Source organism: Paenibacillus paridis (assembly GCF_006345825.1).
Taxonomy (GTDB): Bacteria; Bacillota; Bacilli; order Paenibacillales; family Paenibacillaceae; genus Pristimantibacillus; species Pristimantibacillus paridis.
This window is the reverse complement of record NZ_VCIX01000082.1, coordinates 57,672-173,014: the sequence shown is the minus strand read 5'-3', so window position 1 is coordinate 173,014 and position 115,343 is coordinate 57,672. Positions and strand designations below refer to the sequence as shown.

Genomic DNA, 115,343 nt, shown 5'->3' with positions numbered 1-115,343 from the left:
GGATCGGATGTTCCACCATTTAGGCAGCTACTTTCAGTTCATTACCCGCAGCGGGGCGGAAAGCGTTCCGCTCACAATGGAGATGAAGCATGCCGTATCTTATGTTGAAATTCAGAAGATCCGCTTCTCCGGCACGGTTGAGGTCGAGCTTGGCGAGGTGCCGGAAGCTTGGGAGAGGGTCATGGTTCCGCGCCTAATCGTGCAGCCATTGATTGAAAATGCCTATATGTATGGGCTCGAGAACAAGCTCAGCGGCGGAAAGCTGCGAATTCGTTTTCGCGAAGCCACAGAGGTTGAGCTGCATATCGAAGTGGAGGATAACGGAGATTCGCTGGATGAGGAACAATTGTTTCGTTTGCAGAAATCGCTGGCTTCCTCAGAACGTGCCATGGAGACGACCGGAATACTTAATGTGCATCGGAGGCTGCAATTGAAATTTGGGCAGAATTGCGGTTTAAGCGTTTCACGAAGCGAGTTGGGCGGACTGAAGACGCAAATCATCATTCGTAGGATGAAGGAGGATTAAACATGATTAGGCTACTAATTGTCGATAACGAGCGATTAATCGTGGAGAGCCTGCTGGATTTGTTCAGCCAGTCAGGCAAGCTGGAAATGGAGGTGTTCGGTGCCTATTCCGGCGCGGAGGCTTTGGCTATGCTTGGCCGAATGAAAGTGGATATCGTTCTTTCTGATATTCGAATGCCGGGAATGGATGGCCTCGAGCTGCAAAAGGAAATTATCAGACAATGGCCGTGGTGCAAAATCATATTTTTGAGCGGTTATGATGACTTTGATTATATTCAACAGGTGCTGCGCAATGGCGGCGTGGACTACCTTCTGAAAACGGAAGGCCATGATGCCATTTTGCGGTCGGTAGAGCAAGCCGCAGCACAATTGTTTGAGGCAGTGGAATCCAAGCAGTTGATTCGCAATGCGGAGCGCCAAATACAAATTGCGAGGCCGCTGCTGCTGAATAGCTATATGCTGGACGTCATGCAAGGAGATCCGGATGCGCTGAGGAAGCTGGAGCAAAGGTTCGTCGAACTTCAAATCCCGCTTAGCGCGAAGGGGAAGGTGCTGCTAGTTATCGGGCGGGTAGACGACTGGCGGGATGAGTATAGCAATGGGGATCGGGATCTTATGCTGTATGCGATCCAGAACATAGCCGAAGAATATTTCGGGAAATCGGCCAATGGCTTAACGGTGAGTTACGAGAGAAATAAGCTGCTCTTCATTATTCAACCGCAAGTTAGCAGCGAAGCAGAAAATTGGACGGTCCGATTCGTCCAAGGCACAATCGAGACGATTCAGATGGCATGCAAGCAGCTACTCAAGCTTTATGTTTCATTTGCCTCAGCTGGAGAAATGAGATCGTGGGAACAAGCCCCGGAGCAGTTCAGTGCATTAAAAAGATTGCTCGGGCGGGGGCTAGGCATGGGCAAAGAGCTCATTTTATTGGATAGGCAAGGCTCCAAAGGGGGAGATCCGGAAACGGAGGTCCAAACCCACGAGGTCCGCAGCCAATTGGAGAAGCTGGGGACATTAGCGGTCTATTTGGAAAACGGGCAAAGACAACATTTCCACACCGAATACAGCAAACTGATGGGATTGGTTCGAGGAGCTATGAAAGCGGATGACCATCTGAAACTAGAAATTTATTACTCACTCGTTTCTCTCTTCCTGTCCTATATGAACCGCTGGGGCTTGCATGCCGAAATAAGCACGACGTTGGATATGAGCAAGCTGGCAAGGTACGATGCGCATCGCTCCTGGGACGAAGCGGATGACTATCTGTCGCTGCTGTCAGAACGATTATTCGAGCAGAAGCATAACGACCAGATTTACCAGGAAGACGATTTAATCAAGCATGTCCAATTGTACGTGGAGCATAATCTCGCAGGTGATTTGTCTTTAACCCGCATTGGCGAGGTCGTGGGCTACAATCCTTATTATTTAACGAGGTTATATAAACGAATCACGAACGAATCGCTAACCGATTTCATTACGAACGCTCGGTTGGCGAAGGCCCAGAAGCTGCTTTCGCAAGGGCAGATGATCGTTCAGGATATATCCAAAGCTATCGGCTTCATGACGGAGCAATCCTTCTATCGTTTCTTTAAGAAAGAAACGAATTTGACTCCCCAGGAGTATAGGGACCGGCATGAGATATCCAAAAAGGATAATCAAAAGTGAAAAACGGCGAGTAGAGAGCACCGATTTGATGGGCCTATAATTAAGCTAGCAGAGCGGGATGAAGCATCTGTATATGATCAAAGGGGGTAAGTAAATGAAACAAAAAAGCTTAAGTATGCTGCTGACCAGCGCGCTGGTTTTTACGCTTGTTCTTACGGCCTGCAGTAACGGGGCGAATGAGAAGCCGGTGAATACCGGTGAACCGTCGCAGCCGGGTGAAACCCAGGGAGAATCTTTGGAAAAGGGAGATCCTTTCGAGAAATACGATCCGCCCGTGGAGCTTCATATCGCTCGTCCAGTGGATCAAACATGGACATATCCGCAAGGCGATAGTATCGACAATAACGTTTGGTATCGGGAGTATGAGAGTCTGCTTGGCATAAAGGTTGTACATGATTGGACAGCTCTTGCCAGTGAATATAACCGAAAGCTGAACGTGTCGATCGCTTCGGGAAGCTTGCCGGAAGTGTTCTCTGTATCAGCGAGCCAACTGAAGCAGCTGGCGGACGCTGGACAATTGGAAGATTTGACGGGAGCGTATGAGAAGTATGCTTCCGACCACACGAAGGAGCTTCAGATGGGAGATGGAGGCGCAGCGCTCGCTTCTGCTACGTTTGGAGGCAAGCTGCTTGCCATTCCGGTCGTAAATGCCCCGATCTATGAGCCGAATCTGCTGTGGGTGAGAACGGATTGGTTAGAAAAACTGAACTTGCCCGAGCCAAAAACGATTGAAGACGTATTTGCAATATCGGAAGCGTTTACAAAGCAGGACCCCGATGGCAATAGCAAGGATGATACGTTTGGCGTAGCAATTAACAACTATTTGTACGGCCCGATTACGTCCATTACCGGGTTCTCCAACGCCTATCATGCTTATCCCCAAACCTGGGTAAAGGACGACAGCGGCAAGGTAAGCTATGGCTCCGTTCAGCCGGAGATGAAGCAAGCGCTTGCCAAGCTGCAGGATATGTATAAAGGCGGGCAGCTGGATCGGGAATTTGGCGTTAAGGACGGCAACAAAGTAGCAGAAGACATTGCCGCCAACAAGTTCGGCATGGCATTTGGAGCCAACTGGAATCCTTATGTATTCTACGATGCCGTTAAGAAAAACCCGGGCATGGAATGGAAGCCGTTTCCCGTGCCATCGATAGACGAAACGCCGACGAAGGCAAGCGCAGGATTCTCAGCCAGCGGATATGTCGTCGTACGCAAAGGGTTCAAGCACCCGGAAGCAGTCGTCAAAATGCTGAACCTGCACGAAGAAGTCGTTCATGGCTCAAGAAGGGATGAAGGCCAATTTATTACGGTTGAAGAGGGCGGGGAGCGAATCAACACCTCACGGCTCTCAATTGTTCAATCGGGCGTCTCCAATCAAGGCGTGCTGGATTCACTCGCGCTGCTGCGGGAAGCCATCAAAAACGAGGATGAGAGCCTGCTAAAAGATGCTCTAACGGAAACGGATAAATACGGTCCTACCGTTGACTATCTAAAGACCGGAAATATGGAAAATTGGGCCGTTGCGCACCAATACTTCGGCTTTGAGGCCACTATGGACAATTATACTGGCGATCGCCTGTTAATGACGGCTTTCGGAGGACAGACGCAGACCATGACGGATAAGTGGGCCACGCTCGACAAGCTAGAGAAAGAGACGTTCACCAAAATCATTATGGGAGCTGCATCGGTTGATGAGTTCGACACCTTCGTCGCGGACTGGAACAAGCTTGGCGGAGAGCAGATCCTGCAAGAAATTAATGACTGGTTATCCTCTCAGAAGGAATAAGCGGGAGAGATAAATTAAACTTTGGCGAAGGGGAAGATGAAGGAATGTCATCCTCCCCTTCAAACGTTTGGAAGGGTGGTGCAAAGAGAGAAATGAAAGCTGCGAAATGGATGCGGGAGCTGCCGTTGCATCTGCTGCTGTTGCCGGGGCTTATCCTGGTTCTTGTCTATTGCTATGTCCCCATGCTGGGGGTGGTTATCGCTTTCCAAAAGTTTACGATATTCAGCGGTTGGTTTGGTTCGCCTTGGATTGGATTCGACAATTTTAAATTTGTGCTGGATATGCCGAATACGGGGCAGGTGGTTTGGAATACGATTTTCATCGCTTGTATGAAGATTGTTGCAGGATTATTCGTACCGATTCTCATCGCAATATTGTTAAATGAGGTTACCCGCTCATCGATCAAACGGGGGGTACAAACGCTGATCTATCTGCCCCATTTCTTGTCATGGGTCATTCTTGGAGGCATTCTGATCGATCTGTTGTCTCCGTCAGAAGGGATCGTGAACGCGCTTCTGGGCAAGCTCGGAGTTGAACCCATATTCTTTCTGGCAGATAACCGATGGTTTCCGGCAGTGCTTATTTTCTCGGACGTATGGAAGGAGTTTGGCTTCAGTACGATTGTTTATTTAGCGGCGATTACGAGCGTCAATCCAACGCTGTACGAAGCAGCCGTCATGGATGGAGCGAACAGATGGAAGCAGACCTTGCATATTACGCTACCGGGCATGATGCCGATTATCGTCCTAATGGTGACCCTGAGCCTTGGAAATGTGCTGAATGCGGGGTTTGACCAAGTATTCAATCTCTCCAATCCGCTCGTATACGAAAGCGGTGATATTTTGGATACGATGATCTACCGGATCGCGTTTAACGATGCGCAGTACGGAGTAGCAACGGCTGTAGGCTTGTTTAAGTCCGTCGTTTCCTTTTTGCTGATTTCGGTGTCCTACTGGCTGGCTTACCGGTTTGCGAATTACCGAATTTTCTAGAGAGGAGAGACCCAAAGTGCAGCATATTTCCTGGAGCAGACGCCTGTTCCTGGCCGTAAATTCATCGTTTTTGATTTTTTTGGCTTTCCTATGCTTTCTTCCGTTGATTCACGTGATGGCGGTTTCCTTTAGCGACAGCGCCGCGGTAGCTGCCGGACAGGTGACCTTCTGGCCGGTCGACTTCTCGCTTAAGTCTTACGATTTCATTATAAGCCGGCCGGAATTTATCCGTTCGCTTGGTATCACCGTCGAGAGAGTGGTGCTTGGCACCTTTATTAATATGATGCTGACGATCATGATCGCCTATCCCTTGTCCAAGGAAGCGAGGTCGTTCCGATTCCGCACGGGCTACGTCTGGATTTTCGTATTTACGATTCTGTTCAGTGGCGGTCTGGTACCTTGGTATATGACCATCAAAAATACAGGGCTGCTGGATTCGATCTGGGCGCTCGTCATTCCTGGCGCCGTTCCCGTTTTCAACGTCATTCTACTTCTGAATTTTTTTCGAGGGCTTCCCAAAGAGCTTGAGGAATCCTGCTTTATTGACGGCGCGGGACATGTAAGAACCTTGTGGAGCATCTATGTGCCGTTGTCACTGCCCGGGCTTGCTACCGTAGGTTTGTTCACAATTGTCGGGCATTGGAATGGTTGGTTTGACGGCCTTATTCTTATGAATAAACCGGAGCATTACCCCTTATCGTCCTATTTGCAGACGATCATTATCAATTTCGATTTCTCACAGGTGAAGCAGGAGGATATCCACAAGCTGTCGCAAATATCCACGCGCACATCCAAGGCAGCGCAAATTATTGTAGGTGCCCTGCCAATTTTGCTGGTTTACCCTTTTCTGCAAAAGTATTTTGTTAAAGGAATCGTGTTAGGGAGCGTGAAGGAATAGCATGGGTAATTTCTTTTATAAACCGGAGGATGGCTGGCTGGCGGATGTCATACCGTTTCATGAAGACGGAGAGTTCAAGCTGCTTTATTTGAAGGATTGGCGGGATAAGGAAACGTTTGGCGAAGGCACGCCTTGGTTTTTGATTGGCACGAAGGATTTTGTATCCTATACGGAGTATGGCGAGGTGCTTCCAAGAGGAGGGGAAATGGAGCAGGACCTTTATATCTATACGGGATGTCTGCTGAAAGTCGGCGAGGTGTACCATATTTTCTATACTGGCAACAATTTTCATTATCCGGCTCAAGGCAAGAAGCAGCAGGCGGTTATGCATGCGGTCAGCAGCGATATGTTGCATTGGGAGAAAATACCCGAAGATGCTTTCTATGCGCCTGTCGACCGGTATGAGGAGCATGATTGGCGAGATCCGTTCGTGTTCTGGAATGAAGAAGCGGGCGAATATTGGATGCTGCTGGCCGCCCGGTTAAAGGAGGGGCCTTCCAAACGCCGAGGATGCGTTGCTTTATGCGCCTCGAAGGATTTGAAGAGCTGGGAGGTTAAGGAGCCATTCTGGGCTCCTTACCTGTATACGACCCACGAATGCCCGGATCTGTTCAAGATCGGGAAATGGTGGTATCTGGTCTATTCCACATTCTCGGATCGGACGGTGACCCATTACCGCATGAGCGAGTCGCTGCAGGGCCCTTGGATTGCGCCAGAGAACGATGGCTTTGACACTCGGGCCTTCTATGCGGCGAAGACGTGGACCGACGGAGAGCGGCGATACGCATTCGGATGGAATCCGACGAGAGAGGGGGAGCATGATGGCGGGACTTGGCAGTGGGGAGGCAGTCTTGTCGTACACGAAATCGTTCAGCAAATCGACGGAACCTTGAGGGTAAAGGCACCAGATACCGTAAATGCGGCATGGAGCTGTGAGAGGCCATTTTCTTTCACGGAAACACTTGGCCGCTGGGAGCTCGAGGGGGCAAGAGCCGCTGCCAAGGCTGAGGACTCCTTTGCCTGCGCCTATGCCGGAGCTCTGCCCGAGCAATGCAAACTCACGGTGAAGGTTGCCTTTAGCGCGAACACACGTGGCTGCGGAATTATTTTGCGAGCGGACGAACAGCTGGAGCAAGGATACATGATTCGGCTGGAGCCGGGAAGGAACCGGATTGTAGTGGATCAGTGGCCAAGAAAGGGAGATGTCCCTTACGTCGTCGGCATGGAAAGGCCGGTGGAGCTTTTGCCGGAAACTGATTACGAACTCCGCGTGTTTCTTGATGGTTCGGTGTGCGTGGTTTACGTGGACGATGCGATTGCTTTGAGTACGCGGCTATATGATTTTCAGAAAGGGGGGTGGGGAGTATTCGTTAGCGAGGGAAGCGCAAGCTTCCAGACAAGGTTGCTTGAGGCTTAACCACAAAGAAGCAGGTATCAGGAGAGGGGATTCATAATGAAATTTCATGTCCAAAGGCAATTGGTGGCATGCATGGCATTTATCCTTGTATTCGGCATGCTTAATGGATTCGCTTCCGCCAGCAGTGCGCTGGTCACTTTGAATGCAAGCACAGGCGCCATCAACTTCACTTACGGAAGCGTTGGCTTGGCACTTGGCAATAGCAGCCCGTTAACGGGCATTCGTCACTTGTCTTTAACGAATTTGTGGAATAACTCCTCTGCTTCCAGCTCGGCTATCAAGAAAGGGCATACGACCTTCGGGCAAACCTGGGGAACCGGCTCCAGCAGAGCAGAATTAGAAACGACCGTTGCTACGAAGTATGACGGCACGCTTACCGTCAGCCAACATGCAGATTCAGCAGCGCAGGGGATTTCGGGTATTCAATGGGGACTCATTGTGCCTGATTCGTATGATTTGATTATTCCAGTATTGGGCGGCATTCGCCTTACAGCGGAATCGCCCGATGCGGCTTATGGCTTCCAGCAGTTCGACTATCCCAACATATGGGAAGCGCAGATGTTTATTATTCAGGGCGAGGACGGCGGCATGCTCGTGCATGCCAACGACGATGCCCGTTTTTTCAAGACACTGCACGTCAAGCATGAAAACGGGAATTTCTACGTGGGCATGGAAACGCACAGTCCCGCGCCATTCCAGGAAACGACCCGAGCGGTATCTACCGACTGGCGGCTCCGGGCTTATGAAGGAGATTGGGTAAATGGCGCAATGAAGTACCGCGAGTGGGCGGACAAGAAGTTTGATCTGTCCAAGCTGGCGCGTCTGCAGCCGGAATGGGCGAAGGACATCGCGTTCACCGTTCTGACGGACTTAGAGGACGAACCGCTGCTAGAGTCCTTGGCGCAACAGGTAGATGCTGAACAAACGCTCCTTGTCGTACCTGGCTGGCGATCAGATCCCTACGATGTCAATTTTCCGAACTATTCGCCAAAACCGGACATTGCGAATAAAATCGATGCCGCACAAGCGCTAGGCTTCAAGGTCATGCTTTATGTCAATATTTTTGGCGTGACTCCTAGCAATCCTGCGTATGCAACTATGCAGCCTTATCAGGTAAAAGATCCGTTTACGCTTGATCCGGTTTATTCGGAGTACACCGCGGGATCGGATCAGATCAAATTCGCCCAGATTAATCCGGCTTCGCAAGCCTGGCGGGATCTGTTTGTCGGCAAAATGGTCGATCTCGTCCAAGAGGTAGGCCCCGATGCGATCCATCTGGACCAATCGCTGCTAATGTATAATGACGCCAACGGCTTGATGGACGGCATGAACATGATGCAAGGGAATATTGCCCTTCATAAGGAATTAAGAGAAGAGCTGCCGTCCAATATTGCGCTGGGTGGCGAGAGCCTGAATGAAATTACTACGCGGTACGAGGCCTTTGCTCAGCGCCACGCTTATGGCATTTTTGCTCCAACGGGTACTTGGGATAATAACAAGATCGACCAAGTCGTCCCGGCGAGCTCGGCAATTTTCGCTCCTTACACAACGATTTACGGTCATCCCGATCATGCAAACCCGTTGACCGAGGACTATTTTATCGCTTGGCATAAGGTTGTCCAGAACCGTCTGGGTGCCATTCCTATGCTTTCAAGACCTAACTATGACCAAGTTGCGAATGCATCACCCCTCATGGAGCAGTTTCTGGATGAGGTCCGCTGGTACCAAGCCGAGAAGCCGGCTGCAGATTTTACGAGCTGGTCGGATACCACGTTATTTACGTTCCGGACAGCTGATGGAAAAATGGCCAAATATGAAAGAGATGCGTTTGGCGAGAAGCTAACCGATTACAGCTTGGGAGCGCCTGCTGCCGGGGAGGACGTGCTTCGCTATTTATACGGCAACGAAACCGTCGAGCTTCCTGGCCGAATTCCGGATTGGTATCTCTATGACGCTACGAAGCTGTTCGGCCTTAATCCGGAAAAAACATATCTTTATAGCAAGGATGCCCGAGACCCAAATGCGTTCCATGTCTATGAATGGCCGACCGACGTAGCGATGAAGCGGCTATCTCTCAAAACGAGCCATGCCGTATTATCGCTGGAGGACAAACAGCAGCCAGCCACCATCGATTTTCTGAATTATCCGGGCCCGATTCGGGCAGGCGAAAAGCTCGGCGATGGTACTGTTCATGAAACAAGCGCGCCGTTCTCGTCTGAAAACGGGTTTTCCCATACCTTTGCACAAGGCGGAACCGTGCAGCACTGGGGAGACCGGATGCTCGCCCATCCTCCTTATTCGGGGCAATGGCAAGGAGGGCATACATGGTTGGAATTTGATGTGCTGCTTCCCGAAGATCGTACGTCCACATTTAAGGCGGGCGTTCAGCTAGGCTCCGAGCAGAATGTGCTAAGCAGCGACGGTGTAAGCTTTAAAGCATTCGCATGGGAGAAAGCAGCTCCGGCTGCGACGCGTCCCGTTCTAAGCGAGGAGCAATTCAGCAGAAGCGCGTCTCCGGTATCCGTGGAGCTGGATTTGGCTTCACTCGCAGGCAAGGAAGTTACAATTCGATTAGAGACGCATCCAGGCACCACCGTAGACAACGACTCGGCCGTCTGGATGGCGCCGCGCGTCGAAATTGATCCGGTTGCAGGGACTGCCCGTACCGTAAACCTGAAGCTGGTGAGCCCGCGGACGATTACATCCGTGGAATCGTTATCCGGCTTGGCTCAGTATACGGATCTTGGCAATCATCGTTACCAGGTTACGGCTCCTGCAACCGATATGCTGTATCTCATTTACGGAACGGCAGCTCCGGTACAGCTTCCGCTTGCTTTGTCCGATGAACCATTCGATTCGAGTCTCCTGTTCGAGAATGGAACGGAAGGAGCGCCGCAGGGGCCTTTTGGAGGAATTGCTGGGGAGGGCTCGGTGCTAGGCATCGAAAAGCAGGGATTGGACGCCCACCCGCCTCAGCGGGGGCAGACGCATATTGACTACGCTTTAACGCTCCCATCAGGCGCTGATACAAAGATTAGCGGGTTTATCGGAATCAAGGACGGCGCGGATGACTCGCAAGGAGTAGGCTTCCGTATTGCGGTAAACGGGCATGTACTATGGTCGGAGGATCTTATGCCTGGAGGGGCATGGACGCCGTTTAGCCTAGCTTTGGACGATTATGCCGGAAAGTCGGTTGTCATTACCCTGATTACGGATTCCCTTGGGGATTACGGATATGATTGGGCTTTCTGGGGAGAACCAACGCTTAGCCTGAATTAAACGCAGTTTGTTTCATTGCAAGTAATAGCCAGATTACTTACGATTCGTCCTATTATATGCAGGTCCAATTTACGAGGTTGTTTCTCAAGGTCAAAGACCTGGAGGGGCAGCCTCCCTTTTTAGTTTGGGAACCAATAAATAAGAATGATAACGTGCTGAACATCAGAGCATTTAATATAAAATTATCGTAAAAGCATAGAAAAAAGGAGGCTCTCATGCCTAGAATAGAGTCAACTTGGGCTATCCAACACTTAAGCGGGCCTATAAATGGTTAAATAAGATTTGAAATGTTTGATAAAAAGGAGACAACCGCACCTATGCATCCGACCATTCCTACAGTGCATTCGCCAACGAAACCCACTCCAAAGGGAAAGCTTGCCGCTCTTCTGGAGGTGCTGTTCGTATCTGCAAAGCTGGGTCTCACTTCCTTTGGAGGGCCGATTGCCCATCTTGCTTATTTTCATAATGAATACATACGCCGCCGAAAATGGATGGATGAACGCAGCTACGCCGATCTTGTCGCCCTGTGTCAATTTCTTCCGGGACCTGCGAGCAGCCAGGTTGGCATTGGGATTGGCCTTATGAGAGCTGGCTGGCTTGGGGGCATTGTCGCATGGTTAGGCTTTACGCTGCCGTCCGTTTTGGCCTTAGTTGCGTTCGCCTTCCTACTCCAAGGCTTCGATATCGCGAGCACAGGCTGGATTCATGGGCTGAAGATCGTCGCGGTAGCGATAGTAGCGCATGCGATTTTGGGAATGGGACAGAAGCTGACGCCTGATCGGAGCAGAGCAACGATGGCTGTGCTGGCCGCAGCGGTAACGCTATTCTGGCAAAACGCCTATAGTCAGGTGCTAGTCATCCTTGCCGCTGGTTTGCTGGGGCTGTGGCTATACCGGAAGAAAGCTGCCGAACGGACCCCCGAGCTGCCGATTCCGGTTAGCCGAACGTTAGCCGCCTGCTGCCTGATTTTGTTTGTGCTGCTGCTCATTGGGCTTCCGCTGCTAACGCGTTCAGGAGAAGGAGGGTGGCTGGCGATGTTTGACAGCTTTTACCGATCCGGCGCTTTGGTTTTCGGGGGAGGGCATGTCGTGCTTCCGCTTCTGGAGCGGGAATTGGTGCCAACGGGATTCGTAAGCCAAGCGGATTTCTTGGCAGGTTACGGAGCAGCCCAAGCGGTTCCGGGTCCGCTGTTCACCTTTGCCAGTTACCTTGGCGCTATGGCAGGCGGTATTGGCGGGGCCATAGTTGCCACGCTCGGCATTTTTTTGCCGGCGTTTCTGCTTGTTGCCGGTGCGCTCCCCTTTTGGAACGGGCTAAGAAATAATCATAACGTGCAGGGAGCGCTGGCTGGCGTAAATGCAGCTGTCGTTGGTCTTTTGTTAGCGGCTCTTTATGATCCGCTTTGGACGACCGCGATCTTGGATGCGCTGGATTTTGCGCTGGCAGCCGCCTTGTTTGTGATGCTTGTTTTTTGGAAGCTACCGCCTTGGATCATTGTTGTTGCTGGAGCTGCGGGGGGCATGCTGCTTGGGCTTCTGTAGGTATAATGATTTGCGCAATAAATGTGCTATGATTTAGAAAACCTTAGAGCATGTGATCGAACCTGTTTGCAAAAAGCACGCAATGACAGGAAACTCTAATCTGCCAGTGATAGGATGGATAACAAAGGGAGGTGATGCGGATGGAATGGTTGCTCAGAATGAAAGAGGCAATCGATTTGATGGAGAAGAAGATGGAGGAGCCTCTGAGTATCGAGGAAATCGCCAAAGCGGCATGTGCGTCTCCGTTTCATTTCCAACGGATGTTCCATATGCTGACCGGCATGACTGTAGCGGAGTATATGCGCAAGCGCAAGCTCACATTGGCCGCTCAGGAGCTCGCGATGTCGCCTGCCAAAGTCATCGATGTTGCCTTGAAATACGGCTATGACTCACCGGAATCCTTTGCTAAGGCTTTTCGTAAAATACATGGCATTTCGCCTTCGGAGGCACGTCATCCCGGCAACAGCCTGAAAGCCTTCCCCCGCATTGCATTCCAGTTATCATTGAAGGGAGATAAGGATATGGATTATCGTATTTTGAAAAAGAGGCATTTACAGTTGTAGGCAAATCGTTTCGGTTAAGCTGTGAGGATAATCAACAAATGAGAGAGATTCCAAAGCTCTGGCAGCAAGCTCATCAAGATGGGACCATCGCTAAGCTTGGAGCCATTGCTGCCGAGGGGGATTTGCTGGGCATTATAGCGAATATGCAGCCTGGCGGAAATGAATTCGATTATTGGATTGCTGGCGAATCTGACGCCGCATCCGGTACGGAAACCTTTGATCAAACGGTTATTCCGGCCTCCACCTGGGCAATCTTCACATCGATCGGTCCAATGCCGGGAGCGATTCAAAACGTTTTCGAGCGAATTTATCAGGAGTGGTTCCCGGCTACCGGCTATGAGCATGCGGGGACGGCTGAAATGGAGCTTTATCCTGAAGGCGATACAACAGCGGAGGACTACCGCTGCGAGATTTGGATTCCGGTTGTAAAAAATTAAGGCGTCCCATAACCCCAAACAAAGAGGTTCCGAGAAAATACTCTCAGAACCTCTTTGCGTTCCTTGCTATTCCTCACTGTTATCCAGCAGCAGCATTTCGTCATAGTTGATCGTCTGCAGCAGCTCAAAAACCATTTCGGAAGAGATTTGTTTCGTCTCCTCCAGCTCCTGAATCTGGTCGCGCTTGACTTGAATGCTCCGCAGTTGAATGCCCTTGACCTCATGCTGGAACTTCTCGCTATCGATTTTGCTCGCTTTGGCTTGCTCGACTCTGCGGCTGTAATGGCGAATCACGAGCATCGCTTCGAATCGGTCATCCTCTGTTGCCTGGCTTCGGATTTCTTCTACGGCAGCTTGCTGCAGCTTGTCCTCCACGCTTTTTAACTCCACGATTAAATCCTTCGCTTTTTTCGCTTTTTTGTATAAATCGGACGAAGGGTCCACCTTATCGAGCCGCTTTAGATTGCGCTTGATCCAGTACATTTTGAAGTTATACCACAGCTTTCTGAAAATAGAGCGAAGCGTAAACAGCTCCTGCGGCTGATGGAAGAGAGGGAATAGTACCTTCAATTGCGGAGACAATAGCCCCTCTTCAATCATTTGATTCAGCTTGTCCAGCTCGGCCTCGCGTCCGATTTGCTGAAATTCTTTTATTTTAGAGCTGGAATATTGAAGTGCCTTGCCTGTTTTGATATAGCGCAGCTGTTCTTCCAAATCGGCAATAACTTTGGCCGTGGCTCCAGGCTGATTGGGCGAGTATTCGGCCTTCAGGTGATGAATCGTTTTTTTAATAATGAGCTTATGGGCAGCTTCTGCCGTTAGGGGCATTTCCTCAGCATCCTGCTCCTCCGGATTTCTGCTGATAAAGGGCAGTACAACCGTTGCAAACACCAAGCTGATCAGAATGACGCCAGAGGCTATAAATAAAAAAGTGTTGCGAAGCGGGAACGGAGTGCCCTCCGAGATTTCAAATGGAACGGACAATGCGGTAGCCAGCGTAATCGTTCCATGAATGCCGCAGGTCGCTGCCAAAAAAGCGTAGCCGCCCCTCGAGCCTAGCTTAGGCTTCAGCCTTTTTCCTCGGGAATCCGTTTCGCGTGCGGCAAAGTTCCGATGAAGCAAAAAGATCCATAAGTAACGAATGAGAAAGAGGCACACTGCGATAGTAAAGGTTAGTCCGAGTGCTTTGCCGATGGTGATTTCTTTGCTTTCGATTAATCCCTGCAGCACCTCGGGCAGCAGAAAGCCAAGCAGAACAAAGACGAAGCCGTTTAAAATATAGCCCAGCACAGACCACGTCGTTATGGAGGTGAGTTGGATTTTCGTCGATGTCTGCTGCAGCCGGTCCCTCTCGATGCCATGGATAATTCCTGCGGCGACAACAGCCAGGATGCCGGATACGGACAGCTCCTCCGCAATGATGTAGATGATGAAGGGAGTAACCAGCTGAATGGCGACCAGAGAGTTAACCTCTTCAAATCCGCGCTGCCGAAGCGTTAGTCTTAGCTTTACAAAGAGGAAGCCCAGCACAAGCCCGGCAAAAAAACCGCCAATCGATACAAACGCAAAATTCAATGCCGCCGATTGAACGGAAAAGACGCTCGTTAATACGACAGCCAAAGCGACCTTAAAGGAGACGATGCCTGCCGCATCATTAAGCAAGGATTCTCCTTCTAAAATGGCCATCAAGCCTTTTGGCAACGAAAGCCCTTTCGTAATGGATTTAACTGCGACCGCATCCGTAGGGGATAATACAGCGGCAAGCGCGAAGGCCGCAGCAAGAGGAAGCGAGGGAAGCAATAAATGAATAAAGTACCCAAGTCCGATTACGGTAATGATGACGAGTCCTATGGCGAGCAGTAAAATCGGTCTTTTGTAAGCCCATAGCTCTTTGCGCGAGATGACGCGGGCATCCCCGAATAGCAGAGGAGCGATCAGGCAAATCATAAATACCTCAGGCTCAAATTCAAGGGAAACATGCAGCGGAAGCCAGGATACGAGTGCGCCCAAACCAATTTGAAACAGCGCTAACGGTATTTTAGGGTATTTTTTATTGAGTACGGTGGCCATAACAATGACGGCAATTAACGCTAAAAAGGAAATTAAAAACTCCATTGGCTACCTGCTTTCTGATGTGTGATAGTACTGTTTTTATGTATGCTTTTATTTCCATGCGTACCTATTCTTCCTCACCTATAGGCGGTTAATTCCATGGCTCGCAGGGTTGAGAACACGGGCCATGTTGATTATAATAGAGCTATCGCAAACGCAAGGGGGTAGGTCGTCATGGCAATCAGAGATTGCTGGATTGGTAATACTCATGCAAAGCCTGTTATGGAGGCGATACTTTGCATGGGCGGACAGGTAGGACTAACATCGCCTAAATGAGCACTTATCGTTTCTAATATATGGCTTTGCACCTTATTTATCTTACAATAAGATTAAGGGGCTGAACTTCAATGTTTGAAGCATTTATTAGAAACCATGAATATAATTTTATCAAGAAACAAGTGGGAATCTTCCAGCATGCACTTAGAACGAACCCGGATCCGAAAATTTTGGAGTCTGTTCGAGACGGAGCCGAGGCTAAAATACTGGAATTGTTCCCAGCTGCCACAGAGGCTCAGAAAGAAATGCTTGGTCGGTTTACAGCCTTGAAGACCACGGAAGACTTTCAGAAGTACGTGAAAGATTTGGAGCTCTATTTGGTTGGGTTTCCGCAAATAACCGTGAAGCAAATTCAGAAGCTCTTTCCGAAAAACAAGAAGCTCAAGCTGCCTGATTTGGTGAATATTGATTTTCGTTTTGTAACTTATCTAAGCTGGATGGATATATCCACTAATAAATTGTTTATGGTCTATCATCAGAACGGACAGTTTCTTGGCATCGAAGGCAGATATACGCCAACGAACAAGAAAAGCTACTGTTTTGTTTGCAACAGGTTTGAGGAGCTTGTTTTGTATTCTGCCGTATCGAAGACTAAGCCGGCAAAAGCCTCGTCCGACTATTATAAAGCAATTGGCAATTATTTGTGCATGAACGGACATGATTGCAACAAGAACATTGCCGATGTTGCTTCTTTAGAACGATTTATTCATGTCGTTATTGGTTAGTGTGATGAAATTTCTATATCCTTAAACAGGAACTTAGGATGAGAAACGGTCCTTAGCGAATTTTCGCGGGATCGTTTTTTTTATTATTATGGGGAAAATGGATGAATTGGGTTAATTGGATAATTTTATTTTTTCTGTAATCGATATGAAAAGGATCATATTTTGGACGATAACGAATATAGATAGGGGGTTGTTGAATTCCTTTGCAAGATCAATTCACGAATGGGGGGAATCAAAAATTGGAATGGTATTTGAAGGTTATTAAAAACTACGTAGAGTTTTCGGGAAGAGCAAGGCGTACAGAATATTGGATGTTTATCCTTTTTAACATCCTTGCTTCTATCGTGCTGGCCATACTCGAATCGATTGTTGGCATAGCACCCGCTTTATCGGGGCTTTATTCTTTGTTTATTTTGCTGCCTTCTTTAGCTGTAGGGGTGCGCAGGCTTCATGACACGGGAAGAAGCGGTTTGTGGTTATTGATTGGTTTTATTCCTTTTATCGGGGCGATTATTCTCCTTGTATTTTTCTGCCAAGACAGCGAGGACAATAATCAATACGGCCCAAATCCAAAGGTATTTTAAGCGATGCGCACGAGGCAATAAAAATCATGCAAGGGCTGTCCCAAAAAAGGTCAAAGCGACCTCAGGGAGAGCTCTTGCATGTTAGAGGGTCAACCAGCGATGTGTGGTTGGCCTTTTTGGTATGAGCATGGCTAGGTTAACAAAGCACAATGGGAAGAGATGGCTAGGCTGCCTAAGGCATGCGATCTTCTTTTAGCGAGACGATTGCTTTCTCCACGCGCCGCTGGCGGGTTTCAGCGGTTTTAGCCCCCTCGATGTTGAGCACGATGCGCCGCTTATTGCTGTAAGACAAATGATTAAAGTAGGTTTTGGCGGCAGCCTCGGCTTCAAGCGCAGCCAATAAGTCGTCAGGTACGACCAATTCGCGGGGTTCAGCATCGAGCGCAATGTTAACCTCAATCTCGTCACCGGCTGCGACGCCTGCGCCATTGCGATTTTCTGCGCTAAGGGGAATCATAAATCGCCCGCCCATAGAAGCGACGGTGCTGCGGTAAGAAAAGTCACGGATCGTAAGCGTTACGGCAGGCTTCTTACCCGAACCGAGGCTCTCGACAACTTCCGCAGGAACCTCGAAACCGGTAGCAGTCTTTCCGGCAAGCTCAACTGTAGTTTTGAATTTCATACGTAGACGCCTCCTTTTATCTAGAGTATATACCAAAATAGAAAAGTTAACGGATAAAAAGATACCCATCTGCGAATGCGATACGATTATGGGTAAAGGAAGGACGTAGTTGTAACCTTTTGAATCTCATCGCACGTAACCGAACTATGAATTGGAGGAAGTACGCATTATGGCAAAAGCACGAATCAGCAATCTTTACGTACTTGCACAATTAGAGGAGAACCGCTAAAACGATAAGGAAGTTGCTGCTAAATTTGACTTATGGAGCCCGCTTATCTAATAAACCGCCAAACCAACATTAAACTAACCCGGATAGATCTAAAAAACAGGCATATTTCCGCTGAAATTGCCCGAATGGAGGAATTAGGTCTAGAAAATAGTTCTATTCTGTCGTATGCAGCTCCAAACCGCCTCAAATACCTCAAACTAACCCAGATAGATCTAAAAAACAGGCTTATTTCCGCTAAAATAGCCCGAATGGAAGAATTAGGTCTAGAAAATAGACCTATTCCGTCGTCTGTCGCTCCAAACCGCCTTAAACTGCTCAAGCTAACCCGGATTGATCTAAACACGGCAGACGGTAACGGAACCATTCCGGCTGCACGTAGAAGCTGCTTCCCAGCTCCTTACAACTTTTGCTAGACATATGTTCCGTCTCATTCTATAATAATGTTACAAACGAACATTATTGTTCTAAAACAACAGTTGAGGGTGAAGCCAAATGTCAGCACGGGCACGGTTGAAGAGGATGTTCAGCGAGGAAGGCAAATGTTTTGATGTAGCGATTGATCATGGTTTTTTTAACGAGTTTTCTTTTCTGGCATCGATCGAGAATATGAAGGAAGCGGTTGAAACCGTCGTACGGGCCAATCCGGATTGTATCCAGCTTAGCCTTGGCCAAGCTAGACATTTGCAAAATATACCGGGCAAGCACAAGCCAGGACTGGTGCTTCGTACGGATGCGGCGAATATTTACGGCTCCAAGCTGCCGGAATATTTGTTTAGCGAGGTCGTTGATCACGCGATTGAGCATGCGGTTCGCTTGGATGCGGTAGCGGTATGTGTGAACCTGCTTATGCTCCCGAACCAGCCGGAATTGCATTACCAATGCGTCAAAAACATCTCAAAGCTGAAAACCGAATGCGAGCGGTTTGGCATGGTTCTGATGGTGGAGCCGCTTGTCATGCTGCCTAACGAGCAAAAGGGCGGTTATATGGTTGACGGTGACATTCAAAAAATTATGCCGCTGGTCCGTCAAGCGGTTGAGCTTGGTGCGGATGTCATCAAAGCCGATCCTTGTGATCAAATCGAACAATATCATCGGGTCATCGAGGTCGCTTCCGGCATTCCCGTTCTGGTACGCGGCGGCGGCCGGGCATCGGACGAGGAGATCGTTAACCGTACGGTGAAATTAATGGAGCAGGGTGCAGCAGGCATCGTATATGGACGCAATGTCATTCAGCATTCCGATCCGGAGCGCATGACGCAGGCACTTATGGGCATTGTGCACAAAGGAGATAGCGCGGAGACGGCACTTGCGGTTTTGAATGGAGAGGGTGGGGCTCATGTCTAAAAAAGAAATTCGTTTCGGCGTCATTGGCTGCGGCCTAATGGGCAAAGAATTCGCCAGCGCAGCAGCGCGCTGGTGCCATTTGACGGATGTTGATTTTGCTCCGGTCATCACGGCTGTATGCGATGCCAATCCTGCGGCAACCACTTGGTTTGAACAAGCGGTGCCGACCATTAAGCGCACATATCAGGACTATAAGCAGCTTTTGGCTGACCCGGATGTGGATGCTGTTTATTGCGCAGTGCCTCATAACCTGCACGCCCAGCTGTATACCGATATCATTCGGTCCGGCAAGCATCTGCTTGGAGAGAAGCCGTTTGGCATTGATCAAGAAGCGAATGCGCTCATTCGAAAGGAAATGGAAGCGCATCCGAATGTCATCGTGCGCTGCTCTTCGGAGTTTCCTTTTTATCCGGGTGCCCTTCAGCTGTCCAAGTGGGTAACGGAAGGCAAGTTTGGCAAAATCATAGAAGTGGAAGCCGGTTTCTGGCATTCCAGCGACCTTGATCCATTAAAGCCGATTAACTGGAAGCGGAGAATCGCAACGAATGGCGAATATGGTTGTATGGGCGATTTGGGCATGCATGTGCTGCATCTTCCGCTTCGCTTCGGCTGGCAGCCGCAAAATGTTAGAGCGCTGCTAAGCAAGGTCGTGGAAGAGCGGCCAGATGGCAAAGGCGGCATGTCGCCTTGCGAGACGTGGGACAATGCGATTTTGGCATGTGAGGTAAAGACGGAGGAGCAGCAGTTTCCGATGATGCTTTCCACGAAACGGATTGCGCCCGGCCATGCCAATACGTGGTATATTAGAATCCAGGGAACGAAATTATCCGCCGAGTTTTCGACGAAAAATCCGAAGCAGGTAGCTTGGCTGCCGTATGAGCCTGGCGGAAGCCAAGCGTGGCATGTAATGGATGCGCCTTACCAATCGGCTTATGGCACGATTACAGGCTCGATCTTTGAATTTGGCTTTTCCGATTCGATTCTTCAAATGTGGGCAGCCTTTTGCGATGAGGTAGCGAACGGGACAGAGGGCATGGCGCAGCCGTTCCGCTGCGCAACGCCGGAAGAGTCGGAGGGAAGCCATCGCGTATTCACGGCAGCATTGGAATCGAACCGATCCGGCAAGACCATTCCAATTCAATGGGGGAACTAAGTTGGCAAAACGAGCGGCTTCTTATCCTGTCATCGTAGGCGGCCATATCTGTCTGGACATTATTCCTTCCATTCAGGGCGGGCCGTTCCAAATGGTGCCAGGCAAATTGCTCAACATCGGAGAAGCTGCCCTCTCCACCGGGGGGGCAGTAGCGAATACGGGAGTGGCTTTGCATCGGCTAGGCATTCCTGTACAGCTGATGGGCAAGGTAGGCAATGACTTTTTTGGCGACGCGATCCTCTCGATTTTAAAAAAGCAGCATGAATCGCTTGTGGAAGGCATGATCGTAGCGGAAGGGGAGCCTAGCTCCTATTCGATTGTCATTAACCCGCCTCACGTAGACCGGATGTTCCTTCATTGCACGGGAGCCAACGATACATTCCAAGCGGATGATATAACGGCAGATGCGCTGCTAGAGGCGGGACTGTTTCATTTCGGCTATCCTCCGCTCATGAGACGCATGTATGAGCATGATGGCGCTGAGCTGAGCCGCCTGATGCGAAAGGCGAAGGAGGCAGGCGCCACCACGTCGATGGACATGGCGAAGCCGGACCCGGATGCAAAAGCAGGGCAGCTCGACTGGCGTCTTCTGCTATCGGAAGTGCTTCCTTATGTGGATTTGTTTTTGCCAAGCATCGAAGAAATCTTGTATATGCTTAGAAGAGAGACTTATGAGGCGATGAAAGACAGCCATGGCAGTGAGCAACTGATTGAGCATGTGGAGGCTTCCTTGCTTGCGGAGCTCTCTTCGGAGCTGCTTGCTATGGGGGCGGCTATCGTTGTGTTCAAGCTCGGCGAGCATGGATTGTATATGCGCACGACAAGTGAAGCAGCAAGGCTGGGGAGTGCCGGCCGCTGTGGCCCTAAGGAAAATGCAGCAGGCTGGCTTAACCGAGAGCTGTATGTTCCGTGCTTTAAGGTAGAGGTAGCGGGTACGACTGGCGCGGGCGATTGCACCATTGCGGGCTTTCTCGCCGGCTTCCTCCAAGGTCTGCAGCCGGAGGAGACGCTGCTTGGCGCGGTGGGCACCGGGGCGTGTAATGTCGAGAGGCCGGATGCGGTAAGCGGAATCCCGACTTGGGCTGATGTACAGGCTCGCATTGCAGCAGGCTGGGAAGCGTATCCGCCTAAGCCAGCTTTTGCGGGTGCTCGCATTCCGTTGCCAATGGACGCGGCGGTGTGGCAGGGGACACAAGATCTTCGAACGACAAATGAACGGTAAAGGGGATGAAAAAGCTATGATCACCCGCAGTCAGGTTAAGGCCGCTCAAGCGCGTGCCGCTGAACTGCTTCAGGTTGCAGGAATCGTGTTGTCAGCGGAAGAGCGCGAGCAGCTTGAAGTCGCATCCTTTGGGCTCAATGATTTGGAGGCGCAAGGGCTTCAGCTTGTGACTTATGTGAATACGGACCGATATTGCGCTAAGGAGCTTGTATTGTTTCCCGGTCAGACTTGTCCGGAGCACAAGCATCCAGCGGTAGGCGATTTGCCTGGAAAAATGGAAACGTTCCGCTGCCGGGCCGGCAAAGTGCTGCTTTATGTGGAGGGCGAGCAGACGGACATTATTGAAGCAACCCTGCCGCCGAGAAGCCGATCACATTATACCGTATTCCATGAAATCGTGCTGCTTCCCGGACAGCAGCATACGATTCCGCCGGAGACGCTGCACTGGTTCCAAGCCGGGAGCGAAGGCGCGGTCGTGTCGGAGTTTTCCAGCACAAGCCGAGATGAGTTTGATATCTTCACGGACCCGAACATTCAGCGTATGCCTGTTATCATAGAGGATTAATCAATGCATTTATATGGTCGGCAATGGACGCGTAGGGAACTGTCTGCGCATGTGGGACGCCTCGAGCAAATCGGCGGCATCCGGCGTTATTTGGGGGATGAGGGCCCGGAGCGCGGCATGGAGTTTATTCAAGTGAGAACAGGCGCGGGGCTAACGTATACCGTCACCCCGACCAAAGGCCTTGATTTTTCGTTGGCGGAATATGGCGGCGTCCCGATAAGCTGGCAGTCAGCCGGAGGCGACGTTCATCCGATGTATTACGAGCCGGAGGGAGCAGGCTGGCTGCGAACGGCTTCCGGCGGCCTGATGATGACCTGCGGATTAATGAATGCGGGTTCTCCTTCTGTCTATGAAGGGAAAAGCTATGGCCTGCACGGACGAGTTCACCATCTGCCGGCTCGCCAGGTATGTGCCGAGGGAGTATGGCAGGGAGACGAATATGAGATGGTGATCCGCGGCACGGTTGAGGAAACGGCATTATTTGGCGGCCATTTGCGCATGCACCGCGAGATCCGCTCGCGTCTTGGAGAGAACAAAATAACAGTGACCGACCTTGTGGAAAATGCAGGCAGCGACCCTGCGCCTCATATGATGCTTTACCATTTTAATTTTGGATATCCGCTTCTGTCCCCGGAGTCTACGATCCAGTTTCCTGCCGGTTCGGTTACACCAAGAGAGGCCGCTGCGGATTTAGTCGGTTACGACAAGTGGCAGGAGCCAGAAGCGGGATTTCAAGAGCGCGTCTATTATCATGGGCTGGAGCCGGCCGCGAAGGCAGAGGTTAGGCTATTTCAGCCTAACTTTCCGCAAGCCGGGAACAGGACCGTTCCACTAACCGCTGCGTTAAGCTGGTCTAAGGATACGCTTCCGCATCTGGTGCAGTGGAAAATGGCGGGCGCGGGCAGCTACGTGCTCGGCATTGAGCCTTCGAATGGCTTGGTAGGGGGCATTGCGGAGGAAGCGCAGCAGCGCCGTTTGCTTATTTTGCAGCAGGGACAGTCCGTTCGTTACAACTGGGAGTTGAACATTGGCTGAACCATTGCAATAATAAGAAGATATAAATGAAATATTGTAACGGGAGTGGCGCAGCATGCCTACCAGCTTAAACGATCGGCAGCAACGGATAAAGGAGCAGCTCGAGATACACGGAGAAATCCGGATGAATGATATGAAAACGATGTTCACGGTGACGGAAATGACGATCCGCCGGGATTTGGAGAAGCTGGAGCAGGCGGGCATCCTGCGAAGGACGTTCGGCGGTGCGATTTTGCTAGGCAAGGATATCGCCTTGAAGGACCGAACCGGGCTTAGGGCGGATGAGAAAGCAAGCATTGGCCGCACAGCGGCAGCGTTGATTCAAACCGGTGAGTACATCTTTATCGATGGGGGAACGACGACGATTGAAGTGGCGCGTGCGCTGAAGCCGGGCCTTGGCATTACGGTCGTCACGAATGCGCTTAACGTCGCGAATGAGCTTCAGGAAAAGCGGATTCCGACGATTTTGTCCGGGGGCATGATTTTGGAGGCGACATCTACCGTGATTGGGCCCTTTGCCGAAAATATGATCGGATCGATGGCTTATTCCCGCGTATTCTTAGGAACGACCGGATTAACTGCCGAGCATGGGTTCAGCAATTCCAATATGTATGAAGCGGAAATCAAAAAAACGGCCATACGCCAAGCCTCGGAAGTCAATGTGCTGATGGACCATACCAAGTTCGGCGCCAAGGACTTTATTTCCTTCGCCGAGCTTGGGCATGTGCACCGCGTCATTACGGACAAGCTTCCCGCAGCGGAGCTGAATAAAGCATGCAAGAGAGCAGGCATCGAGCTTGTCCTAGGCATGTGATTTAACGGAATTAAGGAGCTAGTCAGGTGCAGCCTGCGGCTCCAGTAACCGTATGATTTTGGACTTGTATCAGCAGCTTAATCTTGATTTGTGTCTATCCAGTCTACGTTTTTTGTAATTCCGATAAAAACGATGGGAAATAAACGAAATAAAGATTGACAGGAGTACAACAGGCGAATAAGATAGGAATACGAACAAAATAAGCAACCAATGATTTTGTTGGATAAATAAGAACGATAAATCTACTGGACCACCAGAGATTCAATGGGAAAGCGCAGCGGCGCTCCTGTTGGGTCTTCTTTTTTTATCCGAGTACAGAAGCCAGAAGGGGGAAAGTCCATACCGACCATACAAATAGCGATCTGGCCTTGGCTGTTTCTCTTGGCATAGCTGGCGTACCGGAGACTGCACTCATGACTGCAACAGCAGTGGCTACCGCAGCAGGTCTGCTGACAGTGTCCGACTTTTTGTTTCAGCAGCATCATTGCAGATATGGCAAGAACAGTAACCAATGCTGCCGACTGGCCGTTCGCCGTGATTCGGGAACACGCTAGCGGTAATACCAGAAAAATGATTTTTATGACTGTATTGATTTTCAAAAAAAAAACAGGAAATTCGGAAGGATGGTCTTCATTATGAAAAAATTGACTCTTACTTTAAGCATTGCAGCAGCGGTTGCGCTGATCTCCACTTACGCGGCGGTATCCGCCAACAAGCCAAACGATGAGGTTTCGGCAGCGAAAAGCAATCCGGTAACCACTCAAGTGCAGCAAGCGGAAGCAGCAACAGATGCGACTGACAGCAAACCGGAAGTCGTTTCAGCTCCGGTAACAGAAGAGAAGAAAGCCGACGCAGCATCTGAAGGCAGCACGCCTGTCGTGAACACGGCTGCAGCAACTGAAAAAGAGCAGCCGGCAGTCAGCACAGCAACAAAAGCTCAGGAGCCTGCGAAAGCAGCTGCTACAGCGAAAGAAGAAGCGCCTTCCAAAGCAGCAGTATCCACAGTTAAAGAAGCAGCGACTACTAAAGCAGCAGCCGTTGTAAAGGAAGAAACACCTGCGAAACCAGCGGCGGCGAAAGAAGAAGCAGCCCCTAAGGCGACTGCAGCTCCTGTCAAAGAAGAGGTTAAACCACAAGCTACGGCTGCCCCTGTAAAAGAGGAAGTAAAAGCAGAACCAACAGCAGCTCCAGCGAAAGAAGAGAAAAAATCGATTAGCTTCGTGAAAAAAGAAGAAGTGAAACCGAAAGCAACGGCTGCTCCATCGTCTTCGTCATCTGACTCCCAGCCTTCCTCTTCTGGAAGCGGCAGCGCGGCTGAAGAGATTTGCTAATAGCAGAGTAGCGAATGATGGATTAGCTCAATTGTAAAGACTAATCGACTAGCATTCGACTCGAATGTGAGTTTGTGGAGAGGGCAGGCCTCTCCTATTAGCTTGGAAGGGACCCCATGGCGGCTTGCCGTGAGGGTCCCTTTGCCATGTCTAAGTTCAACCTGCGTTTTATATGCAATCAAATCAGTTAGATAGAATGCAATTAGGAAAGCGATCAGACGGGTATGCCTTTTATTTGTTTTCTGAGGTCGTCAGAGGAGCGACTAGTCGTGCTTTTATAACTAAATAAAGTGTGTGCTTAGAGGATAACGAAATGAGTTGCTCTCATCCGGTTTAGGGGGGGCTATAGTTTGGTTATGAGCATGATTCGATTGAAGACTGAAATAACAGGAATTCCTCCCGTTAAAATAGCGAGATTCGCTTGGAGATTGAAATAACAGGAATTCATACCGTTAATCTGGCTGTTCCTTGTCATTTTGGGCTGATTCCTTCGAATTAACAGGAGAAATTCCAGTTAAACGCCAGGATAAGCTTAAATCGGTTAAATTAACGGGATTAATTCCATGTAACTTAAACCGGAGAAATTAATTTGCATTTTAAACTCGCCATAAACGCAATCCCTCCAAACGTGCGGCACGCACAGCGACCGAAATATTATATTCCGCTACCCTAATATGCAAATGCTGGGGCCATTTTAATGCTAAAATGCCGAATTGGCATGCCTTGTGCAAAAGAAACCACCCGTAAACTGCATGTTTTCGATGAATTTAACCCTGCTAAACATTGCTCACGGCTGTGTTTTCACTTAAAATGTGGATAAGACAATAGCGTATAAACGCAAGAATATTCCAAAAGAAAAGGTGTCATGCATGAGCATATTAAATGTAGAAAGATTAAGCCACGGCTTTGGAGATCGCGCGATCTTCAATGACGTATCGTTTCGCCTGCTGAAAGGCGAGCATATCGGACTAATCGGCGCCAATGGCGAAGGAAAGTCTACTTTCATGAACATTATTACGGGCAAGCTTCAACCGGATGACGGCAAGGTGGAGTGGTCGAAGCGCATGCGCGTAGGCTACCTTGACCAGCATGCAGTGCTGAGCAAAGGTTCAACGATTCGCGATGTTTTGAAGGGTGCTTTCCAGTATCTGTTCGACATGGAGCAAGAGATGAACGACATGTACCTGAAGATGGGCGATGTATCCCCGGAGGAGCTCGAGAAGCTGCTAGAGGACGTCGGAACGATTCAGGATACGCTGACGAGTCAGGATTTTTATTTGATCGACGCGAAGATCGAGGAAACTGCCCGCGGCCTGGGGCTTACCGATATCGGATTGGACAAGGACGTGAATGACCTGAGCGGCGGTCAGCGGACGAAGGTTCTGCTTGCCAAGCTGCTACTCGAGAAGCCGGATATTCTGCTTCTCGATGAGCCGACCAACTATTTGGACGAGCAGCATATCGAATGGCTGAAGCGTTACCTGCAGGAATATGAGAATGCGTTTATTTTGATTTCGCATGATATTCCATTCCTGAACAGCGTTATTAACCTGATTTACCATATGGAGAACCAGGAGCTTAATCGCTACGTTGGCGATTATGAATACTTCCAGCAGGTTCACGAAATGAAGAAGCAGCAATTGGAATCGGCATTCAAGCGCCAGCAGCAGGAAATTGCGGATTTGAAGGATTTTGTGGCACGCAACAAAGCGAGCGTCGCGACCCGCAATATGGCAATGTCCCGGCAGAAGAAGCTTGATAAGATGGAAGTCATCGAGATTGCTAAGGAAAAGCCAAAGCCGCAGTTCAATTTCAAGGATGGCAGAACCTCCGGCAAGCTTATTTTTGAAACGAAGGATCTTGTCATCGGCTATGACAGCCCGTTGTCCCGTCCGCTTGACCTTCGTATGGAGCGCGGACAGAAGATTGCGCTCGTCGGCGCCAACGGAATCGGTAAAACGACGCTGCTGCGCAGTATTTTGGGAGAAATTCAGGCGATATCCGGAACGGTGCAGCGTGGCGAGCATCAACAGGTCGGCTATTTCCAACAGGAAATGAAGGAAACGAATTACAACACTTGTATCGAGGATGTATGGAAGGAATTCCCTTCGTACTCGCAATTTGAGGTGCGTGCAGCGCTTGCGAAATGCGGGCTTACAACGAAGCATATCGAGAGCAAAATCGCAGTGCTGAGCGGCGGCGAGAAAGCTAAGGTCCGTCTCTGCAAGCTGATCAACAATGAAACGAATCTGCTGGTACTCGATGAGCCGACCAACCACTTGGACGTTGATGCGAAGGACGAGCTAAAGCGTGCTCTGAAAGCTTACAAAGGCAGCATCCTGCTCATTTCCCACGAACCGGAATTTTACCGTGATGTCGTAACGGACACATGGAACTGCGAATCGTGGACGACAAAAGTATTTTAAGGGATGGATCCAGACATGCGCTCTTACACGCGGCCAGCAGCTGTGTTGAAGAGCGCATGTCTTTTTTTGCTGCAGCAAGCATTGATTCATGCCACCCTCCTATTAACGAACAAGAAGCCTGAAGGGCCAGCAGCAGCTGACTATTCGGGCTTCTTCTCTGCTCCACGCGCCATGCGGATGATTTTTTCCAAGCCGGAAATGTATTGCTCAAACATTTCCAGACCTAGCGGAGTGGTCGAGCAAATCGTTTTGGGCCGCTTGCCGGCGAAGGTTTTGGTTACTGTAATGTATGTGGCTTCCTCCAGTACGCGGATATGGTTCCCGAGGTTGCCCTCGGTCAGCTTCAGCTCGCCGCGCAGGAAGCCAAAGTCGCAATCGCCGTTTGCAATCAGCAGACTCATAATGCCAAGGCGTGCTTTGGCATGAATGGTCTCATCAATCGCATCCAGCAAATTGTCACTCATGACGCCTCCTCTGCAGCTGCAGCCACAAGCCTGTAAGAATAACGCTGCCTCCACCGAGCAAGCCGAGCAGCAAATATTGATAGTCGAGGAAGAATAGTCTAGTTAGAGCAGCCAGCAAAATGAACCATACGCCGAGCAGCATCGGCCCTTTGCCAAGCCATGCTCCCATGGAAACGTACAGAATCCCGACCAGCATGAACCAAAACAGAGGCAGATACTCGGTCCTCACAATATCCGTTGCCATCATGATCCAGCCGGCGGCAACCATAGCGAGGAAGGGCAAGCCGAACATCCAGCCGCTGGCATCCTTCTCCCGCATTTGGCTTGCACGGCCTTGCCGAATGCCGATAATCGCGGAAAGCGCGCCGCCAATGACGGTGCCGATCGAAAAATACCACATGGGCCATGCCACATTGTCAAATTGCATACCGACCATGCCGATGATGAGATAGGTGCCCCATATGAACAAATAGGGCGGGGAGTGGTCCAGTTTTTTCTTGTTTCGATGAATGAATTGTTTAATAAAATCAATATCGCGCAGCGCCTGCAGCGAGTCCGCCGAGGCTGCTTCCTGTTGTTTGTTCAATGTGAACGCTCCCTAATTTAGCGGGGTTTCCCGTTTTATTTTTCCCAGCGAAAAAGAAAAAACGCCAATAACCAGCACACGACCGCGAAGCCCAGCATAACCGCCAGCTCGGTACCGAATGAGGTGATCGAGCCGCCAAGCCATACGCCTTGGGCCAGCTCAACGAAATAAGACATTGGCAGCCACTGGCTCAGCTTCTGCATGAATGTCGGCAGAATGTCCACCGGCATAGAGATGCCGGACAGAAACAGCGACGGGAAAAACACGATCATGGCCAGGCCGCTTGCTGCTCCTGGCGTTTTGGCAAGTCCCGATAAGGCAAAGCCAAGGCAGAAGAAGCTGAGGCAGCCAAACAGCAGGCAAGCGAAGAGCAGCAGTAAAGAAGGGAAGGAAAAATGAATATCCCATACGAAGTTGGCTACGAGAATGATTTCGATCGCGCCTGCCAGAACGAGAAAGACGCCTTGAATAGAATGAGAGAGCAGGACGGAGGCTGAACGAATGGGGCTGACCCGGTATCTTCGCAAAATGCCGCTTTCCCGCTGGGTGATCATATTGATATTCAAGGTGAAGACGGAGACAGAGATGACATTCATAGCGCATAATGCCGGAATGTAGGAGTCAATATATTTCAAGCCTTCTTCAGCGCCAGGCTGGTTGCCGAACATGGAACCGAATATGATCAGCATCAGAACCGGATAAATCAGCATCCAGAAGATGGTGAGCCAATCCCGAAGATATAACCGGAAATCAAAAGCGATAAGCCGTAATAATGCGTTCATCCTTCGCTCCCCTTTCCGCTGGCAGTCATTTCGGTAAAGACATCGTTCATGGAGGCGTCCTCTAGCCTAAGTCCACTAACCATCCAGCCTTCTTCGGCGGCTAAACGGAACAGAGCCTGCAGCGTCTCGTCGATCTGGCTTGAATGCAGCTTAACTGTATCCGTTTCCCACTCCACATCAACAACATAAGGCAGACCGGCGAAGCTTTCCTTACCGGTATCTCCAGCGTTCCTGAAGCTGATGCGCTTCGTGCCGCCCAGCATCGAGATTAGCTTCTGCGGCGTATCCAAAGCAACAAGCTTCCCATGGCTGATAACCGCAATCCGGTCACATAAATATTCGGCTTCTTCCATGTAGTGCGTGGTGACGACAATCGTCCGCCCATCCTTCTTTAAACGGTGGATCATATCCCACATCTCTTTGCGAGCATTCGGATCAAGCCCCATGCTCGGCTCATCAAGAAACAAAATGTCAGGATCATTGATTAGCGCTAGCGCCAGCGATACGCGCTGCTTCCAGCCGCCGGAGAGCGACTTAATGAATGCGTTTTGCTTATCTTCAAGTCCAAGGAAAGCGGAAATTTCTTTGGGGTCCGTGCTCTTATGATATAAGGAGGCAAACATTTGCAGCACTTCGCGGACTTTGGCTTTCTCAGGCATGGACGTGGCTTGCAGCAGAACGCCGATCCGCTGCTTAATCTCCATCGCATGCTTTCGGATGTCGAGTCCGAGGACGGTCGCGGAACCGCTATCTGGCAGCCGCAAGCCCTCGAGCATTTCAATCAAGGTTGTTTTTCCGGCACCATTGGGCCCAACAATACCGAAGATTTCCCCTTTGTTCACCTGCATCGTAATCTGGTCGACGGCTGTGGTATTGCCGTACCGCTTGCATAGCTGATCCAGTTGGATCACAGTCTGCATGAAATGATTCCTCCTCTTAGTCACACTCATTCAGATTACTCTGTAATTCAGAGTAAGTGGATTGGCACGATTTGTCAATCGGCTTTGAGCATGATTTTGGTGCTCGCCTGCGGTGTATAATGAAGAAGAAAAGTACGCTGGACAAGCCACATGGCGGATGGTAGGTTTAAGATGTTGCCGGGTTTTGGTGAAATAGATCTAATTTTTAGATCTAATCTAGCTCAAATGGCCGAAATGGAAGAAATAGGTCTAAAAAATAGATCTAATCTAGTCTAGTAGTAAAAAATAGGCAGCATATGGCCGGGTTTTGGTGAAATAGATCTAATTTTTAGATCTAATCTAGCTCAAATGGCCGAAATGGATGAAATAGGTCTAAAAAATAGATCTAATCTAGTCCAGCGACATAAAATGGGCAGCATATGGCTGGGTTTTGGAGATAGAGATAAGTTGAACGAATGAAATGAAGGATATGCGAAGCGAGAAGATCGTTCTGGAGAAATGAAGTGTTCGCCGTAGTTGTTGGATTCTAAACTTTACATGTTTTAGTCAATTTAAGAATCGGGTTACAACAGCGACCGCGCCATCCTAGAATGATCTACTCGTGCAGCGACCAACTCGAAAAAAAGTCCAACTTATATAAATGCTTTTATATGATTCACCTAATAAAGCAGTCTTAGATTTCTGCATGAAATAGATAACTTCCTTTTTCAAAGGGCGTAAAGGCTGTTTTTTTGGAACAGAATATTTTAGAGAAAAGCGGGTAGGACGAATATGAGCGACAACGAAAAAGAAATTTACCGCTTCAGCGAGGCGCCGATTTGGGAGCTGCAGCGTGACTATTTTGAAAAGCAGGGCATCAAGGCCTGGCAGAGCGATGAGGTGCCGCAATATATTACAAGCAATCCCTATATTGCTACCGCTTATGCGGAGATGATTTTCGGATTTCTTCTGGATCGGTCGAGCAAGGATAAAGGGATGGAGCCGGTCACGATCCTTGAGCTTGGGGCAGGCTCTGGGCGTCTGGCTTACCATGTGCTAAAGGAGCTAACGGCTCTACTCAAGGAGGCTGATGTGGCGCTGCCGCCTTTTCGCTATGTAATGAGCGATCTGTCTCTGCAAAATATCGAATTCTGGCAGCAGCATGAGCGCCTGCTTCCGTTTGTGAAGCAAGGGGTGTTGGATTTTGCACGATTTGATGCAGTGCAGGATACGAAGCTGCATTTGCTGGAGACAGGCGTTACCGTAAGTCCGGGCGATTTGGAGCAGCCGCTGCTGCTGATCGCCAATTATTTTTTTGACAGCATCCCTCAGGAATTAATCTATGTGGATGAAGGCAAAATTTATGAATGCAGAGTATCGTTTGATGCCCCAGAGCGCGATGGCGCCCTAGACGCAGGGGATACGCTGGCCAAGCTGGTGCCTAGCTATCATTATTATCGTGCGGAACAATATGAACGGGACGATTATCCGTATCGTGAGGTTATCGAGCTTTATAAACAGAAGCTGGAGGATTCTCACATCCTCTTTCCAGCGGTCGGGCTGTCATGTCTGCAGCGTCTAAGGGCCTTGTCCGCCGCAGGTTTCCTGCTGCTTACGGCAGATAAAGGAGACCATCGGCTGGAAAATTGGACGTTTGCCGAGCCCCCGAAGCTCATTCACCATGGCAGCTTTTCCTTGACGGCCAACTACCATGCGCTTCAGCATACGTTTGATCAGATGGGAGCGCTGACTTTTTTTACGAAGCATCATTACCGTAACCTGAATGTCGGCTGCATGCTGTTGGTAGAGAAGCCGGCAAGCTACGTTCACACCCGCCTTGCTTATCGTCGATTTATCGACCGATTCGGGCCGGATGATTTTTTTAGCCTGAAGCTTTGGTATGACGAGCATCTGAATGAGCTGGAGCTGCCGCAGCTGCTGGCTTTCTGGAGGTTAAGCCGCTTTGATTCGCAGTTGTTTCTCCAAAGCCAGTCCCGCATGCTGGAGCTGCTGCCGGGTCATGGCGAGGAGGAAGCGATGGATCTATGCGACGGCATCAGCTTGATGTGGGAGAGCTTCTACCCGATGAATGAACCAACTGACCTAGCGTTAGCCTGCGCAAATATGCTCTTTCAGATGGAGCAATATGCCGAAGCGAGAGTGTTTTACGAGCGATTGGCAGCGGAGCGCGAAGCAAGCAGCGAGACGCTTTATCATTTGGCGATTTGCTGTTACGAGACAGAGGACGAGCGGGCGGCATCGGATTATGCTCAGATGATCTTGGCGCTTGAGCCTGACCATGAGGGAGCAGCGGACTTTTTGCTAGCGTAACCGTAGTAACCTTAATCTATCGCGATAACCAGCAGTAGCGAGCCAGAAATTGTTCTGGCTCGCTATTTTTTTGACCAGCGATTTCGTTAACAGCCAATCTTCCACCTATGGTATTATCTGTATAAAAGGGAAATCATGACGGTTGATGGGGTGAGAAATTGCTAGAGAAGGTATTGTTAGTAGCGTTGTTTACGTTTGTGATTCATTTCTCGGAGACGCTTACCTACGCGCTTCGGTCAGCGGGCGTTCGGGTAGGGAAGCTGGCGGTGGCACTTTCTTTGTCTGGCATTATTTTGATTATATCCAGAACGGCCAACATGGTTCAGGGCCCGTTAACGGGTAAAATTATAGATTACGCCAAAAAGAATGCCGATTTCAACTTGGTGGATCAGCTTCGCATCATTATCGGCGCTTCGACCCTTGGCACATTGGCGGCCATCTTGCTGTTTCCGTCCGCGGTGTTTTTATCCTCAAGAGTAATTGCCCACTTCGAAGTGGCGGGCTCGATACCGCAAATGCTCCGCACCTCGGTATCCTTTCAGAAAATACATAATGCACGCTATCATTTGCGCAGCCCTAAATTATCGATGCTATCGCGCCTGAGAATCGGCGGCATTCCGAAACGGCTGGTTATTCTTAATGTAGTGGTAACCGCAATTTATACGATCGGAGTGCTGGCCGCGCTGCTGGCGTCCACCCTTACGCTTGAAAATCAGACGACCGCGCTGCAATCCTCCGGCTTAATTAACGGAGTTGCGACCATTTTGCTGACGATCCTAATCGATCCGCAAATCGGCTTGGTCACGGATAAAGTGCTGCGGGGAGAAAAGGAGGTTGCTGCTCTGAATAAAATATTTGGCCTGCTGATGGTTTCCAGGCTAATAGGAACGCTGCTTGCCCAGCTGCTCCTTGTTCCGGCGGCCTATTGGATTACATGGATGGCATCGATTATTTAATGATAGAGAGGGGACAGGGGCGATTGACTACTGCCGTGAATGGGCATTTTAAGAAGCTAAATGATTATGCAGCGCAAATGCAGGGCGTGATCGGGGCTACGGCAGCTGCGGTCTATATTTTGAAAGAAGGTGCGGTCGTCAATGAATGGTATTCGGGGCGGCAAGCGGCCGCAGAGAAATCCAAGCTTGTTTGCGAGCATACCCAATTTAATGTGGCGTCTATTCGCAAGACTTATCTCGCGCTGGCTGTTAGCTTATTGGTTGAGATCGGTTTGATTAGCTGCATTGATAATGAGCTTGGAAGCTACTTACCGGAATACCGAGAGGCAGCACGCGGGGTGACTATTCGTCATCTGCTTACACATACGCATGGATTAATAGATGACGGAGGCAGTATTCGTAGGGAGTTTGCAAGCGGTGAGGGTTGGGCTTATCGAAATGCCGGAATTGCTATGCTCATTCAATTAGTGAACCATTTGTCAGGACAAACCTTAAGTGAATTCATGCGGGAAAATGTAATTGAACGTTACCAACTTTCAGAGACAGGCTGGAGAACAGCCTATGATGAGTCTCTTATTTACAACTATTACGAGGATCATGAGTCATGGGTTGGACCAAATAACAGTGCGGCTGGTGACCAGAGCAACCTGTTCGTCAGTGCAAGAAACTTAGCAAGGTGGGGATATATCCATTTGGTGAAAGGGCAGTTGGAAGGAATCCGATGCCTGCCTCCATCTGTATTTGACAGAGTGGCGGCACTTCAGACGCCGAATCAGCTTCCGGCGGAGCTGCCTCGACACGGCTATCTTTGGTGGCTGCAACGCGACACGCTGTTGAATGAGCTTGGAGAACGGCTGCCAAATGATTCCTATCAAATACTGGGCATCACTGGCTGCTCTTGCCTCGTCATCCCGCGCAGCAACGCCGTCGTTGTACGCATGTACAATCAATTAAGCAGCGTGGCTAGCTATAATTACCTCAACGATATTAGGCATTTCGGAAATTTAGCTTATGATCTGCTCTCCACCTACCCTCGATAAGCACCCTAGTATTCGTATTGCCTTCATTGAACGTTATTTTTGAGCAATAAGCGCAAATATGCGCTTGTGGCCTCGCACTCTCTGCGCAGCAATTTTGCATTTCTGTGGTCAGCCTCTCGACTGCGGGTGCAGGCGGTACTGCTTGGGACTGACGCCGTAAAAGGCGCTGAAATGGCGCGTGAACGGGTGAATTGATGCATAGCCCAGCCGCTCGGCAATGGCTGTTACGCTCATTTCGCTCTCCAGCAGGAGGTTGGAGGCCCGTCTCATCACTAGCTTGTGATGGTAAGCTTTCGGAGTGAAGCCGGTCTCGCGTAAAAACAGCGCATGAAAATAGGTTCGCTTCAAGCCGCAGAAGCGCCACCATGTCTCCACGGATTCGCGCTGCTCTGGCTGTGCATTCAAATGCGCAAGCAAACGGACGATCCGGTAATCGGTGGGCTGGTGCGAGTGGATCGTATTGTACCACTGAAGAATCCACGCGTAGAGCAGGCTGTTCATCATTTCGGCCCGGTAAAATAGCGAATCGTTGTAGAGCTTGGCGAGCATAACGAAGGAGTCGTAAAGCTCCGGATAAGGCTGTAGCGAGAAAACGCTAGGCAGGCTATCCAGCTCATCACAGTCAAGGGAAGCCGCTACCGTTCCTAGCTCGAAAGGCTCGGGAGCATAAATAAACGTCCGATTGAGAGAAACGGGCGGCTGCTGTTCCCACAAATCACAATACAAATTATGCGATGACAGCGGATGGCCGGAAGAAATATGGAAGGCATGAGGCTCCGCTGGGCGTAAAAAGATGAGGGTGCGGTTATCAATCGGATAACGTTTTCCGTTAATCTCCATCTCTCCCGGACCGTCCGTAAACAGATGAAAAGCATAGACGCTGCAGACACGCAGCTTCTCGTTAGAGCTGCCGTCATATAGGTAATACATAGAGTCCCCGACATAAGGCGCAATCTCGTTTAGCTTCTTCAAGCACAATCCCTCATTTATGTTTAATTACTTCCCATTTCTAAAATTAGCGGATGAATCGTCAACTTAATGGATGTCTGAGCAAATACGAGTTTCTATATAGATGATACAATAGCTAAATTATTAGGGAAAGCTCCTTTGCTGTTTTTACGGATCAATTAACAACATTAATCCTTAATGCTTGCAGGTTATTAGGCTAGTTAAGGGTCAGGTGAAGTAGGAGGAATGCCTTTGCAGTTTCATGAGCAGGTAGTGCTGGTAACGGGCGGCGGCTCGGGCATTGGGGAAGTAAGCGCAAGACTGTTCGCAGCAGAAGGCGCGCGTGTGGTCATTGCTGATTGGAACGAGGGTGAAGGACAGCGGGTAGCTCAAGATATTAATGATCACTATTCAATTGTGAAAGGGCTTCCAACTGCCGCCGCATTTCAAACGGATGTCTCGCAGGAGAAGTCGGTCGCTTCACTTATGGAGCAAACGCAGCGAGTTTTCGGCCGGCTCGACGTGCTATTTAATAATGCCGCGGTGATTCATCCAAAGCCGCTGGAAGAAATAGAAGAGCAGGCGTTCGACCGATTGTTCGCTGTTAACGTGAAGGGCGTATATCTCATGATCAAGCACGCCATGCCGCTGCTGCGCCAAACGAGAGGCGCCATCGTGAATATGGCTTCGCTTAACGGACTGGTCGGGCAGCGCCACAACCCGGTCTATTCCGCCTCCAAAGGAGCTGTCATTGCCATGACCAAGGCGCTGGCGCTGGACTATGCCCCGGAGGGCATACGCGTCAACTGCGTATGTCCGGCAGGCGTAAGCACGCCGCTGCTCGAGTCATGGACGCAGCAGCAGGAAGATCCCGCAGCAACGTTGCAGGCTTTAAATGCGATGCACCCGCTCGGGCGTCCGGCCACCTCGGGGGAAGTCGCGCAGGCGGTATTGTACTTGGCTTCAAAGCAGGCCTCATTCATTACCGGCATCGCCCTGCCCGTCGAAGGCGGCGCGTCGCTCGGTTATTAAGCGAGATCATAGGGAGAGCGAACGATAAAAATTACAAATTTTCGTGGATCCGGTCGATTTTCGTCGAGCCTGCTGATGAGACTTCAGGGTAAAATTTCTTTATTACCGGGGGCGGCTCAGGCATTGGGAAAACAACGGACGAGCTGTTCGCCAGAGAAGGCGCGATCGTGATTATAAACGACATTGACGCGGCCAAAGGACGGTAGACGGAGCAGAGCATTCAAGCGGCGGACGTGGCGAACGCGGTGTAGTTCCTCGCTTCCGATGAATCCTCTTTTATGATGGGCTCGCCGTTATATATCGATGGCGGCGTTGTGTTCGGCAAGGACGCTTAACTGACAAATCGAAGGGATGGTAGGTAGAGATGAAGCTGGTAACGATAGAGCAAGGCGGTCAAAACAGACTGGGAGTCAAGGTTAACGAAGGCATCATCGATATAGAATCGGCGTTGGAGCGTCTGCCTGACGCGGATGTGCCTATAGACGTGATGGCTTTAATCGAAGGCGGAAAGAAGAGCCTCGACGCCTTGGCGGCGTATGTAGATCAGGTGCTGGGATCGGCGGAGCTCTCAGAGGCCGCGCTTCTGGATGAAGCGACCGTACAGTTCGGGCCATGCGTGACAAGGCCGAGCAAAATCATTTGTGTAGGCTTGAATTACAGGAAGCATGCGGTTGAGACAAACGCGCCCATCCCGCAATATCCCATCCTGTTCAATAAATTCAACAACACGCTGACGGGCCATGGGAAAGAGATTTCGCTGCCAGAGAGGGTCACCTCACAGGTGGATTATGAGGCCGAGCTTGTTATCGTAATGGGGCAAAAGGCCAAGTATGTAAGCAAGGAAGCTGCACTTAGCCATGTATTCGGCTATTGCAATGTCAATGATTTGTCGGCGCGTGATCTTCAGATGAGGACGCAGCAGTGGCTGCTTGGCAAAAGCTGCGACGATTTCAGCCCGCTGGGCCCGTATTTGGTTACGGCGGACGAGGTCGGCAACCCCAATGAGCTGGAAATTAAATGTATCGTGAACGGAGAAGTCCGCCAGCATTCAAATACCTCCGATATGATTTTTGCATGCGATGAGGTCGTCAGCTATATTTCGCAGCATATGACGCTTGAGCCAGGCGATATTATTTTGACAGGTACCCCTGAGGGCGTTGTGCTTGGTTATCCGGAGGAGAAGCGGATTTATTTGAAAGACGGGGATATTGTCACAATTGAAATTGAGAAGCTTGGCAGCCTGACGAATCGGCTTGTCAGCGAGGCATACACAAACTAAAAGCTGGGAGATGGTCACGGCATGAATCGTTCAAGGCTTTGGTATTCGGGCCCTGCGGAGAGCTGGAAGCAAGGGCTGCCGATCGGGAATGGCAGAATTGGCGCTGTTATTCATGGGGGGATTGAGCAAGAAACATGGAGCATGACGGAAATTACGTATTGGTCAGGGAAGACGGAGCGTATTCAAGGAATCGGCGGCGGAAAAGCCGATTTGGAACGGATGCGGGAGTCGTTTTTTCAAGGGGATTTCAACGAGGGCGACAGGCTTGCCAAGCTAGCTCTGCAGCCCAAAAAGGGCAACTTCGGCACAAATCTCTCCGTATGCGACGTCATTCTGCGTTTTGACCAGCCGGGTGAGCAGCTCGTGCGCGAGCTGAGTTTAGAAGATGCGCTCGCGCAGGTATCTTATCAAACAGCTGGTGGGCAAATGAGGCGTGAAACGTTCGCTACGCATGCGGATGGCGTCGTTGTATCACGCATCAGCGGCAGCCAGGCAGGCTCCGTTTCGTTTGCGCTAAGCGTGACGGGGCGAACGAACTCGTTCACATCCGCAGCCTTAGACGGAGATACGGTTGTTTTTCATGGACAGGCGACAGAGGATATTCATAGTGACGGGACTTGCGGCGTATTTGGCGAGGGCAGAATCAAGATCGTCGCCAAGGGCGGCAGCGTGCAAGGTACGGCTGACGGCATTGCGGTAACCCATGCGGATGAGGCGGTCATTTATTTTGCCATGAATACGGATTATGGCCAAGTCGATAGCCATTGGATGACAGCAGCCGATAGTCAGATCAAGTCAGCGGCAGATAAAGGTTATGAGATCCTAAAGCAAGAGCATATTGCCGATTATCGCGAACTTTACGGCCGGGCATCCATCCAGCTGGAGGATTCGGGCAGCGACGACATCCCGACGGATGAGCGCATTTTACGGCTGCGGTCGGGACAGCATGAGGACCCCGGCTTAATCATTTTATTTTTCCAATATGGACGTTATTTGACGATTGCAGGCACGCGCGAGGACTCGCCGCTGCCGCTGCATTTGCAAGGCTTATGGAATGATGGGGAAGCGAACCGGATGGCCTGGAGCTGCGACTACCATCTGGACATTAACACGCAAATGAATTATTATCCGACCGAAATAGCCAATTTGGCGGAATGCCATGTACCGTTAATGAATTATATCGAACACTTGTCCGTGGCGGGCAAGCTGGCAGCGCGGGATTTCTATGGCTGTGAAGGTTGGGTGACGCATGTGTTCTCCAACGCATGGGGCTTTGCCGCTCCTGGCTGGGAAACGGGCTGGGGGCTTAATGTGACGGGCGGCTTATGGATTGCCACCCATCTGAAGGAGCATTATGAATACGGTCTGGACCGTTCCTTTCTAACGCAACAGGCGTATCCGGTGTTAAAGGAAGCGGCGGCGTTTTTCCTGGATTACATGACCGTACATCCAAGCTTGGGCTGGCTTGTCACAGGGCCGTCCAACTCGCCGGAGAATAGCTTCTATACCGGTAAACCGGAGGAAGGCGCCCAGCAGCTCTCGATGGGCTCTACACTGGATCAGCAGTTGGTAAGGGATTTGTTTACTTTCTGTCTTGAGGCTGCCGAGCTGCTGCAAACCGATTTGGAGCTGCAGAAGAAGCTGAAGCACGCGATAGCGCTGCTTCCGCCGCTGATGGTTGGCAAGCGTGGCCAATTGCAGGAATGGCTGGAGGATTACGAGGAAGCGCAGCCGGAGCATCGCCATCTGTCGCATACGTATGCTTTGTATCCGAGCAGCCAGATTACACCGCTGGCGACGCCGGAGCTAAGTGCCGCGGTGAAGCAGACGCTGCTCGGCCGGATGCAGACCGATGAGCTTGAGGATATTGAATTTACGGCAGTGCTGTTCGCAACGGGGTTCTCGAGGCTATACGAGGGGGATCGCGCGCTTAAACATATTACCCACTTAATCGGCGAGCTGTGCTTCGATAACCTGCTGACGTACTCCAAGGCCGGCGTTGCGGGCGCAGAGACGAATATCTTCGTCATTGACGGCAATTATGGCGGAACCGCCGCGGTTGCAGACCTGCTTCTGCAGAGCAGCACAGAAGAAATAAACCTGCTTCCTGCGCTTCCAAGCGCATGGCCTGCAGGCTCGTTCCAAGGCTTGCGTGCCAAAGGCAACGCGGAGGTCGATGTTCGGTGGGAGAAGGGGGCAATGGTGGAAGCGACCATAAGAGCTTTCTCAGAAGGAAATACGATCGTAAGAAGCGGAGACCAAGCGGTAGCGATCACGCTTTCCCCAGGTCATGTATATACGCTGGACCAGCAACTGAATGTTGTACAAGGGCAAGTGGAGGCCAGATCTTAAGCAATCAAAACGAAACGGACAACTACTCATTTTAGAATAGTAGTTGTCTTTTCGCGTGAGTAGGGTATTATGAATGAGCGAAGTTATTTTTAGGGGAGAGTATATGTTATCGGTTTAATGTAAGCGCTATTATTTAGAGAGAGGTGGGTTGACCGTGCCAAAATACTCGACTATATTTCGCAAATTTCTTGTTTCTTATCTGATCATATTGATCATACCCAGCATTGCCGGTTTCGTTTCCTATCGTACCTCCATCTCGGTAACGGAATCCATCTCGATTGAAAATAGCGTGACGCAGCTGCAGCGAAGCCAGGAAATTTTGGAGAGACGGATGGACGAGGTGGAGGGCTTTACAAGGCAACTGGCGCTGAATCCCGACTTGAACAAATTAATGAATGAGAAGAAAAACGATGATTTGGTCAACGTGTACGGAATTTGGAGCTTGGTCAGGCAGGTAACGCCGTTTAGCCAGACGAATGACTTTTTGCAGAACTATTTTATCTACTTAAATAATTACGACGTTATCTTTACGCAGGGGTCTGCCTATTTCCGGCCGGAGCATTATTATCAAAATTTCCGCTATAATGACCTGACGCTGGAGCAATGGAAGAGCACGATACTGAACCAAACCCATCGAAGTGAAATTAAGCCCTTAACCCCGTTTATGAGCAATGCAAGGCAGACCTCTGTGGTCACGTATATGCAGTCGCTTCCGCTTGATAGCTTTAGCGGCTCATCGCCGGCCACCGTTGTTGTTATGATAGATGAAGAGAACATTTCCAGCCTGCTAGCCGGACTTGAGGACCGGTATGGCGGATGGGCTCACATCAGCGACGCGAATGGCAATACCGTTGGACTGCGCGGAATTAATGAAGAGGATGCCCGAAAGCTGACCTCGGATGCCCGCCTGCTGCCGGATAAGGTCAGCCAGTTCTATAACGACGATCTAGTCATTACGATTCATTCCAAAAAAAATGGCTGGGTATACCGTGCTGGTATTCCGAAGCTAGTGCTGATGGAAAATGCGAATCAAATTAAGTACATTACTTGGCTCGTTACAGGCGCAGCATTGCTGCTTGGCTTGCTGGTCGGGCTGCTTCTCTCCTACCGGAACAGCGCGCCGATTAACCGCCTTCTCTCCGTCATGAAGGAGCAGTTTGGCAAGGACGGCGTTGCCGTTCGCAATGAGTATGATTTCCTGCAAGGCAATATTTCCAATATTATCACGAACAACCGCCTGCTCGAAAATGAATTGAAAAGGCAGCTTCCGCTGGTCAGGGATGGGTTTCTGAAACGGCTCATCGCTGGTGAATTTCAAACGGTAGATGAGATTACAGCCGCTGCCGTACAAGCGGATACGACGTTTGATTCCAGCGAAGGCTTCGTTGGCATTTTGCAAATTAATGGGTATTCCGGCATGGACAGCGTGGAAATCCTGAATGAGCTGTATGCAGCTCGTTTGATTTTGAAGCAAAACCTATCTGAACTCGATGGCCAGCTGCATATGACAGATTTGGGATCGGACCGGATTGTCATTATTCTTACCGCCCTCAAGGAGGAGCAAGATTGCGAGTCTGCGAAGGAACGCATGAATGATACGCTCGAGAAGCTCTCGGATATGGCATACAGTGAGTACAAAATTTCAATTACGGCCGCATTCGGCGGTTCCTTCTTTGCGATGATTGAGGCTAGCCACTCTTATGAGCAGGCGAAGCAGACGATGGAATACGCCGAATATAACAGCAAAAAAAGCATCCTATGGTTCAATGATTCGAGGCTTGAAACGGCAACATATTATTATCCGATGGATATTGAGCAGCGGCTGATCAGTACGATCCGTGCTGGTGATCCGGAAGAAGCAAGGCGCATGGTCTTGTCGGTCATGGAGAAAAATACGGAAAACCAGCAGCTCTCCGCCGAGATGAAGCAGCAGCTGGTGGGTGAGCTGAAGGGAACGCTTCTCAAGCTTCTCGACCAGAAGGCATTTATGGAATCAGAGCTGCTGCATGCGTTAAAAAATCAAATCATTAGCATTCAGGCCTCCAATGCAATCTTTGTCATTCAGGACGAGATTATGGCGATCGTGGATGCGCTATGCGGTGTCATCAACAGCAAGAAAAATCATGCCCATATTCAAATGGTCGAGGAGATCAAGCAATTCATAGCTGAAGCCTATAGCGATTCGGAGCTGACTCTTTACCGCATTGCCGAGAAGGTAGAGAGGCCGGAGAAATATATTTCTCAATTGTTCAAGGAAGTAACGGACACGAACGTATCTGATTATTTGGAGATGGTTCGCATTGAGAAGGCTTCCGACCTGTTAAAGAGCAATGCCTGCACGGTCGACGAAATTGCGGCTCGTGTCGGTTACAACAGCTCCCACTCCTTCCGCCGGGCATTCAAGCGGGTAATGGGGGTCGCACCAAGCTCTTATCGGCAATCGATCAAAATATAGGCTATCGTTTTTTAAAGCGTAAGGAGAGGATCAGGTTGAAGAGAGCAACGGTTGGCCTAGTGGCGCTTGTCACGCTCTTCGGCTTGCTGTTATCCGCATGCTTGCAGAGTAACGGAGCGGCAGAAACCGAAGTGGCCCAAGGGACAGACAAAGCGCCGGCCTCTTCGGTTAAGCCGGTGGAGATCAGCGTTTTTGCCCAACAGGACTTGGGCATTGATTTAAAAACAAATGATTTTAGCAAATTTCTGGAGGCGAAATTTAACGCAGCCTTCGACTGGGACGTTGTTTCCATGGATGGGGCCAGAGAGAAGCGGCAAATTTCACTGGCAAGCGGAGATTTTCCGGATGCTTACATTTTAACGTCGTATATTGATCAATTCTCGCAGTCCGATGTATTGAAATATGGCAAGCAGGGCGTCTTTCTGCCGCTAAACGAGCTTATTGAGCAATATGCGCCTAACATTAAAGCGGCCATGGAGAAGGACCCTGTTCTAAAGGCTTTCAATACGGCCCCTGACGGCAATATCTATGGTCTAGTCGCATACAGCGAATGCTTTCATTGCTCCTATCCGAACAAGATGTGGGTCAATACGAGCTGGCTGGATAAGTTAGGGCTTGAAATGCCCCGTACGACAGCGGAGTTCAAAGCGATGCTTGAAGCCTTTAAGCAAGAGGATCCCAATGGCAACGGACTTCCAGACGAGGTTCCCCTTACCGGGTCCATCGAGGATTTTGGCGTTCATATCATTCCTTACTTGATGAACGGTTTTATTTATGATGACGACCGCCAATATTTATTCATGTCCAATGGCAAAGTGGATACGGTGGCCGATAAGCCCCAGTGGAAGGAAGGCATCGCCTACATTAAATCGCTTTATGACGAGGGATTAATTGATCCGGGGGCATTCATTCAAAATGCGGAGGCTCTCAAAAAAATTGGGGACAACTCGGATGAGGTTATCCTTGGGGCTGCCGCCGCTATGCATCCCGCTATTTTTGTCAGCGAGCGAACCAGGGATTATGCGCCGTTGCCGCCGTTGACCGGCCCCTATGCTTCTTATGCTACTTTTGAGAGCTCGGGCATACAGCCAGGCGCCAAATTTGTTATTACGAATAGGGCGAGCGTTGAAGCGCAAATTGCGTTAATTAAGATGGTGGATTACATGTATACGCCCGAAGGCCAAACGATGGCGCAAGCCGGACTTGAGGGGGTGGGCTGGAGGAAGCCGCAGGCCGGAGAAAAAGCGCTGGATGAACGTCTTGAGCCTATGTTCTCCAACCTTATCCCGATAGAGAACGCGAAGCCGACCAATTCCGGCTGGAGCGGGATGGCGCACTTCTATATGCCAAGGGAGTATCGCGAGAGCTGGGTCGCTAGCCCAGACATCTATGCCGCGGACGGCTATGAGCGCCGCCTTCGCGATGCTACGCTGCTGTATGAAGGGCATGAGCCGAAGGAGCTTTATCCGATGTGGAAAGTGTGGATGGACCCGGAAGAGGCAGATGAAGCGGGCATACTCCAGACGAATCTTGCCAATTACATTGACCAAAGCATGATCCAATTCATCACCGGCAATTTGGAACTGGACAAGGATTGGGATAATTACGTGCTCGGGCTCCGCGGCATGCAGGTGGATCGTTACGTTGAAATCATGCAGGCCGTTTACGATCAATCGCTAGTCACAGAGAAATAAAGCGATAAACGCTAACCATGCCCTTGCCACAAAGATAGCGACAAAGCATCTTTCTAATCAAACAGAGGTTATTCCAACAAGCAGCTTATGGCTTGCTGGAATAACCTCTGTTTTTTTGTGCATGTTTGCGCGGCAGTACCGCGCGAAACCGGGAAATGTACGCCAGAGCGGCGATTTGCCCCCCCAAAACCGCCGATTTTGTACGTTAAAATACCCAAATGTACCTGTTGGGAAGTGGTCTTTTTCTACTATGATCAGTCGTATAGAAAGCGCTACCATACATCTGGGGCTAGCTACTTAGGGGGGATTGTTCTGGAAAAAGAAATTGTACTGAATAACAAGACGTTAAACAAAAAGGGCAAACGGAGCCTCGCGGACGAAGCGGTCATCAGCTTCAAAAAGCATTGGCAGCTGTACCTGATTGTCATACCGCCTGTGCTGTTTTTTCTAATCTTTAAATATTATCCGATGCTAAACGCGGTTCTCGCATTTAAGGATTACAACGTAATTAAGGGCATCTGGGGTAGCCCGTGGGTCGGCTTTAAGAACTTTCAGCTGTTCTTCGATAATCCAATGTTCTGGACGCTTGCCAAAAATACGATATTAGTGAGCGGATATTTGCTGCTGGCCGGGTTTCCGATTCCGATCCTGCTCGCTTTGATGCTCAATGAGATCCGTAACGGACGCTTTAAGCGGCTTGTCCAGCTTGTGACTTTCGCGCCGTATTTCATATCCACGGTCGTGATGGTATCGATTATTATGCTGTTCCTCGCGCCAAGGCTTGGATTTGCCAATGTAGCGCTCAATTATTTCGGCTTCGATTCGGTTAATTTCCTGGGTGAGGCCAGCATGTTCCGCTCCATTTACGTGTGGTCGGATATCTGGCAGACGGCAGGCTACTCCGCAGTCATTTATTTGGCCGCTCTATCGGGCATTGATCCGACGCTTTACGAAGCTGCAAAGGTGGACGGAGCGTCGCGCTTCCAGAAGATTGTCCACGTCGATTTGCCTGGCATTTTGCCAACGATCACCATCATTCTGATTCTGAATGTAGGCAGCGTCATGGCGATTGGCTTCGAGAAAATTTATTTGCTGCAAAATCAGCTCAACATCGTCAATTCCGAAATTATCGCGACTTACGTATACAAAATAGGGCTTCTAAACGCGAATTACAGCTTCGCTACGGCAGTCGGCTTGTTCAACTCATTAATTAATCTCGTGTTGTTGTTTACGGTCAATGGCTTGGCCAAACGGTTCACGAAATCAAGCATTTGGTAAAGGGGAGTGCGCCTATGGCATCGGCAAAAATAGCAATGCAGACACCAAAGAGACAGACCATCAAAGATTCGATGGGCGATCGGATATTCATGATCGTGATTTACACTATTCTCACGCTGGTTCTAATCGCGGTCATCTATCCGCTCATTTATATTCTTAGCAGCTCAATCAGCAGCCCGTCTGCGGTTACGTCAGGCCGCGTCTGGCTGTGGCCCGTCGATATTTCCTTCAAGGGCTTCAAGGTGTTGTTCGATACGCCGCAGATTATGCAGGGTTACGGCAATTCCTTGTTCTACACGGTAGCGGGAACGATGATCAGCGTCGTGCTTACCGTCATGATTGCATATCCGATGTCGCGAAAATCGTTTTTTGGCCGGACCGTCATCATGATGCTCATTACCTTCACCATGCTCTTTAGCGGCGGCTTAATTCCTACGTATATGGTCGTCAAGGAGTTTGGCATGATCGATTCGCGGTGGGCGCTGCTCATTCCGAATGCCGTCTGGGTATGGCAGGTGATTATTGCAAGGTCCTTCTTTCAGAACTCGATTCCGGATGAGCTGTTCGAAGCAAGCGAGATCGACGGCTGCAGCGATATTCGGTTTATGCAAAGCGTAGTCCTTCCGTTATCCAAGCCCATTCTCGCTGTGCTCTTCCTGATGTATGGCGTCGGACAATGGAATGCCTACTTTGATGCCCTCATTTATTTGAAATCGTCTAATCTGTTTCCGCTTCAGCTGGTATTGCGCAGCATCATCATTATGAACAACAGCGCAAGCGTTACCGATGCGCTTAAGCAGGTGGAGAGACAGCAGCTGTCAGAGCTGTTGAAATACTCCTTGATCGTTGTAGCCACGCTGCCTGTCCTGATTATGTACCCTTTCGTGCAGCGTTACTTCGTACAAGGGATGCTGGTCGGTTCCGTCAAAGGCTAATGAGCCGCAGGGAGCGATACGGGAAAACAGCTAAGAGAGGAGGTGGTAGGTATGTAGCGTAAGCGATAGACAAGTTAAGGTTGACCCACCATAAATCGAAAAGGGAGCGAATTCAATTGAAAAAGAGACTAGTAAGCTTGTTGGCGATCGTTATGATGACCAGCATGGTGCTTGGTGCTTGCTCGACAGATAACAAGCCTTCCAATGCTGCAACAAACAAGCCTCAAACGGAAGAGACGGGAGCAACCGCACCGGTAGAGGTTAGCATTTTTGCCGTACAGGAGTCGAACATTGACCTGCCTACGAATAAATTCACGAAATTCGTTGAAGAAAAATTCAACATCAAGCTGAAGTTTGAATCGACGCCGCCGGATGGCGCGAAGGAAAAACGCCAGATTTCACTCGCAAGCGGCGATTATCCGGATGCCTACATGCTGCCGGGTTATATCGATCAGTTTACGCAAGCTGACGTTGTGAAGTATGGCAAGCAAGGGGTGTTGGTGCCTCTGAATGATCTTATTGAGAAGTATGCTCCTAACATCAAAGCGGCTATGGAAAAGGATTCTGATTTGAAAGCGTTTAACACAGCGCCGGATGGCAATATCTACGGTCTTGTCGCTTACAGCCAGTGCTTCCACTGTTCCTATCCGAACAAAATGTGGATCAATACGAAGTGGCTGGATAAGCTGCAGCTGGAAATGCCAAAAACACCGGAAGAATTCAAAGCGGTTCTAAAAGCATTTAAAACGCAAGATCCAAATGGCAACGGCATTGCGGACGAAGTGCCGCTCAGTGGTTCGACGGAGGATTTTGGCGTACGCGTCATTCCATTCCTCATGAACGGCTTCGTCTATGACGACGACCGGAACTACCTGAACCTGACAAATGGCAAGGTTGAGTCGGCAGCGCTTAAGCCGGAATGGAAAGAGGGCTTAACGTATATCAAATCCCTGTACGACGAGGGCTTGATTGATCCAGGCGCATTCGCGCAAAACGCGGAAGCATTCAAAAAAATCGGCGAAAACGGCGACGCTCAAATTCTAGGCGCCGGAGCCGGCATGCACCCTGCTATTTTCGTTAATATCGATGTAGGCAACAAAAACTCTGCGGATTACAATCCAGTACCACCGCTGACAGGGCCGCATGGCTCGTTCGCTACTCATGACGGCGGCGGCGTTGCTCCTGGCGCAAAATTCGTCATCACGAACAAGGCTTCGGAAGAACAACAAATTGCTCTTATTAAATTGGTTGATTACATGTTCACAGAAGAAGGACAAACGAACAGTGCTTCCGGTATGGAAGGCATTGACTGGAGAAAGCCGAAGGAAGGCGAAGTTGCGCTTGGAGAAGGCGTAGAGCCGAAGGTTGCAACGATTCCTGCGGTTGAAGGCGAAGCTCCTCGTAATGCAGGCTGGAGCGGAACGGCTCACTTCTACATGCCGAGAGAATACCGCGACAGCTGGGTTCAAGGTACGGACATTTATGATTCTGCCAACTACGAGCGCAGATTGTACCAAGCGACGCTTCAGTATCAAGGCCACGAGCCGAAGGAACTATTCCCGCTTTGGGCGATCTGGATCGATAACGCTGAGGTTGACGAGGCGAGCATTCTGCAAACGAACATCAAATCGTACATCGAGCAAAACGCGCTTCAATTCATCACGGGCAACAAAAGCCTTGAGAAGGATTGGGACGCTTACGTAAAAGGCTTGCAAGATCTGAAAATCAACCGTTACTTGGAGATTTTGCAAAAAGCATACGACCAATCGTTTAAATAAGGACAATTTCAAAGGATCAGGTTATTTATTGCGAGATAAAAACCTGATCCTATTTTACAACAAAAAGGAGATAAATAATGACGCAAATGATGAAAAAATCACGATTGTGGCTGCTGGTCATCGTTTTGTTGACGGCCCAACTGGGCATTGTGCTGCCAAAGGCAAACGTAGCGGAGGCGGCTAACAACGGCTTGGCCGCAAAGCCTTACATGGGCTGGAGCAGCTACAGTCTCCAGGTGTTTACTGGAAATGGACAGTGGATTACCGCAGCGAACATTAAGGCGCAATCGGATGCCATGCATGAGAAGCTTCAGCCTTACGGCTACGAGTATATTAATATTGACGCAGCTTGGAACGGCGGAATGGACGGCTACGGCAGACCGATTCCGAGCACGACCTTGTACCCGAACGGGTTCCAAGAGGTCATCGATTATGTCCATGCCAATGGGCAAAAGATCGGGTTATATGGCATTCCTGGCCTATCGCCGCAAGCGTATGATCAGGACTTGCCTATTTACGGCGCTCCGGGCTGCTCGATGCAGGACATTGCTGCGCAGCCGATTCAGGAATCGGATTATTGGGGCCTCGGCTACAAAATCGATTTCAATCAGCCTTGTGCCCAAAGCTATATTAACTCCATTGCAGACCTTTATGGCGAATGGGGCATCGACTTTCTGAAATTTGACAGCGTAACGCCGGGATCAGGCATTTCCGATCTGTCCCTAGATGCGCGCGATGACGTGAAAGCGTGGTCACAGGCGCTAGCTCCGCACAAGATCTGGCTTGAGCTTTCTTGGGCGCTTGATATCAAATACATTGATTACTGGAAAGAATATGCGAACGGCTGGCGAGTAGACTGGGATATTGAGTGCTATTGCGGCGACGGCGGCCTAACGACTTGGCCAAGCATTGCAAGATTGTTCCCGAAAGCGGAGCAATTCTGGCGTCATGCGGGTCCGGGCGGTTGGAATGATTTTGACTCGCTCAACATTGGAAATGGTGCGATGGACGGCATTACGCCGGACGAGCGTCGCTCGGCCATGTCATTCTGGGCGATCTCTTCCGCACAGCTGTACATCGGCAATGATATGACCAATCTGGATGAATACGGACTGGAGCTGTTAACGAACGAAGAGGTTATTGCTGTCAACCAAGCAGGACGGCCGGGACATCCGGTTTCGACAGCGACAGAGCAGCAGGTATGGTATGCGAATAATGGCGACGGCAGCTATACGGTGGGGCTGTTTAACCTTGGCAGCTCGGCGGCGACAGTGAATGTGAACTGGTCGGATATCGGCTTGACAGGTCCAGCATCAGTGCGCGATCTGTGGAGCTATGAGGATTTGGGTATTTTTAACACAGGCTATAGCTCGGTTGACCTGCCATCCCATGCCTCGCGCTTGTTCAAGGTCGTGGCGCAGAATGGAACGGTTACAGCTAACGATGATGATACCGGGTTTAAATACAACGGCGAATGGACGCGCAACGGCGGGCAGGAGCTAGCAGGCGACAAACAAAACTTAGTGATTCATGTAAGCGATACCACAGCGCAAAACAGCACGATTTCACCAGCAACAGCAAGCTTCAATAAGAAGACATCGGAGCAAGCCGACGTCTCTACCACAGTAACCTTGAACGGAAATACGCTAAGCAGCCTTTCGAATAACGGTGTAACGCTGACTCAGGGTACGGATTATACGGTGGCTGATGATGTGGTTACAATAAAAAAGGAATATTTGGCGACTAGGCCCGTAGGGCTGACAAACCTGGCCTTTGTGTTCAGCGGCGGGGCATCGAAGAGCCTGGCGGTGACGGTAAGCGACACGACTGTCCGCGATAGCGGCGTGACGCCAGCCACGGTCAGCTTTGACCAAAAGCCGTCGGCACAAGCCGATATTACGCTGACAACTTCATTAAGAGGCAATGCCTTAACGGGTGTTGCGCATGAGGGGAATGCACTGACGGAAGGGGTGGATTATACCGTATCCGGCAGCCAGCTTACGCTTAAGCAAGCCTTTCTGGCTTCACTGCAGACAGGCACAACAAAGCTAACCTTTACCTTTAACGCGGGAGCCGAGCAAAAAGTATCGTTGGTCGTAAGAGATACCTCAATCGGCGGCTCCATCTCGATTAATGACGATGACTCCTCCATTGCTTACACAGGGGGCTGGAACCGAAGCTACAACCGTGGCCTAGGCGACTACAAGGACGACGTGCATTATGCGGAAGCCAACAACAACGATTATTTTGAGTATACGTTTACTGGAACGGGCATTGAGTTCATCACGGAGCTTGATCCGTCTCAAGGCGAGATGGACATTTACATCGACAATGAATTCAAGCAAACGGTAAGCACTTATAATTTGGGCAGAATGGCGCAACAGCCGGTTTATAACATTACGGGACTTTCAAACGGAGCACATACGCTTAAAGCAGTCAAAAAATCTGGCTACTTTATGCTGTTGGACAAACTGCGGGTAAGCGTACCGGATTTAATCGGCGCAAGCACCGCAGCCTTCGATAAGGCGCAGCAGCAGCAAGCGGACCTTTCGGTAACAACTACGGGCGACGTTAGCGGCCTAAGCGGCATAACGAATGGTGCGTCGGCGTTGATTGCGGGCACTGATTATACGGCAGCGGGAAATACCGTTGTGCTTAAGAAGGAATATCTTGCCGCACAGCCGCTTGGCACGACAAGCTTGATCTTCGCTTTTAACGGCGGAGCAACGCAGACGCTTGCAATTGCCATTAGCGATTCATCGGCAACGAACAGCGACATTACACCAAAAACAGCTAGCTTTGACAAAAAAACGGCTGAGCAAGCCGATGTTGCCACAACGTTGACACTGAACGGAAATACGCTTAGCGGCATCACGAATGGCGCGACGACGTTAGTTCAAGGCAGTCATTATTCCGTTGCGGATGATGTCGTAACGATTCACAAGTCTTATTTGGCAGCATTGCCAAACGGTATCGCGAATCTGACCTTTGCATTCGACCAAGGGGAGTCGCAGACACTAACGATTACCGTTAGCGATTCTACGGGCGAGAGCAGCTCGATTATCCCGTCGGCGCTTAGCTTTGACAAAAAAGCAGGGGCACAGGCAGATATCTCTACTAGCGTGACCTTTAACGGAAACAGCTTGGTAGGAATTTCCGATGGGGTGACAGCGCTTCAAGCTGGCGACGATTACCTGGTATCCGGCAGCCAGCTTACGATCAAGAAGGAATATTTAGCAAGCAAGCCAAACGGCATGACGAATCTTACCATAACCTTCAGTGCGGGCGTTGACCAAACACTGGCGATTGCGGTTAGCGATACGTCCAGAGGCCGCTATGTTGCGATCAACAATGACGATAGCGAAATTTCGTACAAAGGTGCATGGCAGCACGGCCGCAACCGTGGACTTGGCGATTACAAGGATGATGTTCATTATACGGAAAATAACAACGATTATTTTGAATACACGTTTAAAGGAACCGGCATTGAACTCATCACAGAGAAGGAATCTGCACAGGGCGATATCGATATTTATGTGGACAACGTCTACAAGCAAACGGTGAGCACTTACAGTGCGAATAGGCAGGTGCTGCAAACGGTATACAGCATCGACGGGCTGAACGATGGAACACATACGATCAAAGCTGTGAAAAAGTCGGGCTATTACATGCTGATTGACCAATTGAAGGTGAAAATAGCCGATATGATTAGTCCTGACGCAGCCGACTTCGATAAAACGGCACAATCCGATATTACGACGTCATTAAGCATTGATGGCAGCAATCTTCTGAGCATTAAGAACGGCGGCACTGCTCTGACAGCGGGCACCGATTATACGATTGCGGGCAATGCCATTACGATTAAGAAGGAATACCTTGCTGCTCAACCGGATGGTGCAGTCAGCCTGGCTATTGCCTATAAAGGCGATTTCCAAAATGACTTGCATGGCACGCAAGCAAATGGGGATTATGTGCAATTTACGTTTACCGGAACAGGTGTAGAGCTGCTTACTCCAAAATCAGCTTTGCAAGGAGATATCGATGTTTACATCGATGGCGTGCTTGAGGATACGGTAAGCGCGTACTATGCCAATCGACTTACGCAGCAAGCCGTATTCAGCATCTCAGGCTTGGCAAATGGCAAGCATACGCTGAAGGCTGTGAAAAAATCCGGCGACTATATGCTGGTAGATGGCGTGCGGTTCACCGTGGACGCTGCAACGCTGCCATCGCCGACACCGACGCCATCGCCGACACCGACGCCATCGGATGAGCCGACAGCATCGCCATCAGCGGAGCCGTCTACATCACCATCGACGGAACCATCTGCAACCCCAACGCCGACACCAACCTCACCTTCTACGCCTGGCGGAGTTACGACTCCTCCTCCTGCAAAGGAGACGATCAGCATTGATGTGGGCTCAGGTAAAGCGGTCATTACGCGCACCACGCAAGCGGACGGCAAGAAGCACGACGAGGTAGCGATGACGGCAGAGCAAGTCCGTAAAGCGCTGGAGGGTCTGAGCGCATCGGGAGCTCAAGCCGTAAACATTGTCGTTACAGATGCAAAGGACGAAGTTGCGCAAACGAATGTGACACTGCCAAAGGAAGCAAATGCAGAGCTGGCCGCAGCTAAACTAGGCTTGGGCATCGCGACGGATTACGCTAAGGTTTTGGTGCCGAGCTCGTTATTCGAAGGTTTTTCGGATAGTCTTTACTTCCGTTTTGTACCAGTGAAGGAAGCGGCTAAGTCGCAGGAAATATCCGTTAGGGCAGGTAAAGAAGCTGTGATTAAGCTCGTGGCAGGAAATAAAGGAGCAGAAGTGGTCGGCCGCCCGGTAAGTATCGAAACGAACGTGAAGCATGGGGCGGTAACGGTAATTCTTCCTTTGAAGGACGTTAAGCTGTCCGAGTCGGAGTGGAAGAACCTGGGCGTATACATTGAGCATAGCGACGGATCGAAGGAGCTGTTGAAAGGAGAAGTCGTCACGTTTAACGACAAAGGCGACAAAGGACTTCAATTTACAGTTACCGGGTTTAGCTTGTTCTCTCTGATTCATGTGCCAGGCTTGGCGGAATCGTCTTTCGATTCTCCTTATATGAATGGCTATGAGGATGGTACCTTTAAGCCGGACAAAAAAGTAACCCGTGCCGAAATCGCCGCGATTCTGTCCCGTCTAGTCTCTCGCGAGGCTGTTTCGGCGGATATCGCATACGGTGACGTTGACGCATCGAATTGGGCAAAGGAAGCTATTTCCCAAGTAACCCAAATGGGCTTAATGAAGGGTTACGAAAATGGCAGCTTTGGTGCAGCGAAGTCCATTACTCGCGGTGAAATGGCGAAGCTGGTCTCTACGCTAATTGGCAGCTCAGACAAAACCGGAGCAGGCTTTACGGATGTTGCGGACCACTGGGCGAAAGCCGATATTTTAAACGTGCAGGCAGCCGGTATCATTAGCGGTTATGCGGACGGCAGCTTCAAGCCAAATGGCGAGCTTACGCGCGCGGAAGCGACGAGCATTATGAACAAGCTGTTAGGCAGAGCTAAGCTGGGCAATGCCTCGCAGTCACCGTGGAAGGATGTACCGGGAACACACTGGGCATTTGGCGATATTTTAGCAGCATCGGTGAAGTAGTACGAGCAAGGGAGCCTTCCTGCAACTGAGGGAGGGCTCTCTTCCATTTTTACCGATGTGATTGGAAGGTCGAATTGTGTCAGTAGAAATTAGTGAAAGAGAGTAGTAAAAGAGAGTAGTGACAGGAAGTAGTAACTAGGAAGTAGTAATAGAGAGTAGTCTTAGCTAAGCGTTCGGGTAAGTAGTTGTAATGAGGACTCTTAGTAATCAGTCTAGGTGAATAGTTCTTGAAATAAATTTCAGTAAATCGTCCAGGCGGGTAGGGGAAGTAAATGGATTTAGTAAAAGTTCTAACCCGTAGTCCCACCAAGTAGCTATCTTGTATTTTTGCAACGTAGAGGCGTAAATCTGGTGTTATCTGGTATGTATCTTGTACTTTATACAATATAGATGCTTTCTTTTACCCCGAAATAGCCACGATTGAGCGAAGTTAATGCAATGATACAACATAGATGTGTTTAAAGGACAAATAAGCGCGAAGTTAGTGTAAATGTGCAGGATAGAGCTATCACGTAGGGGCTAGAATTAGGGAGGGCAATAATAAGAGTAATAGTAATAGTAATAGTAATAGTAATAGTAATAGTAATAGTAATAGTAATAGTAATAGTAATAGTAATAGTAATAGTAATAGTAATAGTAATAGTAATAGTAATAGTAATAGTAATAGTAATAGTAATAGTAATAGTAATAGTAATAGTAATAGTAATAGTAATAGTAATAGTAATAGTAATAGTAATAGTAATAGTAATAGTAATAGTAATAGTAATAGTAATAGTAATAGTAATAGTAATAGTAATAGTAATAGTAATAGTAATAGTAATAGTAATAGTAATAGTAATAGTAATAGTAATAGTAATAGTAATAGTAATAGTAATAGTAATAGTAATAGTAATAGTAATAGTAATAGTAATAGTAATAGTAATAGTAATAGTAATAGTAATAGTAATAGTAATAGTAATAGTAATAGTAATAGTAATAGTAATAGTAATAGTAATAGTAATAGTAATAGTAATAGTAATAGTAATAGTAATAGTAATAGTAATAGTAATAGTAATAGTAATAGTAATAGTAATAGTAATAGTAATAGTAATAGTAATAGTAATAGTAATAGTAATAGTAATAGTAATAGTAATAGTGATATGAGCAGTACAAGAACAGTACAAGAGCACTAATAAGAGTTTTAAAAGTAGCAATAACCGCAACAAAAAGCTCTAGCCCATAGCCCCACGAAGCAGCTATCTTGTATTTTTGCAACGTAGAGGCGTAAATCGGGTGTTATCGAGTGTGTATCTTGTACTTTATACAATATAGATGCTTTCTTTTACCCCGAAATAGCCACGATTGAGCGAAGTTAATGCAATGATACAACATAGATGTGTTAAAAGGACGAATATGTGCGAAGTTAGTGTAAATGTGCAGGATAGAGCTATCACGTAGGGTCAGAATTAGGAGGGCAATAATAATAATAGTAATTTGAGTAATACCAAGAACAGTACTAAAAATAGAAAAGGAAGCCAATGTGTTCAAAGTAAAGAGAATATGCCGATTACTTTGAGTTAGAAGGAGCTGCGATATGATTCAAGATAAAGAACAAGGCAAAGGTTATTTTCAGATACGGCGAGGGCTGCCGAATGTAGCTCGTAAGCTTGCCGGAGTTGACCCTTTTGTGGTTGCTTTTATAGGCGGTTCGATTACCGAGGGCTATGGAGCGTCTGAGCCGGATGAGACAAGCTGGCGGGCGTTGACCGGAAATTACTTGAAGAAACGTTACCCGCAAGGAATGGTTATTTGCATAAACGCGGGGGTTGGAGGCACGACCTCGACCTTTGGTGCACATCGTATGGCGCAGCATGTTATGGCGAATGGTGAAATTGATTTGTTGTTTGTGGAATTCAGCGTCAATGACGGGGAAGACCGCGAGGAGTCAATTAGAGGGGTGGAGGGGATTGTCAGGCAATGCAGACGTTTATCCCCGCATGCTGATATCTGTTTGGTCTATACGGCGGCGGACAAAAACTTATCAGTCGATAGTCCATTTAACATAGCGGTTCATGAGGAGGTCGCCTCTCATTACGAGCTTCCTTCGATTAACCTGGCGGCAGGCATTCGTGCGTTGATCCAGAAGGGGGAAATTCGCTGGGAGGAGCTGGCTCCTGATTTAGTCCATCCGAATGATGCGGGTTATGCACAGTATGCGGTGTATGTGCAGGCTTTTTTGGAGGAGGTGCTTGCACTGCCGGTTTCGAGCTCCCTCTCTACAATGATGCTACCAACGCCATTAATGGAAGGAAATTACGAGTTTGGAGCGATGTTGGATATAAATCATGTGGAGCAGCAGAATGATTTCAAAATAACAGAGGTTAAGCCGGAACCGCTGATCAACTGGAGGTATGGCCTAGAGCATCTGTCTACGGACAAGCCGGATTCACAATTTTCGTTCATTGCCTCAGGAAGAAGTTCGGGGCTGCTGCTCTTATGCGGCCCAGACACAGGGATATTCGAATATTCCTTAGACGGGTTAACCTTTCATGCGGTAAATTTGTTCGATGAATGGTGTCTAGGGGCATATCGGCCAATCATTGCGGTGTTTCAGCTTCAACCGGACGTTGTAAGCACACGTGTAATTGTACGCAATACTGCGCAAAAGGATGAACGAAGCAAGGGTACTGGTTTGCGCGTGTTGAAGCTGCTGAGTAGTTAATTTTTATACGATATCCTGTGTGGACGTCAATCTATGACTGGGTAAGTAGTGGTCAAAAGTTAACTGTAAAAACCGCAAAATAAGCCAATGTTGAAATGATGAAATATCATCCCTGCTGAACAAAAGGTAAATATGTTAATTTTTACTTATAGTGGAGAGGAAGTACTTTCGTTGAAATGGAAACTGTTATTTGTGCTGCATGGTTCGTAGCTTTAGATGCAGCAGGCACATTTCATTTATGAGCCTAACGATTGGGAATAACCCTGGGCAGGAGGGAGGAGAAATGAAACCTAATAAGAAACGATTGAAACACCGCATGCTACTCGCATTTCCAATATTGGTTTTTATTATGATGATGTTGATTAGCTCATTTTATCTATCTGATTTATTTATATCATTTGGATTAGCTCCAAAAGAGGTTTACTATATCCATCTTATCGTAATTTTTACCTTTCTAATTGGTTATTTTTCGGCTGAGCTATATCGGTTTGTGCAATCAAAATGAAAGTGAATAACAAGGAGGCTATCAATGCTATGCTGTGGTAACCTCCTTGCTTGGGTGAAGATTTACTTAAAGAAAACGCTCGAATACTCCACTACCCCCGAAACTTCCTCAAGGGCTTGTTCTTGCAGCTCAAGCGCCATAAAAACCTCATCTTCTACTTCGAAAGGCGCTTTAATGCCCCATAACGATGACGGCTGGAAGCCGAATTTGGAATAGTATTGTGGGTGGCCCATGACAATGATAGATGCGGCGTTTCGAAGTGGAGCTACCAACTGATGTTTGGTTTGGTCGCTGAACGCCATATCGGCAAACGCAAGTTCCACGACTTTTCGGTTATTTATAATCACCCGGTCGTTCCTGTCTGATCATTCTGCTATTCACCATTAATCACTCCTTATGTGCTGCTGCTGGCTCATTTGTAGTTTGTCATATCAAGTCTTCGACGATTTGGCTTGTTCGTTATAGTATATTTTGCTATGAGTAAACTGAACTTGCCAGGGCGGGCATGGGGGCGCGCGCGCGACTGCTACTTCTAAGTTTAGCTGGAATTTCTCCCGTTAAAATAAGGGATTTTACCCTTCCGAGGCTTTTAGTGGGAATTTCTCCTTCTAATACGGGGGAAAAGCAGGATTTCGGGATTATCTCTAAAATTAACAGGAGAAATTCCAGCTAGTTCCCGTCACGAGCGAATATGGCTGGTTTAACGGGAGAAAATCCAGCTATTTCCTGGGACGAGCGAATATGGCTAGTTTAGCAGGAGAAAATCCAGTTAGTTCCCGGGATGAGCGACTACAGCTGGTTTAGCGGGAGAAATTCCATCGAGTTCCCGACACGAGCGAATATGGCTAGTTTAACGGGAGAAATTCCAGCTAGTTCTCGGTCCGAGCGAATATGGCTAGTTTAGCGGTTTAGCATGAGAAGTTCCAGCTAGTTTTACGCCAATAAGAAAAATAATAAAAACCCCCGCAACCGATAACCATCATCGGCAGCAGGGGCCAAATCTTAGAATTGAAGAACGACCATCTGGTGGCAGGACCACTGCGGTATGGTGTAGCTGACGATGCCGTTCTCTTGGCGGAACGGAAGCGGCGTGTTCTCGGGAGCCAGATATACCTCGCGTACCGGCTCGGCAGCAGTGATGGCTACCTCTGTATCGTGAAGCACGGGAATATCTTCTATGATTTCGACGTTTTGCCCTCTGCGAACAGGTGAGGCATAGAGCAGGTGGTTAATCCAACGGTTAGAGCCGTTTTGTGCTTGCAGGGTGGTAACTCCCTGAGCAGGCAAATTTGTACGGAGCGTTTTGTCCGTCAACAAGCGATCCAGCGCGTACAAAATGAATTCTTTGACAGGCAGGCTGCCCTTGAGCGCGTAATCCTCGAATACATTCCAAGCAACGTAAATGCCAGCTGGCCCTTCCGTCATGCCAGGTCCCGAATTTTCTAAATCGGATGGGGTATGCTGATGCGAGCAGAAGGTGAACAGATCGCGGTTGAAGTAGCTGTTCTCCTTGCTTCCAAGAACGGTGCCGCCCGCCGATAGCTCGACGTCCTGTCCTTCGGTATACATAACGAACGAAGCATTGCGAAGAGCAGGCAGCTCAAAGTTTGGTTTAAAATAGGACGGTTTAAAAGGAGAAACGCCCTTCCATTGGACGCCAAAGTCGAATGCAAAGCCAGCACCGTCAGTAGAGAGGCTTGATTGCCCTGTAGCGAGCAGCTTGCCGCCTTTAGCGACAAAAGCAGTAAGCTTTGCTTGGATTTGCTCCGTGATTAGGATGGCGTCCGGCAAAATAACGACTTTGTATGGGCTTAAATCAGCCTGCGTATCGACCACATCAAACAGAAAATTTCCTTCCAGTAATATTCGTACGGCGCCGGTATCGGAATGCTTGCTGTTCTCGTCAATCGCGGTGCCGCCTTCTTCGTTAGAAGCTGCCTCGACGGACAATAAAGCGATATCCGAAATAGCGGTTACCTCGCGGCACCACGCTTCCTTGGCTTCCACTTCCTTATAGGCTTCGCCGATTAAGGCATAGGTCGCAGGATCCATAAAGCCTACCGGGTGCAACTGGTCACCGATGGAGCAGCGTGCCCCGTTAGCTAGGCTTAAAGCGGCCTCGTACCGCAAGGCGTTAGGATGCTTAAACCCGCCGAACTCGCCCCATGAAAGATGGAATTTTCCTGTCATGCCGAGATAATCCATGCCCAGCGTTTGAGCGTAGCGCGCAGAGAGCGGGAAGTGGTCATAGCCCCAGCCGCCCGTAGGAAGGGATTCAAGCTCCAAATGCGTATTCACATGGGCGAGATCACGACGTCCCCGAGCAACGTGGCTGCTGTTATGGTAGACAGGAAGGCCAGGCTTGATATCGTGGACGGCATCATTCATTTTTTTCGTATAGTTGAAATACGTCTCTTCCCACATTTGCTTCATGTCGCTTAATTGGCGCGGATCGGAGCCGCGTCTGCGAATTTCGGCCACGCAATATTGGCAGTAACACTCGCGAACGTCAACGATATCAAGGAAAATGCCGTCTGCATCATAGTTCGTCACCACTTCTTTCACTTGCGCGGCGAGGACATCAACATAGGGTGTATTCATGCAAAATTGGTGATAACCAGGCGTCATAAAGTTGGGCGACCAATTGGTTTTTTCGTTTTGATCACGGATTAGCCACTCGGGGTGTGTGCGCGCTAGCTTCTCATCAAGCCCGGCGGATAAGTAAACAGGCGTGTTTACCCCAATCTCGTGTGCGGCTTCAATTTGGGCTCCCAGCAGATCAAACGAGAGATGCGGATGCATTTCATTCGCCGTCGATGGATGATAAGCCCAGCCATGATGGCATTTGGAGAAAACGGTAATAGAGTCGACGTGGCCAAGCTTCAGCATGTCCTGAAATTGCTGTTTGGAAAATTGGCTGCCGATGCCTTTAATGGCTTCGGATGTATGGAAATCGAGATGAACCTGACGGAATCTCATGCTTGCTTCCTCCTCATGATTACATGGTAATATAAGATTATATCTACCACTGTAATAGAAGAGAGTTCATGATACATCCGACAATTTCGACTTTACATAGTACGATTTCTGCTTTTAAAGAAAGGAGAGATAGGCGATGCAAGTGCTTGAATTACAGGTCCCGCCATTTCCGCTGCTGGCGGCTATCGGCTATTCGCTGTGGCAGCCTGGCGTGCTCCATGCAGAGCGTCAATTTGAGGTGTTCGATTTGGTTGTGTGCACCAAAGGAGCGCTCTATATGGAGGAGGACGGTATCGTCTACGATATTCATCAGGGGATGATGCTGGTACTGGAGCCGGGGAAGACTCATCGCGGCTATCGGCCAACGGATTTGGAAACCGAGGTGTATTGGATCCACTTTCAATACCCGTTATCTAACCAACCTGTTCTTATCGAAAAAAACAATTGGCAGCAGCCGCTGCTGCAGCGTACAGATCAGGATATTGAGCCTCATCCTGCCACGGTCGATATTCCCAAATTTGCCGAGGTGGATCTGCGGAATCTCCTTCCCATGCTGGATCTCATGCTTGAGCTGCATCAGGTACTGACAAAGCAGCGTTCCTTCGAGCTGCATGTTTTGCTGGGGCAATTTTTTGTGCAGCTGCAGAACGGGATGCGTCAGAACAGTCCGCAAGCGCGTTCGTATATTTTGAGCGAGAAGGTCGCGGCTTATTTAGCAGCCGAACTGGAGCATCCGTTCGATTCTGGACAAATGGAGCGCGAGCTGCATTATCATTTTGACTATCTGGCCCGCTGCTTAAAGCAATATACGGGGATGAGCCCGATGCAGTACCGGCATCACTTGCAAGTGGAGCGCGCGAAGCGGCTGCTTGCCCATACGGAGCTGCCGCTTAAGGAAATCGGGGGCTTGTGCGGACTTGCGGATAACAATTATTTTACCCGGTTATTTAAGCGCCAAACGGCACTCACGCCGGGCGAATACCGGAAGCAATACCAGGTGTTTCGATAGGGTTCGGCGTGGATTCCGGAAGAGAGCGATTCTAGGCTCAAAAAACGCCGTTACGCTTCATTAGGCGCAGCCAACAGGAGGTTTCCTTGTTTTATCGCTAAGGGGCGGTTTTTGAACAAATGGTAAAGGAGGCGTATAGTGGGTAATAGTGAAAATAGGCCGGAAAAATAGTTTACGTCGCACAGGGGAGGTGGCCATCCGTGGAACCGTGGAAACGTACCATGTGGATCCTATGGTTCGGAGTTCTTTTTTGCAGCTCAAGCTATACGATGTCGGTGCCATTTCTGCCGCTCTTTCTGTTTGATCTCGGAGTGCCGGAGAGCTCGGTCAATTTATGGGCTGGCATCGTCCATTCCTCCGCATTTCTTGTAGGCGCCGTCATGGCCCCCTTATGGGGGCTGCTTGCGGACAAATACGGGAAGCGGAAAATGGTCATCCGGGCGGGGCTCAGCCTAGCCATTATTTACGCCTTGATCGCTTTCGTCCAGACGCCGTGGCAGCTTGTCGGCGTTCGCATGCTGCACGGCTTCGTTGGCGGCTTCGTTCCCGCATCGATGTCGATCGTAGCCTCCGTAGCTCCTAAGGAGAAGCTGGGCTGGAGCCTCGGCATGATGCAGGCCGGCACGATGACCGGCGGCATTCTTGGTCCGCTGTTCGGCGGGCTGCTCGCGGAGGCATTCGGTCTCCGCAGATCATTTGTTGTGGCGGGATTTATCATTCTTGCAGCCACCATAGCGGTTGTCGTGTGGGTAAAGGAAGGCAAAGCGGAGCCGGCAGAAGCAGCCGCCGCAGGGAAGAAACGCGTGCAGCCGGTCACGTACCGAATGGCTTTCCGCAATCGCGCGCTGATGAGCATGCTGGCATTGCTCGCGATCTTCCAGCTGTCGGTGAACATGATACAGCCGCTGCTTACGCTGCATATCGCCAAGCTGCAAGGCGGCTTGCAAGGGGCCGTGCTGTCCGCCGGCTTTGTGCTTTCTCTTATCGGAATCGCGGGGATACTCGCTTCCCCAGTCTGGGGCAGGCTCGGCGAGCGGAGAGGGTATTACCGCATACTCGTGGTCTGCTTGTTATGCGCGGGCCTCGTCGTCAGCACGCAGTTTTTCGTCCAAAGCTTATGGCTGTTCGCCATCGTGCAGTTCATATTCGGATTGTTTATGGCGGGGATCGCGCCAATCGTCAATACGCTTGTCGTGCAAAGCACGGATGAACAGTTCCGAGGCAGATCGTTTGGCTTAACCACGAGCGCGAATCAGTTCGGGGCGATGCTCGGGCCGCTCATCGGCGGCTTGCTGGGGCTGGCTGTCGGCATTCATTGGATCTTTGTCGCTACCGGAATGATCATGGTGGCGGCAGGAATCAGCGTATGGCTGAAGCGAAGATACGAGCTTGGACAAGCGTCGGCGGTAAACCGGGGATAAGCAGGATAATCTCCGCAAACAAGGAAAGGCCTTGCCGGATGGCAGGGCTTTTTTTGTCTTGTTTCATAGGCAGGGCTTTTTTGACCTGTTCAATAGGAAGAACCATTGCCGCAGCATGACAAGAAAATACTCGGTTAGACAAATTATGATATAGTGTGGTTGTTCAAAATAAATCTCGAGCAGGTGAAAGTCATGGATGAGAAAGAAGGCTCTTATGTGAAGCGGCTATTCGGCTGGGATACGCTGCGCGGCCAGCTGTACTGGACGCTGCTGATCAGCTCCGTCATACCGCTTGTGTTGGTTGGGCTATTGACAGTGTACTCAATCTACAATATTTTGTATAACAAAATTGAAAAGGGCATCGAGCAAAATTTGCAGCGGGTAAGCGGCTCTTTGGAGGAAACGTTAGGCAGCCTCTATGACGTCTCGCAGCAAATGTCTTACCACGGCTTTGTAGGGCAGGATGTAGAGGCGCTGCAAACGAGCGAGGACAATTATGAGAAATCGCAGCTGATAACAGCCATTCAACGCAATATGGGAATTTTGAACGCTTCGAATCCGACGATCGGATTAGTCTTTTATTACGATACGACTACGGGAGAAATCCAGTACAACAATTACATCACCAGAGATCTGCACCCCAATTTCGACGAATTGCCGAAGCTCTCCGTTAAATCCGACCATATCTTCAATGGTCCGCACTTAACTCTTTATAAATACAATGACATTTCCGTATTTTCCATCGTGCGAAGCGTTGGCGGCATCACGGATCCCGATAACCCGCTGCTCGTGTATGCGGAAACCAACGTGAAGGTTATCCAAAACATCTTGAACAAGGAGCAGTACGGGATGAATGTATCCCATTTGCTTATGAATAACGAAGGAACCGTACTCTTTAGCGACAAGCCAGAGCTGACCCCAATCGGCAGCTCCTATGATGCAGAAGTGATGGAGCGATATTATTTTCACGAGGTGACGGGCAGTCAGGGGTGGCGGCTTGGCGTATTTATCGAGAAAGGCGAATATCAGAAGGAGATCCGTGATTGGTTCGTCAATTATTCCTTCATCGTTGTGCTGGGGCTGCTGATCAGCATCTGGTCCGCCTTTCGGACATGGAAGGTCGTGATTGCGCCGCTACACCGCATTCGCAAGGGGATATCCGCTTTTATCAGCCAGGAGCCTAACGATTATTTTCAAATGACAGGGCTGCGGGAATTTGATTTTCTCATTCAAAACTTTAACGACATGCAGTTCAAAATTCAGGATTTGATCAAAGAAGTGGCGAAGGAAGCGAGCGAGAAGCAGGAAATCGAGATGGAGAAGCTGATGGCCCAAATCAATCCGCACTTTCTGTACAATACGCTCAATACGGCCCAGTGGCTGGCACGGTTGAAGGGCCAGCACGAAATCGATCGTTTTTTGTCGTTGTTCACGAAGGTGCTGAAGTACAATTTGGCGAAGGATGGCACCATCGTGACGCTGAAGGATGAGATGGACTCCTTAAATGATTACATCGAGCTGCAAAAAATTAGATACGACTTCGAGTTTGATGTGCGCTACTTCATTCCGGAGCCGTTTCTGGAAACGCCGCTGCCGCGCTTTATTTTGCAGCCGATCGTCGAAAATGCGCTTTACCACGGCATGATGGACGAGAAGGGGATTATAGAAGTTACCGCACAGGAGCAGGGCGGCATGCTGGTTCTTAGGGTCAAAGATAACGGCAACGGGATCAGTCCTGAGAAAATCAAGGAATTATTGGAGTCGGATACGCGAAAAAATAATATTTCGGGCCTGGGTATCGGGCTTAATTATGTGGTGCGCACGCTGAGCAGCTTTACGGGCGGCGCCAGCGAGCTGAAAATAGACAGCAAAATAGGGGAAGGCACTATCGTATCGATTCATATGCCCATTCATAAGGAGGCGGCCGAGCAATGAAGGTCATCATTGTAGACGACGAGAAGCTAGTCAGGCGCGGATTGATTTCAATCATGCCCTGGGCAAAATATAACATGGAGGTCGTCGGCGAAGCCGGCAACGGAAGAAAAGCGCTGGAGCTGCTGGAGACGCTTGAGGTTGATCTCGTTTTTACCGATTTGATGATGCCGGAGATGTCGGGCTTTGAGCTGATGGAGCAAATCAACGCAAACTATCCGTCCAAATCGATCGTCGTTTTGTCTTGCCATGAGGAATTTTCCTTTGCACAGAAAGCGATTCGAATGGGCGCCATCGATTATATCGTCAAAAACGATCTGGAAACCGACGTCATGGACGATGTGCTGGAACGCATTGCGCACAGCTATGAGGATAAGGTGAAAATACGGACCTCGCCGGAAGCGAAGGTATTCGATAGGGTCATGGTTGTTCTCAAGCTGGGAGACGATGAGAAGGCGAGCCGATTGGTTGAGAAGCTTTCTGCGGGACATGCGATTCACTATTTGGAGAGGCATTGCTGGTTTATCTCGCTGGATGGTCTCGGGGAAGCAGCGGAACAATCATTGATTAACGATATTAAGCTAGCCAACTGCCTGCCCGTACTGGTACACGGCTTGGGCCATATGCCGCTCGGCGATACGGTGGACAAGCTGCATAGCTATCTCGCTACAGGCTTATTATACGATTATACGAAAATGGTTACCTTCTGGGAGTGGAAGGCGGACGAGGAGAAGGAACTGCTGGAGCCGGAGAAGGAGAAGCTTGGCTCTCGGTGGAACACGCCGGAATGGATCTATAGCAATGGGGCTTATGAGTCCTTAATGCAGGATACGGCAGCGATGAGATTGCCGATGAGCGAGCTGAAGAGCTTGTTATTCCCTGCCTTTCTTGAGAACGGCCGCTGGCTGCTGATGCTCGAATGGTCGATGCAGCTTATATTTCGCTTGGAGCCGCTTCGCATGTGGGAGGAATGGAGAGCCGTGCTGGAGGAGGAGCGGAATAAGCTTCGCAGCATCGTATGCAAGACCAAATATAGCGACGATATTCTACGGGTCATTTATAAAGCGATCCGATATATGCATGAGCGGGAAGAGATGGATTTTAGCCAAAATGAGATCGCGGGCATTGCGAACATGAGCCGGACGTATTTCAGCCAATGCTTCAAAAACGTAACCGGAAAGTCGTTCAATGATTACGCTACCGAAATTCGGATGTCCAAGGCGCAGCAGCTGCTGGTGCACACGAATACGCCCATTTATCAAATCGCGCAGCTTGTCGGCTTCAAGGACGAGAAGTATTTCAGTAAGCTTTTTTTGCAGGAAATCGGTGTGCTGCCCTCAGACTTTCGAAATCGAGGAACGGTATAGGCGAGGGTCGAAGAGAAAATGTGAGGTAAGAAGTTTGTCAGCCGGAACGTGGATTATTGTTGCTGGCTGCAAATCAGCATGATGAAAGCGGATACGAAATCACACCTACTTGTGAACATCGTTCTGACCCTTACATCCGTCGAACAGCCTTATACTGGGGATGTAAACATTAAACGATATGCAGGGGGATAAGCAGAAATGAAAAAAACATTAGGCATACTGATTGTTTGCGCACTGATGGTACTGACTGCATGCTCAGGAAATAACGGAAACGCGAATAGCGGCAGTACGAATACGGGCGGGAATAGTTCTACGGGAGGCACGACTGAACCGGCCGATCCCTATGCGCCGATGACGGAAACGGTGACGATAAGCATCGGGAAGGAAGCGGCGGTTGATCCGAAGCTGCCAAGCGGCTCGACAATTGAAGACAATGAGCTGACTCGCTATTTTGCAGAGAAGCTGAACGTGAAATATACGAATGAATGGCAGGCGACAACCTCCGGCGACGCTTACATGCAGAAGGTCGGACTTACGCTGTCGACCGGCGACATCCCGGATGTCATGACCGTAGACAAGCAGCAGCTTGTTCAACTGGTGAATGCAGATCTGGTTGAAGACCTGACGGCAACGTATGACAGCTTCGTATCGCCGGCGCTCAAAGCGGCTTATGATTCTACGGACGGCTACAGCCTTGCATCAGCGACATTCGACGGCAAGCTTATGGCTTTCCCTAACGTCAGCCCAGGCGCGGATGCGCAAAATCTGCTGTGGATTCGTCAAGACTGGCTGGACGAGCTTCAACTGGAAGTACCGCAAACGATGGATGACATTATTAATGTAACGAAAGTGTTTATGGACAAAAAAGGTTCCGTAGGTCTCTTGGGCAATCAGGTGATCGTCAACATCGGAACGAGCGTATTTGGCTTCGATTCCATCTTCAGCGCTTATAATGCGTATCCGCAGCTTTGGACCGAGGATGCGAGCGGCAATGCGGTTTACGGCTCGATTCAGCCCGAGGTGAAGGACGCTTTGGCCAAAATCAGAGGCTGGGTGCAAGAAGGCGTGATTGATAAGGAGTTTGCCGTGAAGAAGGGCGAGCAGGTGAATGAGCTGGTCGTTAGCGGCAAAGCGGGCATTTTCTTCGGACCATGGTGGCTGCCGTTTGGCATGCTGGCGGATTCCGTTGCGCAGGATTCCAAAGCGGAATGGGTATCTTACCTGTCGCCGCTCGGCACAGAGGGGAAAATGAACACGCATATGGGTTCTCCTACGACAAGATATTTGGTTGTGAAGAAAGGCTTCAAGCACCCCGAAGCGGTATTGAAAACGTTGAACATGCAATTCGATGCCGATCAGCTGCAAGGCGAGGGCATCGTGGAGAAGGATGATTTCAACTGGATGAACATGCCTTTCTCCCTGCTTGTAAGCAACTACGACGATAAAGAGAAGAAAGCTAAGCTCGTCCAAGACGTCATTGACGGCAAAGCAAATGCAGATACTTTGCAAGGCGAGACCAAGCAAATTTACAATTCCTACTTGAAGGATAAAGAAAACCCGAAAAAGGATTTGGCCGCTTGGTCGCAAAGACACGCGTTTCTGACTGGCGCTCTGCCGCTCGGCCAGGATGACAAAATCAACCGCAAGGTCGGCATTTATTACGATCAAACGGACACGATGCGTACCAAATGGGCGAACCTTCGCAAGCTGGAGGATGAAACGTTCTTGAAAATTATTATGGGCAATGAGCCGCTGGAATCGTTTGATACGTTCGTAGATAAATGGAAGTCGCAGGGCGGAGACAAGATTACGGAAGAAATCGCTGAAGCAGCGAAGTAAAAGAGGCATAGCACCGGAACTGGGCGAGAACCGGACAGGCTCGTTCAGTTTCGGTAAAATTAGAGTTTGCTTAAGGACGGAGTGGGAGCTTTGCGAGATTCCAAAAATACGTTTCATTATCATCTGATGCTGGCGCCGGGCATGATCCTCCTTATTATTTTCGGAATAGTTCCACTATTCGGAATGGCGATTGCGTTCCAAGACTATATTCCCGTCAAAGGGATATTCGGCTCCAAATGGGTAGGCTTAGAAAATTTTAAGTATATGTTCGAGCTCGATGACAGCAAAATCATTTTTTTCAACACGATCTTTATCTCTTTGATGAAAATGCTCATGAATGTGCTTATCCCGGTAACAACCGCACTGCTGCTGCATGAAATCATCTTTAGCCGATTGAAAAAATGGATGCAGACGATTATTTATTTGCCGCATTTTCTCTCGTGGGTTATTCTCGCAGGCATTTTGAACGATATGCTCTCCCAGAACGGCATCGTCAATCAAGTGGTAACGGCGATCACTGGCGAACCGATCTTTTTCCTCGGAAGCAATAATTGGTTTCCGGCTGTCGTTATATTGAGCGATGTATGGAAAGAGTTTGGCTTTAATACGATCATTTTCTTAGCGGCGCTAACGGCGATTAATCCTTCGCTCTATGAAGCAGCCTCCATTGACGGCGCTGGCCGGATTCGCAAAATATGGAGCGTCACGCTTCCGGGTATTTTGCCAACGATCATTCTCGTGTCGACGCTTAATATCGGCAATATTCTAAACGCAGGCTTTGACCAGATTTATAACCTATACAATCCCTTGGTCTATGAGTCGGGAGACATTATCGACACCTATGTATACCGCATTGGACTTGTACAATATCAATATGGCTTAGCGACAGCAGTGGGAGCCTTGAAGTCGGTTGTCGGGTTCATTCTGATCTTCCTATCCTACAGGCTAGCTGCTAAGTTTGCAGGCTATCGCATTTTCTAGAACGACAGCACCGAGAGATCGCATTATTGTAACTAGAAGGGAAGTGTCCCATGCCGCTTACAGGTAAACGCGGAATCAGGACGACTGATATTATTTTGACGCTCATTATGCTGCTCGTTACGCTGCTTTGCTTGCTGCCGCTGATCTATGTCATATCTTTGTCTTTCAGCGGAAAGTCGGCGGCAGCCTCCGGTGCAGTTACCTTGTTCCCTGTTGACTTTACCTTTTACTCCTATGAATATATGTTTAAGGACAGCCGCTTCTTCGATGCCTTCGGCGTGTCGGTTAAGCGGGTGCTGCTTGGCGGGGCAATCAATTTCGTGCTAACGATTCTGATGGCTTATCCGCTTGCCAAGGAACGGCTTGAGTTCCGGAGCAGAGACATTTATATGTGGGTCATCGTATTCACGATGATGTTCACCGGCGGGTTGATTCCATGGTATATGGTCGTGAAGAGCCTTCATTTAACCGATACGATCTGGGCGCTTGTGCTCCCGACGGCCGTTCCGATCTTTAACGTGATTTTGCTGATGAATTTCTTCCGCAGCTTGCCGAAGGAAATTAACGAGTCGGCGAAAATGGACGGGGCGGGGCCGTGGCGGACGCTTATTACGATCGCGGTTCCGCTGGCGATGCCAGCTATTGCAACGGTTACGCTGTTCAGCATCGTTAGCCACTGGAACGCCTTTTTTGACGGCTTGATTCTGATGAACAAGCAGCATAATATTCCGCTGCAAACGTATATTCAGCAGCTGGTGGTGGCCCCGTCGATCTCGTCTTCGACGAGGCCGGAGGATTTGATTAATTTCTCCCAGCGGACCTTCAACGCAGCCAAAATCGTCGTAACGATGCTGCCGATCCTGATCATCTATCCATTCCTGCAACGCTATTTCGTACACGGCATTACGCTTGGCTCCGTTAAGGAATAAGCATTCAAAAAAAGGAGAATCAGCATGCAAATCAACAATCCGATATTGCCCGGATTCTGGGCAGATCCCTTTATTCTGCGCGACGGGGACGATTATTATTTGTATCCGACCAAGGACAGTGAGGGTTGGATGTACGAGAAATTTCATGTGTTCCACAGCAAGGATCTTATCAACTGGGACGGGCCTTATCTCGCCTTGGATTTGAACGATGTGAGCTGGGCGAGCAAGCAGGCCTGGGCTCCCGGCATTGCAAAATACAAGGAGAAGTATTATATGTACTTTTCTGCGGAAGCACAGATCGGCGTAGCCGTCTCCGATTCTCCGCTCGGACCGTTCAAGGATATGCTGGACCGCCCGCTCATTACGCGCGACCAGTACGCTTGCCAGTCGATCGATGCCGATTTATTCGTTGACGACGATGGGCAGCCTTATCTGCTGTGGGGGCAGGGGAAGTGCTGGATCGTTCCGATGGAAGACGATATGATGACGTTTAAGGCTGAGCCTATCGATTTATCCAAGCAAATTCATGCTTCCAAAGGAAGTGATGGAGCTGTAGAAAATAATGCGATCTACAATGAAGGGCCGCATATGCAAAAGCGCGATGGCCGTTATTGGCTTACCTGGAGCAATTATGATACGCGTGATCCAAGATACCAGATTGCCTATGCTTTCAGCGACCATATTATGGGTCCATATGAAGTGCCGGACAATAACCGGATGACGCTAGAATCTGCCAGTGCCGTAGGTACAGGTCACGCCTCTCTTACGGAATATGAACAGGGATGGTACTTGGTCTACCACCGGCTCGCCGAGCCGGAAACCAGCGTGCTCCGCGAAACCTGCATCGGGCTTGTTCGCTTTAAGGATGGCCAACCTTATGTAGACGTGGATGAATAATGTTTTTAAAGCCGAAAGAAGGAGGGGATAGCCCCTCCACTTCTTTCGGCTTTGTTTCAAAATAATGGGATATACTCGTTTCTATTTTTCATAGCTTCTGTTATTCTTACGGAGAATGAAACTATAGACCGAGGAGTGAGCAGCTATTAAGCCGGTTACTGTATATGATATTGCTAGGGAAGCGAATGTTTCAGTGGCTACGGTATCACGCGTACTCAACAACACCGCCCCGGTAAAGAAATCGACAAGAGATCGGGTTATGGAGCTGATTACGAAGCACCAATTTCAGCCGAACGCCTTGGCTAGAAGCTTGTTTAAGAAGGAAACCGGAATGATTGGCGTTATTTTACCTGATATTACGAATCCTTTTTTTCCAGAGGTATTGGCAGGCCTGGATCAGGAGGCACGCAGCAAAGGGTATACTTTCTTTCTATGCGATACCGTATCGACCAATCGTGACTCCGCAGAGCAGTATGTTCGTGAATCGCAATATTTAAGCATTTTGATGGAAAAGCAGGTAGACGGGATTGTGATGATTGGCGGCCGGATCAATCTCATGAAGCCGGATAAAGGGCTGGTAAACGAGGTAGTTGAGGCGGGCAAGCGCGTACCGTTGCTGCTCATTAACGGCAATCTTCCGGGAGAGGGACTTACCCGCGTCTATGTTGACGAACGAGAAGGAGCAGAGCTAGCCACGCAGCATCTCATCGATTTGGGGCATCGCGAAATTGCATTCGTCGGCGGTTACAAGCATATGTCCAACACGCTGCAAAGGGTTCAAGGTTTTGTGAGGACGATGGAGAAGAACGGTTGCCAGGTTCGGAAGGAATGGATTCGCCATGGCGGATTTTCCGTAGACAGCGGCAAGACGTTCATGAACGAGCTGCTCGCGGAATCGGAGCGCCCGACGGCTATCTTTTGCGCCAATGATCTGGTCGCTATCGGCGTAATGAAATCGGCTCACAAAGCAGGAGTTTCCGTGCCGCATGACTTGTCTCTTGTCGGATTTGACGATATTCCCTATGCTTCCGACAGCATTCCGGAGCTCACGACGGTTTCTTTGAAATGTTATGACGTGGGGAGAAATGCGGCGGAGCTGCTGCATCAAATGATTACAAAAACGAAGGTAAGCAAGAACACGAAGGTCAGGCCAGAGCTCATTATTAGGGAGTCTACAGCGCCGCTACGCAGGGCGGGACAATAAAATAAATAACTTTTCAACACGCTATTGACAACGCTTACATTGTTGACTAAAATCAAATTGTCAACGGATTTCCCCTTACCACACAATTGAATGTAACCCGTTTCATGAAAGCCGGTTTTGTTCCTGCCCTTCAAGAGACACATAGATGCACGTCAGCTAGTCTTACAGATTTCGTCTTCTGTTTACGCCAGCCATGAGGTGTATTTATTTTTCCCTAAATATGTAACGGGTTTCATGAAACGGGTTACATATTTCGAGTCTTTAGCCTATTTTATTGGAGGTTGTGACATGTCCATGCAATCAAGCACGGAAGCGTCCGTGCAGTTTGGAGCAGAAGCGGTCCATATTCAAGGCGCTCCTCACATTTTGCTATGTGCCTCGCTGTTTTATTTCCGAATTCCAAGGGCGCTTTGGAAGGAGCGGATGGAGCAGCTAAAAGCCTTCGGCTACAACAGTATTGACGTGTATTTTCCTTGGAATTATCACGAGACGCAAGAAGGAAGCTGGGATTTTAGCGGGGAGAAGGATGTTGCCGCATTTCTTGCAGCCGCAGCGGAGGCTGGACTTTACGTAGTGGCTAGGCCGGGACCGTATATTTGCTCCGAATGGGATGGAGGGGCATTGCCGGCCTATCTGCTAACCAAAGGGCTGAGATTACGCGATAACGATGAGCAGTTCCTGGGCAGCGTGGCGAAGTGGTTCGACCGTATACTGCCGCTTCTGAAGGCGAATCAAGTAGGCGAGGGGGGAACGGTCATCGGAGTGCAGCTCGATAATGAGCTTGATTTCTATGATTGCTTGGACCCCAAAGGGTATATAAGCGCCCTTCGCGATATGGCGCTTGGCCACGGCATTACGGTTCCGCTATTTGCTTGCGCCGGGCAAGGCGGCTTGCTGCAAGCTTCCGGCTTCGCGGACAACGTCGTCCCGACCTGCAACTTTTATCCGGATAACCGGGAGCCCGATTTTGAGCAAAAGGTGCTTCACTACAGTGAACGATTGGAGGAGCTAGGTTATCCGCTGCTAGTAACGGAGACGAATCGCGCTCATTACCTGCTGCGCAGGCTGCTTTCCTGCGGGGCCAAGCTGCTCGGACCTTATCTGCAGGTTTCAGGTACGGACTTCGGCTTCACGAATGCTACGAACAATTGGGGGAAACCGCTCGCTTTCATGACCTCGGATTATGATTTTGGAGGCATGATTTCTCCGGAAGGACATATTCGCGAGGAGGCCTATGAAGGCCGAATGCTGGGCCGTCTTATTGCAGCCTACGGCGCACCGCTAGCCCAGGCAACTCCCGGGAATAAAGGAACGGATGGATGGGCGATTGCGGGAGATCATGAGCGAGTGGCTGGACCGTTTGCATTGCGCCTGAAAGGCGGAGGAAGCTTACTGTTTGTTACCAATTTAGATGACCGGGATAAACAAGTGGCGCTTGCTGGGCCTGGCGAAGAGGCGGGAGGAGAAGCGGTTAGGAATACCTTTACGCTAAAAGGCGGCAGGTCCCTTGCGCTTCCTTATCAGGTACCGCTCGCCATATGGGGAAGCGAGGGTTGCTTGGAGAACTCAACCGCTGAGCTGTTTATGGCGGAGACAGCGAATGATGGCGCGCGGCTGGCATTCCATACGGAAGGAAGCGGCGAATTGGTTCTGCGGTTTGAACGGCCGCCGCTGGACATAAAGGCATGGAACGCAGCGGCTGTTGAGTCGGAAGGAACGGTGACGGTCACCTTTGACGGGAGGGAAGATGGCGGCTGTTCCATCGTTGCTGCGGATGGACGCGAGCTCAAGCTATCCATCACCACAAGAATGAAAGCGCTTTATTTAAATGGACTGGCTGATGGCAACGAACCATTAGAGCACGGGGAAGCACAGCGATACGGCAGCACTATTGACGATGCGGCGGCATGCGATTGGCGGCTAGACGTCTTTGAAGCAGCGGGTGGATTGCCGGAGCAGGCCGGATCTGAAGTGAGGCAAGTGGTATCGGAGGATATCGACCCTCTTGAATCATTCGGTATTTACCGCGGATTTGCGTGGTATGAGGCCGAGGTTCAACTGGCAGAGGGAAAAGCGGTGCAGGGGCTGCTGCTTCGCCAAGGCAGCGATGTCCTTTCGCTTTATGGAGACGGACACTATGCGGGAACAGTTGCTCCGGGAGGGGGGAGCGCCTTTTTGCCGCTTGACGGGGGACTGAGGAAGGGCAAGGTACAGGCGCGTGTGGAAATATGGGGGCATTCCAATTTTGATGATGCGAGGCTTCCCGGACTGCGTCTGCATGCGATGAAGGGATTGAAGGGAATAGCAGCAATAACGAAGATTCATTCCCTCAGCGGCCATTGGAGCGTCTATCGTGCAGAAGGTCGCGCCATGCGCAAGGAATGGATCGAATCGCCGGATTACAGGTTATGGCCGGTGGTTAACTTCGGGGGCTGGCTGTCACCGGATCATCCCGCATTCGAATATTACCGAAAAACGTTCCTTGCATCGGAATCAGCGAGCTCTTGGACCTTGCATTTCCAAGGGATCCAGTCACTAGCAACCGTGTTTGTTGGCGGCCAAGAAATCGGGGCGGTGAATCCGTTCGATCCTTATCTCGATATTTCGGACTACGTAACTGCCGGACAAACCGTAGAGCTGACCGTATTTGTGGAGCGGGTGCTCGGTTTATCCTCCGGTCAGGTGTTTCTGTACGAAGGCACCGTGGCTAAGGGCTGGTCCATTAGCCGTGCGGAAGAGCAGGAACTGCTAACTCATTTGCAATGGCGCAGGGAAGCCGCGCAAGCAGTAGAGCTCCCGATTACTCTGAAGCCGGGTGAAACCGCATGGCTGTATGCTACAACCGCGAACTCGGAAGCGGGAGCAGGCTGGCGGACAAAGGTGATTGGAAGAGGCATGAAGTTGACCGTATTTTTGGAGGGAAGGCTCGTTGGTCGGCTTTGGCTGCATGGAGGAGATACCAGGCCTGTGCTTACTGGCGGCAGCCCTGATTCCTTCTATCTGCCGGGAGCATGGTTTGAGGAGGGCAAGGGAAGCTTGGCCATATTGCTGGAGGCGGTGGACCGTAAGGAGCAAGGCTGCCTGGAAGCGCTGCACTTCATATCCGTCTAGCTTATGACGACGAGGGGGATTTAGGATGGAAACGAGCATAGCCGAAAGGGAGCCCCGGCAAAAACTTCAACAACTGAAAGGCGGCAAGCTTAGACGGTTTTGGAATAACAAAACGCTGCTGCTCATGTGCTTGCCGGCTGTCGCTTTTTTTATCATATTTGCTTATCTTCCGATGCCTGGGCTGTATCTCGCCTTTATTAATTACAACTACTCCGATGGCATCTTCAAAAGCCCGTTCGTCGCCTTTGACAACTTTCGTTTCCTTGTCATTAACGGAGACCTGTGGCGGCTGTCGTTCAATACGGTTGCCTATAACTTGGTATTCATCATCCTCGGGAATGTGCTGCAAATTTTCGTCGCGATTCTGTTAAATGAAATTCGCCGGAAATGGTTCAAAAAAATAACGCAAACGCTGATGTTCCTGCCGCACTTTATTTCTGCCGTACTGATCGGCCTAATCGCTTACAACGTCTTGAGCTATGATTACGGTTTGTTGAACAGCGTATTGGAGTCGCTTGGAATGGAGCCCGTCAAAACCTACTCTGACCCGAAAATATGGCCGTTTATTATCGTGCTAACCTTTTTGTGGCAATCGACCGGTTATGGCTCCATTATTTATTTTGCGGCTATTATGGGCCTGGATAACGAGATTATCGAGGCTTCGGAAATCGATGGTGCCAATGCGTTCCAGCGAATTATCTATATCGTTCTGCCTTGGCTCAAGCCAACCTTCATCATTCTTATGCTATTCTCGCTGGGCGGCATTCTGAAAGGGAATTTTGGCCTCTTCTTCAATCTAGTAGGCGCGAACAATACGGCCTTGTACCCGACAACGGATATTATCGAAACGTACGTATTCCGCTCGCTGATGACGAACTTCAACTTCTCGATCGGAAGCGCCGTAAGCTTATATCAATCCTTGTTTGGCTTTGTTGTCGTCTTGACCGCCAACTGGCTCGTGAAGAAGGCTTCGCCCGAAAACTCGTTATTTTAGGAGGCGTCGACGATGGAGAATTCAGAAGAATCACGCAGCATTCGAACTGACTTTAGCGGAATCGTTGTCAAAGGCTTCGGTTATTTATTCATTACGTTTTTTTCCTTGTGCTGTCTTCTGCCCTTCCTGCTCGTCCTCGGCACTTCGCTTACGGCAGAGGGGACGATCAAGAAATACGGCTTTAACTTATGGCCTCGTGATTTCAGTACGTTCGCTTACAAAATCGTATTTGAGAATCCGGATCTAATTATCGGCTCCTATCTCGTTACGATGGGGATTACGATTGCAGGCACAGCCTTGGGACTATTCCTTGTCGCGATGACGGGTTATGCGCTGCAGCGCCCGGACTTTGGCTACCGCAACGGCATCTCGTTTTTTATCTACTTCACAACGCTATTCTCCGGCGGGCTTGTCCCGTTCTATCTCCTTATGACGCAATATTTAAGCTTGAAGGACAACTACCTAGCTGTCCTGCTTCCCGGGCTGCTCAGTCCTTTTCTAATCATTATGATGAAGAGTTTCGTGCGCTCGATCCCACATGCCATAACCGAATCTGCCAAAATCGACGGAGCGGGCGACTTTACTATTTTTCTAAAGCTGATTCTGCCTATGACAACGCCTGCTCTTGCAACCATCGGTTTGTTTATTGCGCTGGGCTATTGGAATGAGTGGTATAACTCCATGCTGTTTCTGTCGCCCGATATGAAGTATCGTCCGCTTCAGCTGTTCTTGTACAACGTGGTGACTAGCGCTGATTTTATCCGAAACTCGTCTGCGGCTTCGAATGTGCAGCTCAGGGATATGCCGCTGGAATCCATGAAGATGGCGACCGCAGTCGTTGCCACAGGTCCTGTCATCCTGTTCTATCCGTTTGTGCAGCGGTATTTCATCAAGGGAATTACCGTTGGTGCTGTCAAAGGCTGATGTGCCGCAGACCGGAAACGGTCTCTTCCACATAACGGGCCATGCCCGATTCATGAGAACAAAGGGGAGAAGTGAAATGTCCAATTTCAAGAAGGTTTCCGCTTTGCTGATTGCGATGATAATGATCATTAGCCTTGCTGCTTGCTCCGGCAGCAATAACGGGAAGAATGACAACGGCAAAAACGAAGGCAAGGGCAGCACGAACCAAACGGATGGCAACAAAGCGGGCGATACGTCAAAATTTGTGAAGATCAGCTATGTGGTGCTCGGCGACAAGCCAAAGAACGGCCAGTTCGAGAAGGTGCTGGCTGAAGTAAACAAGCGGATGAAAGAAAAAATTAATGCGGAGCTGGAGTGGAAATGGGTAGAATGGGCCGATTGGCAAACAAAATACAACCTGCTGCTAGCATCCGGCGAAGCCATCGACTTGATAACGATCGGTACGGATTGGCTGGATACATGGGGCAATGCTCAGCGCGGCGCCTTTATGAATTTGGATGATTTGCTTCCGGAGTATGCGCCACAAACCTGGAATTCCGTTCCGGAAGAGGATTGGGCAGAGAGCAAATATAACGGGAAAATCGTACTCATTCCGGAAAATGATTATACGCAATGGGTCAATCATGGCTTCTTCTATCGCGGAGACTGGGCGAAGGAAGCAGGGATTAGCGAGCCGATCAAGGATTGGCAAGGCATTGGCAAATATCTTCAATACGTGAAGGATAATAAGGAAGGCGTCATTCCTTGGGATGCGGTAGCTGCGACGAGCACATGGGGAGGTTACGCTTCATCCTATACGGATCAGTTGGAGCTTCCAATCTCGACAGGGTATTTGCCGGTATTTACGACCAAGTCGTTTGACGAGAAATTTACGGTGGTAAGTCCTGTCTTCGAGGATACGTTCTTGCAGTTTGCGACTTTAATGAAGGAATGGGCGGACAAAGGCTACTGGCGTGAGGATGTGCTGAACAACAAAAACGATAACCGCTCAGCGCTTCGGGCCGGGTTGTCAGGGCTTGACCAGCATCATACGCAAACGTTTGGCGGGCTTCGCGTAACGATGGATAAGGATCAGCCAGGCTCTGAGCTGCAAATGTTCCCATTTGCGCGGACAGGCGGAAACAACCTCACGGAGCTATCCATCACGCATGGCGGCACCTCCGTGGGCGCCCATAGCAAAAATCCTGAGCGTGCGTTAATGGCCTATGATCTCATTCGCAATGACGAGGAGATTTATCATCTGATCAACTACGGTTTAGAAGGCGTGCAATATGAGGTGAAAGACGGCAAGCGCGTACAGCCGGAAGGCTATGATGAGGCGAAGGATGCTTTCTATGCCGATTTCTGGGGCGGGCGCGTCGATAAATTTGAGATTCCAAGCGTAACCACATGGGATCAGCTTGAAACGACGTTGTACGCGGAGTATGACAAAATTAAAAAACCGTATCCGTATGGCCAATTCGTATTTGATAAAACACCAGTTGAGGCAGAACTGACAGCGATTACGCAAGTAACAGGAGAGATGGGGCCAGCCATTACTTACGGTAAAGCGGGAGATCCCGCACAAGCCGTTGAGCAGTTCCGCAGCAAGCTCAAAACGGCAGGTTATGAGAAGGTGATGGCAGAGCTTCAGCGCCAAATGGATGCTTACAAGAAGCTGATCGAAGGCTAGCAGTTTAAGGCGGACAGCGCAAGGGGATTTCCGTACATGTCGTGCGGGACTCCTCAAGCGCTGTTTTGTTATGCCGCCGTTCATTTGCTATGTTTGGTCAATTATAATCAATTGCCGGCCTAGGGTTCGTTAACCTCAGTAAAGTAGCCCTCGTATAAGGAGTGATACAATGAGCTTGTAAGCATAATCATAATTCCATCCATTGCAAACGAATTCACATTCTAACCACAAGGCGGCGAAACGATGAATGTATCGAACATTGCAGTTCAATTGTATACGTTAAGAGATTTTTGCAAGAATGAAGCAGATTTGGAGCAAACGCTACGCAAAGTAAAGGGTATGGGCTACGAGGCGGTTCAGGTTTCGGGCATAGGTCCGATTGCACCGGAAACTGTGAAGCAGCTAGCCGATGCAGCGGGTCTCCGTATTTGTGCAACGCATGTCAGCTTTGAGTCTTTGCTGGATGACTTCGAGAATAGCGTACAAAAGCATAAGCTGTGGAATTGCGCTTACGTAGGGATCGGCAGCATTCCAGAGGAGTATCGAAGCAGCGGAGACGGATATGCTGAATTTGCCCGGAAAGCATCCGAGGTAGGCAAACGGCTGAAGGAGCATGATCTGCAATTCATCTATCATAATCATCAATTCGAATATCAAAAGTTTGATGGAAAAACCGGCATGGATATATTAAGGGAAGAAAGCGATCCGTCTGCCTTTGGCTTCGAGCTCGATACGTACTGGGTGCATGTGGGCGGTGTTAATCCAGTGGAGGCTATTCACCAGGTGAAGGGCCGCATGGGCGTTATTCATTTGAAAGATTTGGAAATCATCGATCATCAGCAAGTATTTGCGGAAATCGGCGAAGGCAATCTTAACTTCAAAGCGATCATTGAAGCATGCCGGGAAACTGGCGTAGAATGGTATGTAGTCGAGCAAGATGTGTGCAGGCGCGATCCGTTTGAGAGCTTAGCGATTAGTTTGCGTAATCTGAAGCAATATATTTAACAGCAAGATAGCGCAAGCCACGACTAGAAAACCAGATGCAGCTGCGTCTGGTTTGTTTTTCATTGTGTCCACGGCATTATTTTGGAGAAAAGCATTGACATATATCTTAAATTAATATATCTTTAAATTAAGATATTAAATAAAGGGCAAACTATTTAAGATGAATTATATAAATGATCTACTCGCGCAGCGATCAATACGAGTAAATTAATAATCTAAATACTAGAGAGGAGCCTGATTCGCATGCATGAAAAGAAGGTTACATGGCTGGAGCTGTTTTATGATTTATTGTTTGTAGCGGCGATTTCTAAGGCAACGCACATTTTATTGCATACCGAGCACGGAACCATTTCATTTGAGCATTTGTCCAAATTCATTCTTATTTTCATTCCGATTTGGTGGGCTTGGGTGGGGCAGTCGGTATATAACAACCGTTATGGGCGTGATCTATCCACACACCGGATCTTTATGATCTTACAATTGTTTTTTGTGCTGATCATGACCGCCAGCCTGAACGTCGATTTTGATTCCTATTATGTTCCATTCTTCGTGGGGTATATCGGCTCTAGGGCATTAACCGCGATTCAATATTTGCTCACGCAAAACAAAGAGGTAGCCAACCGGAAGGAAACCGCGCGTTTCTTCGGCACCTACTTCTGGCTGGGCATTCTGCTATCCAGCTTTTCTCTCTTTTTTGACTCGTGGATTCGTTATGCGATTTTGTATGCAGGCATTGCCGTTGATATCCTCGTTCCGTTAATTGGCCGGAAGCATTTGGTGAAGACGCCTATCCATACGGCTCATCTGCTGGAGCGTTTTGCGCTCTTTACCTTGATCTTGTTAGGGGAATCGGTCGTCAGCATGCTTTCTGTTCTTCAGTCGGATGAAATGACGGGCTCTTCGGTCCTTTTTGCCGCAATGGCGTTTGTTCTGGTCATCGGCATCTGGTGGCAGTATTTCGAGAACGTGGAGAAGAAGCTGGACAAGTCAAAGAAGACGGCCGGGCAAACGATCATTTACGGGCATTTATTCATCTATTTGTCGCTAAGCATGATTGCCGCCTCGATTCAGCTTCTATATCTAAACCAGCTGGAATACACGTTTATGCTGATCTTTCTGTTCGGGTCTGTGCTGCTGTATTTGTGGTCTGTAATGTTTGTTCTGCACGCTTACCGCTTTAAGCATCTTCAACCCAGATTTAAAACCGTCATTCTTTTAACAGGCGTTCTAGCAGCGTTGTTTCTGCTGAATCTATTCATGGTCGCCTCTCCACATGTGATTTTAGGTGAAATGATGATATTTTTTATCTTGTTTGCGAGAACGACGGCTTAATCTAAAGGCTTGATGAGACTAGGCCTTAAATTTCGGAAGCGATGGAGGGCAGAAACGTTTATAATCAATAATATCACTATTTAATGTGGAAGCGAGGAGATAAACGAATGAAGGTAGGCGTCATATGTGACGATTATTGGCATCCGGGCCAGATGATTAAAGAAGGTTTGGGTCTGCTTGAGGAGCAAGGTTTTCAATTTGATTACAAGCAGCATGCTTCGGAGTGGTCACCATCATGGATGCAGCAGCAGGATGTTATCCTGTTGGCAAAATCAAATCAAATTTCGGCATCGGATAAAACGCCATGGCTTACGGAAGAGGTTCAGCAAGCTTTCCATGGCTATGTTGAGCAAGGAAACGGGCTGCTCGTGCTGCATGCCGGTACGGTGGGATATCGGGACGAGCCTGTTTTCTATGAGCTTATAGGCGGGGTGTTCCAGCATCATCCAGAGGCTGGCTCCGTTACGATTGATTTTACGGACGTGAATTTGTTAGGCGGCAAGGCAGCTCAAGGATTTGCTGTGCATGATGAGCATTACTTTGTAGAAGTGTTAGAGGAGCGCGTAAACGTGTTTATGACCTCTCAATCAGAGCATGGTTCGCAGCCGGCGGGCTGGTTTAGAGAACAAGGGAAAGGCCGCGTTTGCGTCCTTACGCCTGGACATTTCCTACATGTGCTGCAGCATCCGGAATATCAAATCGCTCTTGCTAATGCTTTGCATTGGTGCGCGAGAAGCGAGCGCTAATTGCATAAGCCTGCTTGCAGCCCAGCTCTGCAAGCGCTTGCTTACTGGATTTCTAGTATCGTTGACTAGTATAATTAGGGACAAGCACTAATTCCAATTAGAGATGTAAAGGAGTGATTGGTTTCATGGCTTTACAAACGATTAAATGGGGAATTTTAGGACCAGGCTGGATATCTTCCAAATTTGCGGCTGATCTGGCTTATGCCGAGGGCGCTGAGCTGGTTGCGGTTGGCGGTAGAAATCTAGAGAAGGCAGAGAGCTTCGCCAAGCGCTTTAATATTCCGCGTGCCTATGGCAGCGTTGAAGAGCTTGCCCAGGATGCGGAGATCGATATCGTCTATGTGGGAACGCTCCATCCGATACATAAAGAGAATGTGCTTGCGCTTTTACGGGCGGGAAAGGCAGTCATCTGTGAGAAGCCTTTCACGATGAATGCGGCAGAAGCGAAAGAAATCATTGATGTAGCGAGGGAGAAGCAGGTATTCCTTATGGAAGCGATGTGGACACGCTTCTTGCCGCCAATTCTCAAAGTTAAGGAATGGCTGGCAGCTGATAAAATCGGCGAGGTTCGTTTGGTGAAGGCTGATTTTGGTTTTGATATCGGCTGGGCGCCGGAGAGCCGCTTGCTTGATCCGGCCCTTGGCGGCGGAGCGCTTCTGGATGCGGGCATTTATCCGGTGTCCTTTGCGTCCTTGATCTATGGCACCGCGCCAGCTAAAATCATGAGCAGTGCCCGGCTTGGCCAAACTGGCGTAGATGAGCAGTTCTCATTGTTGTTCGAATACGAGGGCGGCCGTACGGCAGCGTTAAATGGAGCGGTACAGCTTGGCATGGTGAGCGATGCTTATATTTATGGGACCAAAGGATATATTCATGTGCCGAATTTCTTGTTTGGCAAATCGGCTACCTTACATGCCAAAGACGCAGAGCCTGAATCCTTCGTTGATGACCGTAAGGCTGAAGGCTATGCCTTCGAGGCGGAGGAAGCCATGAAGGCGCTGCGCGAAGGCCGTTTGGAGAGTTCGGCGATTCCGCTGGATGAGACGCTTGCGATCATGAACACGCTGGATACGATCCGGAAGCAGTGGGGCCTCCGTTACCCTGCAGACGAATAAGCGATTCGATTCCATCGCGAAAGAGGAGCAGACTGCCAGGGCGGTCTGCTCCTCTTTCTGGATACCCTTATTTGTATAGAGGCTGGTATGCCAGTTATCCCTTAACCGCTTGCAGCCAAGCTTCTGCGATGAGAGCAGCGCCGGCAGGGGATGGATGCACGCCATCGGGCGCCCAGTAAGCAGGGCCTGTCTGAGCAGCAGCCTGAGCGAATAAACCATCAAGCGGTACGTACAGCGCTTTAAATTCTCCAGCGAGCTCACGTGCCGCTTGAATCTTCGGATCAAGATCTTCGCGCCATTGCTTCTGGCTGTCGTTCACGGGCAGCACAAACGGCTCTACCAAAATGAGATTAGCGTTCAACTGTTCTTTTGCACGGCTTAGCAAGCGGCGATAGGTTGTATAATATTCCTCGGTACTGAGCGGGTTATTGCTGTCATATCGGCGCCAAGTGTCGTTGATGCCAACATAAACGGACAGCCAATTTGGCTTCAAATCAAGACAATCCTCTTCCCATCTCCGCTCCAGGTCGACGACGCGGTCCCCCGATATGCCCCTATTGAGAAAAGTAGCTTGCTTCTCGGGATACTTGCGATTAAACAAAGCGCTTACAAGAAGGGCGTAGCCTGAACCGAGATTCGACCCGTCACTTCGGTTGCGCCCTGCATCCGTGATGCTGTCCCCCTGGAATAAAACAACTGCGTTTTGATCGATTAATGTCATCTTTAAACCTCCAATAGTAGCTAATGATGGTCTTCATAAGATATTACACGGAAGCGGGCAGCCGTCGACAGCCATCACTTCGTCAGCAGATTCATAATAACTACGAATGAGGTCTCCGGTCAATACGATAATTCAGTGAATGGCATGGCAGAACATCGCTGTCGAAAATAGGAAACTATTATAATTGAAATTTCTATTTAAATTTGTGCCTTTTTCCTATTTAATAGAATAAGGAGTTAATATAAAGCATATCATGAATTATATTAATTCTTCTTCATATAATTCTCATAAAAGCTTAAGGTTCTTGCTTTATAATCGAATTAAGGGAGTGATGCGAATGACCTCTTCTTACTTCAATGAATGGCTGGATGAATACAATGATTATATGCGGCTGTACTTACTATTTGGAGATGAGTGCTACAGGGAGCAGGCCGATGAAGCACTAGCTTCGCTCAAGACAATGGCGGCGAGAGCCGAGCGCCACAAAAGCATCGTTTGGAGAGTGATGAGTGATACCGTCCATGCGTATTAATCAGGCAAAAGCTATACAGCTTCACCGTTATCGAGGATCCTAATCGGGTTAAAACTAATGCACATTTAGTTTTAATGCCATTTAGGGTCTTTTTTGTTATAGAGGTTGACCGAAAGAAGTGAAGGTAAAGCGAAGCGGGAAGATCGTTCTGGGGAAATGGAGTATTCGCCTTCGTAGCCGAATTCTTTTCTTAAATGTCTTAGTTAATCCAGCAATCAGGTTCCTACCTATTTATGATTGCTCTTCATTTGCATTAGATGGAATTATTCCCTCTAATCTGAGTGATTTTGGAGATTTGAGGCAATTACATGGAATTCCTCCCTATAATTCTGGTTAATACGATAAAAATGACCTGAAACGGCTGAATTAACGGGAGCATTTCCCTTTATTTCATTTGCTCGGTCAATAACGCTATTTTAGTGGGAGAAATTCCACCTAATTCACAACGAATCTCCAATTGCCCCAACTAAATCACAACCAATCTGTAATCGCACCCACTAAACCAAGGCCATTCTCCAATTGCCCCAACTAAATTGCAACCAATCTGTAATCGCATCCACTAAACCATGACCGTTCTCAATTTGCTTCACCTAAATCACAACCATTCTGCAACCGTGCCCAGTTCGTACCCAGTAACTCATAACCGTTCTGCGTTCGCACCCAGCAAAGGGTTGAAGAGCAACGGAGCCCCGTGAATAGCCTACGTTTGTTCAATATAGGTGGAAATGCTGACACATTGAACTTTTTAATATTCATATAGAATACTATTATAATCGGAATAGTGTGAAAAGGATTGCCGCAAGCAATTCCCTATGCTACTATTGCTTCAATTCAAACAGAAAAGGCAGCTTGCATAATGAATTTTAGTAGGAGGAGTCATACGATGAAATTTGCGCTATTTAGCCTGGTTATGAACCTTCCAAACGCCGTGAATGGAGAAACGCTAACGCCTCAGCAGAAATTTCAAAATGTGATCAAGCAAGCGATGTTGGCGGAAGAGCTTGGTTTTGACGCATATGGTATCGGAGAGAGGCACGGAGCTCCGTTTCTGTCTTCTTCGCCGCCCGTGCTTCTGACGGCTATCGCGGCCAGAACCTCGCGAATTCGGCTGCTCACTACAGTCACCGTGCTCAGTGTGCTTGATCCGGTACGGGTGGCCGAGGATTATGCCACACTCGATCATTTATCCGAAGGACGGCTGGAGCTCATTATTGGCAAAGGCAATGATCCGCGCCATTATCCGCTGTTCGGAATTACGGAGGAAGAGCAATGGGATTCGCTTGCAGAGCGGTATGCCCTGCTAAAACGGTTATGGAGCGAAGAGGAGGTCACGTGGGAAGGGCGTTACCGTCCGGCACTTGAGCGGGTAACGACACAGCCAAGGCCGTATCAGACCTCGATTCCGATCTGGCATGGCAGCGCCTCAAGCACGCTTTCGACAGAGCTGGCTGCAAAATATGGCGAGCCGATTTTTTCCTCCAACAGCTTCCATCCGCAGTCCAAGTACAAAAGCCTAATTGACCACTATCGGGAGAGGCTTGCTTTCTATGGCCATAATCCCAATCAAGCCGTCGTAGGCGCAGGGGCAGGCAGCTTGTATTTAGCTAATACGTCGGAAGAGGCTATTAATCGATACCGCCCTTATTATGATGCATTTCAGGCAACGAGCGCGGCACAGCATAATCAATCGCCTTTTAAGGATCTGGAGGATACCATTAAGAATGGGCCTTCACTGGTCGGCAGCGTAGACCAGGTTATTGGGAAAATCATCGATTACCATCGTGCATTTGGCAATCAGGTGCTCAGCATCAGCGTGGATGGCTTGACGGAGACAGAGCAGCGCGAACAGGTCGAGCGTTTTGCCGAGGAAGTGGCACCTGTGCTGCGAAGGGAAATTCCGAGCAGCGTCTGGGACAACGGTCCAGCGCCGCAACTGCTTACAAACCGTTAGCCTATAGGTATGAAGGGGAGGGGGAGCCAGCTCCCCTATTTGAGTTCAGCATGGCGCCTATTTTCACTCATCCACAGCTCGATAACCTCAGCAAATAATTCCGGCTTCCCATAGCTCCATACATGAGTTCCTCCTGGCACAACGCCACCCGTGCTTTCCGGCACCTGCGCGAGCAGCTTGTTGGCTGCTTGTTTCGCTAATCGGTTTTCTTCTTCGCCAACGAGCACAAGCAGCGGAATGCTGCTCGCAAGGGGAAGCTTGATCTCGCTAAGCATCGTATGCATTCTTCTCACGACATCCGAATTGATTCTCTTCGCGTCACGAAGCAAGGAAGGTTTGTACTGCTCTGGGATCCGATAATTTTTTATCATGGAAGCGGCTATTTTCTCTGGAGACATAAGGCTGTATATGGGGGCGGCAAGCACATTCATTAATTTAGCTGTTGTTTTGCTAATGCCGGCTGCAGTACCGGAAATGACGGCCGATTTAATTTTATCGGCGTGGGAAGCCAGTAAATGCAGCGCTACCGCGCCTCCTAGCGACAGACCGACCACATGCACGGCCTCGTATTTCTGCAAAATCATGCCGACCTGACGGATACAATTGTCCGTGGTCAACAGTCCGGCCTCAGCCGTGCTTTCGCCATGCTCAGGAAGATCAACCGCGATGCAATGCCGGCCGTGCAGCATATGGGCAACACCCTCCCACATTTCACCGCTTAAACCACCGCCATGAAGGAAGAGAATGGTTTCTTTGGCCGATACATCTCCGTATTCACGAAAAAAAAGCATACCGTTACCCTCCTTTTTAAAAATAGTGGTAATTATATCGTATCGCTATATCTTATTTATATTTCTCGAAATGAAACGCGCTGCGCCGCCAGAGGACGCCGAAGGCGTTTTTGCATGCTAATCATCCATATATTTGAATTATAACGGATATTCACGGCCATATTGGCATGTAAATGCAAATTAATATGGAAGGCAAGAATCCAGAGGCAAGATTAATGGTATACTGGTAAGTAATAATAACGAGGAATCAGGTTATGATAGATGCTGCATTCGCATTTTACGAAGTAGATAACAGTTAACTCGCTATAGAAGACATAATGGAGTGATGATATGAGCAGTGCAAAGGGCAAGGGCGGCACGGGCAGAGGCACGGATAAGAAGGGCTGGAACCGCTGGCAGGCCGGGGAGAAGAAGAAGCTGGCGAAGAAGGTATTCGGCAGAAACCAAGGCGCTAAAGGGGCAGACGGCGAAAAATCCGCAGCGGGCGATAAGAATGCCGCTAACGCCAAAAGCGCAAACATGCCGAAGGGCAGCACCTCTTTCAAAGGCGGCAGCGCGCCAAAAGGACGGAACACAGCGAAATAATATTGATGCGCGGGGTAATAAACGAAGCGCCAAACATGCCATCATCTCGCAACTATGCGGGATCGTGGCTTTATTTTGTTTATAGGCTGCTGGTTCCCATGCGAATCTGCAATTTGCTATTCCAATTTTTTCACTTTCTATTAAAATGAAGGTAACGCTTTCAAAGGAAAGCTGTATGTTAATCATTCATTATAATGGAGGGACAGGAATGCCGTTAGTCGATATGTCGTTGGAGCAATTACAGAACTATGAGGGGAGCAGTCCGCGTCCGGCGGACTTTGATGAGTATTGGGATAGGGCGCTGGCTGAAATGCGAGCTGTCGATCCACAAATCGAGCTGATACCGAGCAGCTTTCAGGTTCCCTATGCGGAGTGCTTTGATTTGTACTTTACAGGTGTACGCGGCGCACGCATTCACGCCAAATACATTAAGCCAAGGAATGTAGCGGAACCGCATCCTGCCGTTGTGCAATTTCATGGCTACACCGGGCATTCCGGCCAATGGCAGGATAAGCTGGGTTATGCCGCTCTTGGGTATTCCTTCTTCTCGCTTGACTGCCGTGGACAAGGAGGTTACTCCGAGGATACCGGCGGGGTCAAGGGGACGACATATCAAGGGCATATTATTCGCGGCCTCGATGATCATCCGGATCAACTCCTGTTTCGTCATATTTTCTTGGATACCGCACAGCTGGCAGGCATAGCGATGCAAATGCCTGAGGTCGATCCGGAGCAAGTGATGGCAATGGGCGGCTCGCAGGGCGGTGCGCTGACGATTGCTTGCGCGGCGCTTGAGCCCAGAATCAAGAAACTGGCACCTGTCTTCCCGTTCTTGAGCGATTATAAGCGCGTATGGCAAATGGATCTGGCTAAAGACGCCTATGCGGAGCTGCGTACCTTCTTCCGCCACTTTGACCCGCAGCATAAGCGGGAGGAAGAGATTTTCACCAAGCTTGGCTATATCGATATTCAATTTTTAGCTTCGCGTATCCGCGGGGAAGTGTTGTTTGCTACCGGCCTAATGGATACCGTTTGCCCGCCTTCCACGCAATACGCCGTTTACAATAAAATAACATCTGAAAAAAACATAGAAATTTATCCGGATTTCGGCCATGAGGACCTTCCCGGATTCGCCGATAAGACGATGCAATTTTTCTTGGGCAATAAATGATTTTATGTCGAATAAAACGTTATAAAACGGTAGAGACAGCTGGAACAGAAAGCGATTTCTGTTTTAGCCGTCTCTTTTTTTGTTGTCGAATGAAGTGTTCGGATAGGCGGAAAGTCGTAATCGTTTAAGCTTTGTAAAGGGGAATATTAGGTCTTGGATACTACGGAATATCACATTATTGATTGTTCTGTCGATATATACGCTTTATAATAGAATGATAGGTTGGATAAATATGTGAAAAATAATGAACAACTAGTAAAGTGGTGACTACCGGTGACATTGTCCCGATATAACAATAACAACTCATGGAACCGTTGGGTGCTCTACTTCTACTGGGTATTGTCTACGGTTGTACTGACGATAACCGAATGCATTCATTTAGTCCGATTTGGCGGAAAAGCTTGGCATGAGGGGCCGTTATTCCCTGAAGGCTATGGAAGCGCGAGCTTAAGCATGCTGCTTTCTCTGCTGCTAGCTGAGGTGCTGTATCGTTATATGAAGCGTTATTTTGACTATATACTGATTACAATGGGTCTCGTATATGCAGTAATCGTCATGCTGACCTTTGGGCGGGAAGTCCACGGGCTATACATCGGGCTGGATCTGCCGATCATTGTTGCTTTATTTTATTTTAGCCACAGCCGGCTGTGGTTTGCAGCTGTGCTGACGCTTAGCAGTTATATGGCGTTAAGGGTTATGGTTGAGCCGTTCAAGACCTATACCGGTTTATTAGATTTAATTGCGATCATTGGCATGGTAATGGGAACCAGCTTAGTCGGCTTAGCCATTTTGAAAAGAGGAAATGAGCTGCAGCATGCACTTGAACGAGCGGTCACCTCGGAAATCGAGGCGTTTGCGGATGCTGTAGCTACTCAAAATGCATCGAAATATGACCATTTAACCGGTCTTTATAACCATATTACCTATCAAGAGTATTTAACGGCTTTGATTCAGCAGCACGAGATCTATCAACTGCCGCTGCAGCTGGCGGTACTGGATATCGACAATTTTAAGAGCATTAACGATTCCTTCGGCCACCATGCCGGCGATCTGGTGCTTAGGGAAATGGCCTTGCTGCTTCAGGAGTGCCTTTCAACCGAGGATGTTGCGGCACGATATGGCGGCGAGGAGTTTGTGCTGCTGTTAACAGGGAAATCAACCGAACAGAGCCATCAGCTGTTAGAGAAAATTCGCGAGAAGCTGGCGTCAACCGCTTTTTCGGTCATTATGCACCAGCGGGTGACGATAAGCGTCGGGATGGTGGAATACCAGGCAGGCCAAGGAAAGGATGACTTGTTTCAACGAGCGGACGCTTATCTTTATGAAGCAAAGCGCACCGGAAAAAACAGGGTCGTTTCGCCGCACAGAAAGGGACATGAAGATGCTAGCCAAATTTCTGAGTGCTCCTGAGCATATCTCTAGCTGGAATCAAAAAATTAGAATGTCGTACTGGCTTATTGGCTTGATTACCGTGCTTGCTGTAACAGGGGCCTTTTTCGTCGTAGCCGCCAATGAACCGTACAGGCTAGAGGCATTCATTCATAAACAAGTCATTGTCCGAAACCTGCTGATTGTGGGTACGCTACTTGCTGCGGAGCTGGTTTATCTAATGGTCAGCAAAGCACAGGACTATATTATTATCGCTCTTGGCTCCTGTCTCGGGGCGATAACGCTTGCTTTATCCTCACCGGAAGTTCATGGGGTGCAAATCGTTATGATTTTGCCCATACTTGTTGCGATTCTGCATTTTAATTATGGGAAGGTAGCCTTCGCCTGCGGGATCTCGATGTTCTGCTATATGCTCGTTATCGTGTTTGTGCCCCTTTACAGGAATGAGGTTGCTTATTATCAAAAGGCGGTTGGCTTTTCTTTTATTTTGATTGTTACGCTGGCAGCCCTAGGCATTGTCAATCGGGGCCTTCGAATGATGAAGGAAGAGAAGGAGGCGCTAACCAACGAGAAGAAGCATCGACTGGAGCAGCTTGCCTTGCAAGAGGTTAGCAGAGTAGATGCATTGACGGGACTTGAGAATCACAAAACATTTCAAATCCGATATAGGGAAGCCATGACAGGTGACAGGAAGCATTCCTTTCATCTTGCGATTATGGACATTGATAATTTCAAAGCTGTAAACGATAATTTTGGCCATTCGATTGGGGATCTGGTGTTGCGCAAAGTAGGCAGAGTGCTTAAGGAGTACGCCGGCGAGAACGTTTTGCCCTTCCGCTATGGTGGTGAGGAATTTACCATAATCTTTCGGAATATGGATAATAAGCAGGTTACGGACTGTCTCGAGCGGATGCGGAAGGGAGCGGAAAGGCTTCATCTCCCCGAGCTGGAGGGAAGGGGAGTAACCGTTAGCATAGGGTGCCATAAGCGTGAGCCCGGAGAGGATCGGGATAGGTTATTTCGCTTAGCCGACGAGGCGCTCTATTTGGCAAAGCGCAGTGGAAAAAATCGGATTGCTTGGTGAATCGTCGCAAGTCCCATTTCATTCATACTAAGCGAGGAGGCATCAAGTTTTGAGTGACTATCAACCTGTACTGCTTCTGTTCATATTCATGCTTCCCGTTCTTTATATGATGGATACCTCACTGGTTATTCTGAGGCGCAATCCTACGCATATTGAGAACAGGCTTGCCTCACTTACAACCGCTTTACTCGCGCTTATGATTATTTGCCAATATATTCAGCAGCTTTTGCCTATGGAGCATACGCTTCTAATTTCTGTTTATTTGGTTTACCCGATCTCTCTTGCTGCTGCATGCCTGAGCGTGCTGCTGCATTTCAGGGTGACAAGCAGTTTCCACCGTATGTCTATGGCTTTGTGCAGCGTGTTATCCTTCTCGCCGCTGAGTATCTATTTATTATTGCTGCTATTTAAAGGGCCCTCTTTTTATTTTATAGGGATCAGAGTAGAAGGGCCGTGGAAACAGCCGGATTATGTGACGGGCTTTTTTGTGGTTATCGTGCTTTTCCTATTCATCTCCATTTGCAATATCGGCTTGTGCCTGGCCGCAAGGAAGCGGTCAACGACGGTTCTGCTGCGCAAGCGATATACAGTGCTTTTTAAAGCGAACCTCTATTATCACTTCGCCACCTTTTTTGTCTTGCTCCTTATTGCGATGCTTTCATCTTATATATACATTGATGTTTCGTTTGTCGGCATTGCTTCCGTTATATGGAGTTTCTCCATTCGCCATTTCATGAAATACGACGTACTGCCCTCCGTGAAAAAGAAGTTCGAGCTGCTTTATCATTTATCCCCGACGGCAATCCTAATGCTGGACCGGCACATGCTGTTAAAGGAAGCGAATCCGGGAGCGGTGCGTTTGCTTGGCTACCAAAATGAAGCAGAGCTCAAAAACAAAGCGTTGCTTGATTTTATCGTTGAAGCCGATCGGCTGAATGTGAAAAACGATTACGTTGCAACTTTTCCGCTGCAGAAATGGAGAAATTATGAGGTGTCGATTCGGAACCGCGGAGGTAAGCAACGTCTGATTCTTATGGATACGGAAAGAATAACCGAAGGCGAAGAAGGATTTGTGCTTGCGGTAATCCGTGATATTACCCAGCAAAAAGAGGAAGAGAGGCTCATTCATTTTTTGGCGCATCATGATACGCTGACGAATCTTCCGAACCGGTATCATTTTACGAAAGAGCTGGAAAATTCTTTGCTGGCCGTCAGGGAAAAGAAGTCTTTATTAGGCGTGATGCTGATTGATCTTGACCGCTTTAAGCTGATTAACGATACGCTTGGGCATCAGTATGGCGATGAAGCGCTGGTTGAAGTCGCAAAACGGCTGCTGAATAGCGTGAGCAAGAGCCATTTGCTTGCCCGTCTTGGCGGCGATGAATTTATTATTCTTATTAAAGATGCTTCGGAATACGACGAGATTGTCTCGCTTGCCGAAAATATCCATCAGATTTTCCAGCTCCCCATTACGCTGCAGGGGCAGGATTTTTATTTGGGCGGGAGCATTGGGATCAGCGTGCACCCCTTTGATGACGATACCCCGAACGGACTGATCAAGCGGGCGGATATTGCGATGTACAATGCAAAGCATAGCGGAGGCAATCAATACCGCCTTTATACGGATGAGATGATTGCGCTGGTGCAGCGTGACGTCCGGCTCGAGAAGAACTTGAGAAAGGCGCTTGAGCTTGGGGAGTTTGTGCTATATTACCAGCCGCAGGTAGATTTGGCTAGCGGACGCTTAATCGGCGCGGAGGCGCTGATTCGTTGGAATTCGGCAGAGCTCGGAATGGTGCAGCCGGGTGAATTTATTACGCTTGCGGAGCAAACGGGCTTGATTAATGAAATTGGCCAGTGGGTGATCGCGGAGGCTTGCGAGCAGGGAAGGTTATGGCAAGAGCGGGGCTGGAATGACTTTATGCTCTCGGTCAATGTTTCCTCCAGGCAGTTCATGCAGCCGGATTTTGTCAACAAAGTGGAGGAGACGCTGCGCTCCAGCGGCTTGGAGCCGGGGCGGCTATGTCTCGAAATAACAGAGAGCATGGTCGTCAATAACTTGAATGTGGCCCGAAAAATGCTGGATGAGCTTGTTGCGCTTGGCATTCACATTGCAATTGATGACTTCGGAACCGGCTATTCGTCCTTAAGCGTTTTAAGACAGCTGCCCATTGCAATTATCAAGATTGATCGCTCCTTTATTATGGACATGAACGCCTATGAGAGCGGACTATCGATTGTCAAAACGATCGTATCCATGGGACATGATCTCCAGAAGCAGGTCGTAGCGGAAGGCGTGGAGACTCTCGATCAGCTGGAGCAGCTCAAGCAGCTCGGCTGCGACAAAGCGCAGGGCTATTATTACCATAAACCGTTGCCGCTGCAAGAGTTTAACAAGCTGTTGATCGATAGGTAAAGGCTTTCGATGGGTACGAGAGCAAATAGAAAGACAACGGACCGCACTCTTCAAATAATCTGGCAACAAGAGCGAGAGAGAAGTGATAGGTTTATAGGGTTCGAAAAAAGACCACCCCTAAGCAAAAATGGCTTAGGGGTGGTTCTCTTTGAATAGTACGGCTATTGCTAAAGCATTTCCGTATCGATAATGCGCCAGTGATGCTTCAGCGTGCATTCCAGCTTTTCTTTGTCCTTCGCGCGGAATAATTCCAAAATTCGCCTATGCTCGCCGTTCACTTCCTTTAATACGGCAGCCAGCTTCTGTTTGTCCTCACTGGCATAGGATTGGCGGATGAAGCTGTTTTTTAAGGAGTTTAACGTTTCAATCAGAACCGGATTATCGCATTTTTTTATGTATATGTCATGGAAGTTGTATTGGTCCATATAGTATTCGGTAAAATAGAGCTTGCTTATATCCTCGTCGATTTTGTCGACCAGTGTCTCCATTTCCCTCAGATCCGCCTCCTGCAGCAGATCAATGCACAAGGTAGCAGCCAGTGCATCCAGCACGCCAATAATTCGCGAAAAATCGAGCTTTTTTTTGGGGTCAAACGCCTTTACGGTAAAGCCGCGTCTAGGCAAATAATCGAGAAGATTATCGGACGCCAGCTGAAACAGCGCTTCCCGCGTGGGCGTTCGGCTAATATCCAGCTTTTTGCAGATTTCCGCCTCATTTACCTTTTGGTTAGGCAGCAGCGTGCCGTCTTGAATTTTTTGAGCGATATACTCGTAAACATGATCCTTTAACGATTGGTATTTAGGTGCTTGCATGCTGAAGACCCCTTTTCTACCTTTATAAAGCAAAGGTGATTGCAAATGAAACGGTTTATACCATCTGTACATTGCTTTAATTGTAAACGTTTTATAGTCCTGCATCATTTGTTTTTACTATTTTAACACCTGATCATAAGGTTATACAAGCAAATGTAAGTGACCTGATATGTAATGAAATATGACCGGATCAAGCGTGTGTTAACGAAAGTTAAAAAAAACATTGTACATAGCAAATGACGATGTTATAATTACTAACATCAATTATGTATATTGTATACAGATTTAACTCCGTGTTCATTTCGGGGGCATTTCACACTAAATTAGACAAAGAAATGGGAGAGATGAAAATGAAGAAGAAGCTATCCTTATTACTTATTACGGTTATGGTTGTCCTGACCGCTTGCGGTTCGAACAAAGAGGCAAATTCACCATCGAATCCGGCAAATAACGGTGCAACCGATGCCCCGCCAGCGGAGAAAACGACGCTTATTTTGGGAACAAGCGCGGACTATGCCCCATTTGAGTTTCATAAGACGATAGACGGCAAGGACACAATTGTCGGACTTGATATCGAAATTGCCAAAGAGATTGCCAAAGATATGAATGCGGAGCTGCAAATTCAGGATATGGACTTTGACGGCTTGCTGCTTGCACTGGACACAGGCAAAGTTAACATGGTTATTTCCGGCTTGACGCCAACAGAGGATCGCAAGAAAAACGTTGATTTCTCTGAGATTTATTATTTGACGGATCAAGGCGTACTGGTGAAAAAGGAGCAAGCGGATCAATACAAATCGCTAGATGATCTAGTAGGCAAAAAAATCGGCATTCAAAAAGGCTCGATTCAAGAAGGCATTGCTCAGGAAATCGCTGATGCGAAGCTGACGGCGCTTGGCAAAATTCCAGAACTGATTTTGGAGCTGAAGAGCGGACGTGTAGATGCCATTATTTTGGAGAAGCCAGTAGCCGATCAATATGCGGTAGCGCAAACGGATATTGCCGTATCCGGTGTGAAGATTGAGCAGCCAGAGGAAGAAGCGGGCGTAGCCATTGCCGTTAAGAAAGGCGACCAAGAATTGCTGAACAAAATCGATGAGACGATCGCACGTTTGAAGGCAAGTGGCGAGATTGACCGTTTTGTCGTAGAAGCCAATGAGCTTGTAGGAGAATAAAGAACGGACGGAGTAGTTGGATATGGATTTAAACTTTGGTTCCATGGTGGACTATTGGCCAACATTTCTCCGAGGAGCCTGGGTCACGCTGGAGTTGTCTTTCTTCGGCGTGGCACTAGGCACGATCCTCGGCATTCTATTCGCGTTAATGCGAATATCGCGTTGGTGGCCTGTTAAATTTCTTGCATCAGCATATATCGAAATCATACGCGGCACCCCAATGCTCGTACAAATCTTTATCATTCATTACGGTCTAACGGGGTTTGGCATTAATTTGCCGCCGTTCATATCCGGCGTAGTCGCGCTTACGATTAATAGCTCTGCTTATATGGCAGAGGTATTCCGAGCAGGCATTGAAGCGATCGACAGAGGGCAGACCGAGGCGGCGCGTTCCCTCGGGCTTAGCAGATGGATGGCGCTTCGCTACATTGTGCTGCCGCAAGCTTTTCGCAATATGCTTCCCGCCATCGGCAATGAATTTATTATTATCATTAAGGATTCCTCGCTTATCTCCGTTATTGGGATAGCGGAGCTGATGTACAATGCACGCACCGTCCAAAGCATCACCTTCTCGCCGATGGAGCCGCTGCTCGTTGCATGCGCACTGTATTTTGTTATGACGTTTACGTTATCCAGGCTGCTTGCTGTGCTGGAGAGGAGGCTGAGAAGCTGATGATACGGGTTAAAGGGCTTCGCAAGTCTTATGGCAAAGTAGAGATTTTAAAAGGAATCGATACGGAGATCCGCAAGGGTGAGGTTGTCGTCGTGATTGGTCCGAGCGGCTCGGGCAAAAGCACTTTTCTTCGCTGTTTGAACCGATTGGAACAGCCAACTAAAGGTGAAATTTGGCTCAACGAGCGTGAGATTACGGATAAGCAATCCGAGCTAAATCAAATCCGTCAAGAAATGGGCATGGTGTTTCAGCATTTTAACTTATTTCCGCATATGACCGTGTTAGATAACTTAACTCTCGCTCCGCGCAAATTAAAGAAGATGAGCAAGGAGCAAGCGAGAAAAAATGCAATCGAGCTGCTCCGTACGGTTGGACTGGAAGATAAGGGGGATGCGTACCCTGACCGTCTGTCCGGTGGACAAAAACAACGCGTTGCGATAGCTAGAGCACTGGCGATGGAGCCAACAGTCATGCTGTTTGATGAACCGACATCGGCGCTGGATCCGGAAATGGTTGGCGAAGTGCTGGATGTAATGAAGAAGCTTGCACAAAACGGGATGACGATGGTCATCGTTACGCATGAAATGGGCTTTGCTCGTGAGGTGGGTGACAGACTGCTGTTTATGGATAGCGGCTGTATCGTAGAAGAAGGAGTGCCGCTTGACGTATTTCAAAATCCACGGCACTCGCGCACGCAGGATTTTCTGGCAAAAGTATTGTAGCAGTATGTGAATAATGAATATAACTCCTGGCCTTGGAAGTCCAAACCAGGTTTTTTTACACCAGCATTTGAATATTGTATACAGATTTGAAAGGAGTGTGTTTACTCGCATGGCATCTACTAAATCAACTACGGCTGTGATGGAGCAGTCTGATCGGTATGGCGCACGGAATTATCATCCGCTGCCCATCGTCATCTCGGAGGCTCATGGCGTATGGGTCAAGGATCCGGAAGGCAATCGCTATATGGATATGCTGAGTGCTTACAGCGCGCTTAATCACGGTCACAGGCATCCGAAAATTATCGCGGCGCTCAAGCGTCAAGCGGATAAGGTAACGCTGACCTCACGAGCCTTCCATAACGATTCACTTGGCGAATTTTACGAGAAGCTGGCTCATTACACGGGCAAAAATATGGTGTTAGCCATGAATACGGGAGCAGAGGCGGTAGAAACGGCGATCAAAGCGGTTCGCCGCTGGGCTTACCGTCAAAAAAAGGTGGAGCCGAACCAAGCGGAAATCATCGTCTGTACGGGCAATTTCCACGGACGGACGATTACCGTAACCTCTTTCTCTTCCTCGGAAGAGTATAAACAGGATTTTGGGCCATTTACGCCCGGTTTCAAGCTGGTGCCTTATGGGGACCTGGCTGCGCTTGAGCAAGCGATAACGCCAAACACGGCGGCTTTTCTCGTGGAGCCCATTCAGGGCGAAGCAGGCATTGTGATTCCGGCGGACGGTTATTTATCTGGAGCCTATGAGCTATGCAAGGAAAACAATGTGCTCTTTGTTGCCGATGAAATTCAAACCGGATTTGGACGGACAGGGAAACGCTTTGCGTGCGACTGGGAACAGGTAACGCCAGATGTGTACATTATGGGCAAGGCGCTCGGCGGCGGCGTGATGCCGATCTCGGCGATTGCTGCAAATGAAGATATTTTGGGCGTGTTTGAGCCTGGGTCACATGGCTCTACGTTTGGCGGGAATCCGCTCGCTTGTGCGGTTTCCGTCGCTGCTCTGCAGGTGCTGGAGGAAGAAGGGCTGGCGGAGCGTTCGGAAGAGCTAGGACGTTATTTTGCAGCTAAGCTCTTTGAAATCAAAAGCTCGAGGGTAAAAGAGATTCGCGGCAGAGGCCTCTTTATCGGAGTGGAGCTGGATACGGCAGCTAGGCCTTACTGCGAGCGATTAATGGCTGAAGGGCTTTTGTGCAAGGAGACGCACGACACGACGATTCGGTTTGCGCCGCCGCTCATCATCAGCAAAGAAGAGATCGACTGGGCTTTGGAGCGCATTGCAGCGGTGTTGAACGAGGGATAACAATTAGCGAGATTGCGGGAATAACAGCATAGAGAAAGGGTGTTTGCGATGGTGGCGAAAATGACAGCAGCTGATAATAAGGCGGAGAGGACGGATTCCATGGTTAACAAAAAAATACGACTAATAAGCGTGCCGTTTTGGATGGGCGGGAGCCGTGCGGGTTCGGAGCTTGGACCAGAGAGTATTATTCAAGCCGGATTGGCGCGGCAGATCAGAAGCATGGGATTTGATCTGGTAGGCAATTACGAGGTGAACTGCCCGCGGCACGGGGTGTTGGATCCGTCACAGCCCAAAACCAAGTATCTGCCTGAAGTGAAGGAAATGAGCGGGCTTGTAGGCGAGCAGGTGTACCGCGCGGTGCTCGGTGATGCTTTCCCTCTTATTTTGGGCGGTGACCACAGCATTGCGATTGGTTCCTTGGCAGGCCTGACCGGACACTACAATAATTTGGGCGTAATCTGGTTTGATGCGCATGGCGACTTAAATACGGAGGAAACGACGCCTTCGGGCAACATGCACGGAATGCCTTTGGCAGTCGCTATGGGCTTGTCGAAGTTCAAGCTGTCGGATATTCCCGGCGCGGGACCGCTGATCAAAAAAGAAAATGTCGTCATTATCGGCGCCCGTGATTTGGACCCCTACGAGAAGGAATTTATTCGGAACGAAGGCATCGCTTGCTTCTCTATGCATGATATCGATCGGCTGGGCATGAAGGCGGTTATGGAGAAGGCGATCGAAATCGTGAGCAACGGGACGGACGGTGTGCATGTCAGCTTCGATATGGATTGCATGGACCCTGCGGAGGCTGCAGGCGTTGGTACGCCAGTTCCGGGCGGCATTAGCTATCGCGAGGCGCATTTTGCACTCGAACTGCTGGCCGAGACCGGCCTAGTGACCTCGATGGATATCGTAGAGGTGAACCCCCTTCTTGATGTGGGAATGAAAACCTCGCGGCTGGCCGTTGAGATGGCGACCTCCCTGCTCGGCAAGCGCATCATATAAGGAGACTAACGGGGGATAGAGCAGGTTATGGAAAAAATAATGAGAAGCTTCTTTCTGTCGCTGGCCAAAAGCAGGCGAGTCGGAAATTTGGCGCGCAAATACGGCTTGAGGCTGGGGGCGCGCCGCTTCGTCGCGGGAGTGGAAATCAGCAGCTCGATCGAGGCGGTAAAGCGGTTGAACAAGCAGGGGAAAATGGCGACGCTTGACCATCTTGGCGAGTTTATCAGCGCGAGAGAAGAAGCGGAGCATTCCGCAGCGATGTGTCTACAAACGCTCGAAGCAATTAAAGCTGCGGGAGCTGATGCGAATCTCTCCTTGAAGCTCACCAGCTTGGGGCTGGATCTCGATCCTGCGCTTTGCGAACGGCAGATGAAAGAAATTTTGGCGCTTGCTGGGCAAAACCATAACTTTGTACGCATCGATATGGAAGATTACGCGCATTGCCAGCCAGCGCTGGATCTGTTCTACAAGCTGCGGGGCTCCTATGAAAATGTAGGCATCGTCATACAGGCTTATTTGCGACGATCCGGGCAGGACGTGAAGCAGCTAGGCTCGATGAACAGTAATTTGCGGCTCGTGAAGGGCGCCTACAAGGAGCCGGAGAAGGTTGCTTTCCCGCTTAAGTCAGACGTTGACCAGTCCTTCGTGCAGTTGATTAACCAGCATCTCCTAAGCGGCAGCTATACGGCAATAGCCACGCATGACCGTGCCATTATTGAGGAGACAAAGCGCTTTGTTCAAGAGAAAAACATTCCATCCGGGCAGTTTGAATTTCAAATGCTGTATGGCATTTGCGAGGAACTTCAGGATGAGCTTGTGCGCGAAGGATACAGGGTAAGGATCTACGTTCCTTACGGTGAGGATTGGTTTGGCTATTTCATGAGAAGGCTTGCTGAACGTCCGGACAATGTCTGGTTTGTTTTAAAAAATATGTGGAAGTAAAGGAGAAATGACAATGAAAGACCTGATGATCAAGCCGTTTGCCAATGAGGCGATGACTAATTTTAACGATGAAGGCAACCGTGCTGCTTTTTTGGAAGCCATAGCTGCGGTGCGCTTGGAGCTGGGGAAAGAATATCCTTTGCATATCGGCGGCCATGCGGTCCATACCTCGGACCATATCGTTTCGTTAAACCCTGCGAAGTCCGATGAAATCGTGGGCAAGGTATCGAAAGCAAGCAAAGAGCTCGCAGAGCAGGCGATGAACTCAGCTCTTGCGGCTTTTGAGAGTTGGAAAAGCGTGCCCGTTCGGGAACGGGCAGCCGTGCTTATGAACGCCGCGGAGCTCATGCGGGAACGGAAGCATTATTTTTCGGCGTGGCTGGTTATCGAATCAGGTAAAAATTGGGCAGAGGCCGATGCGGATACGGCGGAAGCGATTGATTTTATGGATTATTACGCGCGCGAAATGGTGAAATTGGCTGAAACGAATGAGCACAAGCCGCTGGTCAAGCTCGCGGGCGAAGACAATCGTTTGATGTACATTCCGCTTGGCGTAGGCATCGTAATCCCGCCTTGGAATTTTCCGCTAGCCATTTGTGCGGGCATGGCAACCGCCTCTATCGTTGCGGGCAATACCATTATCTTGAAACCGGCTTCTACGACGCCTATCATTGCCTATAAATTTTATGAGCTAATGGTAGAGTCAGGCATGCCTGCTGATGTCATGCAATATTTGCCGGGAAGCGGAGCTGAGATCGGCGATTATTTGACGAGCCACCCGAAAACGAGATTTGTCAGCTTTACGGGCTCTAAGGAGATTGGTCTGCGAATCAATAAACTGGCGGCCGAGCAGGCGCCAGGGCAGATTTGGATGAAGCGCGTAGTCGCGGAAATGGGAGGAAAGGACGGGATCGTCGTAGATGAAACGGCTGACATTGAGGCGGCTGCCGATGCCATCGTTGCTTCAGCATTCGGATTTCAAGGCCAAAAGTGTTCCGCAGGCTCCAGAGCCGTCGTTGTGGCAGCTGTCTATGATGAGCTCGTTGAGAAGGTTAAGCAAAAAACAAGCAAGCTTGTCATAGGCTCGCCGGAAGAGAATGCGGCTATTGGGCCAGTCATAGACATCCACTCCTATGAAAAAATTAGAAGAGCCATTGAAAAAGGAAAGAGCGAAGGGCGACTTCTCGTTGGCGGCGGCAAAGGATTGGACGGCGGGTATTTCATAGAACCGACTGTATTTGCTGATGTCGAGCCTAGCGCTTCATTAATGCAGGAAGAAATATTCGGTCCCGTGCTAGCAATTGCCAAAGCGAACGATTGGCAGGAAGCGATCCGAATCTACAACGATACCGAATTCGGGTTGACCGGCTCGTATTTCTCGACAGACGAGGAACGCATTACGGCGGCGCTGCAAGACATGCATTGCGGGAATCTGTATATTAACCGGAAATGTACTGGCGCACTGGTTGGCGTTCATCCATTCGGAGGCTTTAACATGTCCGGTACAGACTCCAAGGCAGGTGGGCATGACTACATGCTTCTATTTACGCAAGCTAAACTAACATCCAGAAGAGTGTAGTTCTATTTTTTACAGGAGTTAACTCTTATAAATGTTATATAAACTAACGTAAAATCGGTGAAATTAAGAGAAACATTAAAATATTATTAAAAAATTATTGTTCATATGAAATATCGATGTTATACTATCTCACGTAGATAGGTATATTGTGTTAAGTATATTGTATACAAATTTTGACGCTTTACCACATACACGACATCGTAGATAAGTCAAAATTGATCAATGCTACTGCGGAATGGGAGTGATGAGTATAGAGATGTCTAGTTGCCGTTTGACTTCTCTCTGCTAGTTAACTTGATTTGCTAGACAAGAAGATACGGCTTCACCGACCTCTGCACGAGGAGGTGATCCGTTTCTCGCAAAAATATAGAGAAAGTATAGCGAATGATATGCTTTCCTATATTTTAAAAAAGGAGGAAGACCATGTCTAAGAAGATCATCTCTCAAAAGTTTCTCGCACTCATGCTTTCCTTAATGCTAGTCTTCTCGATCGTCGCTCCTGGTGCCGCATTCGCGCTTGAGGATAGCTCAGGCGGCGTTACACCAGTAGTGGATACGGAAGACACCATACCGGATACGACAGAGCCGGAAGTTGCGTCGGATGATAGCGAGCCGCTATTCGTATCCGCACTTGCAGAGCCGGAGGTTCCGGTAGGCAAAAGCGCTTATGAGTATCTTGATTATTTGGCTAATACGATCGGTTCTCGCGTTGCGGGTTCGGCGAAAGAGGTTGAAGCCGGAAATTACGTCAAAGGCGAATTTGAAAAATTGGGCTTTGGCGTAACGGTACAGCCATTCAGCTATGTTCGTTCAGGCGCGACTGTGAACTCCAATAACATTGTCGCTACTAAAGTAGGCGTTTCTCCGAAGGTTCTTATCGTAGGCGCCCACTATGACTCGGTTAGCGCAGGCAAGGGTGCTGACGATAACGCTTCTGGCGTTGCCGTTATGCTCGAATCGGCAAAGGCTGTATCCCAGCTGGAAACACCTTATACGATTAAATTTATCGCATTTGGCGCAGAGGAAACAGGCACTAGAGGCTCCCAGTATTATGTTTCGCAAATGACTGCGGAAGATAAGAAAAACACGATTGCCATGATAAACCTCGACAGTGTGGCTGTCGGTGACTTTATGTACATTTACGGCAGCCGCGGTTCCAAAGGTTTTGTTCGTGATTTAGGCCTTAGCATCGCTGATCGCCTTAATCTCGACCTGATCACCAACCCGGGTGATAATCCCCAATATCCTGCAGGCACAACGGGCGATTGGAGCGATCATGCTGCATTCTCCAAAGCAGGCATCCCATACGCTTACTTGGAAGCAACCAACTGGACCTTGGGAGACAAGGATGGTTATACGCAAACCGTAGCAGAGGGGGCAGTTTGGCATACGGCCAAAGATACGATTGCCCATATTCAATCGGTTTACCCAGGCAGAATTGAACAGCATCTAAGCACGTTCACTCAAGTGTTGACTGGAATCATGCTTGAAGTCGAGGAGCTTGCTCCCGAGAAGCTTACGCTAAGCACGGATAAGGCATCCATTACCGAAAAAAGAACGATTGACGTGGAGTTCGAGTTGCCGGCTGGCGTAACCTTGGCCAACTTGCAATGGACTTACGGCGATAAGCCTTTGACGGAATGGAAAAAATGGGGAACGAATGCTTATACAGGCGATCCGTTCATTTACTTGGCAGAACCGCCAGTAGTGGTAGGAACTACAGTAAAAGCGAAAGTTACATTTGACCTGATTTACAACACAGTCAATTTGTCAGGCTCGCACCGCTCCAGATATCCCGCTATGCTTGGTACGCGTGATTTTGCTGCACTGGACCAAAACGGACGCATCATTGCGACTGCTCCAATCAAGCTGAACGCTTATGACAGCTATCATACTTACGATGAAATTAAACCGGAAATCGACAAAATTACAGAAGAAATCAAAGAAGAAACAGGCCGTTACGTGGAGACGCAAGTGCTTGGCCAATCGGTCCAAGGCCGTAATATTTACTTTACAATTTTGGCTAAGGATAAAGCATCTGTCGATCAATACTTAAATGAAACGATGCCTGCGATGCTGAACGATCCGAAGGGTCTTCAAGACAAGATTAAGAAGGGAACATTAACGGATTACAAAGTGCCCGTATGGCTGAACAACATTCACCCGGATGAAGCGCCTGGCGTCGATGTCATCCTGAACTTCTTCAGAGAAATGGGCACACAGGATGTTATATCTTACAACACGAATGAAGATAGCGCTAATCCAACGCCTGTATCGCTGAACGTGAATGATGCGCTGGAGAATGCGATTTTCCTAATGAACTTCACGGAAAACCCGGATGGCCGTTATTTGAATACACGGGCGAATGCCAATGCATTCGATTTGAACCGTGATAATTCCTACCAAACGCAGCCGGAAACCCAAATTGTAACGAAGGAAATCGCAAAATGGTCGCCGCTGTCTTTCCTAGATATGCATGGATTCGTCAGCAGCTTCCTTATCGAGCCATGTACGCCTCCGCATGATCCCAACTTTGAATACGATCTTCTGATCGACAGCATGTTGGAGCAAGCGAACGTAATGGGCAGTGCCGGTATTGCAAATACCGAATATAAAAGCTATGAAATTCCTTACGAGTCTCATCAAAACAACAGCGGTCCTAACAAATCAGGCTGGGATGACGCATCCCCTGCATATACCGCAGTTTACGCTATGCATCATGGTGCGCTAGGACATACGCTGGAAATTCCGGAACTTAATGAAGAATCGGTAAAAGCTTTATTCTTTGCAAGCGTAGCTGCTACCAAATATGTTACAGACAACAAAGAGAAGCTTTTCTTGAATCAGCTTGAGGTTTACAAGCGTGGAGTAGACAATGTGGACAGCCGTACGGTTGATCAATATTTGACTAACGCTGCTGATCAAGTGATTGGCAGACCGCGCGGCGAAGAAACGAATTTCTTCCCTGATTATTATGTGCTTCCCGTAGCAAGTGAATTGCAAAAGAATCGCCTTGCAACTTACGAGATGGTTAAATACTTGCTAAGCAATGGCGTGAAGGTGGAGCAGACAACGACGGCTGTAACCATTGGCTCAAATGTCTATCCAGTAGGGACCTATGTGGTCAATATGAAGCAGGCTAAGAGAGGTTATGCTAATCTGGTCTTGTATGATGGCTTTGACGTATCAGATTTCTCTGAGATGTATGCTGAAATTGTACAAAGCTTTGCCGATATGAGAGGCTTTGACAAGTATGTCATTCGTCAAGCAGGGGCATTTAAGGGCAAAACGGCCAATGTTACAGGAGTCGTTATTCCAACGACGACGATCCCGGGCGATGCCAATCATTATGTAATTAAAAATACGAGCAATGCTGCAATCAAAGCGGTGAATGAGCTGCTCGCTGCGAAAAAATCGGTAACGATGCTTAGCCAAGGAGCAACTGGCTATGAGCTGGGAGATTTCCTAGTTTCCAAAACAAATCTAGCGCTTGTTGCTCAAAAATATTTACTGGACGTTGTTCCTTTCGATCCAGCGGCAAACAAAGAAGGCAAGCTTCTAAAGGCTGCTAGCGTTACAGCTACCGGAGTTCCTGCTTTTGTTCTGAAAGACCTTGGCTTCACCGTTACGACGGATTTGGAAGCTAGTGATGTGCTCATTAACACAAGCGGTGCTGCAAGCACTAATCTAATTGGTTCAGGCAAGCCGTACGTAGGGTTTGGCAGAGCGGCTATGAACACAATGAAGGGAACTGCGCTTCTGCCGGGCTTTAACTTTACAACGACAGGAAGTTCCCATGAAGGGTTGTTCAAGGCAGTAATGGAGCAGGACAGTCCAATTACAGCAGCATATGAGGACAACGAATATTTGTATACAGCAACGGGCTCATTTATGAGTGCTATTCCAGAAAAAGCGAAAGTACTCGCAACAGCAAGCACAGACGCTGATTTCTTCAAAGCAGGCTGGTGGCCTAACCATGCACAAGCCCAAGGGAAAACGATTGGCTTCACGTACAATGAAGGAACGATTAACGTTACGTTGTTCGCGAATGATTTGCTTAACCGGGCACATCCGCAAAAGCAGTTTAGAATTGTGGCAAATGCCATATTCTCTGCTGCACCAGCGTCTCTGCCGGAAGACGTTGATGATGGTCCAGTGGTGACGCCAACGCCGACACCAACAACGGATCCAACGCCAACACCGACACCGACGACGGATCCAACACCGACACCAACAACGGATCCAACGCCAACACCAACGACGGATCCAACGCCGTCACCAACGACAGATCCAACGCCAACACCAACAACCGACCCAACACCGACTCCTCCTGGCGGGGGCACGGGCCCGGTAACGAATCCGTCGCCAACACCGACAACGACACCAACGCCAACGGTGAAGCCGACACCGACTCCGGTTGTTGTTCCTGAATTTAAGGACCTGGGCACAGTGGAATCATGGGCGGGTGCCGCGATTGAGGAATTGGCTAGCAAAGGCATTATTGCAGGCGTAAGCAACACTTCTTTTGCGCCATTAAAACAAGTGACACGCGCTGAATTTTTGACCATGCTCGTTCGCGCTTACCAATTGGCAGACGAGAATGCAACGGTTTCCTTCAGTGACGTGAAAACATCAGACTGGTACTACGCTTCAGTAGCTGCTGCCGTAAAAGCAGGCTTGGCTCAAGGCGTAGGGGATGGGAAGTTTGATCCGAACCGAGCAATTACTCGTGAGGAAATGGCCATTATGGCTGCTAATGCATTAAAGCTTATTAACAAAGATGCTGTTGTGAGTGACGTTGACGGAGCCTTGGAGAAATTTGCGGATCAAGATAAAATGGCCGCATATGCCAAGGAAGCCATTGCATTACTGACGCAGCAAGGCGTAATTAACGGCATGACCAACGGCACGTATGCGCCTAAGGGCATTGCCAACCGCGCGCAAGCTGCTGTAATCATTAGCAATCTATTGAAGCAGCAATAATTCATAGCAAGATTAAATAAAGGAACTGCCTTAGGCAGTTCCTTTATTTAAAGCTTTTTCTCCAAGTACATACTGCCCCTTAAGGGAACCGAAGGAGAATGGCAATGTTAAAATCAACTGTTTGGGGCAAGCGGAGGCTGACCATTGCCAATAAGATTTATGGCGGATTTTTAATTGCGATTGTCTGCATTTTGCTTTTATTAGGCTTTATCTTTCATAGTCTCAAAAGCTTGAATGCCTCCTATAATGAAATCATTGACTATAATATGGCTGTTCTTGTGCATATGGAGTCGATCCAGATTAATGCGGTTCAGCTTAATAACAGCTTCAGCAATTACCTGTTGAACAAAAATAAAGAATCGCTCAAAGAAATTGATGCGGCAAGCGGTGAAATTGTCACTCGTGCGCAAGCTGCGCTGGGCATGCTGAGTAGCGCCGAGGATAGCGAAAAGCTGAATGCGCTTCTGGGCTGGAATGCCCAGTATCTTGAAAAGGTTGCCGAGCTAAATGGAATGGAAGCAGGCCAAGCCAATTCGTACGCCAACACGCGGATTTTTCCTTTGGCCAAGCTGATACGGACGAATGCCAACATGCTCGCCCAAAAGCAGGAGGAGGCGATGGCGGCAGAGGTGCTCGCTAGCGATCGGCAGGTGAAACGCACGAATGTATTTATGCTAATTGGCAGCATTCTCTTGGTTGCTGCGACTATGCTGCTTGGAACGCTGCTCTCCAGAAATATATCCGTCCCGATCAGGCGGTTGTCGCTTTTGGCAGAAACGGTTGCGGGTGGCGATTTGCGAAGCTCGGCGCTTCATATTCCGAACAAGGATGAAATCGGCTCATTAGCAGATTCGTTCATAAGCATGAGAAGCGGACTGCAGACGATGATTCAGAAAGTGAGCGAAGCTGCCGGCCAGCTATCCATAAGCTCCGAGGAGTTAAGGGAAGGCGCCAAGCAAACCTCGGCGGTCACCACCTATATCGTAGAATCGATTCAGCAGGTTGCCGCTTCGGCGGAAAACCAGCAGCAAGGCACGCAAGCCATTTCGGCATCAATGGACGAAATCGTCAAAGCCATCGGAAGCATTACGTCCACCGTAAGCGTCATTTCGGAAACGTCAGGCCAAGCGATAAACGTCGTGGATGATGGACATGCCTATATGGAACACGCTAGTCGAGACATGGGCAGCATTGATCAGGTAGTGGATGAAACCTTCCGATTTATGGACGATTTGAGAGAGAGTGTACTGCAAATCGAGAAAATTGTGGGGCTGATTGCTTCGATTTCGAACCAGACTAATTTGCTTGCATTAAACGCGTCAATTGAAGCGGCTAGGGCAGGCGAGCATGGACGAGGGTTTGCGGTTGTCGCTGAAGAGGTAAGAAGCCTAGCCGTTCAGTCGGAGGATGCATCGAAAAAAGTAGCCAAAGCGCTTGGTGCGGTCCGTACCAATACGCTTCAGGCCGTCTCTATGATGAATTCCGGCAAGCAGGAGGTAGGGAAAGGAAAACGTTCTGTGCAGGAGACGAGCAGGCAGTTCCAATTTATACGCAGCTCGGTAGAGGAAGTCGCCCATCAGATTCAGGGGATCACGGCATCCTCCCAGCAAATTGCAAATGGATCGCAGGCGATTGCAATCTCCACGCAAGCAAGTGCCAAGCAGGCGCATGAAGCTTCCGCCTTAACGCAAAGCGTGTCAGCGGCAACGGAGGAACAGCTGGCCTATATGGAAGAGATGACGGCGTCAGCCATCGCGCTGCATGCCGTAGCGAATGATTTGCAAAGCCATATCGGCAGATTCAAGATGGAGTAGCTATTCCCTATTTCGTAAATAAAGAACCTTCTGCTCTGCTTTTATGCGGAGTGGAAGGTTCTTTGCCATTCCATGGACATAGCTGTACGAAACGCGAGCGCTATTGCCTTGAACGGATCCTTTTGGTTAAATGAATATGCATTGTACGCCATCTAAAGGCAAGCAGTGTGATTGGAAAATCAATATTATTGAATAGAAGTGGAGTCTCCGACGTGAAGTTAAACCGAGATACATTAGAAAATAAACAAATTAGCATCTATGCTGTGACTCTTGTCATAGGCGGAGTGATCGGAATGGCATTTCCGCAAGGCGCTACAATTCTTAGCGGCATGATTACGCCTCTGCTTGCCCTATTGCTTTATAGCATGTTTGCGCAGCTGCCTTTTTTGAAGCTTCGGGAGTCGCTGGCTAACCGTCGTTTCGTGGCGGCTGTTCTGGTTGCAAATTTTATCGCTGTTCCCGTCGTAGTATGGGCATTAAGCTTTCTTCTTCCGCCATCGACACCGATTCTAATCGGGGTATATTTGGTGCTCCTAACGCCATGCATTGATTATGTGATTGTGTTTACGCAGCTTGGACGCGGCAACGCAAAGCTGATGCTGGCGGTTACGCCTTTGCTGCTCGCTGTTCAAATGCTCTTGTTGCCCATTTATTTGCGCTTATTTATTGGGGAAGCAGCTGGAGCTATTTTTCGAACGGGGCCTTTTCTTGAATCCTTCCTATTGCTCATTATTTTGCCTGTGCTTGCTGCGGTCGGGACCCAGCTGTGGGCGGCAAAAAGCCGTTCGGGCATGGTCGTGCTTTCGGCTACCTCATGGCTGCCGGTACCGTTTATGGCCTTGGCGCTGCTATTCATCATGGGTTCGCAAATCGCCAACGTTTATGACGATTTAGAGATCCTTGTACGCGTGCTTCCGGTTTATTTGCTCTTTTTCTTCATCATGCCGCTATTAGCTCGGGCCATAGCTCACGTATTTAAATTGGATGTTGGCGCGGGGCGTGCGCTAGTATTCAGCTCCAGCACACGCAACTCACTAGTTGTGCTTCCGCTATCCATGTCATTGCCCGGAGATTGGTCGGTTATTGCCTCGGCGGTCATCGTTACCCAAACGATTGTCGAGCTTGGAGCAGAACTAATCTACATTCGTCTGATTCCCGGTTTATTATATTCCGATGCTAATGAGCAAGACATTAGCTGACTATTTTTATGGACACTGCGGCATTCGCCCAAACCCGTCAGGGCTCCTTGGCATAGGCTGTTATCATCCCAAGAAACTAAGGAGCTTAGATCCGAATGTCCAAAACAACAACCAAAACGGATAATACTGAACTAACGGCTGATGATATTGCTTTGTGGTCTGCGGTTATCCTCGTGATTGGGGATTTAGTCGGATTATTTGCCGTGCTGAAAGCAAGGACCGAGAAGGAGTAATTTCCTGGCCAGCGGTCATTGACCATATAAGCTAGTCACTTTGAACATAAAGGAGCAGAGAAATGTCGGCTGATAAGCAAATCACGTCGGATGATCTATTTAAGCTCTCCGCCTCGCTTTCGCTCGTGGGCTATAGTCTGGCGCTGCTTGCGCTTGAAAGAGCGGATGAGGATGGCGAGGGCGAGGGAGCTACGGAGAGCCAGGAGCGCAAAGGAAAGAAGAAGATGAAGGTTGCAGTAAACCGAATGATCAGCAGGTTTAATGGTTAATGTTGAGTTATAGCAGGAATGGTCATGGCAAGCCGCCTCATGTGAGTCTGAAGTTTAGCATTCCTAGAGTAAAAAGGAAATGATATATTATACAGCTTGCCCCAATTGCAATAACAGCGGCAGCCTTGGACTGGGAAAAAGTCTGAGACTGCCGCTGTAGTATGAAAGAAGGATTTCTTACGGGATGCACGCTCGTCTAATAGTTTAAAGTCCAGCGGCTCCAAATGGACCAGATAGGGCTGGGTTTTGGAGGAATAGATCTATTTTTTAGACCTAAATTGGCGTAAATAGCCGAAACAGCTGAAATAGGTCTAAAAAATAGATCTAATCTAGCTTAGCGGCTCCAAATGGACTGGATAGGGCTGGGTTTTGGAGAAATAGATCTAATTTTTAGATCTAAACTGACGTAAATAGCCGAAACCGCTGAAATAGGTCTAAAAAATAGATCTAATCTATTTCAGCGGCTCCAAATGGAACGGCTATGACCTGGATTTGGAGAAAGAGAAAAATAGATAGTTTATTTTCATTCACATACTAGTAAATACCCCCATACGACCAAAAACCTGAGGCTGCTCAGATCATAGCATGTAGGGGGTATTTAGCGATTTTTTACAGAAGCAGCCCTAACCATTCCTCCTGTGTGACAGGCCCGAAGTAAAAATTCAAATCTATGCCTTCGTGAAGCTGCTTCAGAGCGGACGACTCATAACGGGTGCCGATAAGCTGAAGAGCAACTTCATTGCTGTCTCCGCGCCCGAAGAAATCTCCGAAAATCGCGGCGTCTACGATGATCCCGTCCTGCACCTGCAAACGGACGTCGAACGTCCCGGCCCCTTCAATGCGCTGCTTTTGCTGGACGTTAAAGGCAGGCGAGCGACCATAGTTCCATTCCCAGCTGCGGTAGCGTTCGTTTGCGAGCTTATGAACCTTGTCCCAATCCTGCTCGGATAGCTCATAGAACGGTATTTCCTCTGCCTCTTCGAAGATCGAATGGAGGAGACGCTGCCGGAACTGTTCTACCGTCATCGGTTCCTTTAGAAACTCCATAATGTTGGCAACGCGGCTGCGAATGGATTTCGTTGATTTGGATACATATTTCTCGGCATTGGGCTTTAGTGCGGATACGACATTTTCGATTTCAGAATCAAATAACAGCGTGCCGTGGCTGAACATTTTACCCTTCGTCGAAAATTGGGCGTTTCCGGATATTTTCCGCTCACCGACTTGAAGGTCGTTGCGTCCTGTCATTTCAGCGTCTACGCCTAATCCTTGCAGCGCGCGCACAACGGGCTCCGTAAACTTTTTGAAGTTATGAAAGGATTTTCCGTCATCCTTCATAATAAAGCTGAAATTCAAATTGCCGAGATCATGGTAGACGGCCCCGCCGCCTGATAGTCTGCGCACGACATGCAGGTGGTTACTCTCCACATATTCCGCATTAATTTCTTCTACCGTATTCTGGTTTTTGCCTATAATGATGGAAGGCTCATTAATATAGAAGAGCAAATAATCATCATCGTCAGGCAAGGAACGCAATATATATTCCTCTAACGCCAAATTGAGCGTGGGGTCGGTAATGCCTTTATTGCTTACAAATCGCATTTGTTATTCCTCCTGTGCTGTGATTCAATAGGGTCATTATACTCGCATGGAGCGCTTGTTTTCAAACTAACGCTCCCCGCGTAGTCGACGAATCGCTATCGAAGGCTTATTTGGCTTTGATGACAGGCTATGCAGAAGCTAAAATAATTCGTATAATCTGATGAGACGAAGACAGAGGTGAAGTGGGTGGAAGCGAATTTTTGTATGGCATGCGGCTCGAAGCTTGAAAGCCGCGACGTTGATGGAACAATGAGAAGGGCCTGTACGAACTGCAGCTTTGTCCATTGGGGCAGTTACAGCATTGGTGTAGGAGCGCTGGTCATCCGGGACGGAAAAATATTGCTCGTTCGCAGGGCACAGGAGCCAGGTAAAGGCAAATGGACGAACCCCGGCGGCTATATTGAGCAGCTGGAAGCGATACAGGATACCGTGGAGCGAGAGGTGCTGGAAGAGTGCGGCGTGCAGGCGATCGTCAAAAATGTCGTTGCCTTGCGCGATCAGCCAAGAAATATTCATAATCTTTATGTCGCGTTTGAGATGGAATATGTAAGCGGTGAGCCTGTTCCAGACAATGTGGAAGTAGACGCAGCCGGCTTCTTTACCTTAGAGGAGCTGGAGACGATGGATGTAGCAGGCTTCACGCAGTGGCTGGTCGATGTTGCGTTTCATGGCCGTTCTTCAGGCCTTAGCATCGACACGGACCCTGTTGTTCCGCTCAGCGGCTATGGATTATTTCGGGTGTAGGGCATAGAATGTTTGCGATAAAATGAGGGGACCTTCCGGATGGAAGGTCCCTTTCTGTTTAAAATATCCAGGAAACCCAGTAAGACAATACGACGAGCGTGAAAATGACCGTAATGGGAATAACGATAATGGTTACTTTTACATATTGTCCCCAGCTGATCTGGACGCCTCCCTTACGAACGATATGCATCCACATGAGGGTAGCCAGCGTGCCGATCGGCAGCAGCAACGAGCCAATATCGCTTCCAATCACACTTGCAAGATAGGCGATTTTTAAAGTCAACGGATCGAGGCCGGTATTCATTAAAGTAAGCGTGCCAACCATTAAGGCGGGATGATTATTGAATAAGTTGGAAAGGACGCTTAACAATCCGCCCATCAGAAGGCTGGCATGAAGCAGGCTGCCGGAAATAATGGGCTTTAGAAGCCCAATCAGCCATTCGGTTAATCCGATGTTGTTAAGACCATAAATAATAACGTACATGCTAAAAGCGAAAATCAAAATATACCATGGCGTTTTTTTGAGCATGTCAGCTGGTGATATTTTCAAGTGGAACCATCGCCAGCCTAGAAGAAGGGCGGAGCCGATGACAGCTGTGGCAGCTACGGAAAAGTGGAAATACGAGGCGACAAATAAGCTGATACGAACACAGAATACGAAAATTAGAATGTTGAACATGAAGCGGTTGCGCCTCTCTTGCGGTATTTCTTGCTTTAAGGGGTGGCTGCCTGGCGTGAGGCTCCAACCGGCCATGGGCGGCAGCTTTTTTGGGAGCGTTCGATAAAAGATAGCAAACAGAAGGAGAGCTAGGAGGACAAGCCCGAGCGTGGCAGGGACGAACATCATAGCGGTGTGCATATAAAGATCCATATGAACAATTTTTAAGGCGATTAAATTTACGATGTTGCTAACGCCGATCGGCGCACTGGAAGCTGTAGCGATGAGTGCTCCTGATAACAAATAGGGTATCTTCTGATGGTTTTTAAGTCGCATATTTTTGAGCAGCAGCAATAAAATAGGTGTTGTAATTAATATGCTTCCATCATTATTGACGAAGAGAGTCATGAGAAAACAGAATAAATTCGTTAGCCAAAAAAGACGGATACCCGAGCCGCGCGCTGTTCGGGTAAGCAGCTCGGCTGCCCAATAGAAGAAGCCGAAGCTCTCAAGTACAATCGCCATTACAATCGTAGCGATAATGGTGACGGCAGCCCCGCCGATCGTTTCGGTGATTTTCCCTAAATCCGCGAATGAGACGCTTCCGCTAAGGAAGACAAGTGCAGCTCCGATTGACGCTGGTATCGCTTCATTTACATGCGGGCGCCAGAAGATGAAGCTAATCGTTAACAGGAAGGCGCAAATGGTGGTGATGATCATCAAGTCATTCATGTCCTAACCTCTTTTCAAGGATAACGCTTTTGTGTTGGTTTGCAGCACTCCTTCTTTATGATGAGCTATACAAGCCTGTTTCTAGCCTGAAAACTATGCTTTCCAATCCTCCTCTCTACTAGTGCTAATATAGCTTTGTACTGTAAGTATACGTACGTGATAGATCGTTCGTACTGGTCATTATCCCTATCTCTATTAAAATCTGCTAGTATCAATTGAAGATACTTGCCCCCTAGTGATAGATAGGAAGCGTGGCTATTGGTCTATAGCTGCACAGCGTTATAAGAAACTTCTATTTTGAGTAATGAAATTCGAGAGGTTATAATAGATGGATTACAAGCTGGATAGGGTCATTGGAATTCGGATCATTGTATACAATTGGCGTGTTTAATGTGTTCTTGATCATGAAAGAATCTAGGAAACAAAAAGGAGAAATGACCTATGAGTATAATGAGTCGTTTACGCGAAGAAACAGCCTCGAACCATGAGCAAATCGAGAATAATCCCTATGCTAAAGCAATCATGAACCAGACGCTATCTTTGGAGCAGTATATCGTCTATTTGGAAAAGTTTTATGGCTTCATTAAACCGGCTGAGCGAGTCATTGCCCAATTAACGGGGTGGGGCGAGATCGGAGCGTCGCTGCGGGAACGTGCTAAATCCCCTTTGCTGGAGAGCGATTTGCTTGCGCTCGGACGAACCCAAGAAGAGGTCGCGCAACTGCCGGAATGTACCGAGCTGCCTGAGCTTTATTCGACCGCCCAGGCCCTTGGCTATTTATATGTCATTGAAGGTTCGACAATGGGCGGACAGATGATTACGAAACAAGTACGCAAATTTCTGCCTGAGGCAGAGACAGAGGGCAAGGGCACGCAATATTTTAACGCATACGGGACAGAAACTAGAGCCAAATGGGCTGAATTCCGTGAACTCGTTGAGCAATCCGTTATTTCGGACGAGGCAGCCCTCCAAGCTGTAGAAGCTGCGAAAAGCACCTTCACAACGCTAGAGGCGTGGATCAATGCTTAATTGTGCTATGAAAGCTTATGAGAATGATGCCGAAGGGAGCGCGCGAGCTAAACTGCGGGCACAATCTGCGATTTCATGAGATCATAGTCAGTAAAAAGGTCAAGCTGGGGAGAAATCCCGATGCTTGACCTTTTTTAGAGTAAAGGAACGCAATGCCGACCGGCTTAGAATGAGCCTAATATGACAACAAAAGCAGCTGGTTTCCATGGTTTGATTAGTCGATACCATTAAATGTTGAATTAGATGGAATTAATCCCGCTAAATAAACGTTAGTCTCTAGGCAAAAGAAAAAGATGGAGTGTATCCCGTTAATTTAAGCATTTGGCTCCAAATTCAGCGGAATTTGCAGATTTAGTGGGAGAAATTCAAGTTAAGTGCCCCGAAAAAGCAAATTCGTTAAATATAGAAGGAGAAATTCCAACTAAAACAAATGCCGATCATTCATAACCAATACGATGCGTTGATCGGACGCAGGGGGAAATGGAAAAACAGAGGGTCCCGTAAATCCGATCTTTTCGCAGATACATGAATTGAAGTTTTCCGAGTAAGCTATTGGATCATGAGAATCTCT

Annotated in this window: 85 protein-coding genes and 3 pseudogenes (2 of these 88 cut by a window edge); 73 read left to right on the top strand and 15 right to left on the bottom strand. The window is 49.0% G+C overall.

Features of this window, described 5'->3' with window-relative positions:
- From FJQ58_RS11435 to FJQ58_RS11395, 9 genes and pseudogenes are all read left to right on the top strand, one after another.
- On the top strand, nt 1-526 hold the 3' portion of the coding sequence (locus FJQ58_RS11435; protein WP_139993409.1) for a sensor histidine kinase. 1,226 nt of this gene lie to the left of the window's left edge; the window shows 526 of its 1,752 coding nt (coding positions 1,227-1,752); the start codon falls outside the window, past its left edge; it ends in the stop codon at nt 524-526.
- 2 nt (nt 527-528) lie between these two features.
- Complete coding sequence (locus tag FJQ58_RS11430; RefSeq protein ID WP_139993407.1) at nt 529-2,193, top strand: response regulator; 1,665 nt, start codon at nt 529-531, stop codon at nt 2,191-2,193.
- Nucleotides 2,194-2,287: 94 nt separating this feature from the next.
- Entirely contained in the window at nt 2,288-3,976 is a 1,689-nt protein-coding gene (locus tag FJQ58_RS11425; protein WP_139993405.1) for an extracellular solute-binding protein, read from the top strand.
- A 92-nt stretch (nt 3,977-4,068) separates the two neighbouring features.
- Nucleotides 4,069-4,968: an ABC transporter permease gene (locus FJQ58_RS11420; RefSeq protein ID WP_139993403.1), complete on the top strand. Its 900-nt coding sequence runs from the start codon at nt 4,069-4,071 to the stop codon at nt 4,966-4,968.
- A 16-nt stretch (nt 4,969-4,984) separates the two neighbouring features.
- Nucleotides 4,985-5,866: a carbohydrate ABC transporter permease gene (locus FJQ58_RS11415; RefSeq protein WP_139993401.1), complete on the top strand. Its 882-nt coding sequence runs from the start codon at nt 4,985-4,987 to the stop codon at nt 5,864-5,866.
- Nucleotide 5,867: 1 nt separating this feature from the next.
- Nucleotides 5,868-7,283, top strand: coding sequence for a glycoside hydrolase family 32 protein (locus FJQ58_RS11410; RefSeq protein ID WP_139993399.1), 1,416 nt, complete (start codon nt 5,868-5,870; stop codon nt 7,281-7,283).
- Between the two features lie 36 nt (nt 7,284-7,319).
- Nucleotides 7,320-10,562: a DUF6259 domain-containing protein gene (locus tag FJQ58_RS11405; RefSeq protein WP_139993397.1), complete on the top strand. Its 3,243-nt coding sequence runs from the start codon at nt 7,320-7,322 to the stop codon at nt 10,560-10,562.
- A gap of 317 nt (nt 10,563-10,879) precedes the next feature.
- On the top strand, nt 10,880-12,103 hold the full coding sequence (gene chrA, locus FJQ58_RS11400; RefSeq protein ID WP_139993395.1) for a chromate efflux transporter: 1,224 nt from the start codon (nt 10,880-10,882) through the stop codon (nt 12,101-12,103).
- A 140-nt stretch (nt 12,104-12,243) separates the two neighbouring features.
- Nucleotides 12,244-13,103: pseudogene (locus FJQ58_RS11395) on the top strand (AraC family transcriptional regulator).
- Between the two features lie 66 nt (nt 13,104-13,169).
- On the opposite strand, the gene FJQ58_RS11390 reads toward FJQ58_RS11395, so the two are convergent.
- Nucleotides 13,170-15,218, bottom strand: a complete 2,049-nt coding sequence (locus FJQ58_RS11390; RefSeq protein ID WP_139993393.1) for a Na+/H+ antiporter — start codon at nt 15,216-15,218, stop codon at nt 13,170-13,172.
- Nucleotides 15,219-15,562: 344 nt separating this feature from the next.
- Between FJQ58_RS11390 and FJQ58_RS11385 the strand changes: the two genes are divergently transcribed.
- The gene (locus FJQ58_RS11385; RefSeq protein WP_139993391.1) at nt 15,563-16,216 is read left to right on the top strand and encodes a FusB/FusC family EF-G-binding protein; all 654 of its coding nucleotides are present in this window, start codon (nt 15,563-15,565) and stop codon (nt 16,214-16,216) included.
- A gap of 239 nt (nt 16,217-16,455) precedes the next feature.
- Entirely contained in the window at nt 16,456-16,800 is a 345-nt protein-coding gene (locus FJQ58_RS11380) for a DUF805 domain-containing protein (protein ID WP_139993389.1), read from the top strand.
- Nucleotides 16,801-16,972: 172 nt separating this feature from the next.
- On the opposite strand, the gene FJQ58_RS11375 is transcribed toward FJQ58_RS11380, so the two are convergent.
- The gene (locus tag FJQ58_RS11375) at nt 16,973-17,422 is read right to left on the bottom strand and encodes a YdeI/OmpD-associated family protein (RefSeq protein ID WP_139993387.1); all 450 of its coding nucleotides are present in this window, start codon (nt 17,420-17,422) and stop codon (nt 16,973-16,975) included.
- A 721-nt stretch (nt 17,423-18,143) separates the two neighbouring features.
- Between FJQ58_RS11375 and FJQ58_RS11370 the strand changes: the two genes are divergently transcribed.
- From FJQ58_RS11370 to FJQ58_RS11335, 9 genes are all read left to right on the top strand, one after another.
- On the top strand, nt 18,144-18,995 hold the full coding sequence (locus tag FJQ58_RS11370) for a class I fructose-bisphosphate aldolase (RefSeq protein WP_139993386.1): 852 nt from the start codon (nt 18,144-18,146) through the stop codon (nt 18,993-18,995).
- Nucleotides 18,988-20,148 carry a Gfo/Idh/MocA family protein gene (locus tag FJQ58_RS11365; protein ID WP_139993384.1) on the top strand — a complete coding sequence of 387 codons (1,161 nt, stop codon included), beginning with the start codon at nt 18,988-18,990 and terminating at the stop codon, nt 20,146-20,148. Before FJQ58_RS11370 ends, FJQ58_RS11365 begins: the two co-directional genes overlap by 8 nt.
- A gap of 1 nt (nt 20,149) precedes the next feature.
- On the top strand, nt 20,150-21,370 hold the full coding sequence (locus FJQ58_RS11360) for a carbohydrate kinase family protein (protein ID WP_238403991.1): 1,221 nt from the start codon (nt 20,150-20,152) through the stop codon (nt 21,368-21,370).
- Between the two features lie 16 nt (nt 21,371-21,386).
- Nucleotides 21,387-21,935 carry a D-lyxose/D-mannose family sugar isomerase gene (locus FJQ58_RS11355; RefSeq protein ID WP_139993382.1) on the top strand — a complete coding sequence of 183 codons (549 nt, stop codon included), beginning with the start codon at nt 21,387-21,389 and terminating at the stop codon, nt 21,933-21,935.
- A 3-nt stretch (nt 21,936-21,938) separates the two neighbouring features.
- Nucleotides 21,939-22,970, top strand: coding sequence for an aldose 1-epimerase family protein (locus tag FJQ58_RS11350; RefSeq protein ID WP_139993380.1), 1,032 nt, complete (start codon nt 21,939-21,941; stop codon nt 22,968-22,970).
- A gap of 55 nt (nt 22,971-23,025) precedes the next feature.
- Nucleotides 23,026-23,784: a DeoR/GlpR family DNA-binding transcription regulator gene (locus FJQ58_RS11345; protein ID WP_139993378.1), complete on the top strand. Its 759-nt coding sequence runs from the start codon at nt 23,026-23,028 to the stop codon at nt 23,782-23,784.
- 413 nt (nt 23,785-24,197) lie between these two features.
- Nucleotides 24,198-24,338, top strand: a complete 141-nt coding sequence (locus tag FJQ58_RS32310; RefSeq protein WP_162341443.1) for a hypothetical protein — start codon at nt 24,198-24,200, stop codon at nt 24,336-24,338.
- 81 nt (nt 24,339-24,419) lie between these two features.
- Complete coding sequence (locus FJQ58_RS33185) at nt 24,420-25,115, top strand: hypothetical protein (RefSeq protein ID WP_139993376.1); 696 nt, start codon at nt 24,420-24,422, stop codon at nt 25,113-25,115.
- An 869-nt stretch (nt 25,116-25,984) separates the two neighbouring features.
- A complete protein-coding gene (locus FJQ58_RS11335) occupies nt 25,985-27,541 on the top strand; it encodes an ABC-F family ATP-binding cassette domain-containing protein (protein WP_139993374.1) in 1,557 nt (518 codons plus the stop codon).
- 140 nt (nt 27,542-27,681) lie between these two features.
- Here FJQ58_RS11335 and FJQ58_RS11330 read toward each other — a convergent pair whose 3' ends face one another.
- The 4 genes from FJQ58_RS11330 to FJQ58_RS11315 are packed head-to-tail and all read right to left on the bottom strand — an operon-like array spanning nt 27,682 to nt 30,293.
- On the bottom strand, nt 27,682-28,005 hold the full coding sequence (locus FJQ58_RS11330; RefSeq protein ID WP_139993372.1) for a winged helix-turn-helix domain-containing protein: 324 nt from the start codon (nt 28,003-28,005) through the stop codon (nt 27,682-27,684).
- Nucleotides 27,998-28,591 carry a hypothetical protein gene (locus FJQ58_RS11325; RefSeq protein ID WP_139993370.1) on the bottom strand — a complete coding sequence of 198 codons (594 nt, stop codon included), beginning with the start codon at nt 28,589-28,591 and terminating at the stop codon, nt 27,998-28,000. The genes FJQ58_RS11330 and FJQ58_RS11325 overlap by 8 nt, the downstream gene beginning before the upstream one ends.
- 35 nt (nt 28,592-28,626) lie before the next feature.
- Nucleotides 28,627-29,373 carry an ABC transporter permease gene (locus FJQ58_RS11320; protein WP_139993368.1) on the bottom strand — a complete coding sequence of 249 codons (747 nt, stop codon included), beginning with the start codon at nt 29,371-29,373 and terminating at the stop codon, nt 28,627-28,629.
- Nucleotides 29,370-30,293, bottom strand: a complete 924-nt coding sequence (locus FJQ58_RS11315; RefSeq protein WP_139993366.1) for an ABC transporter ATP-binding protein — start codon at nt 30,291-30,293, stop codon at nt 29,370-29,372. The genes FJQ58_RS11320 and FJQ58_RS11315 overlap by 4 nt, the downstream gene beginning before the upstream one ends.
- Before the next feature lie 771 nt (nt 30,294-31,064).
- On the opposite strand from FJQ58_RS11315, the gene FJQ58_RS11310 reads away from it, so the two are divergent.
- From FJQ58_RS11310 to FJQ58_RS11300, 3 genes are all read left to right on the top strand, one after another.
- Nucleotides 31,065-32,603, top strand: coding sequence for an SAM-dependent methyltransferase (locus FJQ58_RS11310; protein WP_139993364.1), 1,539 nt, complete (start codon nt 31,065-31,067; stop codon nt 32,601-32,603).
- A gap of 158 nt (nt 32,604-32,761) precedes the next feature.
- Entirely contained in the window at nt 32,762-33,559 is a 798-nt protein-coding gene (locus tag FJQ58_RS11305; protein ID WP_139993362.1) for a lipid II flippase Amj family protein, read from the top strand.
- Nucleotides 33,560-33,582: 23 nt separating this feature from the next.
- Nucleotides 33,583-34,599 (top strand): serine hydrolase domain-containing protein, encoded by a 1,017-nt coding sequence (locus FJQ58_RS11300; RefSeq protein ID WP_238403988.1) that lies wholly within the window; start codon nt 33,583-33,585, stop codon nt 34,597-34,599.
- Nucleotides 34,600-34,707: 108 nt separating this feature from the next.
- Here FJQ58_RS11300 and FJQ58_RS11295 read toward each other — a convergent pair whose 3' ends face one another.
- On the bottom strand, nt 34,708-35,571 hold the full coding sequence (locus tag FJQ58_RS11295) for a helix-turn-helix domain-containing protein (protein WP_139993360.1): 864 nt from the start codon (nt 35,569-35,571) through the stop codon (nt 34,708-34,710).
- A 228-nt stretch (nt 35,572-35,799) separates the two neighbouring features.
- Here FJQ58_RS11295 and FJQ58_RS11290 point away from each other — a divergent pair, with 228 nt between their 5' ends.
- The 12 genes and pseudogenes from FJQ58_RS11290 to FJQ58_RS11230 all read left to right on the top strand — a co-directional run bounded on the left by FJQ58_RS11290 (nt 35,800) and on the right by FJQ58_RS11230 (nt 57,192).
- Complete coding sequence (locus tag FJQ58_RS11290) at nt 35,800-36,579, top strand: SDR family NAD(P)-dependent oxidoreductase (protein WP_238403986.1); 780 nt, start codon at nt 35,800-35,802, stop codon at nt 36,577-36,579.
- 251 nt (nt 36,580-36,830) lie between these two features.
- Nucleotides 36,831-36,914, top strand: a pseudogene (locus FJQ58_RS32915) (short-chain dehydrogenase); the annotation flags it as partial.
- 29 nt (nt 36,915-36,943) lie between these two features.
- Entirely contained in the window at nt 36,944-37,858 is a 915-nt protein-coding gene (locus tag FJQ58_RS11280) for a fumarylacetoacetate hydrolase family protein (RefSeq protein ID WP_139993356.1), read from the top strand.
- Nucleotides 37,859-37,879: 21 nt separating this feature from the next.
- Nucleotides 37,880-40,210, top strand: coding sequence for a glycosyl hydrolase family 95 catalytic domain-containing protein (locus FJQ58_RS11275; protein ID WP_139993354.1), 2,331 nt, complete (start codon nt 37,880-37,882; stop codon nt 40,208-40,210).
- A gap of 154 nt (nt 40,211-40,364) precedes the next feature.
- Nucleotides 40,365-42,665: a helix-turn-helix domain-containing protein gene (locus tag FJQ58_RS11270; protein WP_139993352.1), complete on the top strand. Its 2,301-nt coding sequence runs from the start codon at nt 40,365-40,367 to the stop codon at nt 42,663-42,665.
- A gap of 35 nt (nt 42,666-42,700) precedes the next feature.
- Complete coding sequence (locus FJQ58_RS11265) at nt 42,701-44,359, top strand: extracellular solute-binding protein (protein WP_139993350.1); 1,659 nt, start codon at nt 42,701-42,703, stop codon at nt 44,357-44,359.
- Nucleotides 44,360-44,689: 330 nt separating this feature from the next.
- Complete coding sequence (locus FJQ58_RS11260) at nt 44,690-45,637, top strand: ABC transporter permease (protein WP_420799830.1); 948 nt, start codon at nt 44,690-44,692, stop codon at nt 45,635-45,637.
- Between the two features lie 14 nt (nt 45,638-45,651).
- Nucleotides 45,652-46,572, top strand: a complete 921-nt coding sequence (locus FJQ58_RS11255) for a carbohydrate ABC transporter permease (protein WP_139993348.1) — start codon at nt 45,652-45,654, stop codon at nt 46,570-46,572.
- Nucleotides 46,573-46,688: 116 nt separating this feature from the next.
- Complete coding sequence (locus FJQ58_RS11250) at nt 46,689-48,350, top strand: extracellular solute-binding protein (protein ID WP_420799828.1); 1,662 nt, start codon at nt 46,689-46,691, stop codon at nt 48,348-48,350.
- 77 nt (nt 48,351-48,427) lie between these two features.
- Nucleotides 48,428-53,986: a X2-like carbohydrate binding domain-containing protein gene (locus FJQ58_RS11245; protein WP_139993346.1), complete on the top strand. Its 5,559-nt coding sequence runs from the start codon at nt 48,428-48,430 to the stop codon at nt 53,984-53,986.
- Nucleotides 53,987-55,559: 1,573 nt separating this feature from the next.
- Nucleotides 55,560-56,687: an SGNH/GDSL hydrolase family protein gene (locus tag FJQ58_RS11235; RefSeq protein ID WP_139993344.1), complete on the top strand. Its 1,128-nt coding sequence runs from the start codon at nt 55,560-55,562 to the stop codon at nt 56,685-56,687.
- A 283-nt stretch (nt 56,688-56,970) separates the two neighbouring features.
- Nucleotides 56,971-57,192, top strand: coding sequence for a hypothetical protein (locus tag FJQ58_RS11230; RefSeq protein WP_139993342.1), 222 nt, complete (start codon nt 56,971-56,973; stop codon nt 57,190-57,192).
- Nucleotides 57,193-57,254: 62 nt separating this feature from the next.
- Here FJQ58_RS11230 and FJQ58_RS32910 read toward each other — a convergent pair.
- A pseudogene (locus tag FJQ58_RS32910) lies at nt 57,255-57,437 on the bottom strand (GNAT family N-acetyltransferase); the annotation flags it as partial.
- Between the two features lie 757 nt (nt 57,438-58,194).
- The gene (locus FJQ58_RS11220; RefSeq protein WP_139993340.1) at nt 58,195-60,171 is read right to left on the bottom strand and encodes an alpha-amylase family protein; all 1,977 of its coding nucleotides are present in this window, start codon (nt 60,169-60,171) and stop codon (nt 58,195-58,197) included.
- Between the two features lie 136 nt (nt 60,172-60,307).
- Here FJQ58_RS11220 and FJQ58_RS11215 point away from each other — a divergent pair, with 136 nt between their 5' ends.
- The 17 genes from FJQ58_RS11215 to FJQ58_RS11135 all read left to right on the top strand — a co-directional run bounded on the left by FJQ58_RS11215 (nt 60,308) and on the right by FJQ58_RS11135 (nt 82,649).
- Nucleotides 60,308-61,180, top strand: coding sequence for an AraC family transcriptional regulator (locus FJQ58_RS11215; protein ID WP_139993338.1), 873 nt, complete (start codon nt 60,308-60,310; stop codon nt 61,178-61,180).
- Between the two features lie 200 nt (nt 61,181-61,380).
- Nucleotides 61,381-62,601 (top strand): MFS transporter, encoded by a 1,221-nt coding sequence (locus FJQ58_RS11210; RefSeq protein WP_238403984.1) that lies wholly within the window; start codon nt 61,381-61,383, stop codon nt 62,599-62,601.
- A 192-nt stretch (nt 62,602-62,793) separates the two neighbouring features.
- Nucleotides 62,794-64,536, top strand: a complete 1,743-nt coding sequence (locus tag FJQ58_RS11205) for a histidine kinase (protein ID WP_139993336.1) — start codon at nt 62,794-62,796, stop codon at nt 64,534-64,536.
- On the top strand, nt 64,533-65,900 hold the full coding sequence (locus FJQ58_RS11200; protein ID WP_139993334.1) for a response regulator transcription factor: 1,368 nt from the start codon (nt 64,533-64,535) through the stop codon (nt 65,898-65,900). Before FJQ58_RS11205 ends, FJQ58_RS11200 begins: the two co-directional genes overlap by 4 nt.
- Before the next feature lie 198 nt (nt 65,901-66,098).
- Nucleotides 66,099-67,739 carry an extracellular solute-binding protein gene (locus tag FJQ58_RS11195; RefSeq protein WP_139993332.1) on the top strand — a complete coding sequence of 547 codons (1,641 nt, stop codon included), beginning with the start codon at nt 66,099-66,101 and terminating at the stop codon, nt 67,737-67,739.
- Between the two features lie 90 nt (nt 67,740-67,829).
- Complete coding sequence (locus FJQ58_RS11190; protein WP_139993330.1) at nt 67,830-68,720, top strand: ABC transporter permease; 891 nt, start codon at nt 67,830-67,832, stop codon at nt 68,718-68,720.
- Nucleotides 68,721-68,770: 50 nt separating this feature from the next.
- Nucleotides 68,771-69,649, top strand: coding sequence for a carbohydrate ABC transporter permease (locus FJQ58_RS11185; protein WP_139993327.1), 879 nt, complete (start codon nt 68,771-68,773; stop codon nt 69,647-69,649).
- Between the two features lie 24 nt (nt 69,650-69,673).
- Nucleotides 69,674-70,546 (top strand): family 43 glycosylhydrolase, encoded by an 873-nt coding sequence (locus FJQ58_RS11180; protein ID WP_139993325.1) that lies wholly within the window; start codon nt 69,674-69,676, stop codon nt 70,544-70,546.
- Nucleotides 70,547-70,691: 145 nt separating this feature from the next.
- The gene (locus FJQ58_RS11175; protein ID WP_139993323.1) at nt 70,692-71,750 is read left to right on the top strand and encodes a LacI family DNA-binding transcriptional regulator; all 1,059 of its coding nucleotides are present in this window, start codon (nt 70,692-70,694) and stop codon (nt 71,748-71,750) included.
- A gap of 288 nt (nt 71,751-72,038) precedes the next feature.
- Entirely contained in the window at nt 72,039-74,861 is a 2,823-nt protein-coding gene (locus FJQ58_RS11170; protein ID WP_162341441.1) for a beta-galactosidase, read from the top strand.
- A 124-nt stretch (nt 74,862-74,985) separates the two neighbouring features.
- A complete protein-coding gene (locus FJQ58_RS11165) occupies nt 74,986-75,855 on the top strand; it encodes an ABC transporter permease (RefSeq protein WP_420799829.1) in 870 nt (289 codons plus the stop codon).
- Between the two features lie 12 nt (nt 75,856-75,867).
- Complete coding sequence (locus FJQ58_RS11160; RefSeq protein WP_139993317.1) at nt 75,868-76,779, top strand: carbohydrate ABC transporter permease; 912 nt, start codon at nt 75,868-75,870, stop codon at nt 76,777-76,779.
- Nucleotides 76,780-76,855: 76 nt separating this feature from the next.
- On the top strand, nt 76,856-78,451 hold the full coding sequence (locus FJQ58_RS11155) for a DUF3502 domain-containing protein (protein ID WP_139993315.1): 1,596 nt from the start codon (nt 76,856-76,858) through the stop codon (nt 78,449-78,451).
- 243 nt (nt 78,452-78,694) lie between these two features.
- A complete protein-coding gene (locus FJQ58_RS11150; protein WP_139993313.1) occupies nt 78,695-79,456 on the top strand; it encodes a sugar phosphate isomerase/epimerase family protein in 762 nt (253 codons plus the stop codon).
- Between the two features lie 243 nt (nt 79,457-79,699).
- Nucleotides 79,700-80,788: a low temperature requirement protein A gene (locus FJQ58_RS11145; RefSeq protein ID WP_139993311.1), complete on the top strand. Its 1,089-nt coding sequence runs from the start codon at nt 79,700-79,702 to the stop codon at nt 80,786-80,788.
- A gap of 107 nt (nt 80,789-80,895) precedes the next feature.
- The gene (locus tag FJQ58_RS11140; protein WP_162341439.1) at nt 80,896-81,534 is read left to right on the top strand and encodes a ThuA domain-containing protein; all 639 of its coding nucleotides are present in this window, start codon (nt 80,896-80,898) and stop codon (nt 81,532-81,534) included.
- Between the two features lie 125 nt (nt 81,535-81,659).
- Nucleotides 81,660-82,649, top strand: coding sequence for a Gfo/Idh/MocA family protein (locus FJQ58_RS11135; RefSeq protein ID WP_139993307.1), 990 nt, complete (start codon nt 81,660-81,662; stop codon nt 82,647-82,649).
- A 94-nt stretch (nt 82,650-82,743) separates the two neighbouring features.
- Here FJQ58_RS11135 and FJQ58_RS11130 read toward each other — a convergent pair whose 3' ends face one another.
- Entirely contained in the window at nt 82,744-83,370 is a 627-nt protein-coding gene (locus FJQ58_RS11130; protein WP_139993305.1) for an SGNH/GDSL hydrolase family protein, read from the bottom strand.
- A 337-nt stretch (nt 83,371-83,707) separates the two neighbouring features.
- On the opposite strand from FJQ58_RS11130, the gene FJQ58_RS11125 reads away from it, so the two are divergent.
- Together FJQ58_RS11125 and FJQ58_RS11120 are read left to right on the top strand one after the other, a co-directional pair.
- Nucleotides 83,708-83,902: a hypothetical protein gene (locus tag FJQ58_RS11125; protein WP_139993303.1), complete on the top strand. Its 195-nt coding sequence runs from the start codon at nt 83,708-83,710 to the stop codon at nt 83,900-83,902.
- A gap of 883 nt (nt 83,903-84,785) precedes the next feature.
- Nucleotides 84,786-85,853: an LLM class flavin-dependent oxidoreductase gene (locus FJQ58_RS11120; protein ID WP_139993301.1), complete on the top strand. Its 1,068-nt coding sequence runs from the start codon at nt 84,786-84,788 to the stop codon at nt 85,851-85,853.
- Nucleotides 85,854-85,888: 35 nt separating this feature from the next.
- Here FJQ58_RS11120 and FJQ58_RS11115 read toward each other — a convergent pair whose 3' ends face one another.
- Nucleotides 85,889-86,644, bottom strand: a complete 756-nt coding sequence (locus FJQ58_RS11115) for an alpha/beta fold hydrolase (RefSeq protein WP_139993299.1) — start codon at nt 86,642-86,644, stop codon at nt 85,889-85,891.
- Nucleotides 86,645-86,974: 330 nt separating this feature from the next.
- Between FJQ58_RS11115 and FJQ58_RS11110 the strand changes: the two genes are divergently transcribed.
- The 5 genes from FJQ58_RS11110 to FJQ58_RS11090 all read left to right on the top strand — a co-directional run bounded on the left by FJQ58_RS11110 (nt 86,975) and on the right by FJQ58_RS11090 (nt 93,289).
- On the top strand, nt 86,975-87,229 hold the full coding sequence (locus FJQ58_RS11110) for a DUF3934 family protein (RefSeq protein ID WP_139993297.1): 255 nt from the start codon (nt 86,975-86,977) through the stop codon (nt 87,227-87,229).
- 208 nt (nt 87,230-87,437) lie between these two features.
- Nucleotides 87,438-88,400: an acetylxylan esterase gene (locus FJQ58_RS11105; protein ID WP_139993295.1), complete on the top strand. Its 963-nt coding sequence runs from the start codon at nt 87,438-87,440 to the stop codon at nt 88,398-88,400.
- Between the two features lie 273 nt (nt 88,401-88,673).
- Nucleotides 88,674-89,810 carry a GGDEF domain-containing protein gene (locus tag FJQ58_RS11100; RefSeq protein WP_139993293.1) on the top strand — a complete coding sequence of 379 codons (1,137 nt, stop codon included), beginning with the start codon at nt 88,674-88,676 and terminating at the stop codon, nt 89,808-89,810.
- The gene (locus tag FJQ58_RS11095; RefSeq protein WP_162341437.1) at nt 89,782-90,873 is read left to right on the top strand and encodes a GGDEF domain-containing protein; all 1,092 of its coding nucleotides are present in this window, start codon (nt 89,782-89,784) and stop codon (nt 90,871-90,873) included. Before FJQ58_RS11100 ends, FJQ58_RS11095 begins: the two co-directional genes overlap by 29 nt.
- A gap of 49 nt (nt 90,874-90,922) precedes the next feature.
- Nucleotides 90,923-93,289, top strand: coding sequence for a putative bifunctional diguanylate cyclase/phosphodiesterase (locus FJQ58_RS11090; protein ID WP_139993289.1), 2,367 nt, complete (start codon nt 90,923-90,925; stop codon nt 93,287-93,289).
- Nucleotides 93,290-93,456: 167 nt separating this feature from the next.
- On the opposite strand, the gene FJQ58_RS11085 is transcribed toward FJQ58_RS11090, so the two are convergent.
- Nucleotides 93,457-94,101, bottom strand: coding sequence for a GntR family transcriptional regulator (locus FJQ58_RS11085; protein WP_139993287.1), 645 nt, complete (start codon nt 94,099-94,101; stop codon nt 93,457-93,459).
- 350 nt (nt 94,102-94,451) lie between these two features.
- Here FJQ58_RS11085 and FJQ58_RS11080 point away from each other — a divergent pair, with 350 nt between their 5' ends.
- The 12 genes from FJQ58_RS11080 to FJQ58_RS11030 all read left to right on the top strand — a co-directional run bounded on the left by FJQ58_RS11080 (nt 94,452) and on the right by FJQ58_RS11030 (nt 110,007).
- The gene (locus FJQ58_RS11080) at nt 94,452-95,276 is read left to right on the top strand and encodes a transporter substrate-binding domain-containing protein (protein WP_139993285.1); all 825 of its coding nucleotides are present in this window, start codon (nt 94,452-94,454) and stop codon (nt 95,274-95,276) included.
- Between the two features lie 22 nt (nt 95,277-95,298).
- Nucleotides 95,299-95,949, top strand: coding sequence for an amino acid ABC transporter permease (locus FJQ58_RS11075; protein ID WP_139993283.1), 651 nt, complete (start codon nt 95,299-95,301; stop codon nt 95,947-95,949).
- The gene (locus FJQ58_RS11070) at nt 95,949-96,671 is read left to right on the top strand and encodes an amino acid ABC transporter ATP-binding protein (RefSeq protein WP_139993281.1); all 723 of its coding nucleotides are present in this window, start codon (nt 95,949-95,951) and stop codon (nt 96,669-96,671) included. Before FJQ58_RS11075 ends, FJQ58_RS11070 begins: the two co-directional genes overlap by 1 nt.
- 109 nt (nt 96,672-96,780) lie before the next feature.
- Nucleotides 96,781-97,986, top strand: a complete 1,206-nt coding sequence (locus FJQ58_RS11065) for an ornithine--oxo-acid transaminase (protein ID WP_139993279.1) — start codon at nt 96,781-96,783, stop codon at nt 97,984-97,986.
- Between the two features lie 48 nt (nt 97,987-98,034).
- A complete protein-coding gene (gene rocF, locus FJQ58_RS11060; protein ID WP_238403982.1) occupies nt 98,035-98,988 on the top strand; it encodes an arginase in 954 nt (317 codons plus the stop codon).
- A gap of 27 nt (nt 98,989-99,015) precedes the next feature.
- On the top strand, nt 99,016-99,930 hold the full coding sequence (locus tag FJQ58_RS11055) for a proline dehydrogenase family protein (protein ID WP_139993277.1): 915 nt from the start codon (nt 99,016-99,018) through the stop codon (nt 99,928-99,930).
- Between the two features lie 13 nt (nt 99,931-99,943).
- Nucleotides 99,944-101,509, top strand: coding sequence for an L-glutamate gamma-semialdehyde dehydrogenase (pruA, locus tag FJQ58_RS11050; protein ID WP_139993275.1), 1,566 nt, complete (start codon nt 99,944-99,946; stop codon nt 101,507-101,509).
- A gap of 423 nt (nt 101,510-101,932) precedes the next feature.
- Nucleotides 101,933-106,492 (top strand): M20/M25/M40 family metallo-hydrolase, encoded by a 4,560-nt coding sequence (locus tag FJQ58_RS11045; RefSeq protein ID WP_238403980.1) that lies wholly within the window; start codon nt 101,933-101,935, stop codon nt 106,490-106,492.
- Between the two features lie 104 nt (nt 106,493-106,596).
- Nucleotides 106,597-108,306 (top strand): methyl-accepting chemotaxis protein, encoded by a 1,710-nt coding sequence (locus FJQ58_RS11040; RefSeq protein WP_162341435.1) that lies wholly within the window; start codon nt 106,597-106,599, stop codon nt 108,304-108,306.
- Between the two features lie 212 nt (nt 108,307-108,518).
- Nucleotides 108,519-109,505: an arsenic resistance protein gene (locus FJQ58_RS11035; protein ID WP_139993271.1), complete on the top strand. Its 987-nt coding sequence runs from the start codon at nt 108,519-108,521 to the stop codon at nt 109,503-109,505.
- Between the two features lie 95 nt (nt 109,506-109,600).
- The gene (locus FJQ58_RS32305; protein ID WP_162341433.1) at nt 109,601-109,738 is read left to right on the top strand and encodes a hypothetical protein; all 138 of its coding nucleotides are present in this window, start codon (nt 109,601-109,603) and stop codon (nt 109,736-109,738) included.
- Between the two features lie 62 nt (nt 109,739-109,800).
- Entirely contained in the window at nt 109,801-110,007 is a 207-nt protein-coding gene (locus FJQ58_RS11030; protein WP_139993269.1) for a hypothetical protein, read from the top strand.
- Between the two features lie 609 nt (nt 110,008-110,616).
- Here FJQ58_RS11030 and FJQ58_RS11025 read toward each other — a convergent pair.
- Nucleotides 110,617-111,609: a lipoate--protein ligase gene (locus FJQ58_RS11025; protein WP_139993267.1), complete on the bottom strand. Its 993-nt coding sequence runs from the start codon at nt 111,607-111,609 to the stop codon at nt 110,617-110,619.
- Between the two features lie 186 nt (nt 111,610-111,795).
- Here FJQ58_RS11025 and FJQ58_RS11020 point away from each other — a divergent pair, with 186 nt between their 5' ends.
- Nucleotides 111,796-112,353, top strand: coding sequence for an NUDIX hydrolase (locus FJQ58_RS11020; RefSeq protein WP_139993265.1), 558 nt, complete (start codon nt 111,796-111,798; stop codon nt 112,351-112,353).
- A gap of 58 nt (nt 112,354-112,411) precedes the next feature.
- Here FJQ58_RS11020 and FJQ58_RS11015 read toward each other — a convergent pair whose 3' ends face one another.
- Nucleotides 112,412-113,743 (bottom strand): ArsB/NhaD family transporter, encoded by a 1,332-nt coding sequence (locus FJQ58_RS11015; RefSeq protein WP_139993263.1) that lies wholly within the window; start codon nt 113,741-113,743, stop codon nt 112,412-112,414.
- A 441-nt stretch (nt 113,744-114,184) separates the two neighbouring features.
- On the opposite strand from FJQ58_RS11015, the gene FJQ58_RS11010 reads away from it, so the two are divergent.
- Complete coding sequence (locus FJQ58_RS11010; protein ID WP_139993261.1) at nt 114,185-114,772, top strand: biliverdin-producing heme oxygenase; 588 nt, start codon at nt 114,185-114,187, stop codon at nt 114,770-114,772.
- 549 nt (nt 114,773-115,321) lie between these two features.
- Here the strand turns inward: FJQ58_RS11010 and FJQ58_RS11005 are convergent.
- Nucleotides 115,322-115,343 carry the 3' portion of a DEAD/DEAH box helicase gene (locus FJQ58_RS11005; RefSeq protein ID WP_139993259.1) on the bottom strand. The gene runs 3,332 nt beyond the window's last position, so only the last 22 of its 3,354 coding nucleotides appear in the window; its start codon lies off the right edge, out of view — the gene reads right to left on this strand; it ends in the stop codon at nt 115,322-115,324.

What these genes read in the sequence shown, in the direction of transcription:
- FJQ58_RS11430 (WP_139993407.1), top strand. Translation starts at nt 529, where the DNA reads ATGATTAGGCTACTAATTGTCGATAACGAGCGATTAATCGTGGAGAGC.
- FJQ58_RS11425 (WP_139993405.1), top strand. Translation starts at nt 2,288, where the DNA reads ATGAAACAAAAAAGCTTAAGTATGCTGCTGACCAGCGCGCTGGTTTTT.
- FJQ58_RS11420 (WP_139993403.1), top strand. Translation starts at nt 4,069, where the DNA reads ATGAAAGCTGCGAAATGGATGCGGGAGCTGCCGTTGCATCTGCTGCTG.
- FJQ58_RS11410 (WP_139993399.1), top strand. Translation starts at nt 5,868, where the DNA reads ATGGGTAATTTCTTTTATAAACCGGAGGATGGCTGGCTGGCGGATGTC.
- FJQ58_RS11405 (WP_139993397.1), top strand. Translation starts at nt 7,320, where the DNA reads ATGAAATTTCATGTCCAAAGGCAATTGGTGGCATGCATGGCATTTATC.
- chrA (WP_139993395.1), top strand. Translation starts at nt 10,880, where the DNA reads ATGCATCCGACCATTCCTACAGTGCATTCGCCAACGAAACCCACTCCA.
- FJQ58_RS11390 (WP_139993393.1), bottom strand. Translation starts at nt 15,218, where the DNA reads ATGGAGTTTTTAATTTCCTTTTTAGCGTTAATTGCCGTCATTGTTATG.
- FJQ58_RS11385 (WP_139993391.1), top strand. Translation starts at nt 15,563, where the DNA reads ATGTTTGAAGCATTTATTAGAAACCATGAATATAATTTTATCAAGAAA.
- FJQ58_RS11375 (WP_139993387.1), bottom strand. Translation starts at nt 17,422, where the DNA reads ATGAAATTCAAAACTACAGTTGAGCTTGCCGGAAAGACTGCTACCGGT.
- FJQ58_RS11370 (WP_139993386.1), top strand. Translation starts at nt 18,144, where the DNA reads ATGTCAGCACGGGCACGGTTGAAGAGGATGTTCAGCGAGGAAGGCAAA.
- FJQ58_RS11365 (WP_139993384.1), top strand. Translation starts at nt 18,988, where the DNA reads ATGTCTAAAAAAGAAATTCGTTTCGGCGTCATTGGCTGCGGCCTAATG.
- FJQ58_RS11355 (WP_139993382.1), top strand. Translation starts at nt 21,387, where the DNA reads ATGATCACCCGCAGTCAGGTTAAGGCCGCTCAAGCGCGTGCCGCTGAA.
- FJQ58_RS11350 (WP_139993380.1), top strand. Translation starts at nt 21,939, where the DNA reads ATGCATTTATATGGTCGGCAATGGACGCGTAGGGAACTGTCTGCGCAT.
- FJQ58_RS11345 (WP_139993378.1), top strand. Translation starts at nt 23,026, where the DNA reads ATGCCTACCAGCTTAAACGATCGGCAGCAACGGATAAAGGAGCAGCTC.
- FJQ58_RS32310 (WP_162341443.1), top strand. Translation starts at nt 24,198, where the DNA reads ATGACTGCAACAGCAGTGGCTACCGCAGCAGGTCTGCTGACAGTGTCC.
- FJQ58_RS33185 (WP_139993376.1), top strand. Translation starts at nt 24,420, where the DNA reads ATGAAAAAATTGACTCTTACTTTAAGCATTGCAGCAGCGGTTGCGCTG.
- FJQ58_RS11335 (WP_139993374.1), top strand. Translation starts at nt 25,985, where the DNA reads ATGAGCATATTAAATGTAGAAAGATTAAGCCACGGCTTTGGAGATCGC.
- FJQ58_RS11330 (WP_139993372.1), bottom strand. Translation starts at nt 28,005, where the DNA reads ATGAGTGACAATTTGCTGGATGCGATTGATGAGACCATTCATGCCAAA.
- FJQ58_RS11320 (WP_139993368.1), bottom strand. Translation starts at nt 29,373, where the DNA reads ATGAACGCATTATTACGGCTTATCGCTTTTGATTTCCGGTTATATCTT.
- FJQ58_RS11315 (WP_139993366.1), bottom strand. Translation starts at nt 30,293, where the DNA reads ATGCAGACTGTGATCCAACTGGATCAGCTATGCAAGCGGTACGGCAAT.
- FJQ58_RS11310 (WP_139993364.1), top strand. Translation starts at nt 31,065, where the DNA reads ATGAGCGACAACGAAAAAGAAATTTACCGCTTCAGCGAGGCGCCGATT.
- FJQ58_RS11280 (WP_139993356.1), top strand. Translation starts at nt 36,944, where the DNA reads ATGAAGCTGGTAACGATAGAGCAAGGCGGTCAAAACAGACTGGGAGTC.
- FJQ58_RS11275 (WP_139993354.1), top strand. Translation starts at nt 37,880, where the DNA reads ATGAATCGTTCAAGGCTTTGGTATTCGGGCCCTGCGGAGAGCTGGAAG.
- FJQ58_RS11255 (WP_139993348.1), top strand. Translation starts at nt 45,652, where the DNA reads ATGGCATCGGCAAAAATAGCAATGCAGACACCAAAGAGACAGACCATC.
- FJQ58_RS11245 (WP_139993346.1), top strand. Translation starts at nt 48,428, where the DNA reads ATGACGCAAATGATGAAAAAATCACGATTGTGGCTGCTGGTCATCGTT.
- FJQ58_RS11235 (WP_139993344.1), top strand. Translation starts at nt 55,560, where the DNA reads ATGATTCAAGATAAAGAACAAGGCAAAGGTTATTTTCAGATACGGCGA.
- FJQ58_RS11230 (WP_139993342.1), top strand. Translation starts at nt 56,971, where the DNA reads ATGAAACCTAATAAGAAACGATTGAAACACCGCATGCTACTCGCATTT.
- FJQ58_RS11220 (WP_139993340.1), bottom strand. Translation starts at nt 60,171, where the DNA reads ATGAGATTCCGTCAGGTTCATCTCGATTTCCATACATCCGAAGCCATT.
- FJQ58_RS11215 (WP_139993338.1), top strand. Translation starts at nt 60,308, where the DNA reads ATGCAAGTGCTTGAATTACAGGTCCCGCCATTTCCGCTGCTGGCGGCT.
- FJQ58_RS11205 (WP_139993336.1), top strand. Translation starts at nt 62,794, where the DNA reads ATGGATGAGAAAGAAGGCTCTTATGTGAAGCGGCTATTCGGCTGGGAT.
- FJQ58_RS11200 (WP_139993334.1), top strand. Translation starts at nt 64,533, where the DNA reads ATGAAGGTCATCATTGTAGACGACGAGAAGCTAGTCAGGCGCGGATTG.
- FJQ58_RS11195 (WP_139993332.1), top strand. Translation starts at nt 66,099, where the DNA reads ATGAAAAAAACATTAGGCATACTGATTGTTTGCGCACTGATGGTACTG.
- FJQ58_RS11185 (WP_139993327.1), top strand. Translation starts at nt 68,771, where the DNA reads ATGCCGCTTACAGGTAAACGCGGAATCAGGACGACTGATATTATTTTG.
- FJQ58_RS11180 (WP_139993325.1), top strand. Translation starts at nt 69,674, where the DNA reads ATGCAAATCAACAATCCGATATTGCCCGGATTCTGGGCAGATCCCTTT.
- FJQ58_RS11170 (WP_162341441.1), top strand. Translation starts at nt 72,039, where the DNA reads ATGTCCATGCAATCAAGCACGGAAGCGTCCGTGCAGTTTGGAGCAGAA.
- FJQ58_RS11165 (WP_420799829.1), top strand. Translation starts at nt 74,986, where the DNA reads ATGTGCTTGCCGGCTGTCGCTTTTTTTATCATATTTGCTTATCTTCCG.
- FJQ58_RS11160 (WP_139993317.1), top strand. Translation starts at nt 75,868, where the DNA reads ATGGAGAATTCAGAAGAATCACGCAGCATTCGAACTGACTTTAGCGGA.
- FJQ58_RS11155 (WP_139993315.1), top strand. Translation starts at nt 76,856, where the DNA reads ATGTCCAATTTCAAGAAGGTTTCCGCTTTGCTGATTGCGATGATAATG.
- FJQ58_RS11150 (WP_139993313.1), top strand. Translation starts at nt 78,695, where the DNA reads ATGAATGTATCGAACATTGCAGTTCAATTGTATACGTTAAGAGATTTT.
- FJQ58_RS11145 (WP_139993311.1), top strand. Translation starts at nt 79,700, where the DNA reads ATGCATGAAAAGAAGGTTACATGGCTGGAGCTGTTTTATGATTTATTG.
- FJQ58_RS11140 (WP_162341439.1), top strand. Translation starts at nt 80,896, where the DNA reads ATGAAGGTAGGCGTCATATGTGACGATTATTGGCATCCGGGCCAGATG.
- FJQ58_RS11135 (WP_139993307.1), top strand. Translation starts at nt 81,660, where the DNA reads ATGGCTTTACAAACGATTAAATGGGGAATTTTAGGACCAGGCTGGATA.
- FJQ58_RS11130 (WP_139993305.1), bottom strand. Translation starts at nt 83,370, where the DNA reads ATGACATTAATCGATCAAAACGCAGTTGTTTTATTCCAGGGGGACAGC.
- FJQ58_RS11125 (WP_139993303.1), top strand. Translation starts at nt 83,708, where the DNA reads ATGACCTCTTCTTACTTCAATGAATGGCTGGATGAATACAATGATTAT.
- FJQ58_RS11120 (WP_139993301.1), top strand. Translation starts at nt 84,786, where the DNA reads ATGAAATTTGCGCTATTTAGCCTGGTTATGAACCTTCCAAACGCCGTG.
- FJQ58_RS11115 (WP_139993299.1), bottom strand. Translation starts at nt 86,644, where the DNA reads ATGCTTTTTTTTCGTGAATACGGAGATGTATCGGCCAAAGAAACCATT.
- FJQ58_RS11110 (WP_139993297.1), top strand. Translation starts at nt 86,975, where the DNA reads ATGAGCAGTGCAAAGGGCAAGGGCGGCACGGGCAGAGGCACGGATAAG.
- FJQ58_RS11105 (WP_139993295.1), top strand. Translation starts at nt 87,438, where the DNA reads ATGCCGTTAGTCGATATGTCGTTGGAGCAATTACAGAACTATGAGGGG.
- FJQ58_RS11095 (WP_162341437.1), top strand. Translation starts at nt 89,782, where the DNA reads ATGCTAGCCAAATTTCTGAGTGCTCCTGAGCATATCTCTAGCTGGAAT.
- FJQ58_RS11085 (WP_139993287.1), bottom strand. Translation starts at nt 94,101, where the DNA reads ATGCAAGCACCTAAATACCAATCGTTAAAGGATCATGTTTACGAGTAT.
- FJQ58_RS11080 (WP_139993285.1), top strand. Translation starts at nt 94,452, where the DNA reads ATGAAGAAGAAGCTATCCTTATTACTTATTACGGTTATGGTTGTCCTG.
- FJQ58_RS11075 (WP_139993283.1), top strand. Translation starts at nt 95,299, where the DNA reads ATGGATTTAAACTTTGGTTCCATGGTGGACTATTGGCCAACATTTCTC.
- FJQ58_RS11070 (WP_139993281.1), top strand. Translation starts at nt 95,949, where the DNA reads ATGATACGGGTTAAAGGGCTTCGCAAGTCTTATGGCAAAGTAGAGATT.
- FJQ58_RS11065 (WP_139993279.1), top strand. Translation starts at nt 96,781, where the DNA reads ATGGCATCTACTAAATCAACTACGGCTGTGATGGAGCAGTCTGATCGG.
- rocF (WP_238403982.1), top strand. Translation starts at nt 98,035, where the DNA reads ATGGTGGCGAAAATGACAGCAGCTGATAATAAGGCGGAGAGGACGGAT.
- FJQ58_RS11055 (WP_139993277.1), top strand. Translation starts at nt 99,016, where the DNA reads ATGGAAAAAATAATGAGAAGCTTCTTTCTGTCGCTGGCCAAAAGCAGG.
- pruA (WP_139993275.1), top strand. Translation starts at nt 99,944, where the DNA reads ATGAAAGACCTGATGATCAAGCCGTTTGCCAATGAGGCGATGACTAAT.
- FJQ58_RS11045 (WP_238403980.1), top strand. Translation starts at nt 101,933, where the DNA reads ATGTCTAAGAAGATCATCTCTCAAAAGTTTCTCGCACTCATGCTTTCC.
- FJQ58_RS11040 (WP_162341435.1), top strand. Translation starts at nt 106,597, where the DNA reads ATGTTAAAATCAACTGTTTGGGGCAAGCGGAGGCTGACCATTGCCAAT.
- FJQ58_RS32305 (WP_162341433.1), top strand. Translation starts at nt 109,601, where the DNA reads ATGTCCAAAACAACAACCAAAACGGATAATACTGAACTAACGGCTGAT.
- FJQ58_RS11030 (WP_139993269.1), top strand. Translation starts at nt 109,801, where the DNA reads ATGTCGGCTGATAAGCAAATCACGTCGGATGATCTATTTAAGCTCTCC.
- FJQ58_RS11025 (WP_139993267.1), bottom strand. Translation starts at nt 111,609, where the DNA reads ATGCGATTTGTAAGCAATAAAGGCATTACCGACCCCACGCTCAATTTG.
- FJQ58_RS11015 (WP_139993263.1), bottom strand. Translation starts at nt 113,743, where the DNA reads ATGAATGACTTGATGATCATCACCACCATTTGCGCCTTCCTGTTAACG.
- FJQ58_RS11010 (WP_139993261.1), top strand. Translation starts at nt 114,185, where the DNA reads ATGAGTATAATGAGTCGTTTACGCGAAGAAACAGCCTCGAACCATGAG.